The following is a 115,343-nucleotide window of genomic DNA, read 5'->3' on the forward strand; positions in this document are numbered from 1 at the left end:
ACATCTCCCCCAGGTTCTCGGCGATCTGATCTGGAGTACCGAAGGACAACGTCACGTGACTGATCGCCAGACGCACTATCGTGCTGCCGAACATCTCGGCATGGATGCGGTCGACGTTCGCCCAACTGGTCATGAAGATCTCGGCCAACCTCGCGCTCGCATGTTCGAGCAGCGGAGTCCCGTCGGTGGTGACCAGGCTCAGCAGGTCATGTTGCGGACGAGGACCGACAATACTGACCACCATCGGATCCCGGGCACCGGCGTCGAAGAAGGCACGGAAGGCCGCCGAGACCGCACCCCGGGGGTCCGAATGGTGCAGCGCTACTTCGCGTTCCACCTCTTCGAGGAACTCGTCGACGAAACGGATGAGGTATCCGGACGCCAATCCCTGCCGGGACGTGAACTCCTTGTACAACGTCTGCCGGCTCATACCCGCAGCTTCCGCGATATGCGCCATCGTGATGTCGTTCCACGATTTCTCGGTCAAGAGTTCGCGTGTGGCGTCGAGCGCTGACGCACGGAGGAGTTGACGAGCTGCCTCGTGGTACGGGACACGGGCACGAGCGGTGGACATATCGGGAAGATTTCCATCGCCCGTGCTCGGTGTCAAAACGGTGGACACGCAAGCAACAGAAGTCACGAACTCAGAGCACCGGTAAGGCGACAAGACCCGCCGCAAGTTCGGTCAGATCCCTGTTCGAATCGGCGAGTACGTCGGCGCTGATGTCCGGGGAGCGTTCGATAAGGGTTCGGACGGCGCGAATGTCCTTCGGCCGGCCCACGCTCACAGCACCGACGATATTTCCGTCGCGCATGCAGATCGCAGTGAAGTCATAGGAGTCCAAGTCTCCTCGAACAATCACGGTGTCGTCCGCGCCTGGCCAACCAGCTACTTGAATGTTGCGGCCGAATTGGTTCGACCAACTCCATGGGACGGATTCGAAGGGTTCTTCCTTCCCGACGATGGTCTTGGCAACTGCAACTGCGTGGTCCTGCGCAGTGTTCCAGTGCTCACCACGGTGCATGCCGCCGAGAAAACCGTTGGGCACGTTGGCCACATCGCCGATCGCGTACACATCAATGACGGAGGTCCGGAGGTATCGGTCTACCGAAATCCCGTTGTCCACTCCAATACCCGCAGCAGCAGCCATATCGGTATCGGGCAAGGATCCGATTGCGACGACGGCCAAGTCCGCAGTCCACTCACGCCCGTCACGCGCACGTGCGGTGACACCGTCGACACCTGTCGTCAGCGTCTCGAGGTCGACCCCCGTCTGCAAGGCGACGCCGGCCAAGTTGTGCAGCGCGGCGATCTTCTCCGCTATCGACGGTGGAAGCAGCCTGGACAGGGGCAGCGGTTGCGCTTCGAGAACCTGCACACTGCAACCCAAGTCGCGTGCCGTTGACGCCACCTCCGATCCGATCAAGCCACCGCCGACCACCAGTAGCGAGGATCCTTCGATCAGCTGGGATTGCAAGCGTCGCATGTCTGCGATATCCCGAAGATAGTGAACGCGCTCGGAATCTTCCGCGGTCAACCGTCGGGACCGTCCACCCGTGGCAAGAATCAGAACGTCGTAGTCGACGCCGTCACCGTCGGCTAAATGTATGGTGCGGGAATCTGTGTCGATTCTCGTGACAGTCACGCCGATCCGAAGGTCGATACCCTGCTCGTTCCAGAAAGTCGACGGCCGCAACCGAACCCGATCGATCGACGCTTTCCCTGACAGTAGTTCCTTCGACAGCGCCGGGCGGCGGTACGGCTCCTCAGGTTCGCTGCCGATCAGGATGATGCTGCCGCCGAACCCTTCCTTGCGCAGGGCCTGCGCGGCACCGGAACCGGCGATGCCCGTGCCCACGATCACCACGGTCCGGGTGTCGGGCTCACTGACCGCTGTCATCAGCGGTCCACCTCGACCATCTCGAAATCGACTTTGGCAGCACCACAATCAGGGCAGGACCAGTCTTCGGGAATCTCGTCCCAGCGAGTGCCGGGCTCGATACCGTCGTCGGGCCAGCCGATCGCTTCGTCATATTCGAACCCGCACTGGAGGCAGCGGAACAATTTGTAAGCAGTGGCAGTCTCGGACATCGGTTTTCCTTTCGCCTGTGAATAGTTCGATCAGGATTGCGCGACGAGCGTGAAGTCGACCTTCTCGCGGACGCCGCAGTCGGGGCAGCACCAGTCGTCCGGGATACTCGACAACGCGGTACCTGGCGGAAAACCCTCTCGCGCAGCGCCTGTCGATTCGGTGTACGTGTAGTCGCAGATCGGGCAGATGTAGGCGTTCATGCATTCACCCCGTAGGCCGCGAGGATCTTGGCGCGCTTCTTCGGCGCGATGTTGACCTGGGTGATGTCACCTCGGTAGTGCTCGAGGACGCGGTGGTCCATCACCTTGCGCCACAGGGGTGGAACGGTGGCGAGCATGATCATGCTGGCGTAGCCGCTCGGGAGCTGAGGGGCCTCTTCCATACTGCGAAGCGCCTGGTAACGACGTGTCGGATTCGCATGGTGATCGCTGTGCCGCTGCAGGTGATAGAGAAAGACGTTGGTGCAGATGCGATCACTGTTCCAGCTGTGCGCCGGCGTGCATCGCTCGTACCGTCCGCTTGCGGTTTTCTGACGCAGGAGTCCGTAGTGCTCGAGGTAGTTGATCGCTTCGAGCAGCGAAAACCCGATGAACGCCTGGATCACGAGGTACGGCGCGATGCCGATCCCGAATACTGCAAGCGCGACACCGAACAGAACAACCGACATGAGCCAGGCGTTGAGCACGTCGTTCTTGATGCTCCAGTGCGTGGTGCCCAAACGCTCGAAGCGGGTCTTCTCGAGATGCCACGCCGATTTCAATCCCCCGCCGACGCTGCGCGGCCAGAAACCGTAGAGGGTCTCACCGAAGCGCGAGGTCGCCGGATCTTCCGGAGTCGACACTCGCACATGGTGGCCACGGTTGTGCTCGAGGTAGAAGTGACCGTAAGCACTTTGTGCGAGAACGATTTTGGACAACCAGCGCTCGACGCTCTCCTTCTTGTGCCCGAGTTCATGGGCTGTGTTGATGCCGATTCCGGCCGTCACACCGATCGTCACTGCGAGTCCGATATTGGAGAGAACGCTCAAATCCCAACGTGCCCAGATGTAGCAGGACAGGAAGAAGGCCGTGTACTGCAGCGGCAGATAGGCGTAGGTGCACCACCGGTAGAAGCGGTCGTTCTCGAGTTCGTCGATCACCTCGTCGGGCGGATTCTTCCCGTCCTCACCCGCCAGGATGTCGATGACGGGAATGAGAGCGAACGCAATCAGTGGGCCGGTCCACCAGAAGACATTCCATCCGGTGGCGGTAACAAGTCCCACGGCGATGAAAGTTGCCGATGACGGAATCAGCGCCAACAGCCACAAGTAGCGTTTCCGGTCTCTCCAAGTTGCGAGCCGACCATCTGGCTCGGTGTACACCAACGCCGCCATCGAATTCTCCAGTTCTCGTTCGGATCAGTGAGTGCGTCCTGCGCGGCAACCCGCGACACGAACAACATCTATGTATAGAGAGTGGACAAATTGCGGTCTTTTGTCAACGATTTTGAAGGTAAAAGTTTTACAAACATGCTGATTTGTACACGCCGGAAGCTCTGGGAGGGCCAGGTGTCGCCTTCGGAATCCCCGGTCGATCCGCTCGCCAGAGCGCAGTTCTCATCCTTGACGGGCGATCCCCCAGCGCTCCAACCGTGATTGTGTGGTCGAAGTCGGCGCGCACTGCCACGCCGCGACCGAGCGAGAGGATCGACGATGGGGCACTACGACGACTTGGCGGACTCGAAGTTCGAGACCGGATTCCCGACTCGCGAGACTTCGATCTCGTTGCGAAACGAGTTGGTGTTCCAACGAGCCGTACAGAGCTATCTGTGGTCATTGCCGGCGATCAACATCTGGGCGATGAAAGAGGGTTCGGAATCGACGTTCGGTGCCGGATACAACGTCCTCCCGATATGGCAAAACCGAATCGATGCAAAGACTCTCGTGACAACCCCGAACTTCGACGTCGTTTATGCCATGGGATATCTCGATCTCGACAAATACGGCCCTTTGGTCGTCGAGGCCCCGGCGGGAGTCCAGGGGATTTTCGACGACTTCTGGCAACGTCCGATCGTCGGCCCCACTATCGAGGGACACACTTGGAAAGGTGATGTCGGCTTGGCGGGGCCCGACGCCGGATCCGGTGCGACATACGTGCTGCTGCCACCCGGGTACTCCGGGCCGGAACCGGCCGAGGGATACATCTACCGCTCACGCACGAACAACGTATTCCTTTTCTGGCGTGCGTTCTTCGCCGATCCCGCCGATTTGTCTCCCGCTGTCAACCGGATCGAGAGCACCGTCATATATCCCCTCGGACAGAAGGACGGCGCGTTACCCATGCAGTTCCCTCGCGCTTCAGGGGTGGAATGCAACATGCTCTTTCCACAGGACGGCACCTACTTCGAGATGCTCGACAGGTTCATCCAGAGTGAGGCCGTGGACCCCTATGACCTTGACCTGCGCGGCTTTCTCCACACACTCGGAATCGAAAAGGGAAAAGCATTCGATCCCACTCCTGACGACCGAGAACTTCTCGACAAGGCCGCTCGCACAGCGTTCAAGATGTCCAAGGTGACAGTGACCAGCTTGCTGGCACTCGAACCGGGGGGCACTTACTATCCAAATCAACCGTGGGTCAACACTTTTGCCGGTGAGAATACCGAGTTCCAATCGAGCGGGACATTCACGAATCTCGAGCAGCGCGGTGCGTTCTTCACTGCGGCGTACTCCAATTCACCTGGCATGGTCGTGAACATCGTCGACAAGGGCGCAAAGTACCCGGCGACCATGAAAGATTCCGAAGGAAACTGGTTGGACGGGGGGAACTCGTACTCACTTCATCTACCTCCGGACTTGCCCGCGGCGCTTTTCTGGTCAGTTGCTCTCTACGACAGCGTCACCGCGTCCGGCCTCGACAACGGACAACCCTTCCCCTCGGTCAACACGATGGACAAACCAACGATCAACCCCGACGGGTCACACGACATCTACTTCGGGCCGACCAAGCCGAACGCTGCAGACGAGACGAACTGGCTCCGAACACTGCCGGGAAAGGGCTACTTCGTGATCCTTCGTCTCTACGGCCCTGGCAAGCCATTCTTCGACCAGACATGGACGCCAGGTGATCTCGAGCCGATACGCTGACGCCTACGCGGAAATGGCCATTTCGCGAATTCACTACCCGGTTCCTCCGCCTGCCCCAGCACTCGGCCGAGCGCGTATTGGCTCAGCATTCAGAAAATCGAGCGCGCAGCAGTGCGCCGTAAGGCGCTCGCGCTTGGGGTGAAACGTATGCAGCCTCGCCATGCCGGGAGTACAGGCGATCGTCCTCGTAGCGCGGAAATACGTGGACGTGGTGGTGCCAGACGTCCTGGTTGCCCGCCGGTTCGTTGTGCTGCCTGGTCGAGACACCGTCACAGCCGTATTCTTCACGAATTGCAACAGCCACAGCCTGAACCAGGTCGAACACCGAGTGCCCGACGCTCGTGGGCAAAGTGTAGAGATTCTCGAAGTGTTCGATCGGTGACACAAGTACGTGGCCAGGGTTGCCCGGCCACCACTTCGGGGAAATCCGAGCGATTGCGTGGTCGGTTCGAGCAACCAGGTCGGTCGACGCGTTGTGCTCGTCGAACTCGCCCAGCGCGAAGCGACAGAACGGGCAGCGGTACTCCGGCGGCGCATGATGCAACTCGTCTGCCCTCACTTCGCGATCTTCTCACGAACTCAATGGCTTCGATTCGTGCAGAAGACTCTCAAGACGTCCGATTTGCGCGAATTTCCCCAAAACGAAAGTTCGCTTACCCATACTGAAATGACCGACTGTCCCCGACGTGAGTGGGTCCTCATGGATACCGACGTATTGGTAGCGGGCGCCGGCCCGATCGGTTTGACCACCGCGATCGAGCTGCGCAGACGCGGCATCTCATGCCGAATAGTCGACCCCCTCGACGAACCGCGGCAATACGCGAAAGCCGTCGGGATTCAGCCACGCACTCTCGAACTTTTCGAGAACATGGGGGTGCTCCGCCAGGCACTCGACGCCTCGACACTGATGCGCGGTCAGATCATGTACACGAACGGCGTCGAGGTCGCCCGCGTCGACCTCACCCTCCCCGAGGACGTTCCTTACTGGTTCCTCTGCCTCCCCCAGTACTCGACGGAGCGCATCCTCACCGAGCGCCTCGCCGAGCTGGGGACAACCGTTGAACGCGGAGTCGGTCTCACCGCATTCGAACAATCCGACGGCGCCGTCACCTGCACACTCAGCGACGGCAGCACCGTGAATGTCCAGTATCTGGTGGGTTCCGACGGCGCTCACAGCGTGGTCCGCAAAGGGTTGGGACTGAGCTTCGAGGGCGGCGCGTTTGCCGAAAGCTACATGCTCGGCGACGTCGAAGTCGACTGGTCGATCCCCAGCGGCTACTCCGTTCGCGCCAACCACACCGCCGACGACGGAACCACCGACGACCTACTCGTCTGCATCCCGCTTCCCGGACACAAGCGGTACCGCATGTCGATGCTCGTTCCGGACGATTTGATGCCGGACGAATCGTCGAACAAAGCCTCTGTACAACACGGTTTTTCAACCGGCAAGACACCTGAACTCCATCACCTCCAGGCAGTGCTCGACAGACTGTCCCCAGAACCGACAACCGCCTCGATGCTGCGATGGTCCTCGGTCTTCCGCATCAGCCACCGCATCGTCGACGCTTACGGTCGCGGACGGGTTTTTGTCGCCGGCGACGCCGCGCACATCCATCCCCCGACTGGCGCGCAGGGCATGAACACCGGGATCCAGGACGCCCACAATCTCGCATGGAAGGTAGCGCTCGCCGTCAAAGGCGTTGCAACAGCAGATCTTCTCGAGACCTACGACGCCGAAAGACGGCCGGTCGGTGAAGAAGTCGTCGGGATGACCGTCCGAAATGCTCGAGAAGGAATCGGTTCGGGAGAGTCTTCCATCGACACGGCAATGCGGCGCCAGGCTCAATTGTTGATCGACTACTCGGAGAGTCCGCTGAACACCGGGCGTGATTCTTCGAGTCCACACGTTCAACCGGGCGAGCGTGCACCCGATGCCCGCGGAATGCGCCGAGACGGTGTGCAGTATCCAATTCGGTTGTTCGACTTGCTGTCCGGAGTCGACCACACGCTACTCCTGACTTCGGACGGATCCGCAGAGAGCATCAACAGCCTCGAGAAGGTCGCCGACGCCGCCATTCGATCAGCGCACCGCATGTTGGACGTCTACGCGATAGTGCCACCGGGAACCGTGACCGTCGATTCGTTGGTGCCGATCATCGAGGACAACGACTCGCAGCTATGCGCCGCGTATGGGGTCGAAGGTACGGCGGCGCTGGTCATTCGCCCCGACGGCTACCTCGGATTCCGTGGTCACCCGGAGAACGTTTCCGACTACTTCGCAAAAGTGTTTGCCGTCAATCAGGAATGAGCGAAGCGAGCATCAACCGGATCTCGGGTGAGAGCTTCATCAACTCGACGTATCCACCCAATGGCCCGGCATCGAGGTAGGAGAACTCCATGCCGGCGCCCTCTACCCGACCTTGTTGCACCACCGACATTCCGCGACGCTCGGCCTCTAGCAACGTCGCCTCGTAATCGTCTGGAACCCAAGCCATGTGATGAACTCCGACGCCGTGAGTCTCCAGGAATTCCGTGTACAGGTTGCGTCCGGATACTGGTTGGATCAGCTCGAGCTGTTGGCTGCCCGCATATCCGATCGATACGTGCACGACATAGTCCGCGGGCTCCCCGCGATACGTTGTGGTCTCGGGGCCAAAGACGATGCCTGGCATACGCAGCCACCGCTCCACTCCCCACTGCCGAGTGAACTCCTGTTCGGCAGCCTCGATGTCCTCGACCACCCAGCAGATCTGGAAGATCGGTCCCGAGACCAACGGGGTCATGCCATTTTTCCGTTGTCGACCGAGTAGACGGCCCCGTGTATCGCCGAGGCGTCGTCGGAGGCCACGAAAGCCACCATCTTCGCAACGTCCTCGGCTTCCATCAAGCCACGCCGCGACGCAACCTTCATGACGAGATCGAAGTCGACTCCGTCGGGGAAGGTGAATCCGGTGACTTGAGGAGTCATCATGCCGCCGGGGCAGATTGCGTTGACACGCAGAGACTTTCCGGTGAACTCCATCGCCATCGCACGGGTCAGTCCGATGAGTCCGTGCTTGGCAGCGCAGTATCCAGCCGAGTACGCCTGCCCTTCCAGCCCCGCGATCGAGGAGACGTTGACGATGTTGCCGCCCCGTTCCAGCAAGTGCGGCAGTGCTGCTCGGGAAAGGAAGAACGGTCCGTTCAGATTGACCGCAAGGTCATGTGCCCATTCGGAATCCGCAATGTCCGCCGTGTGACGAAGCGAGTGCGATCCCGCCACGTTGACGAGGATGTCGATACCACCGAGCGCGTCGACACACGCTTGCACGGCCGCATCACACTGAGCAGAATCCGAGACGTCCGTCGCTGCGTAACGACGCTCACCGTCCGTGCCGACCACCTCGACCATCGACTGCCGCAGCTTTTCCTTGTCACGGGCGATACCGAAAACCTGTGCGCCCCTCCGGTGGAGGATCTCGGTCACCGCGCGCCCCAATCCTGAGGACGCGCCGGTCACCAAGGCCACTTTTCCGGCCAGTACGTCTGCCATGGCCTAGGAAGCCGCTGCTTCGCGCTGGAGTTCCAGCGCGATGTCGATCAACTGATCTTCCTGGCCGCCGACCAACTTGCGCTTGCCTGCGCGCACCAGAAGCTCGGCAGACGACACTCCGTACCGTTCTGCCTGACGCTCGGCGTGCTTGAGGAAGCTCGAGTACACGCCGGCGTAGCCCATCATCAGTGCCTGACGATCGAGCAGGCATTCCTGCGGCATTGCCGGGCGCACAACATCTTCGGCTGCATCGGCGATGGCGAAGAAGTCGATACCGGTCTTGACGCCGATCTTGTCGCAAACACCGACGAAGGCCTCCACCGGGGCGTTGCCGGCGCCGGCACCGAATCGACGGGTACTACCGTCGATCTGCTTGGCTCCCGCACGAACTGCCGCAATGGAATTGGCGACGCCCAGGCCCAGGTTCTCGTGGCCGTGGAAGCCGACCTGAGCGTCATTGCCGAGTTCCTGAACCAGCGCCTCGACGCGATCGGATACCTGCTCGAGTACCAGCGCGCCGGCCGAGTCGACCACGTACACACACTGGCAACCCGCGTCGGCCATGATGCGAGCCTGCTTGGCCAGCTTCTCCGGCGGAATCGAGTGAGCCATCATGAGGAATCCGACTGTTTCGAGTCCGCGCTCACGCGCGAGGCCGAAATGCTGGATGGATACGTCGGCCTCGGTGCAGTGAGTTGCGATGCGGCAGATGGACGCACCGTTGTCCTGCGCGATGACGATGTCGTCCTTGATGCCCAACCCGGGCAGCATCAGGAAGGCGATCTTCGCGTTGGTCGCCGTCTCGACTGCAGCTTTGATCAGTTCCTGCTCGGGAGTCTTCGAGAAGCCGTAGTTGAAGGAGGACCCGCCGAGGCCGTCGCCGTGAGTGACCTCGATGACCGGCACTCCGGCTCCGTCGAGCGCACCGACGATGGCTCGTACTTCTTCGACGGTGAACTGATGACGCTTGTGGTGGGAGCCGTCGCGCAGTGACGTGTCGGTGACGCGGATGTCCCAGCTCGAATCGAAATGAATCATGTCGCTCATGCCTTCACACTCAGAAGCTTCTGGGCGATTTCCTCGCCCACCTTGGTGGCTGCTGCCGTCATGATGTCGAGGTTGCCCGCGTACGGCGGCAGGAAATCGCCTGCGCCTTCGACCTCGACGAACGTGGTGACCGTTGCATAGCCACCGGAAACGACGCTCGGTTTGTCGAACTGCGGTTCGTTGAGCAACCGGTAGCCGGGCACGTACTGCTGGATGTCCTTGACGACGCGGTGAATGGAGTCGGTGATCGCGGCCTGATCGGCGTCTTCGGGGATAGCGCAGAAGATTGTGTCGCGCATGATCATCGGCGGGTCCGCGGGGTTGAGGATGATGATCGCCTTGCCGCGCTGTGCGCCGCCGATGGTCTCGATACCGCGGCTGGTGGTCTTGGTGAACTCGTCGATGTTCGCGCGAGTTCCCGGGCCGGCGGACAACGATGCAACGGAGGCGACGATCTCGGCGTACGCCACGTCGACGACACGCGATACCGCGTAGACGATCGGAATGGTTGCCTGCCCACCGCAGGTGATCATGTTGACGTTGGGTGCGTCCAGGTGTTCACGCAGGTTCGCGGGCGGAACCACAGCCGGGCCGACCGCGGCCGGAGTCAGGTCGATGGCACGGATACCGGCGGCCTCGTAGCGTGGTGCTGCCTCGCGGTGCACGTATGCCGACGTCGCCTCGAAGACCAGGTCCGGTTTCTCCGCCTGGCTGAGCAACCAGTCGACGCCCTCGGCGGAGGTCTCGAGTCCCATCTTGCGGGCGCGCGCCAATCCTTCACTCTCGGGATCGATTCCGATCATCCATCGCGGTTCGAGCCACTCGGAACGCTGCAGTTTGTACAACAGATCGGTACTGATGTTTCCCGATCCGACGATCGCCACACTTGCCTTGGTCATGACTACTCCTACGTGAACTGAAGAGAGACGGAACCGAGGCCGCTGAACTCGGCTCGGAAGTTGTCGCCTGGATGAGCGTCGATCGCTCGCGTGCACGAACCCGGCAGAACGATGTCGCCGGCCTTGAGCCGAACTCCGAACGTGTCGACCTTCTGCGCCAACCACGCGACAGCGGTGACCGGGTTACCGAGAACCGCATCGCTGCGCCCCTCCGCAATCCGCTCGCCGTTGCAGGTCAGCACCGCATCGATCGCCTTGATGTCGATGTCCGACGGGCGAACTCGTTCCTTGCCGAGAATGAACCCGGCGGAGGACGCGTTGTCCGCGATGGTGTCCGAGAGGCCGATCTTCCAGTCCTTGATCCGGCTGTCGATCAACTCGATGGACGGCGCATAGGCGACAGTGGCGTCGATGACGTCTTGTTCGGTGCACCCGGCGCCCGGCAGATCTGCTCCCAGAATGAAGGCGACCTCCACCTCGACGCGTGGGAAGCAGAAGCGCGACGTGTCGACCGGACGGTCCTCGAACTCTTCCATCTCGGCGAGCAGGTGACCGTAATCTGGCTCGTCGACGCCCATCATCTGCTGCATCGCCAGTGACGAGAGCCCGACCTTGTGTCCGACCACCTTTGCGCCACCGGCAACACGACGCCTGATGTTGATGAGCTGGATCTCGTAGGCGTCGACGACGTCGATGTCCGGATACGTGGCGATCAGCGGGCTGATCGGAGCGCGATCCCGTTCCGCCGAATCAAGATGGTCGGCAAGTTCGCCGCGGATCTGCGTCGAGAGCATCGTTCAGGCCTTTCCGACTGTGGAGAATGCGGCTGCATGCTGACCGGCTCGTCGTCCAGAGAACACGCAGTCGGCGAGCGACAAGCCGCTCACATACGAGTTGGAACAGATACCGACGGCGGTACGGCCGGCGGCATACAGGCCAGGGATACCCTCCCCGGCCTCGTTTTTCACCATGCCGGACGATTCGTCGACCACCAATCCACCGAGCGTGAGCATCGGGCACGGATTCATCATGTTGGGCTTGATCGAGACGTCGTACATCGTGAACGGCGCAGACAGTATCGGCCTGACGAAGTCCGACGGTTTGCCCATCGGATCAGGTTGTCCGGCAGCGGCAGCGGAGTTGTGCGCGTCGACGGTGGCTTGAAGGCCGGCGACGTCTATCCCCGCTTTACGGGCGACCTCGGCAATGGTGTTGCCACGCACTGCGGTACGCATCATGCCAGTGGTCTGTACCCGCTGGAACCACATCGACTGGTCACCGATCTGCGATTTCGCTTCGCGAACGAGTTCGGAATCTGCCAGCAGCCAACCGATTCCGTTGCTCTTCTCTGCCATCGCCTGACCGAGAGCGGCACCGTAACGTGACTCGTCGACGATTCGCGCACCGGATTCACCCACCAGGATGGAACCGAGAAAAGCACTCGGCGGGACGATGAATCGCCAGGCGGAAACATTGCCGAGCTTGTCGGTGGCTCCCCCGGCTTCGATACCGAGGTTGATGCCTTTGCCGTCGTCCCCGGAGGTGCCGAGCGGGATACCGCCCTTGTAGGCGGGGGCATGGGTGCGCATCATCTCGCGATTGGACACGAAGCCGCCGGCGCTGAGGATCACGCCGCCGCGTGCCTGGATGCGAATCCGCTTAGCGTGCTTCTTCTCGATCTTCGCGATGAGTGCGTCGAGAATCGTGCGCAACTGCGGCGCGTAGACGCCGGGCTTGGAGGACAGAGATCCGAGCGTCGCGTGACGGCGACGAACTCCGGCAGGTGCGTCACGAAGAGTCAGTACTTCGACGCCGATCACCCGGCCGTCCTCGATGATCAGCCGGTCCGCTCTCGTCTGGCCGAGCAACTGGACGCCCTTGGCCTCCGCGGACTTCGCGAGCGGGCCGTAGAGCATCTTTCCCGACGTGCCACGCCCCTTGGCGCGATGGCCGCGCGGAGCAGGTTTTGCGATGTCACGGAACCCGCCGGCAGATTCGCTGCCCGAGAAGTAGAGGTAGTGCTTGTTGCTCGGGTACGACGTCTTGTACGGACAGAGTGAGGCCTCGAACGGGACACCGTGACTGCGCAGCCAGTCGATCGACGCCGGGCTCTCGTCGACGAACCGGCGCAGAGTCTGCGGCGTCACCGCGTCACCGACCTCGCGGTTCAGGTAGGCGAGCATGGCTTCGGGACTGTCATCGACACCGGCTTCCTTTTGAATCACGGTGCCGCCGCCGGCGTAGTAGATTCCTCCGGAAATCGTGCTGGCCCCACCGCCGAGCGCTCGGTCGATCGCCAAAACCGACGAACCGGCCGCTACCGCTTCGAGGGCCGCGCTGGCGCCCGCCACACCGAACCCGACCACAAGGACGTCAACCGAAGTATCCCAGGTCACACCGCACCATCCTCAATCTCACTGCAACGTGTTTCGTTATCAATGACAACGTCCGGAAATACTTCCTGGCAGAAAGCATGGACTGACACCCCCATCATTCTATAACGTGTTCTACATGAGCAAGCAGGAATACGACATCGTCGTCGTCGGCAGTGGTGCCGCAGGTATGACAGCGGCCTTGACCGCAGCCCACCAGGGCTTGAGTGTGGTCATCGTGGAGAAAGCCGCCCACTACGGCGGATCGACCGCCCGTTCCGGTGGTGGGGTCTGGATCCCCAACAACGAGGCACTTCAGGCGGACGGTGTCACCGATACCCCGGAGGCCGCACGTTCCTACCTGCACAGCATCATCGGCGACGTCGTCGCTCCCGAACGCATCGACACCTATCTCGAGCGCGGTCCCGAGATGCTCTCGTTCGTGCTGAAGAACAGCCCTCTCGAACTGCAGTGGGTGCCCGGCTACTCCGACTACTACCCGGAAGCTCCCGGCGGACGCCTCGGTGGCCGCAGTGTCGAGCCCACCCCGTTCGACGGCAACAAGTTGGGCGCCGACCGCAAGAACCTCGAGCCCGACTACGTCAAGGCCCCCAAGAACTTCGTCATCACCCAGGCCGACTACAAGTGGCTCAACCTGCTGATGCGCAATCCTCGCGGACCCCTGCGCGCCATGAAGGTCGGCATGCGATTCCTCGCAGCCAAGGCCACAAAGAAGGATCTGCTGGTTCGCGGCCAGGCACTGGTCGCCGGTATTCGACTCGGACTTCAGTCCGCCGGAGTACCCATCCTGCTGAACACCCCGCTGACCTCCCTGTACACCGAAGACGGCGCAGTTCGCGGCGTCAACGTCCTAATCGACGGCGAGGAGCAGGTCATCCGCGCTCGCCACGGAGTTGTGTTGGGATCCGGCGGATTCGAGCACAACAAGGAAATGCGTGAGAAGTACCAGCGCGCACCCATCGGCACCGAATGGACCGTCGGCGCGAAGGCAAACACCGGCGACGGTATCCGCGCAGGCCAAGAAGTCGGCGCTGCAGTCGATTTCATGGACGACGCCTGGTGGGGCCCGTCCATTCCGCTGACCGGCGGACCGTGGTTCGCTCTCTCCGAGCGCACCCTCCCGGGCTGCATGATGGTCAACATGTCGGGCAAGCGCTTCGGCAACGAGGCTGCTCCGTACGTCGAGGCAACCCATGCGATGTACGGCGGTGAGTACGGTCAGGGCGAAGGCGCCGGCGAGAACATCCCGACGTGGATGATCCTCGATCAGCGCTACCGCAACCGCTACACGTTTGCCGGTATCACTCCCCGCTCCCCCTTCCCCGGCCGCTGGCTCAAGGCCGGCATCGTGGTCAAGGCGGGAACAATCGCCGAATTGGCCGAGAAGACAGGGCTTCCCGTCGCATCGCTGACCGAAACCGTCGACCGGTTCAACGGCTTCGCACGCAACGGCAAGGACGAGGACTTCGGACGCGGTGACAGTGGTTACGACGCGTACTACGGCGATCCCCGACTGAAGAACCCCAGCCTCGCCGAAATCAGCAAGGCTCCGTTCTACGCCATCAAGATGGTTCCGGGTGACCTCGGCACCAAGGGTGGTATCTGCACCGACGTCAACGGCCGAGCACTACGCGAAGACGGAAGCGTCATCGACGGCCTCTACGCCGCTGGCAACGCGAGCGCTCCGGTCATGGGCCACACCTACGCCGGACCAGGCGCGACCATCGGTCCCGCAATGACTTTCGGTTACCTGGCAGTACTCGACATCGTCGAGCGTGCGAAGAAGGCTGAGAGCACCGAGGCACCGGCAGCTGAAAAGACGGCGGTCGACCATGCCAATTGATCCGAAGATCGCACTCGGCGCCGAGCTTGCGCCACAAGAGTTCTCATGGACACCGTCGGACGTGCAGCACTACCACCTGGCACTAGGGGCAGGTGCTCGGCCGCTCGATCCGAACGAGCTTCGATACCTCGACGACGAAAAGCCTCAGGTACTACCCACCTTTGCCACCGTCGCCGCCAACTTCCACGCCACCGAAGCGCCGAAGGTCTCGTTCCCCGGCGTCGAAATCGATCTGGCGAAGGTAGTCCACGGGAGCCAGGAAGTCACTGTCCATCAGCCGATCCCGGCAAGTGGAAGTGGCCGCACCACAACTCGAATCGCCGAGGTCTGGGACAAGGGCAAGGCCGCGGTGATCGTGCAGGAATCCGTCACGGTCGACGCCGAGGGCAACCCGCTGTGGACAGCTCGCTCGTCCATTTTCGCCCGCGGCGAGGGTGGTTTCGGGGGTGAACGTGGTCCGTCGGAGTCGATTACGCTTCCGGATCGCGAAGCAGATGAGACAGTGGTGACGCCTGTGCTTCCACAGCAGGCTTTGCTGTACCGGATGTGTGGTGATCGGAATCCGTTGCACTCGGATCCGCAATTCGCCTCCGCGGCAGGCTTTCCAGCGCCTATCCTGCATGGACTGTGTACTTACGGAATGGTCTGCAAGACCGCAGTGGATACCATGCTCGACGGCGACAGCAGTCGGGTAGCCGGATTTCGGGCCCGCTTTGCCGGGGTCGTATTTCCCGGCGAGAACTTGAGTATCCAGATCTGGAAAGACAATGGGCGACTCCTGATCTCAGCTTCCGTACTGGAGCGCGAAGCTCCTGCCCTGGCTGACGTAGTTCTCACTCTTGTCTGATACCAACCTGTCTGATACCCACCTGTTAGAACTCACCGTAGTTCTCGAACCCGATGGAGTAGCCCGAAGATGACGGCACAAGACGAAAAGTTCCGACTGTCCCGACGAGGTTTCATGGCCGCTGGAGCCGGCGCCGTGGCAGCGACCGCATTCGCCGGCTGGACGCCGGCCTACGCCGTCCCCGCCGGCTCCTCCGGCTCCGCGGGTGGTCCTGTCTCCACCCTCACGCCGCCGCCTGCCTTCCCCGAAGGCATCGCGCTGTACCAGCAGGCGTATCAGAACTGGTCCAAAGAGATCATGCTCGACGCGATCTGGACCTGTTCGCCCAAGACGCCCGAAGACGTAGTCCGCCTCGCCAACTGGGGTCATGCCAACGGCTACACCATTCGTCCCCGCGGTGCCATGCACGGCTGGACGCCGCTGACCATCGTCAACGGTGCGCCGGTCGACAAGGTCATCCTCGCCGACACCACGGTCCACCTCACCGGCGTCTCCGTCAACGCCGGGGGCAGCCCGGCTACCGTCACCGCAGGACCCGGCGCGACCCTCGACGCCATCACCACCGCACTGCAGGCACAGGGCCTCGGGTTCGCGAACCTGCCGGCGCCCGGTGTGTTGACCATCGCCGGCTGCCTCGCCGTCGACGCTCACGGTGCAGCGCTCCCCGCCGAAGGCGAAGCACACGTTCCCGGACAGACTTTCGGCTCGCTCTCCAACCTCGTCACCTCCCTGACCGCAGTGGTCTGGAACGGCAGTGAGTACGCGCTCGAGACGTACGCGCGTAGCGATGCAGCGATCAAGCCGCTGCTGACTCACCTCGGACGCACCTTCCTCACCTCCGTGACCTTGCAGGCCGCTCCCAACTACCGCATGCGCTGCGTCAGCCACACCGACATCGGTTGGCAGGAACTCTTCGGTGCCCGCGGAGCGTCCGGACGCACCTTCGAGAAGTTCGTCCGCGAAAACGGTCGCGCAGAAGCAATCTGGTACCCCTTCACCGAACGCCCGTGGATGAAGGTGTGGTCACTTGCCCCCACCAAGCCGCCGTTCTCGCGTGAGGTGACCGGGCCCTACAACTACATCTTCTCCGACAACCTCCCGGAGCCGGTCACCGACATGATCGGGCAGATCAACGCCGGAAACCCGGGCATCGCACCGGCATTCGGGCAGATCATGTACGCCACCACCGTTGCCGGACTCGCCGCGACCTTCTCCAACGACCTGTGGGGATGGTCCAAGGACGTCCAGTTCTACATCCGGGCCACCACCCTTCGTCTGACCGAGGGCGGCGGAGCCGTCATCACCTCCCGCGCCAACATCGGCCAGGTCATCCACGACTTCACCCAGTGGTTCAACGGTCGCATGGAGTACTACCGCTCTATCGGACAGTTCCCCCTCAACGGCCCCGTCGAAATCCGTTGCTGCGGCCTCGATCAACCCTCGGACGTCGAGGTCGACTCGGCAGGCGCCCCCACCATCTCGGCCATGCGCCCGCGCCCAGACCATCCGGAATGGGACACCGCCATCTGGCTCAACGTCCTCGGCGTCCCCGGAACCCCCGGCATGTTCGCGTTCTACCGCGAAATGGAACAGTGGATGCGTAATCACTACAACAACAACGACGCCACCTTCCGCCCCGAGTGGTCCAAAGGCTGGGCGTTCGGCCCCGACAAGCCGTACACCGACGCCCCCATCATCACCCAGGGCCTCCCCCAGACCTACCGCGACGGCGTCCCATCGAGCGACAACTGGGACACCGCCAACGCCGCATACAACGCGTTGGATCCGCACAAGGTCTTCAGCAACACCTTCCTGGACCAGTTGCTGCCCTGAGGTCCAAGCACCAGGCACGCACTCTGACAACTCGACGGTCGTCGCCACTCCCCTACTTTCGGGAGTGCGGCGGCCGTCGTGCGTTGCAGTGAGCGGGATGAAGTAGTCCCCCCCATCCCGACCAGGCAACTGCCTCAATCGCGATCAGGATGGATCGCCTCGTGCATACTTTCCACTGCCCTGGCATGAGTTGAGAGCTCGGATCTAGCCGACCGAATCGTGGCGCTGTCGCTGCGTGCCCCCGGCTCGGACGACGACGAGTCCTCTCCGGGGTTCGACGCGCCACCTCCGGGCTGCTCGGAGGAGCCGGTGCGCTCTTCCCTCTCCGCGCGGGCACGCAACAACGACTCGGACTTCGGGGTATTTCGCATCGGAGCATTGTCCCAGATTCATCTCCCATGACTCACATGGAGCGCTCTCACCCCCGGTGACCAGGCCGTTCCTGAACTCCGATACCGAGAAAGTTCGCAACAAAATATCTACAGCGGTCAGGGTAGACATTCTCGCGAGGCTGTTGTATCTTTTTTCTCGTAGCAAGGAACGAGTCAAGAGATGCGGGAGAGATGAACTACCCGCAAGCAGTACCGCAGGGCAGGGACGTGCCGGGGCCGAATTCGTGTGTGAGTGTGTAGTCGGACCCGGCACCCCCCTTCAAAGCGGCTACCGGATGTCTTGTGCGAGTCCGGAAGTTCGAAAGAATGCAGTTATGTAAGTAAGTTCAACCCCATCCGGCCCCCGGCGCACCTCGCGCCGGGGGCCCCGTCCGTTCAGCGAAAGAAGCGAGCCATTCCGGCAGATACACCACCGGGGGACCCCTCCGGCAGATTCGACGACGAGAACTATCCTGCGTACAGCATGGGACATGCGGCCGATATCCTCGGTGTCAGGCAAGCTTTCCTTCGTAGCCTCGATGCCGCGAAACTGCTTACCCCACAACGCTCTGAGGGCGGACATCGCCGCTACTCCCGGTACCAGCTGCGCATCGCGGCCCGCGCGCACGAACTCGTAGCCAACGGCACGGCGCTCGACGCGGCTTGCCGCATCATCATCCTCGAAGACCAACTCACCGAGGCTCGTCGCATCAACGCCGAGCTCCAGCAAGCGCAGGACCGACGAGCGGAATCGGACGCAACGCCGGACTGAGGACTGACGTGATCAGGCACTGGGAGTAGCAGTCACCCCTAACCGTCAATCTGTTCCCTCCCCCTTCGAACTGCGCTAAATTCAGTCAATTGGGACATTGCTAGGCGTCGGTTGCTCGATTTCCACATCGAAGGGATCGCAGGCATGAATTCCTCCCACCACCGCACTCGGGTGCGGCTAGCTGCTCTGTCGATCGCCTTGACCCTTGCCATTGCAACCGCTGCGTGCAGTTCCGACGAGGACTCGGCAACAAACACGAGCAGCGCATCTCCCAGCACCGCGAGCAGTCAGGAATCCAACGAGATCGCGGACCTCGTCCGCCGTCAAGTGGCCGACTTGGGCCTCAGTGCCGCCGTGTTCGGAGTGTGGCGGGGCGACGACGAGATTGCTCTCGGTGCCGTCGGAGAGTCCCCTATCGGAGTTCCGGCGACAACCGACATGCAGTTGCGCGTCGGTCAGCCGATGGAACCGATGCTCTCGACAGTTCTGCTGCAACTCGACGAAGAGGGAACGCTTCCCCTCGATCAACCGATCGCGAAGTGGGAACCGAACTTTCCACGCGCAGAGACCATCACTCCACGAATGCTGGCCAACAGCACGTCGGGCATCTCCGACTACGTGACCGATCCACAGTTCCTCAAACTCTTCACGGACAACCCGATGAAAGGCTGGACTTCTCAGGAGATCCTGAATCTTGCCAACTCCCGCCCACCGCTGTTCGAACCCGGCACCGGTTGGGCGTACGCGCACAGCGACCTGACGCTGCTCGGCGACGTCATGGAGAAAGCGACTGGAAAACCGCTGGGCGACCTACTTCAGCAGCGCGTCTTCGATCCACTCGGGATGGATCACAGCAGCGTTGTGCTCACGTCGCAGATGGACGAGCCGATTTTGCACGGCTACACCAATGAACGCGGAGTATTCGAAGACTCCACTTTCTGGAATCCGACGGCTTTCCTGCACAGCGGAAACATGAACGCGCCTGTCGCCGACGTCGGAAAGTGGGTGCGCGCACTCGGAACGGGAGAGTTGCTCTCCGACAAAGCTTTCGAGCAGCAGATGGCACCGACGACTGCGGGCTTGGGAAGTATGACGGCGGACAAGTTCTTTTCCTTCGGGACCGGGCACCTCGACGGTTGGCTTGTGATGAACCCGTCGTACGGCGGCTACAACGGGCTTGCGCTCTATTACCCCGACTCGAAGACGACGATCGTCGTCTACGCCACGCTCGGGCCGACAACCAACGCGGACCTCAACAACGCCGTGCCGATGGGCAAGGCGATCGGAACCCTCCTCGAACCGGATCACCCACCGCAGGTCCCGACGCCGTGACGCGCCACACACGCTGGTAGCAAACAGCGTCGGTCGGCAACTTCCTGTTTACGCACGGATTACCTCCAGGACTTATCGCCCCATCACCATTCTCTTCAGTACCGAACGAAACGCGTCGGACCGCGGGTTGTCTCGCCAGTGAACGAGAACGTAGATAGATGGGGACAGGCCCGATGAGGAAATACGCGATGTCAGTGGCATGCACGGTTGCAGTCACAGCGGGGGTGACTCTTGTGATGTCGGTGCCTGCCGGAGCGGACCCGAATGACAGTGGGTCGTGCCCTGCCGGTGCGGTATTCGCGGTCGGCGGAACGTGGGATCCGACGGGACAAACGACGCAACCCGTCACCGACCGCTACGTGGCCCAGGGTTACGCCTCCAAGCCGGTGACCTACCCCGCCAGCTTCTGGCCGCTCGGCGATCAGACGTACGACCAGAGCGTTGCCGCCGGCGCCCAGACGCTTCGCACTGAAGTCAACGCTTTCCACGCTCAGTGCCCGGGCAGCGAGATCGTCGTCACCGGATACTCACAGGGAGCGCGTATTGCCGGCGACGTTCTCGGTGACATCGCACGCGACGGATCCATTCCGCAGTCGCAAGTCGAAGGCGTCCTCTACGCCGACCCTCGCAACTCGGCCGGGGGCATCGAAACCGTAGTGCCCAATGTCGTTCCGGGAGCGACGATGTCCGGAGCACGCGGCGGATTCGGAGACATTGCAGTGCAGGAAGTCTGCATCGAGGGTGATGGCATCTGCAACATGCCCAAGCCGCGTGATGCGCCCGAGGTGTTCGTGGATTCGGTCTTCGGCTACTTCACGAAGCACAACGCCTATACGCCGATGATGTCCGAGCCCGCTCCGCCTGCTCCCCCGGCACTGCCGCAGACGCCGTCTGTGCCACTGCAACCCGCTGACGTTGCCACTGCGATCGTGACGCGGGTCGTCGAGAACATCACTCCGTATCTGAGCGCTGCACTCGCCACCGTACTGACGAAGTAACGCGATACCGCCTGTTCGGTTGACTGAAAGTCGACCGATTCGTACAAGTCGAGAGCCACCGGCATCGAGCACCATCGATCACATGCTCACCTTCATCGTCAGATACGGGTACGTCCCGTTCATGCTCTTGGGAATCAACGGAGCCGCAATCGCGCTGGCGGCATCCGGCGCGCCGAAATGGTCACTGGTGGCATTGATTCTCTTCGCAGTGGCCTGCTCTTTCGCGGCCGAACGGGCGCTTCCCTACGAATCTTCGTGGAATGCCCCGGGACCGGACAGGTTTCGCGACGCTGTCCATGCGTTTGTTAACGAATCCCTCATCTTGGTCAGCGTCGCGGTAATCCCGTTGATGGCCGCGGTGATTCCGTTCGACGGGCTGTGGCCGAGCGGTCTTCCGTTTGTCCTTCAGGTCGTCTTCGCAGTGTTGGTTGCCGATTTCGGCATCACCGTGGTGCATTTGATCAGCCACAAGGTTGGATGGTTGTGGCGTTTCCACGCGGTTCATCACAGCCTCGAACGGTTCTACGGTATGAACGGACTGATGAAGCACCCCGTGCATCAGACTTTCGAAACCGCCGGCGGCGTCCTGCCACTGATCCTCCTCGGGATGCCCGTTCCAGTTGCCTCGGCGCTCGCGGTTTGTGTCGCTGTCCAACTCCTGCTTCAGCATTCGAATGCCGATTACCGCATCGGCCCCCTGCGTCCGATACTCGCCCTCAACGCCGGCCACCGATTCCATCACCTGAAGTGGGCGGGAATCGGTGACGTCAATTTCGGTTTGTTCACTCTGATCTGGGATCACCTTTTCCGCACTTATTCTTTCGATCCGGAAAAGCGCTTCAGCAGTGACGATCTCGGAATGGCGGCCAAACCCGACTACCCGGACGACTACCTCGGCCAGTTGGCCGAACCGTTCCGGAAACAGAACTGACGGACGATCGGTGGAGATTCAGCCCGCGAGTACCCGTCGCATGACGGGCTTGGCTGCAAACGCACTGGCCAACACCAACGCGATCCCCACAGCCAGGGTGACGCCCAACTGAACCAGCGCCATCGGAGTGGTCAATACGGCTGCCCCTGCCAGCGGGAAGAGGAACAGCAGTGCAGCGCCGGCGCCGGCCAGTGCCATCACCACCACGGGAGTGCGAACGTGCCTCACGCGGGCGCTGTCCATCACCTCGACAGGTGTGCCGGCCAAAGTCAGACTCCGATACAGCTCACGGTTGTCGAGGATCCCGGATACCTGGGTGAGCGCAGACGAGATGGCCGCCAACGTGAATGTTGCTCCGAGAGTGAACAACACCCCGGTTCTCATGTCCGCGAACAGGAACTCCTGCCCTGGCTGCAAATCCTGTCCTTCCCCGTTGCCTATCGCGGCGAGGAGAGATGTGCCTGCGGCAACAAAGCTGGCCATCGTCACACCGCTGACCGTGCGCCACACAGCCTTCGGATTATCCAAGACCCGACGCGCCGCAATCAGCGAAGCACCGTCTTTGGCGCATTTGAGCATGATCCGTCCAAGCAGCGAAATGACGAACGGACCGACCAACGCAACAACGCCGAAGCAGAGACCAAGGCCCACCAGGATTGCCGCGATGCTTGCCGCGGAGCCCCCGAATGCACTCCATCCCACAAGGACCCCCACCCCAGCCACAGCGAAGATCATCTTCGGTGCGGCGCTGGGATTGCCCGCCGTGACGCCCAACGGGCTCACGAACACCTGGCGCATCCCGAGCATCGACGTCAAAGCAGCCAGGATGGTCATTCCGAATACGATGCCCACCAGCGGAAGTGCGCCTACCCAAAGCTCACTCCACTCGAATGTCCGACCTTGAAATCTCAAGAGAGCTACGAGCGGCAACGCGAGGAGGTATCCCACCACACCGATCAACGCACCGGCCAAGCCCTGGATACCCGATTCCGCAGCGCACAGCGCAACGATCTGGCGAGGGGTGGATCCGATGAGTCGCAGCGAGGCGAGTCGTTCGTCGCGACGGCGCGCGCCCAAGCGGGCCGCCGCCAGACCGAGAGTGACGGCTGGAACGATCATCAACACCGAAGCAACCCCTGCGAGCGCTAGGTACGCCTCGGCTTCGGGTTCGCTCGATCTGCCCGCGAATGCACCGTAGCCGCCGAGCACCGTCAGCAACAACGTCGTCGAGGCGGCAAATGCGGACACTGGGAGCGCGAAGGTACTCAAGGCCTTTCGCCCTTCACCGCGCACCGTCATCAATGCAACGCGCGCTGTGGCCTTCATGCCGCCACCTGTGTCCCGACGAGCGAACCGGCCTGCATCATCATCGTGCGATCACACCACCGAGCGACTTCCGCATCGTGAGTGACGACGACCAACGCAGAACCGATCTGTTGAGCCGAATCACGCAACACCCTCATCACTTCCCAACTCGTCCGCGCGTCGAGGGCACCGGTCGGCTCGTCTGCGAAGAGAACTGCGGGTTTGGTTACCAACGCTCGCGCAATCGCGACACGTTGCGACTGCCCACCCGACATCTGACCCGGGCGACGATCCTGCAGCCCATCCAGCCCCAAGGGCGCGAAGAAGCCGTGCGCCGTCCGCTTGGCTTCTGCGATGGACAACCCGTTGAGTACGAGAGGCAGCGCGACATTCTCGATCGCCGGAAGCTCCGGCAACAGTTGGCCCGATTGAAAAACGAACCCGTACGACTCCCGTCGGAGCCGGCTGCGGTCGTTCTCACCGAGGTTCTCGATATGCCGGCCGCTCAGCAAGATTGCTCCCGAGTCGGGCTTGACGATTCCTGACATGCAATGCAGCAGTGTCGACTTCCCCGATCCTGAAGGACCCATGATGGCCGTGGCAGTACCGGCGCGCACTTCCAGCGATACACCTCGGAGCACCGGAACGTCGCCGTACGACTTGCCCAGCGCGTGGACCGACAGGACTGCGGGTGCTTGTGCGTTGTTCATGATTCCACCTTCTCGTGAACCCCTCGCGAACACATCGGCCCAGCGCACGATCTTCGGACTGAGCTCGGTCCTACCGGAGGATGACCGGACCCCGAGCTCTGTCAGGGTCGTCACTATGATTTCCGACATGACCTGGTCCGGCGCCGTCCACATGCAGCCCGGAATTCTCATGTTCACCGGCGCAGTGGGATCCGCGCACATGCATTCGCACGCCGCTGTTCAGATCATGATCATCGACGACGGGGACGTCACGGTCACGGACGGGGACGGCCACAGTGAAGTCGTGCGGTCCGTGGTCATTCCATCCGGGGCGGTCCACGCGTTGTCCGCCTCCGAGGGTGCGTGGGGACGGGCGATCTACGTTGACTCCACCACCGGGATGGGTCTGCGCATCAGGCCACCGGAGCCGGGCCGCGGTGGTGTGGCCGACTGGTCGGACCGTGGGCAGACCGCAGTAGCGATGACGGACCGCGGCGCTGATTCGGATCTGGAATACGCAGCGAGGCTGATCGATTCACTATCCGAACGCGAAAAGGCGTCGAGCCTGCGCGCTCTTCACCCGGCCCTCGAGCATGCCCTGACGCTACTTCCCGAGAGAATCTCGGGGCAGGTCACACTGACGGACATCGCCGCCCTGGTCTCCATCTCGCCCGGACGGCTGGGAAGAATCTTCAACGATCAACTGCAGATGAGCTTTTCGACCTACATCCGCTGGTTACGGTTACGACGTGCCATGGAAGTGATGAGCAGTGGCGCAACCCTGACAACCAGTGCACACGAGGCCGGTTTCACCGACAGCGCCCATCTCAACCGTATCTGCCACAGCATGTTCGGGCTCACGCCCAGCGCCGCGACCGGCGGCCTCACCTGGAATTGACGCTACTCCTCAACTGACGCTGTCCGTCCCCGTTGACGCTGTCCATCTCCGTCCTCGCGAGCAACGACAGACGACTGTAGAGGCGCGCCAATCCGGGAATGTTCCGAAGACTGCCCGCAACGTCCTCCACACCGGCAGCGGCATACACCGTCAGTCGCGCATCGACGTCGTAGAGAACATCGACGACATTTCCGAAACGGCGAAGGGCAAATTCCGAAGCTTCGGCGAGCACCGGTACTCCGAAGATCACCCAGTCGTCGAAGCGGGAGGCGAGCTCGAGATAGTCGGCAGCCGAGGTCGAGCCAGCGCACAGCACCTCGAAGTCGAACCAGACAACACCGTCTCGAATCGCCGAGCACTCCAATGTGCGTGTGCCTATCGTCAATTCGACACTTTCGCCCGAAGGCCACGTGATTCCCTGGACGACGAGGAATTCCCCTGTCGCAAAACGGTAGTCCCCGGCACCTGGCTGACCCGCCGTCCGATAGTCGACGGAGCCACCCAATTCGATCACCTCGAGAGTCCGCTCGATCAACTCGATCGACGGAACGAACTGCTCGTGAAAAAGCGGATTCGGAAGAAGATCGGTCGGCGGGACATTGGACGTGACAACAACAGTCACACCTTTCGCGACGATTGTGTCGAGAACCCTTGCCATGAACATGGCGTCGGCGACGTCGTCGATGTGGAACTCGTCGAAACAGAGCACGCGGATTCCGTCGACGACGTGGTCCAGCGCCGCGCCCATCGACCCGAGTTCGTGCGCCCGAGAGTGCAGATCTGCAAAGAACCGATGAAAGTGAATGCGCTGCTTGCCGACTCGGATGCTCTCGTAGAACTCGTCCATGAGCATCGTCTTACCGCGGCCGACGCTACCCCAGAGGTAGATCCCTCCGCCGACCTCACCGCCCGAGATTCGGGCCCGCAGTGCATCGAGGGCTTCACGTGCCGCCAACTGCTCTTCGTCCAGTAACATGAGGCTCCTCTACATCTGTAGAGTCGAGGCTAGTGACCGAGGGCAAATCGAGTCAATGTGACCCTCACGACGCACCATCTGCAGCATGCAACTCCGGGAGCATGCAACATCGACAGCAAGGAACGACATGAAGCCCGATCGCAGAGCCCTCATTGCGGCATCCGCCGTCACGATCATCGCCGAGCAGGGCCCGCGTGCACTCACCCATCGGGCGATTGATCAGTCCCTGGAACTTCCTGCCGGTTCGACGTCGTACTATTTCCGCACTCGCGAGTCACTTCTCGAAGCAACCGCATTGCACATCGTGCACCGGTCACGTTCGACTTTCGGCGAACTCCGCGAGAGGCCCAGCGATCCTGCTGCCCTGACGGCCGAGTATCTCGACGATCTTCTCTCGCACCGCAGACACGAATTGATCGCGCGCTATGCACTACTCGTGGAATCTCCCCGAGATTCGGCATTGCACCAACTCCTCGAAGGCAGTCTGTTTTCGCTGGAGAAGGCAAGACCCGTCTTCGAAACCGCTGGTGTTGGCGACCCTGATGTCTCTACCGCAAATTTCCTGAGCCTGCTGGAGGGCTTGATCTTCGACTATTGCCTGGGATCACGTAGCCGGGACCCTCACTCCAGCGAAACCGTTCGGCAACTTCGGATCCCGATCGACATCTACCTTCGCGGAGTGGGGGTCATCTGAAAGACCTTGGTCAGCAGAGGCTTCCGGTACAGGGTTGTCGACCAGAGAACAGCGCCGCGACAAAGGGAGTGCTGTCTGGAACCGAAGCCGGGACGGTTCCCAGATGATCAGTGGGATAGGTATGGAATGCAAACTCCACACCGTTGGCAGCGAGGTCAGCCGCGAACTTCAGTGTCAGCGGTGCCGGAACATCGACGTCCGACAACCCCTGACCAATGAAGAACGGGCGGTCGTATCCTGCGGTCGGCACAGTGAGCAGTTCACGCGCAGCCTCCATGAATACTGGATTGTCCAGCGACTTCGTCAGCACCTGCCCGAGTGTGACGGTTCCGTACTTCGTGCGCGCCTCGGTGTAGCACATGTTGTTCTCGACGTCGTCGAGGATGGTCTTGCCGAGCGGGGTCAGATACGAGTCGATGTCGATGTCCGGCCGCGAAGCACGCAGTCCGTCAAGAACGTTCGCGATGTAGACCGTCGTACCCTTGAGCGGAAGCGCCGGGAAAGCCGGACCACCGAGCGGTAGAAGATTTTCGATGTTCGAGGGGACACCAGTGGCGACAGCGCCGCGGTAGTCCAACTCCGGCGCGTAATCAGTGGCAAGCGAAGCGGTGAACATAGTCGCCTGCCCACCCTGCGACTGTCCCATCGCAACCCATTCGCTCGACAGGCCGTCGTCGACCGCACGAGCGGCACGCACCATGTCCACAACGCTGTGTGCAGCGGAACGACCGTCGAGATACGGGTGAACACCAGGTGTTCCGAGCCCCACGTAGTCGGTCGTCACCACCGCGTATCCCTGCTCCAGCCAGTGACCCAGATGTGTCGCAGTCCGTTCGAGTGGAACACTGCTGCTCGGCGCACACTGATCCGCGACACCCACCGTTCCGTGCGCATAGGAGATGACCGGCCAACCACCCTCGGGCGGAGATCCCTCTGGGCGATACACCACACCGGTACTCGTCATCGGCGCATCCTTCGGGCCCGTCGACCAGTACGTCACCTTTGTTGCGCTCACGGCACCCGGGATCACCCGATCGGGACCGAGTAACTCCCGACTCACGACAGCACCCGGAGCATCATTCGGTTCCGCTCCAGCCGGCGCCGCAACTGTCAACGCCACCAATGCACTCGCACTCAGCCCGACGAGCGTCCTACCCAGTCGCTTACTCACGTACTTCTCCTACGATTGCGGTGACGGTGCATCTGTGGTGATCGGCCCCACATCAGCCGATCGAGTTCAGACCATAGAACAGCCTTACCAATTGGTCAACCTAGATTTCCATTCCGCATCTACCGTCGTGACACGCCTGCTCGGGTAGGGTGGCGGTGTTCGATACGTGCAGGTCCCAGCGAGATCAGGAGGCCGAAAGGCTCTCTCATGTCAGCACCTGATCTCCCGACCTTCCCTGCTTCGCAGCAGAAGTCGGTGGCCGCGATTCTCCGAGCAGCAGGTTGCGTATTCGCCGAAGACGAGGCTCGCCTACTTCTTCACACCGCACGCTCTCTCGATGAACTCGACGCGATGGTCGACCGACGAGTTGCCGGCGAACCACTCGAACCTGTCCTCGGATGGGTCGAGTTCTGCGGCTTGCGTATTCACATCGACTCTGGAGTCTTCGTCCCACGCCGGCGCACCGAGTTCCTCGCCCGGCAGGCCCGCTCACTCGTCGTCTCGGGAAGCGTCGTCGTCGACATGTGTTGTGGCTCAGGAGCTGTCGGTACCGTCCTGCAGTCGACGCTCGATGCCGTCGATTTGTACGCGGTAGATGTGGAACCAGCCGCGGTGCGGTGCGCTCGCCGAAACATCACACCGCCCGAGCGCGTACTCGAAGGCGATCTCTTCGAACCACTACCAACGGAATTACTCGGTCGCGTGGATGTCGTCGTTGCCAATGCACCTTACGTCCCCACCGATTCGATCAGGCTGATGCCGCCCGAAGCCCGTCTTCACGAACCGCTGGTCTCGTTGGACGGCGGCACCGACGGACTGGACCTGCAGCGACGCATCATCGCGGACGCTGCGCCGTGGCTACGACCGGGTGGCTGTCTTCTCGTCGAGACGAGTACGGAGCAGGTCGAAATGACTGTTGAAACATTCACTCGGGGAGGTTTTCTCACTCGAGTGGCAACCTACAGTGAGACCGCCTCGACCGTGGTGATCGGTCAGTGTTGAAGGCGATCGGATCCTGGCGTGGACCACTCCCGAGCGCGGGCGGCAAAGCCGTCGACAAAAAGCCCGAACGCACGATCGACGCGGGCCCGGTCCCCAGTGGCCAGAAGATCCATCGACAGACCCCGCATTTGCGAGAGCAACAGAGTAGCGACAGAGGCAACATCGTCCTCGGGGCAACCCGCTTGTCGTAGACCGGCTTCCAGTGCCTCGATCCAATCGCCTACAAAACGGTCCAGGAACCGTCCGTAGCGTTCGCGGTCGCCGAGCGCGAGGGCGTAAATCTCGACCATCACTCGGAACCGCGGCAGTACCTCCGGCGTCGTACGTTCGGTCCACCACGCGGTCAGCACTGTCGCCGGATCGACCCCCGATTTCATCGGAACCGCAATCGGAATGGACTCACCACGCATGTTCTCGATGACCTCGGAGAGCAGGTTCTCCTTGCTCTCGAAATGGTTGAGCAACGACGCATGCGACACACCTACGGCCTTGGCGAGCTGCCTCACCGTCAGTTCCCCGACACCGTTGTCGATGACGTAGCGGGTCAGCGCGTCGAGCAACTCCTCACGTCGCCCGGCGTATCTCAGGCTGCGTTTGTCGATGCGTTCGGGCTCCGGCACATACCCACCCTACCGGCCGGAATCACCAGGTCAGCGGCTGACTGCCTTCTGATACCGGCGAATAGCGAACGGCACGAAGACGATCAGCAAACCGAAAGTCCACAACAGCGACGCGATGACCGGATTCTGCAGTGGCCACGCATCCGGAACCGTCATCGCAGGATTGGTATTGCCGAACAATTCACGCACCGCCTGAGTCACCGCCGACACAGGATTCCACTCGGCGATCACTTTGAGCGGGCCGGGAAGATTGGTGGTCTCGACAAAAGTGTTCGCGATGAACGACAGCGGAAAGATGACGATGAAACTCGCGTTGTTGAACACCTCCGGCGTGCGGATCCAAAGCCCGACAACAGCCATGACCCATGACAATGCGTACGCGAAGAACAGAAGCAGCGCATAACCGGCCACCGCTTCGAGGAAGCTGGAATGGATGCGCCACCCCACCAGAAGACCGGTCAACGACATGACCACCAAGCTGATGACGTTGATCAACACGTCACTCGATGTTCGGCCGGTCAGCACGGCAGACGGAGCCATGGGCAGCGATCGAAATCTGTCGATGATTCCTTTCTGAATGTCTTCGACCATCCCCAAACCAGTCCAGGTAGCACCGAATATGACCGTCTGCGTGAAGATTCCGGCGATCAGGAACTCTCGATACGACGTGCCCGGGACGGAGATCGCGCTGCCGAACACGTATGCGAACAAGAGCACGAACATGATCGGCGACAAAGTGGTGAACACCAGCAGATCCGGAACGCGTTTGATCTTGATCAAGTTTCGCCTGGCGATGGTCAAACCGTCTTCGAGCGCCATCTGCACGGTCATTTCTGATCCTCCAGTTCAGCCTGGTGCCCGGTCAGCGTGAGAAAGACATCGTCGAGAGTGGGCCGGCGCAGACCGACGTCGAACACCCGAATGCCTCGTACCGACAGGAGATTCAGCGCTGCGACCAACGCATCGGTACCGTCGTCGACAGGAACGGTGACGCGACGGACATTCTCTTGAACCTGAATGTCCCCCACGGCAAGCGAGCGCAATTCTTCTCGGACGATGTCGAGATGTTCGACCTCGTGCACACTCAGTTCGATGCGCTCACCCCCGACCCGAGCCTTCAGCTGATCTGCAGTACCGCGCGCGATGACCGAGCCGCGGTCGATGACGGCGATCTGGTCGGCCAACCTCTCGGCTTCCTCCATGTATTGCGTCGTGAGCAACAGTGTTGTCCCCTGCGCCACCAACCCTTCGATGACATCCCAGAGGCCGAGTCGCGCACGAGGATCGAGGCCGGTGGTCGGCTCGTCCAGAAACAACACCTGCGGCCGAGCAACCAATGCGCCGGCCAGATCGAGACGTCGCCGCATTCCGCCGGAATAGCCCTTGACCGGCCGATCTCCAGCCTCGACGAGATCGAACTGCTCGAGCAATTCACGCGCTCGGGCCTTACTGCTTCGGGCGCCGAGGTGATACAGCCTCCCGACCATGTCCAAGTTCTCATAGCCCGTCAGGTACTCGTCGACCGCGGCATACTGACCCGAAGCACCGATCTTGGACCGCAACGCCCGCGCATCCTCGACCACGTCCAGCCCGGCAACCTTGGCGCGTCCACCGTCCGGAATTAGCAGCGTCGTGAATATCCTTACCGCAGTGGTTTTTCCGGCGCCGTTGGGACCCAATAGAGCCATCACCGAACCCTCGCGCACTTCCAGGTCGATGCCGTCCAATGCCGTGACGTCGCCGTACTTCTTGACCAGCCCCTCGGCCACAATCGCTTCGGTCATGAGCCCTCCCGCATCGGTAATCCGTCGGTAGTCCGTTCCCCAGTGTGACCCAGGAGGCCGACACATTCCAGGAAATTTCGTCAGTTGTCCGGCTGCAATCACCTCCCTGGTTTCGCCGGTGCCTTTCGGCCACGAGGTACGGAACAGACCACACGTCCCAGTCCTGTCCAATACAGCCGAAAAATTTCACCGACCTTTCGACGGATATATACCGGAAAGAAAAACCCGAAATTCTTGAACAAAGACCGCTTTCAGGTATTCATGATGAACGCGGCAGCGTTACACTCGTACAGCAAGTGACACTCGGGCCGGTGACGGTTGACTTATGGTGTCGAATCTCGAATTACAAATCAGACAGAGGTCGAAAAGAATTGAATCACCGATTCAGTGCACGCGGGGAAGACTCACACTTCGGGGGATCGAGAAAGGCTGACTGTGCCATGAGTATCAGAACTCGATACATCCGAACTCCGTGGATCCGAAAAACGGCGAAATATTCCTTCGAGACCATCTGCTTCACCCTGGCCGTGATTGTCGCGGCCGCACTGATCGCCGCGTACAACACACAACCGCGCTCCGCGCCGACGTACACGCCGGCCTCGTTCTCGGCGAATCCTGAATCTGCAGCGCTGCCCTTCGACATTCCACCCAAGTCAGCACTGAACGGAAAGTTGGTTTTCGCTCACTACTTCCCGCCCTATCCGGTTTCGATCGACAATGCGAATCCGTCTGGCGATTACTATGCGACACAATATCTTACGGTCAACGGCGAGAACAACAAACACGTTCGCTACGGGGGATTCCTCCGCGATCGGCCGACACCGCGGCAACCCATCGCCGATACGCAGTGGCGCCAACGCGACCTCGAAAACGAAGTTCGTTCGGCAATCGCCGCGGGCATCGACGGATTCTCCGTCGACATCATCGCCAAGGCAACCGACACCAGTTGGTGGGGTTCCACCGTGCCCACCGCCCTGATCAAAGCGGCCGCAGCAGTCGATCCGAATTTCAAGATCATGCTCATGCCTGATATGAACGGCGCGTTCAAAAACATGACCGCAGCTCAAATGGCAGCAGAGATGAAACCGTATTCGACCATGGCATCATCGTTCAAATTGAACGACGGACGGCTCGTGATATCTCCATTCCTTGCCGAAAACAAGACAGCGGGCTGGTGGTCGGAGTTCATCACTCTTATGAAGAATTCTTACGGCATAAATGTGGCATTTGTTCCGGTTTTCCTCGACGCTGCAGCCAACCGGAATTCTTTTGCATCGATCAGCTACGGGATGTCGAATTGGGGTAATCGAAATCCGTTAGGAAATCCGCTCTCGGGATCGAACCCGAACTCTCCGATGGGACTTGCCGCTGCCGCTCACTCCGTGGGAAAGATATGGATGCAACCAGTCGCCTTCCAAGATGTTCGTCCAAGTCAGTCGATCTACGACGAGGCACAGAATTCACAGAATCTGCAGAACATGTGGCAGATTGCGATTGCGTCCAACAGCGAATGGGTACAGCTCGTCACCTGGAACGACTACAGCGAGGGAACGTCGTTCGCGCCCAGCGTCGGCCATGGGCGTGCGTTGCTCGACATGAGTTCCTACGGGTTGTACAGCTTCCGCACCGGCGCCTCACCCGCGATTGTTCGCGACACCGCGTATCTCATCTACCGCAATCAGTCGGTCTCCGCGGTCCCCGTCAATCGCTCTGCTGCCCCTATGACACTGCGCCAATGGTCGTCCCCCGCTCGCGATACCGTCGAAGTCCTTTCCTTCTTGACGGCGCCGGCGGTCGTCAAAGTAACGGTGGGAACCACGACAACCACCTGCAATGCCCCGGCCGGGATGAGCAGCTGCATAGCACCGTTGAAAGTAGGTTCCATCAAGGCTTCTGTCGTTCGCGGCACTACCGAGGTGTCCCGGGTGAGTTCGCACGCTGCGGTAACGGCCACCCCGTACAACCAGAATCTCGAGTACCTGGTTGATTCCAGTCGAAGATAGCGGTGACGACGAAGATCGGGTCAGTCCGTCGACTCACCCGATCTTCGTTGCGCCATCGGTTTCGGCTGCAATTGGTAACTCGGGCAGCGATACCGCCCCCGTCCGCTCCACCTTCACGGCCAACGTCACCGCGGCGGCCAGTGCTGATACGCCCGCTCCGATCCAGTACAAAACCGCGAACGAATGCAGGGTCGGCACAGCGCTCGCACCGATCACCACCGTTGAACTGGCCAATACCGCTGCCGCAACGGCGCTTCCGGTGGAGGTACCGACCGAACGGAGCAGGCTGTTGAATCCGTTGGCCGAGGCAGTCTGATGGATCGGCGCAGATTCGGTGATCAGAGTCGGCATGGCCGCCAGCGAAAATGCCACACCGGCCGATACCACGGCAGCGCCGATCACGATATTGACCAACGTCGGCGCCAACAGCACACGCAGGACATATCCGATTGCAATGACGATCGCACCCGACGCCAACGTAGCCTTCGCTCCCCATCGCCTCGTCACTTTCGACGACACCGGCGCCAATCCGATCATCAGGACTCCGCCCGGCATCATCGCCAGTCCGGCTTCGGCAGCCGAGAGTCCGAGACCGTCCGCCGACGCCAGGGGCAACTGAAGTTCCTGCGTTGCCGCCAACGCGCTGATGAACATGGCAAAACCGAGTAATACTGCGCAGACGTTCGAAACCAGAATCGGAGCGCGAAGGGAAGTCCGCAGATCGACCAGCGGTGCCGGCGTGTGCAGTTCCCACGGAATCCATCCACAGAGCAAGACCACGCCGGACGCGATCAGAACCAGAACCTCGGGGCTTGCCCAGCCCCATTCGGTTCCTTTCGAAACGGCCAGCAGCAGTGCAGTCATAGCGAGCGTGAGGACTGTGGCTCCCAGAAAGTCGAAGCGTCCGCGACTCTTCACAGTCGATTCCGGCACCACCAGCGGCAAGACGACTATCAGTACGACCCCGAATCCACCGGTGACCCAGAAAAGCGCGGGTAGTCCCCAGTGCGCCGAGATCACCCCAGCCATCGGCATACCGAACATGCCACCGATCCCCAACGTCGCACTCATGAGAGCTACTGCACCACTGAGCTTTTCCGGAGGAAGGACATCGCGCATGATGCTGATTCCGACGGGCAGAAGTGCCGTCGCGAACCCCTGCAACGAGCGCCCGAGGATCAGTAACCAGAAACTCTGGCTGAGCGCAGCAACCATGCAGCCGACGATCATCACGGCAAGACAGACGAGCATCATCGCGCGCTTGCCGAACATGTCGGCGAGTCTGCCGATGAGAGGGGTTGCGACGGCACCGGTCAGCAACGTCGAGGTCACCAGCCAGGAAGCGGTGGACGACGATACTCCCGATGCCGTCGCGAACGCAGGCAGGACCGGCACCACCAAGGTCTGTTGCAGCGCGACCACCACACCGCTCAGACTCAGGACGCCGACGACCCACCCGGTCCGCGCTTTCGCGCGAACAGTCTTGTCCGTCAAGCGTTCGAGCGAGCGGCTACTCCGGCGTCGACAGGAACCACGATGCCACTCATGTGGGCACTCGCGTCGGCGGCGAGGAACAGGACTACTCGCGTGATCTCGAAGGGATCCAGCCAACCGACCGGCTGCGCATGCAGAGTCGCGTACACGGGTTCGACGTCGTCTGCCGTCGGCGATTCGAGGTCAGGCCGCATCATTGCGTACATCATGTCGTTGTGAATCATCGGCGTCGAGATGTTTCCCGGTGCAATAGCATTCACGGTCACACCCGAGTTGGCCAGTTCGAGCGACACACTCTTCGTCAAACCGATGACGCCCCATTTGGAGGCGCCGTACGCCGCCATCTGGGTGCCACCTGATCGACCCATCATCGAGGAAATCGTGATGATGCGACCGTAACCACGTTCCGCCATTCCACCTGACACGGCCGCAACGGTGTTGAACACACCGGTCAGGTTCGACGAGATGACTTCGTTCCACTGTGCCGACGTCATCGACGTGATCGGAGCGGGCACGGACACACCGGCATTCGCGACGGCGATGTCGACACGGCCGAACTCGGCTTCAGCGCGGGCAACGAGCGCGTCCATTGCTTCGCGATCAGCAGTGTCCGCCTTGACGGCAATGCACCGACGACCGGTGGCTTCCACCAAACGAACGGTTTCCTTCAGATCCTCCTCGTTTGCGAGGGGGTAGGCGACGACATCACTGTTCTCGCACCGGTCGCAGATCACGATGTCCGCGCCACGCTCCGCGAATGCGACAGCGTGGGCGCGCCCCTGACCGCGCGCGGCGCCGGTGATCAGTGCAACTTTTCCTTCGAAGCTGCCTTCGAGGCTGTTCATGCCGTCTCCTAGTTCGTTGTATGCAAGCGTGCGCTGTACTGCATGCGTACTCCGAACCCGCCCGAAAGAAACAGTCGATCCCGGACAGCGGGAATCCAGCCGATCACTGGTAAACGGCGGTCTCGAATTCCAGGTATCCGTTGATGGATCCAGCGTCCGCGAACGGCAGAATCTGCGTTGCCCAGAACCCGCCGACGCCGGTCTGCCGGTCGATCCAGTAATAGAGGTTGGCAAGACCCGCCCAAGCCAGCGATCCGGCCGGCCTACCGGTGGGTGCCACCTCTTCATTTGTCATGAAGGAGTATGCCCATCCCTTGGGTACACCGGGGAAGAATTCCGCATCGTTGGACAGCGTCGGGAGAACTCCGGGCAACACCCCCACGTGCTGGCCTTCGAGCCCGTTCTGAACGGCTGCAGCTACCGTCTCCGGCGACAACACGCGACCGGATGTGCCCGCGCCGTCGTTGAGCCACATACGAATGAACTTCGTGTAGTCGCCGACAGTGCCGTGCAAACCGTGGCCACCCATGTGCACCTCGGGTTCGGCCGGAAGCTCGAATCCGATGAGCGGAGTGAGGCTTCCGTCGCTCTCGCGCTGATGGATCGGCGCAAGTCGATCCTTCATCGACGGGCTCATCGTGAATGCCGTATCGGCCATCTCGAGAGGTTCGAAGATGCGCTCACGCATGACATCGCCGAGTCGCTGACCTCGAATCGACTCGACGACCTGGCCGGCCCAGTCGATGTTGGTGCCGTACTCCCACTTCTCACCCGGGTCGAAGAGCAGCGGTGTCGTGAGCGCCGCTTTGCTACACGTGATCACGCTGGGCTGCCCATGTTCCTGTGAGAGCCGGTTGTACGACTCGTTGAAGAAGTCGTAGCCGAACCCTGCAGTGTGAAGGAGCAGCATGCGAGTGGTGATGTCACGCTTGGGTTCTCGAAGAACGGGGTTTCCGCCGGCCTCGAAACCGTCCAGGACCTTCAGCTCACCGATGTCGGGAACATAGGTCGCTGCTGGTGCATCGAGATCGAGCAACCCCTCCTCCACACATTGCAGGACAGCGGTACCGGTGATCGCCTTGGTGGTGGAGAAGAGCGCAAAGGTTGTATCGAGGGTCATCGGAACGCCGGAACCGAGAGTCCGCTCACCCGCAGTACCCTCGTAGATGTTCCCTTCTCGATCCGTGATCATCGCGACCACACCCGGGACGCGATCAGCCCCCTGAGTTGCTCGCGCCAGCACGTCGTCGAGGCGCTGCTTCGAAAGGGGCTTCCGCGCAATATCTTCGATCGTCACTGCATTTCTCCATCCGACTTGCAACTTGTCTTGTCGAACAGAATGTAACGGCGATCACACACCCAGCTCTACCTCGAAACGGCAGGAAAACTGTCTCGTTTCGGCAGAACCGGGCAGAGTCTGGAGTCAGCTCTGGGGCGCTCCGATATTCACCAGCCAAGAAATGCCGAATTTGTCTGTACAGGCGCCGAATTCGTCGCCCCACATCTGCTTCTCGAGCGGAACGCTGACCGTACCCGTTCCCGACAGTTGCTCCCAGTACCCGCGCAGCACATCGCCGTCGTCGCCGCTGAGGCTCACCGTGATGTTGTCGCCGGGGTTGTACGGCATGCCGGGCGGAGTGTCGGCACCCATCAGGGTGTATCCCTGATCGGTTTCGAGCATTCCGTGCATGATCTTGTCCCCGCCTTCGCCGGGATTGCCGAACTCACCGAACGTGCTCAGCGCCAGCGTGCCACCGAAAATGCCCTTGTAGAACTCCAACGCTTCACGCGCGTTACCGTTGAAACTGATGTACGGATTGAGTCGAGTTGCCATGACGTACTCCTAGCTCGTGGGATTGCTGTCACGTTCGATTTCAATCCTTGCAGAACGCTCCGACACGAAACAACGGATCATCGCAGTTCATCGAGTGCGTAAACCGATCGTCATGACCGTTCAAACAACTGTCCTCAGAGTGGGTTCCGAGTCTCGGAAGGCAACTCTCCGAACCGTTTCCGGTAGGCGGCCGCAAACATGCCCAGATTGACGTAGCCCCAGGCGTTTGCGATTTCGGAGACGGTTCTCCCATCGGAACGCAACAATTCGCTGCGTACCCCCTCCAGTCGACGCGCGCGCAATCGTTGCCCCGGCGTGGTGTCTCGGTACCGTCGAAATCCCGCAGTGAGCGCCCGAACACTGACACCCACCGCAGCCGCGATCTCGGACGCCGTCGGTACCGAGCGCGCGAAGGTATCGATGTACTCCTCCGCCGATCGCACGTATGCCGGTTCGGCGGAGGCGACGTCGGCGCCGAGTTGCAACCCGGCCTGCGTCGCCCACTCGTCGAGAAGCTGAGCCGTGATGAGTTCTTGAACCCTGGCGCCCAGCCTTTCACTCGACATCGCGTCAGGCGACTCTGCAATCGCGCGAACGACGTAGTCCATCAATGCGAGCCAACTCGAGCCGCGCCCGCCGATGGTGCACTTGTGCCGCCACAGACGATCGTCGGGAACCGCCCCGTACCACTGCTGGGCGTGGTCGGCGACAAGCTGATGCGGCACAGTGAGATTCAGCTGCAGATGATCCTCGTCGAATTCGACGAAATAGTCGGTCCGACTACAGTCCGCGACAAAGGTCTCCCCCACGGCAGTATTTGCCGCAGCTCCCCGGCCAAGGGCATGTCGGCCGTTGCCTCTGATCGTCGTCAGAACCAGAATGTTTCCGGCCTCAGGAGAACATTCACCGACAGAGACCGGAATGCCGTAGCAGAATCGGGTGACGTCGATCTTGCCCACCGCCGCCGAGTACATGTCCGAAGCCGGCTTCAACCGACTTCCGATCGGCGTGACCGTATACGGCATGTAGATGTTGTCGGACCATTCCTTGATGCGGTCCCAGTCCCGAGAAAAGGCCTGGTGATGCTGCATAGTGGGCCGGCCGGCCGCGTCGATGAGCAAGGCATCCTCGAACATGGTTCGAGTATCGCACCAGGGCCCGGGAAGGTCACGAAAAGTGAGCTGACGCGGTCTATGGCTGTACGGCGGCAGATCGTGTTGCAGCAAAAAGCAGCGAATCCACCGCGGTCCCCCGGATCACCATGTGTGCCCTCATCCGCCCCTCCTCCACCATTCCGATTTTGGTGAGCACCGACGCCGACGCCGAGTTCTCCGGACGACACGTTGCCTGCACGCGCTGTGCTCCAAGGCGAGCGAAGGCGAGTCCCACGACCGCGCTCCCTGCCTCGGATGCATAACCTCGTCCTTGAAACTTCGGGTTCACGACAAAACCGAGTTCCGCCCGCCGGTGCGCGACGGACACTTCCCACACAGCTACCGAACCGATGACCGTTCCATCAGCCTTCGACGTGATGGCCAGGGTGAACGTGCGACGTTCGACGAGCTCAGCTTCGAGTGCCGTGTCAGCCAGGAATGCCCTGGTCATCGCAGGGGTGTTCGGCCCCCAATCAACATATCTACAGACGGCAGGGTCGGACGCGTACTGATGGACGGCATCTTCATCCGCGGCAGTGAAATCTCGAAGAACAAGGCGTTCCGTAGTCAACGTGAACATCCAGCGATCCTAGAGCGAGCCCGAAAGCACCTCTTGACTCGAACGCATGTTCGAGTATGATTCGGGGAGGGGATCGGGGGATTCAATGAGTGTTCTGTTGTCGGATGTGGTGTCGGGTTCTGCGGTGGGGTTGCGCGGACGACTGTGGCGGTTGTCTGCTTCTGAGTTACGTGCCGCTGCGGTGTCGGCGAGCGCGGAGATTCTGCGGCTCGAGGCCGTTCGGGTGGCGGTGGTCGACGAACTCTCGATGCGGCCCGATGATCAGTTGATCGCCAGCCGCGGTGTCGGTACCTGGTTGGCGGCGAACACGATGCTGCAGGTTCGGGACGGGAAGAAGATCGCCGCCCTCGGTGCAGCGCTACGACCGTTTCCCGCGGTGACGGCCCGGTTCGACGTCGGGGACTGCTCCTTCGAGCACGCCGTGCTGATCGTGGCGTTCTGCGAATCACCACCGAAGGGAATGCCGGACGAAGCGCTCCCTCGCTGTATCGACCTACTGTTGGCTGCTGCTTCCGGTGTCGAGGCCACGACCACGAAGGTCCGCAACGTCATCGCGACCTTGGAGCGCATTTTCGAATCCGATGAGATTCCGCCCGCCGAAGATGAGGATCGGAACGAGCTCCGCATCGCGTCGACATTGAACGGCCGGGTGGTGGTGCGCGGAGATTTCGACGCCCTCACCGGCGAAATGTTGTTGTCGGCGTTGTCGAATCTGACGATGCCCACCCCGGCACCCCATGGAACCCCCGATGCCCGGTCGGCAGCGAAGCGGACCGCGGACGGGTTCACCGAACTGATCCGGCGTTACCTGGACTGCGCGAAGACCGGTAACGATGGTGGCCAGCGTCCGCACGTGAACGTGCACATCAACGCCCGCGATCTCGCGGAGCATCGGGACTGCGCCGCAACACCCGCTGCTCCTGATGGTGGAGCGGCTGTGTCGGATCTCGACGTCGGGCATATGCCCTGGCTCGGACCACTGTCCGTCTCGCAGACCAGACTCCTCGGGTGTGATTGTTTCCTGTCGACTGTTCTGCTCGATGATCACGGCGCGCCCTTGGATGCGAGACCCGGGAAACGGTTGGTCACCGCGGAGCAGCGAGTGGCGTTGATCGCCCGCGACAGAGGCTGCGCGTTCCCCGGCTGCACGTGTGTACCGGCCTGGACCGATGCGCACCATATTCGGCACTGGGCGAACGGCGGGCCGACGGTGATGAACAACCTTGTCCTGCTGTGCCGTTCACATCACCGGCTGATGCACCGCAAGTCCGGGTTCGTCGGGAAGTGGGTGATCCGGATCGGGGTCGACAACAAACCGTGGTTCATCCCACCACCCTCGATCGACCCGCAGCGGCATCCGCGGCCGGCGAACACCACATTCAAAACCTGAGGTAGTACTCCTCGGGCACAACAGAACACGGGCCAGCACCGCATCGAAGGAAACCTCGGTGCGGTGCCAACAGGCCGTGACGCTTGATGAAGCTGTGCTCACAACGATCAGCGAGTCAGAACAAGCCCTGATGTCGGAACGCCCGTTCCCGCAGTCACCAGTACATTCTCGACGGAGTCGACCTGGTTGACCGAAGTACCGCGGATCTGCCGAACTCCCTCGGCGATACCGTTCATCCCGTGGATGTATGCCTCGCCGAGCTGTCCACCATGGGTGTTGATCGGAAGCTTGCCTCCGAGTTCGATTGCGCCACCGGCGATGAAGTCTTTGGCCTCTCCCCTACCGCAGAAACCGAGTTCCTCGAGCTGCATCAGAACATAGGGCGTGAAGTGGTCGTAGAAGATCGCCGTCTGCATGTCCGACGGGCGCAGCCCACTTTGTGACCAGAGTTGATCGCCGACAAGGCCCATCTCCGGTAGGCCGGTCAAACCGTCGCGGTAATAGCTGGTCATGATGTATTGATCTGCCCCGCTGCCCTGTGCGGCGGCAGCGATAACGGCGGGTGTGTTCTTCAGATCTTTGGCTCGTTCTGGCGAGGTGACGACGATGGCGATGCCGCCGTCGGATTCCTGGCAGCAATCGAGGAGATGCAAAGGTTCAGCGATGAATCGCGAGTTCTGATGGTCCTCGAGGGTGATCGGTTTTCCGTAGAAGAACGCCTTCGGATTGGTGGCTGCATGCTTACGGTCCGCGACGGCGATTCGACCGAAGTCCTCGCTGGACGCTCCGTATACGTGCATGTATCGCTGCGCGACCATCGCGACAAACGATGCGGGAGTACCCAATCCGTGAGGATAGGAAAAGGCGTTGTCCGTTCCCGACGAATTGACCTGCGCCACAAGGCCGGAGTTCACCTGCCCGAAACGCGCACCCGATCGCTCGTTGAACGCACGGTAAGCGACGACGACGTCTGCGACGCCAGTGGCGACCGCCATGGCCGCCTGCTGAATCGTCGCCGCAGCGGCACCGCCACCGTAGTGAATACGACTGAAGAACTTGAGGTTCGGGATACCCACCGAACGAGCTACTGCCACTTCGGTGTTGGTGTCCATGGTGAACGAGGTAAGACCGTCGACGTCGGCGGGTGTCAGACCGGCGTCGTCCAACGCGGCTTGAACAGCCTCGGCGGCCAGTCGCAGTTCACTGCGACCGGAGTCCTTCGAGAAATCCGTGGCTCCGATTCCGACGATCGCGGCCTTGCCGGACAATGCGCTCATTCAATGTCTCCGTTTTCAATGTCTCCATTCGAGCCCGACGCCGGAAATGCCAGTGTGACCTGCGCAGTGATGTGATCTCCCAGACTGTTCTTGCCGACCACCGCGAGCGAAACGAGATCCTCGTCGTAGGAGGTCACCGTGCCGGAGAGCGTCAAAGTGTCGTAGGCGTACCAGGGGACCCCGAGGCGCAGCTTGATCGACGTGAGTACTGCCCGCGGTCCTGCCCAGTCGGTCACGAATCGCTGCACCAGGCCGGTGTCCGTGAGGATGTTGACAAAAATGTCTTTCGAGCCGCGTTTCTGTGCGAGATCACGGTCGTGGTGAACATCTTGAAAGTCGCGGGTAGCGAGCGCTGCCGAGACCACAAACGTCGGGTCGCCGTAAATCGAGAGCTGCGGAAGAACCTCTCCCACAGTGATATCCGTCGTCAAAGTCATCGTCACTCCTTCCCCGCTGAAACCGCAGGAACCGCCGAAACCGCAGAAGCCCCAACCGGCTGCCAGGCGTACAAAGTCCAGGGAGTTCCCCCGGTCTCGTCGTCTCCGGGGAAGTCGAGGTAGATCGCCTCCACCTCCATTCCGATCGACACACTCGAGGGATCGACGCCGCGCAATTCGCCGAGCATCCGCACACCCTCAGGCAGTTCGACCAGGGCAACGACGAACGGCAACGACCGACCAGGAACCTTGGGCGCGTGGTGAACGACAAAACTGAAGACCGTTCCCCGCCCTGACGCGACCACGTAGTCGGTCTGCTCCGACTTGTCCTTCCAGATCGCGGGCACGGGTGGGTGCTGCACCGAACCATCCGCACGCAGTTGAATACGCAACTCGTGTGCGGCGACACCGTCCCAGAAGAACTGTGTGTCGAGAGACGCCGTCGGGCGCAGCATCCGAGATGCGTCCAGGTCCGCAGGTACGTCAGTGGAGGGACGCTCACTTACCGGCGGCGCGAACTTCAAGATCCGGAACATCATCTCCGAGACCAGTTCTTCGCCGACCCGCCAGAAGCTACGGGTAGTGAAGAACCACCCTTCACCAAGACCTGTCTTCTTCGGTCCCACTACGTCTTCCAACACCGAGGAGATGGTGACTTCTTCACCCGGCTTCAAATAGCGGTGGTAGATCTGATCGCAGTTGGTCGCGACGACGGACGTGAATCCGGCCTCGTCGAGAATGTCCGTCATCCGGCCCAACGGATCGTCGGCTTCTCGAATTGCCCCCAGACCGCGCATCGTCCATACCTGCGCCATCGCCGGCGGCGCGACTATTCCGTCGTGTCCGGCGGCGCGGGCGGCCGATTCGTCGACGTAGATCGGGTTCTCGTCACCGATCGCCTCGACCCAGTTGCGGATCATCGGCAAGTTCACGGGGTCCCGGCCGGCGCGAGGAGCGCTTGGCCCGTCCTCTCGAACCCGCTCGGCAGCAGTGAGAATGGGATCTGACACGATTTGTTTCCTATCTCGGAACGCGGGGAAGCTTCAGGCCGGCGGTAGCGATCAATTCGCGCATCACCTCGTTGACTCCACCGCCGAAGGTGATCACCAGGTTGCGCTTGATCTGCATGTCCAGCCACTCCATGAGATCAGCCGTTTCGGGATCGATCGGATTTCCGTACCGTCCGACGATCTCTTCCGCGAGTCGACCGACTCGCTGGATGCGTTCGGTGGCAAATACTTTGGTTGCCGAAGCGTCGGCAATGTCCACCGACTCCGAATCACTCGATGCCACTTGCCAGTTGAGCAGTTCGTTGAGGCGATACGTCGCGTGAATCTCGCCGAGCGCGCGTCGTACGTCAACGTGATCAAGCAGGTTTTCACGCTTGGCCCAATCGAAGACGTGGTCGTAAATCCCTGCGACGCGACCTGCCGGACCGAGCATGACGCGTTCGTGGTTGAGCTGCGTCGTGATCAGGCGCCAACCCTGATTCTCTTCACCCACAAGCATGTTCGCCGGAACGCGAACGTCCTCGTAGTAGGTGGCATTGACGTGATGCGCACCATCGCAAGTGATGATAGGGGTCCAGGTGTAGCCGGGATCTTTGGTATCCATGATCAGGATCGAGATGCCGCGGTGCCGTGAATCGGCAGATCCGGTCCGCACGGCGAGCCACACGTAATCGGCGTCATGCCCGCCGGTGGTGAAAATCTTCTGGCCGTTGACGACGTACTCGTCACCATTTCGTGTCGCCGAAGTACGCAGGGCTGCAAGGTCGGTGCCGGCTTCCGGTTCGGTGTAGCCGATCGCGAAGTGCACTTCACCGGCGAGGATCGCGGGCAGGAATTTCTGCTTCTGCTCCTCGCTGCCGTACTTCTGCAGAGTCGGACCGACGGTCTGCAACGTCACCGAAGGCAGTGGGACATCCGCCCGCACAGCCTCGTTGACAAAAATCTGCTGCTCGACTTCACCGAACCCACGTCCGCCGTACTCCACCGGCCAGCCGACGCCGAGCCAACCGTCCTTGCCCATACGACGGATGACCTCACGATAGGTAGGGCCATGCCGCTCCACACGCATGATCTTGGCCTCCTCGGGCGAGATCAGCGTCGAGAAGTAGCGTCGAAGTTCAGCTTGCAATGCGCGCTGACTGTCGGTCAGATCGATGAACACCGGGCCCCCACGAGGTCGAGTCGCTGCGAAGCGCCGCCGAGCAGGCGCGCCAAGTCTTTTGCAGTCGAGTAGTAACGATGAAGCGGATACGTGACGTCGACGCCCAGACCGCCGTGCAGGTGGTGAAGCACCTGCATTGTGGCGGGTACTTCCTGGGCGATCCAGTACGCCATGACGTCGAGGTCCGACTGAGCATCCAGGCCCTCCGACACGCGCCAGGACGCCGACAACGCCGCGACGTGAAGAGTCCGCGAGGTGACATAGGCGTCGGCGATCTGCTGCGAGACCGCCTGGAACGTGGCGAGCGGCTTGCCGAATTGCTCGCGTGAGCCGACATGTGCCGCAGTGAGATCGACGGCACCGGACACCAAACCGTCTGCAACGGCTCCGATACTCGCCGTAGCGATCCGGTACAGCGTCTGGACGGCTTCCTCGCCGGCACCGAGAAGTTCACCGACTGCCTCGTCCATCGTGACTGCGAACTCCGGACTGCCGGACGCACTGGGTGTCGGCGTCAATGCGACGCCGGCGGCGGTCGGATCGACGAGCACGACTCCGGCGTCGGTTGGCACAAGAATTCTGTGTGCGCTCGCCGCGAAAGGCACGGCAAGCACCGTCCCGCTGACGCGATACCAGTCGCCCGACTGATGGGCGGTGGTCGACGGCTGCGCCGGGAACTGCTGACCCGGCTCACCGAGCGCCGCGGTGAATACCCGTCCGGCGCTGACTCCGGTGAGCAATTCGTCCTGCTGAGCGTCGGTCCCCAGAGCAACGATGGGAAGTACGCCGAAGCCGAGGGTTGCGAGAGCCGGAATGGGAGCGGCGGCTCGGCCGACCTCGACGAGAAGAGAGCCGACGTCGGTGACCGAGAGCCCCTCGCCGCCCAGACGCTCGGGCAGTGCCAACGTGAGCAGGTCGGCTTCGGCGAATGCCGCCCAGAGCGCGTCCGGCTCCAGTTCGCGGGCAAGGAGCGCGGTAGCCACCTCGGCTACCGCTTCCTGGGTTTCATCGGGAGTGAAGTCCACGCTGGCAATCCTGTCTCTGATGTAGAACGTGTTCTAGTTGTATCACCAACGTGGACATTTCTAAAGGCCTCTACTCACGCCGTCTAGTCACGGGGCAGGCCCAGAATTCTCTCCGCGGCGACGGTCAACAGAATCTGCGTGGTTCCGCCGGCAATCGACAGGCATCGCGTGTTGAGGAACTCACGCGAGAGCGGACCCTCCACCCATCCGGCTGGGCCACCCAATTCCATTGCGAACTCTGCGACATTCTGACGCTGGCGCACGCCCACCAGCTTGCGGACGCTCGACGCCGGGCCCGGATCCTGACCATCCAATTGCCGCAGTGTCGTGCGCAATTCCAGCAACGAGCCCACCATGGCGGTTCCGATCAGCCCACCGAGCTTGTCTGCAACCACAGGATCGGGATCGCCCGCCAGCTCGAGCAATTCCTCCATCGCACCGCCGAGCGAAGAGCCGCCGCTCATCGCGACTCGCTCGTTGGCGAGGGTTGTTCGGGCCAGTTTCCAGCCTCCGCCGAGCTGGCCGACGACACAGTCGTCCGGCACGAAGACGTCGTCGAGGAAGACTTCGTTGAAGAGCGCGTCGCCGGTGATCTCACGCAGCGGCGAGATCCGAATCCCGGCTGTCTTCATGTCGAGAAGGAAGTACGTGATGCCCTTGTGCTTGGGAACCTCGCGATCGGTTCTGGCGAGGCAGATAGCCCAGTCAGCTTCACGTGCAAGCGAAGTCCAGACTTTCTGTCCGTTCAGCTTCCAACCGCCGTCGACCTTCTCCGCGGTCGTACGCAGCGCGGCAAGATCGGAACCTGCACCAGGTTCACTGAAAAGCTGACACCAGGTGATCTCACCCTTGAGCGTCGGTGTCGCGAATCTTTCGATCTGCTCCGCACTGCCGTGCTCGAGGATGGTGGGAACTGCCCACCACCCGATCACGAGATCAGGTCGGCCGATACCGACGGCAGCCAACTCTTCTTCGATCAAAATCTGTTGCGCGGCCTTGGCGCCCCGGCCGTACGGCTTCGGCCAGTGCGGCGCAAGGTATCCCGATTCGGCCAACGCGTTGCGCTGTTCGGATTCGGGCAGCGCCACCAATTGCGCTACCTCTTCGCGAATGTCGGACCGGTCGGATTCCAGCTCACTCAAGTCGATCTGAAGGTGACGCCGTGCACCGCCGATCGTCAATTCAGCGACGCGTGCGCGCCAGCGGGACGATCCGCCCAGAATCTGCCGGAGCGACAGTGCTCGGCGAAGGTAGAAGTGCGCCTCGTGCTCCCAGGTGAATCCAATGCCGCCGAGCACTTGAATGCAGTCTTTCGCCGTGTCGACAGCGGCGTCCAGAGACACCGCGGCCGCCACCGCCGCCGCGATCGGAAGTTCGTCGCCCGACTCGGCAGCGACCGCACCGTCCCAGGCGACAGCTCCGGCATTTTCCACTCGGCACAGCATTTCGGCACAGATATGTTTGATCGCCTGGAACGAACCGATGGGCTTTCCGAATTGTTCGCGAATCTTCGCGTACTCCACCGCAGTACGCAGACTCCACGCCGCAATTCCGGCAGCTTCGGCAGCCCCAAGTACCGCCGCTAGATCGGAAACCGATCCTGGCGCAATGTCATCGAGGATTCGGTCGGCGTCGACCGTCACTCGGTCGAAGGAGACTCGCGCCAGTGGTCGCGACTTGTCGATCGTGTCGACCGCTTCGTAGGTCACACCTTCGCTGTCTCCGTCGATGAGAGCCCAGACGACACGCGAGCCTTCACCTTCCGACACCACGCCCGCCGACACGAGGACCGATACGCCCGAGTCTCCACCCCAGGCGTAACCTCCTTCGCCATGAAGCTCGATGCCGCCGGACGCATTCGCCGTTGCCGCAACTGGACTTTCGTCCAATACGACGGCACACGGCAACGCACCGTCGGCGAGCATTTCGGACCAGCGCTTGGCAGCGGGCGACGAACTACGCCCAACCACCAGAGCTGCAAGTGCAGTCGTGAGAACAGGACCCGGCACGAGTTCGATTGCCGCCTGCTCGAGCATTGCTGCGAGATCGACGATTTCGGCTCCGGCTCCGCCTACCGATTCAGGAACGGCGACCGAAAATATCCCGAGAGACGCGAACTCGGACCATTTCTCCCGCCACGAAACTGCTGGTCCACGGCGTACCATGTCCATCGGCGTGGCCGAGCGAGCCCAGGCCTCTATCGATTCCTGGACCGCCCGCTGTTCATCGGTCGTGGCGATTGTCACAACTGGTTCCCGCCTCTCGATAAGTGACACAATTGTTTAGAACGTGTTCTAATATGACACCTGGCCAAGAGTCAAGGCGCGAAGGAATTTGTCGATGACCACAACATCCCGATCCCGCTCCAACGCGGTTGCTTCTGCAACGCTCGGGGACGACGATCTCAGCTCCAACGCGCAACGTGAACGCCGCAAGCGGATTCTCGACGCAACCCTCGCCCTGGCGTCCAAGGGTGGCTACGAGGCTGTCCAGATGCGCGCCGTGGCCGAGCGCGCCGACGTCGCAGTCGGAACGCTCTATCGCTACTTCCCGTCCAAGGTTCACCTGTTGGTGTCCGCTCTGGCACGCGAATTCGAGAAGATCGATTCCAAGGGCAAGATCCCACCTGGAACCAGCCCGCTCGAGCGGATGCAGCTGATCCTCAGCCTCATCACCCGCGCGATGCAGCGCGATCCGCTCCTCACCGAAGCCATGACTCGCGCGTTCATGTTCGCCGATGCCTCCGCAGCGGCAGAGGTCGATCAGGTGGGCCAGTTGATGGACCGCCTCTTCGCACGAGCGATGACCGAAGAGGAGCCGACCGAAGAGCAGTTGGCAATCGCGCGCGTGATCTCCGATGTGTGGCTGTCCAATTTGGTGGCCTGGCTCACGCGACGTTCTTCGGCTACCGATGTCGCCAATCGACTGGAATTGACGGTTGAACTGCTGCTCGGTGATGGAACACGGAAACCCGAATAGACATCCTTTGTCGCATCTGTCATTTTTGCACTGATCTGGCAGAAACGTATCGAGCCAGGAGTCGCTGCATCACCTAGATTTGAAGAGGTGAGCGCACAAGATCTGTCCATCGAACTCCGCCGAGCGCTGTCGGGCGTGGCACGAACGCCGCGTCTGCTCGTAGCCTCCGACTACGACGGGACGATGGCACCCATAGTCGCCAACCCGGACAAGGCGTATCCCCGCGCGGAAACGGTGCGTGCGCTCCGCTCCCTCGCCAGCCTGGCGTCGACGACTGCTGCCGTGATCTCGGGCCGCGCCCTCAAGGATCTGGCGGCGCTGTCCCGGCTTCCCGCCGAAGTGCAATTGGTCGGCAGCCACGGCTCCGAGTTCGACATCGGATTCGTTCACGCGATCGACGCCGACGCCAGGAAACTGCTCGACGAGATCGTCACCGAGTTAGGCCGAATCGCCGCCGATACCCCCGGCGCAACTGTGGAGAAGAAGCCCGCCAGCGTCGCCTTGCACGTACGCAACACCAGCGCCGACGACGCCGAGAAGGCGCTCATCGCCGTTCGCACCGAATCGGCACTCTGGCCGGGCGTTCAGGTCACCGAGGGTAAGTCGGTGGTCGAGTTGGCGGTCATCGCCACCGACAAGGGCCACGCACTCGACTTGATCCGCCATCAGGACGGCGCTACCGCTGCCGTCTTCATCGGGGACGACGTGACAGACGAAAAGGCGTTCAGCAGGCTGCAGGGGCCGGACATCGGAATCAAGGTCGGCAGCGGGGACACCGTCGCCGACTATCGCGTCGACAGCACCGAGGATGTCGCTGCTGCTCTGGCGTTCCTGCTCGACGAGCGTCGTACGTGGCTTTCCGGTGCCGACGCTCCGCCCATCGAGCGACTCTCGATGCTCGCCAGTCCGCGGACCGTCGCTTTGGTGACCCCGGATGCGACGCTGACCTGGTTGTGTCACCCGGAACCGGATTCAGCGGCCGTCTTCGCGCACCTTCTCGGCGGAACCGGGGCCGGCCACTTCTCGGTCGGGCCTCGCCGCACAGCGTTGCCACTGAGCCAGAAGTACATCGACAGCACGATGACCGTTCAGACCCGCTGGGCGAGCCTGTCCGTCACCGACTACCTCCCCCACGACGTCCCGCAGGGGCGAACCGACCTGACCCGCATCATTTCCGGTCAGGCAGACGCGATCGTCTCGTTTGCACCCCGTCCCGAGTTCGGCCAGGGTCAGGTCACGCTCGAGGTCGTCGACGAGGGCATTCGGGTCCTCGGCACCAACGAGCCGTACGTGCTCCGCTCCCCTGGTGTGCTGTGGAACATCGCCACCGACGGAAACCAGCAGACTGCCCACGCCATCGTCGAGCCGTCCAAGGGTGACGTCGTACTCGAATTGCGCTGTGGAACAGAAGAACTCGGCCCTTCCGAAGTTCCGGAACTCGAGCGTCGAGCGGCCTCGGAGGCATACTGGTCCGATTGGGCCAAGACGCTCGAACTGCCGAAGCTGAAGCCGGACTTGATGAAACGCTCTGCGCTGACCTTGCGCGGGCTGGTTCATGCCGATTCCGGTTCCATAATGGCCGCCGCCACAACATCCCTGCCGGAAGAGATCGGCGGAGTCCGCAACTGGGACTACCGCTACTGCTGGTTGCGCGATGCCGCCCTCACCGCAACAGCTCTCGTGAGCGTCGGATCCACCGACGAAGCCGAGAACTACCTCGACTGGGTCCACCGCGTGCTCGAAACACTGCCGGGACCCGAGCGCCTGCACCCCCTCTACACGCTCTACGGGACTTCGCTACCGCCAGAGGCCGTCATCGATTCACTTCCCGGATACGCCGGCTCTAGGCCGGTCCGCGTCGGAAACGCCGCGAATCAGCAGGTTCAACTGGACGTGTTCGGCCCGATCGTCGAGCTGATCGTCGAACTGGCGAATGCACGCGAAAAGGCCGGTGCCCCCGATCCTTTGAGTGACCGCGACTGGGAACTGGTGTGCGCCATGGTCGAAGCAGTGCAGCGACGCTGGTTCGAACCCGATCACGGCATCTGGGAAATTCGCGACAACCCACGCCACCACGTCTATTCCAAGGTGATGGGTTGGGTCACCGTCGACCGCGCCGTCGATCTTGCTACCCGCTTTTCTCGCGAGGCTCTGCCCGAGTGGGCGGAACTGCGTGACCACATCGCCGACGAAGTACGACACAAAGGCTGGAAGGACGACGTCCAGTCGTACACCGCGGCCTACGACGGTACCGATCTCGACGCCGCTACTCTGCACATCGGACTGTCGGGACTGATCGATCCGACGGATCCGCGCTTTGCAGCGACCGTCGTAGCCACCGAGGCTGAACTACGCAGCGGCTCAACGGTATACCGATACCATCACGACGACGGTCTGCCCGGCATCGAAGGTGGGTTCCACCTCTGTGCCGCCTGGCTCGTCGAGGCCTACTTACTGATCGGACAACGCCTGCAAGCAGAGGCACTGTTCGATCAGTTGGTCGCGGCAGCGGGTCCTACCGGACTACTCGCGGAGGAGTACGACCCCATCGCGGAACGCTCGCTGGGCAACCATCCCCAGGCGTACAGCCATCTGGGATTGTTGCGCTGCGCCCAACTCCTGGCGTGAGCGCTACCCCTTGATCCGACCTGATGTTCGCCCTGCCAGTAGTTCGGTGTCGAGCATCTCGACTATCGGAACGCCGGATCCAGACGGCGACATCAGGAGCGCACCGGCGCGCCGGCCCTTCTCTTCCTGGGGCTGGCGCACCGTTGTCAGTGATTCGCGCAGCGCCTCGTCGACGCCGTCGAATCCGGTGATCGACAGTTGGCCAGGTACATCGATGCCCTGCCAGCGCGCCCAGTCCAAGGCGCCGAGAGCCAGCACGTCGGTGGTGCAGACCAGTGCGGTGATCTCGGGGTTGGTCGCGAGAGCTTCCGCCGCCGCCGAGTGCCCGGACTGCGATGTGTGGACGTACCGCTCGATCACCGTGAGTGAGAGTGGGTCCATGTCGGACGCCACCATCGCGTCGCGCACTCCTTCGATGCGCTCACGCTGGACGTGGAAGTGCGGGGACTTGAGTCGTTCCTGGCTGACCACGCCGTCCATCCGGTCGCGCCCCAGCCTCATGCAGAGCACGCCGATGTCACGGTGGCCGAGCCCGATGAGGTAATCGGCGACCTTGCGCATGGCAGCGCGGTCGTCGATGCCCACGAGAGACGCACCGGGGATCTCGCGAGGCTGGTCGCACACGACGATCGGAATGTGACGCTCGAGCACGGCAGCGAGATACGGATCGTCGTCGGCCACCGAGTAGACGACGAAGCCGTCGACGCCCGCCTGCTGGACCACGGCTGCAGCATCCACCTCGTCGCGCCCGGGCCCGGCCGGGATGAGCAGCAAGCCCTGGCCGGCGTCCTCACACGATTCCGAGAGACCGGCAAGGAAGCTCATTGCGGCCGGGTCGCGGAACGAATAACTGAGTGCTTCGGTGAGCAGGAGACCGACGGCACCGGCTTTGCGAGTTCGCAAGGAGCGGGCGACCGGATCGGGTCCGGGATATCCGCGTCGCTTGGCCGCTTGGAGCACTCGATCCCGCAGCTCGACGGAGAGCTGATCGGGTCGGTTGTACGCGTTCGAGACTGTAGTTCTCGACACATTGAGCTCGGCGGCAAGCGACGCCAAAGTGGCTTGACGGCGTGGCTGACGGGACCGGGGCATAAACGGACGTTAGCCGTAGTGCCCGCAGACGGCGCGTTGGGGCTGAACCGAAGGTGAACTACCAGCGACTATGCGCTAATGTGTAACGGTAACGGTTTCCAATAGCATTTAGCCCAGCCTTTGTTCAGGAGAAAAGCACGTGCGTTCGTCGTCGAAATTCCGCACCGCCACCGCCCTCGCGGCCGTCTCGGTCGCCGCAGCATTCGCGCTCACCGCGTGCAGCTCCAGCTCGTCGAAAGACGAAGGCATCACCGTCGTCGCATCGACGAACGTGTGGGGCGACGTCGCGCAGGCCGTCGCCGGCGACAAGCTGACCGTGACGTCGATCATCAACGAGCCATCCGCGGACCCGCACTCGTTCGAGGCGACGCCCGCCGATGCCGCCAAGATCACCGACGCATCGCTCGTCGTCTACAACGGCGGCGGCTACGACCAGTTCATCACCGACGTCCTCGACGCGGGCAAGGGTGAGCAGAAGACGGTCAACGCCTACAACCTGCTCGACGGTGGCATCCACGCCGGCGAAACCGCGGGCGAATCGCATGACGGTCACACCCACGGCGCAGTCAACGAACACGTCTGGTTCGACATTCCGACCGTCGACGCCGTCGCACATTCGGTTGCCGATCAGCTGAGCGCTCTCGATCCGGACAACGCGGCGACCTACGAGGACAACGCGAAGGCATACAGCCAGAAGCTCGCCGGCGTCACAGCGATCACCGATTCCATCGCCGCTGCCCACGCGGGCGCACCGGTGGCGCAGACCGAGCCGATCGCGCACTACCTCCTGGTCGCAGCTGAACTGAAGGACGCAACTCCCGAAGAGTTCACCAGTGCCATCGAAGACGGCAACGATCCGTCACCGGCCGCAATCGCCGCAACGCGCCAGCTCCTCTCGGAGAAGCAGGCCCGCGCACTGGTCTACAACATCCAGACGCAGGACAAAGTGACCCAGGACATGCGCACCACAGCCGAAACCGCCGGAGTGCCCGTCGTCGAGGTTACGGAGACTCTCCCCGAGGGCCTGGACTACATTCAGTGGCAGACGCAGACCGCGGAGTCGCTCGCAAACGCCCTCTCTGCCCAGTAACTATTTGCCCCACCATTTCCGAGAAGAACCGATCGGCTTGTGACAGAAACTTCCGCGAATACTCCTGTGCCCCCTGGTAACACCGTGCCTTCTGGCAACACCGTGCCTTCGAAGGCCTCCGTGCCCGCTGTGACGCTGAAGGGTGCTCGATTGTCTTTCGGTGCCCGCACCCTCTGGGACGGACTCGACCTCGAGGTACAGCCAGGTGAGTTCATCGCCGTACTCGGGCCGAACGGGTCGGGCAAGACCTCGCTCTTGAAGATTCTGCTGGGCCAACTACAACTCAGCGGCGGTAGCGCACAGATCGTCGGCACGCCGGCACGGGCCGGGAACTCACACGTCGGGTACATCCCGCAGCAGAAATCCATCGACGACGGCCTCCCGCTCCGCGGCCGCGACCTGGTCGGCCTCGGCGTCGACGGTCACCAGTGGGGTACGGGCCTACTGCGTCGGGGTCGTCGCCGCAAGATCGTCGACGACGCCATCGCACAGGTCAGCGCCCAGTCGTTTGCCGACGCTCCCATCGGTTCCATGTCCGGCGGTGAGCAGCAGCGACTGCGGATCGCGCAGGCTTTGGTCGGCGACCCGCGGATCCTGCTGTGCGACGAGCCGCTGCTCAGCCTCGACCTCGCCAACCAGCACCTGGTCTCGACGCTGATCGACAAGCGTCGGCGCAGCCATGACACCGCAGTGCTGTTCGTGACGCACGAGATCAATCCGATCCTGCCGTTGGTCGATCGAGTGCTCTATCTGGTGGACGGCAAATTCCGGATCGGGACGCCGGCCGAAGTGATGACGTCCGAGGTTCTCTCGGATCTGTACAACACCGACGTCGAAGTGTTGCAGGTTCGTGGCCGCCTCGTCGTGATCGGCACCGGAGACGCCATCGACGCGCTCGGCAGCGCAGGCGGACTACGCCCGGGAGAAGGCGTTCACCATTCTGATGAGGATCACCACCAGTGAGTAACAAGTTCACCGACGCGATGTCGCGGATGTTCGACGTGTCCGCCACCGTCGACCTACTGCAGTACGACTTCGTCCAACAGGCGTTGATTGCCGGTGCCATCCTCGGATTGTTGGCAGGCATCATCGGGCCGCTGATCGTGAGTCGTCAGATGTCGTTCTCGGTGCACGGAACGAGCGAGCTGTCACTGACGGGTGCATCCGCCGCACTTCTCGTCGGTGTGGGCGTCGGCTTCGGTGCCATCGTCGGATCCGTGGTCGCGGCAGTGCTGTTCGGGCTGCTCGGAGCCAAAGCGCGGGACCGAGATTCGGTGATCGGCGTGATCATGGCTTTCGGTCTCGGCTTGTCGGTGTTGTTCCTCTGGGCGTACGACGGTCGCACGGGAACCAGCTTCTCACTGTTGGTCGGACAGATCGTGGCGCCGGGAAACAGCGGTCTCGAACTTCTGCTGCTGTGCGCGGTCATCGTGATCGGCACACTCGGATTCATCTACCGCCCTTTGCTGTTCGCAAGCACCGACCCCGAAGTTGCTGCAGCTCGCGGTGTTCCGGTTCGGGCACTGTCGATCGTGTTCGCCGTGTTGGTCGGCATCACCGCAGCACTCGGCGTGCAGATCGTCGGCGCGCTGCTGGTGATGTCGCTGCTGATCACTCCCGCAGCGGCCGCCGCGTACGTCACGGCAAGCCCACTCAAGGCGACAATTCTCTCCGTCGTGTTCGCCGAACTGGCAGCCGTCGGCGGCATCCTTCTCTCGCTGGCACCCGGCGTTCCCGTCTCGAGTTTCGTCACCTCGGTCTCGTTCGTGATCTACCTGATATGCCGACTCTTCGGATCCGCACGTCGCAAGAATGCGGGACGGATTCCGGCGCACGCCTGAACACCGAGAGCCCATACCTACCTAGAATCGAGGTATGGGCTACAGCGTTGATCTGAACAGCGACCTCGGCGAGGGCTTCGGAGCCTGGACCCTGGGCGACGACGACGCCATGCTCGAACTTGTCACCAGCGCGAACATCGCCTGCGGATTCCATGCCGGCGACCCGACGACACTGTTGGCGACTTGCGAATCAGCCGCCACCCGCGGCGTGCGGATCGGCGCGCAGGTGGGTTACCGAGACCTCGCCGGTTTCGGCCGACGCTTCATCGACATGTCCCCGAAAGACCTCACCGCCGACGTCATTTATCAAATAGGGGCACTCGACGGTTTGGCTCGTGTCGCCGGATCGCGGGTCACGTACGTCAAACCCCACGGCGCGCTTTACAACGCAATAGTCCATCACCGACGGCAGGCGCGGGCCGTGGTCGCCGCCGTCGTTGCCTACGACAGTTCGCTACCTGTTCTCGGACTACCTGGTTCGGTGTTTCTGGAAGAGGCGCGCGAAGCCGGCCTCGACGTGGTCGCCGAGGCTTTTGCCGATCGCGCGTACACGGCAGAAGGCACTTTGGTCCCCCGCACCGAGTCGGGCGCCGTTCTGCACGACCCGGCGCTTGTTGCAGAACGGGTTCGGCGAATGGTCGTCGACGGCGAGTTGGATGCGGTCGACGGGAGCACCCTCAAAATCACCGCGGAGTCGGTGTGCGTACACGGTGACAGTCCGGCAGCCGTCGACATGGCCGCAGCGATCCGCGATCTCCTCGAATCCTCCGACGTCGAGATCACACCGTTCACATGATCACGATCCTGCCCGCCGGTGAATCCGCAGTCCTCGTCGAGTACGACGAACTGCCGAGCGTGCTGGGCAACTTCAGGGCTCTCGACGCCAGTCGAATCCCCGGAGTGATCGATCTGATTCCCGCGGCGCGAACCATCCTGATCGAGTACGACAACACGATTACCGGACACAAACTCGTGGAGAAATGGGTACGTGGGGCCGTACCGATCGAACTCACAGCAGATGAGAGCTGGCCTGCTGTCGCGATTCCGGTCCGCTACGACGGCGACGATCTCGTCGAAGTGGGCAAGCTGACCGGACTCGGGGTCGACGGTGTCATCGAGGCTCACACGTCTGCGTCGTGGACCGTCGCGTTCATCGGTTTCGCCCCCGGCTTCGCGTATCTGACCAGCAACGAGAGAAAGCTCGAAGTTCCACGTCGATCGGACCCGCGCAGGCAGGTCCCTGCCGGTGCAGTCGGGTTGGCCGGACCGTTCTCGGGCGTCTACCCGCGTAGCTCCCCGGGCGGCTGGCAGTTGATCGGAACGACGGAACTGTCGGTGTGGGATGCCGAGCGCCGCCCGCCGGCGCTGCTTCTACCCGGCACCACAGTCACCTTTGTCCGTGCATGATTTAGGTGCAAGGATAATTTTGGTGTCTTCATCGCGTTGTTGCGGGACAATGGATTCATGGCCTGGCTCGAGGTAGTGCGTACCGGCCCGCTCGCCACAGTTCAGGACCGCGGGCGGAGAGGCTACGGCGCTCTCGGGGTCGGCAGATCCGGCGCCGTCGACATGATCTCGCACGACAGCGCGAACAGACTCGTAGGCAACACTTTTCGAGCAGCAACCATCGAAGTCACCACTGGGGGTTTTGCGATGCGGGCCGTCGGTTCGATGACGGTGGCAGTGACAGGCGCGCGGGTGCCGCTGGTCGTCGACGGACGGCCGGCACCTGACTACGCGAGCATCCACCTGGGCGGTGGCAGCATTATCGAATTGGGTTACAGCACAACCGGGTTGAGAACGTATATCTCTGCACGCGGTGGCGTCGACGTCCCACAGGTACTCGGCAGCAGATCCACCGACACACTCTCCGGGCTCGGGCCGCCGCCCCTCGCCGCCGGCGATCTACTCCTCCTCGGGGCAGAGGAAGGGACGTGGCCCACCGAAGAGTTGATTCCACCGCCCGCACCTGCACTCGGCGCGGTTCCGATCGAGATCACGCTCGGCCCCCGAAATTCCTGGTTCACCGCCGCATCCGTTCACGCGCTCCTTCACACCACGTGGAAAGTCACCGAACACACCAACCGAGTCGGGGTCCGGTTACAGGGCCAAGGGCCTTTACATCGCTCACGCACCGAGGAATTGCCGAGCGAAGGCGTCGTGATGGGATCCATCCAAGTGCCGCCAGGCGGCCAGCCCGTCGTGTTTCTGGCAGACCATCCCGTGACCGGCGGATACCCGGTCATCGCCGTCGTTTCCGACGCAGGGATTGCATCGCTGGCACAGCTGCGGCCCGGCAGCACCGTTACCTTGAAGGCCACTACCAGGCCGTCCTAGCGCTGATAGTCTCAGCCGCGCCAGCAATGCTGCCGGCGGCGCTCGGCCGTCGCCAGAACCTGAAGGACTTTCACACTATGAGCCCTAAGAGCAGCACACTTGCTCTCGGAATAGCGTCAATGATCACTGCTGCACTCGTCCTGTCCGGATGCAGCAGTTCGGAAAGCGGCGACGCTGTCTCCAGTGATACCAGCACCAGTGAGACCACTGCTTCCGAAAGTTCTGCATCCTCGTCGTCTGCCGCTGCCGCGACGCCGACCTTGAGGGACGGAACACCGTTCATCGGTGAGCGGACGACGATCGAAACCGGCGACGACCCCGAAGCGCCGAGCATCAGCGTCAGCCTCCCGCCGAGCTGGACTCACGGCGAGAACATCCCTGCCGGCGTTACGGATGCGTTGTCCAGCAACAGCCAGGAACCCAGCGGTTTCATGCCGAACACCACCGTGACGGTCGAAAACCAAGGCACCGCAACAAAAGACGAGGTTCTTGCCGCTGCGCGTGAAACGATCGCCACCCTCGACGGGTGGACCGAGGTGAAGTACACCGAGATCGACGTCGACGGACAGCAGGGGTTCCGCCTCTCCGGAACCTGGACCGCCCCAAACCTGGACGTTCCGCTCTACGCCGTCATGACGGTCGTCGCTTACCAAGCCGACGACAACTCGCCGGTCTACCTGGTCAGCTTTGCGAATCAGTTCACCGACACGACGAACATGCAGACCTCCAACCAGGTGGAAGAAATCAACACCTCGATCGAATTCGGCTGAGCACCTCATGATTTGAGCACGTGATCACCGAACAACCGCGGCGGGCCGAGACTACGACAGTCTCGGCCCGCCGTTTCACAACTCTCGCCTAGCTGGAGCCGAACAGGCCGCTGAGGGAACCGAGGCCACCGCTCAACGAGCCGAGCGATCCGGTTCCGCCACCGGTTCCGGGGCCAGTGGGATCAACCGGATCAACGGGATCAACCGGGTCAACGGGATCGACCACATCCGCGGCGCGGACAGTGATGGACGGGCCCAAGTTGGCGAAATTCGCACTCGACTGGAATCCGTTGCCCATCACCGTGGCACCTACCGCCAATCCACTTCCGTACACGGTTCCCGGCGCACACGAAGCAGTGACCGTGTAGCTGGTCTTCATGGTCACCGGTTTGCTGCCGTTGTTGATCCAGCCGGCACTGGTCACCTCGAGCGTCGTGGCTGTCAGTTCCGGCGTTTCAGTGGTTTCGGTCATCGTCCCGCCAACGTGAAACTTCGTGACCTTCGCCGAGCCCGGGACAAAGGTCAAGCATGCGGCATGCGTCTCGGTGAACCTGCTGATATATCCGTCGATTCCGCTCTTCTTCGACACTGTCGTGTAGGTGATCGTGTCACCGACCTTCGGGGACGCATTGTCCACAGTGCGAGTAAATGTGTAGGCACCAGAAGTTGCTATCTCGGCAGTCGCGACTCCCGCACCCAGCGCGCTTGCGCCCACAGCAAGAGCAATCACCCCCAAACCAGCTCCAACGGTGGACAGACTACGATTCCTGGATCCAAACTTTGCCACGAACAATCTCCACTCTGTGTGGTTCCAGGACAACCGAATTCATTGATTACTGGAACTTGTTGCAACCCGACTCTCGAAGTACGATACAGTCGACCTGGACATTCGCCCAGCTTTTCGCCGAATTGGTCGCCAGTCAGTTAACAACAGGCAATCTAGGTCGAAAAAGTCCTCTCAATTCGGACTTTTCCGTAAATTCTGCCGAACTGACACATAGGCAAGCGTCCGATAGGTTTCAATGGTTACCACGGCGCAACCTTTGAAGAGTCATCCCCATCGCCGTCAGCGTGAACCCCTCGAACGGAGAATTTCATGTCACGTTTCTCAATGCGCAAAACACTCACCGGAGTAGCAATCGCTGCGCTTGCAACCAGCGGACTTCTCATCGGCACCGGAGCTGCGCACGCAGATGCCGCGCACCCGAAGACCAACACCGTGACTTCGAACCAAGTCACGATCACCAAGAGCGTCGTAGGCGACGGAGAAGTGGCGCCCGGCGGAAAATTGACCGTCCGCACCACGGTTTCGGCCAACGGCCATCCGGACTTCTTCGTCAACAAGTTCGTCGACCGTTTCCCGGCCGGATACACCTACATCAAGGACAGCGCCTCGATCGATTCATGGCACTTTCTCGGACTGACTCAGAAAACCGAGAAGGTGTCCCCCACCGTCGACAATGCGGCGCGCACCGTCACAATTCCCGATGCGGGTTGGAATGTCTCGATCACCGGCAGCAAGACAGTCACTTTCGAAGTGAGCTACTTGGTTCCGGACAACGCACAGCCGGGAACTTACGTCGAGCTCCCCAGTTCCATCGGCATCTCGCTGTGGGGCAGTGATCAGAACATCGGCGATGTCTACGCCAAGATCCGCGCCAAGAACCCCGGCGAGGCTGCCGCATCGGGCTCGGCAGATCTGGGCTTCGGCTCTTCTGACGGCGAGGGCGGAACCGGTTCGGCCGGCTCCTCCATCCTCGACAACCCGGCCGGCTTCATCTCCGACATCATCAGCGGTGTCCTGGCCAACGGCAGCTGATTCACCTGCTCCACCTGTAAACACTCCGTCGGGGAATGTGATCGAGGGTGGCATCGAGTCTTCGGACTCGGTGCCACCCTCGGCCTTTTGTCGCGACCGCACTCCGTCGTGCCCTGCGTCGAAGAACCAAATAGGAAAGCATTACCTAAGTCATTCGCGGTATGATCCACCGATGAGTTCCACAGGATTTCCGTACTGGGCTGTGCCGGCAGGCCGGTACGTTCCGCTCCCCTTCTCGATGACGACGTCCACCATCGGGCGCGATCAGAAGCGCGCGTGGCGTGAGATCCGCCATCCCGAGCACGAACTCCTGTGGGGCGCTTCCGGAGAGATGAGCGCGTACATCGACGACGTTCGTTGGCAGATCCCACCGACGGTCGGCATGTGGATTCCGGCTGGAACTCCACGGCGCATCACGCTCGGCGCATCCACCGAAGCTCGTTTCACCTATTTCCGGCCCGAGTCGTTCCCCCACCCGTGGACGAAGCCCGCGATCATCGGCATCGACGACGTGGTCAAGACGATGCTCATCCATCTGCACCAGCGAAACATGCCTACCGAGGCTCGCTTGCGGGCGGAATCCGTAGTCTTCGACACGCTCGCGCCCATCGAGGCGGCTGATGTCGCAGTGCCGATGCCCGCCGATCCCCGGGCCCTCGCCGTTGCACGCCGCTTGATCGCCGACCCCGCCGATCAACGCGGGCTTGCCGATTGGGCCTATGTGGTCGGAGGAAGCCCCCGTACCCTGAGCCGCGTGTTCTCTCAGGGAACGGGGATGTCCTTCACCGAGTGGAGGATTCAAGTCCGCGTCCGCGCCGCGATGTCCTATCTCGCTGTGGGCGTTCCTGTTTCGACGGTTAGCCGTCGCGTCGGATACGAAACCCCCAGCGCCTTCACCAGCGTGTTCCGCAAGGTCACCGGACGAACACCGAAGAACTATTACTCGGACGCGTGCGAATTGTCAGCCTAGCTGGTCAGAAGCCGTTCATCTTCGAGACCAGTTCGGCGAAGGCATATTTGACGCTCAGCGACGTGGGCGAAGCCAGTGCCATGACTCGGGCCAGACCGAGCTGCTGAATCAGCCTGCCGTCCTTGACTGCCGGCAGGTCGGCAAACAACTTGTCCCCCATCAATCCGGGGAGCCCCTGACCACTCGCGTCGTTGAGCACGATCACGTCCGCGTCCAGTTCGTTGTACTGTTCGCGCGATGCAGTCACCGACCCCTGGGTGTCGCCGCACAGCTCTGCGCTTCCGGCCGACTGCTTCAGTCCGAGCTGGGACATCAGGATGACTCTGCCGTCGTCGGCGCAGTAATTGGTGAGGCCGTCGATGTTTCCCGAGAGGAAGGTCAAGGTTTTCCCGTTCAGATTCGGGGACCCCGCAGCCAGGTCGGCTATGGAATCGTCAGTTTCCTCGATCAGCTCAGCCGCCCGCTTCGGTTGTCCGAGTACTGAACCGATAGTCGACATCTGCTCTTGCCACGTAGTCGCCCATGCGGTCTCCTTGAACGGAATCGTGGGTGCGATCTGAGAAAGACGTGCGTAGTCGTCTTCGGTGATTCCCGAGACCACCGCGATGATCACGTCCGGCTCCAACGCCAGGATCTGCTCGAAAGGCACACCGGAAGTGCTGTCGAGCAACGTGGGTTCGACGTCGCCCAACAATTCTTCGTCCCACGGCAGGATTCCGTTCTCCAAGCCTGCCCCACTGAACGACTCCATGGCGACGGGCGTCTTGCCCAGTGCCAGGACCGAATCCTGGCTGTTCCAGCCGATGGTCACGATCCGCTGAGGTTCGGTCTCGATGGTGGTCGAGCCGTACGCATGGTCGATGGTCGCCGGCAGAGCGCCGGCCTCGGCCAACTGCGTCGTGTCCTCCGACGCTGTTGACTCGGTGCTGCTCTGGCAGCCTGCGAGCAGGGCAATCGCGGCCAACGCAGCCACTATTCGGGTAGTGCTTTTCATCTTCTGTCAGCTCTCTTCGCAAACGTACTTGTTTCGACCAGGCAGGTATATCGAGACCTGATCCCGGTAATGGGGTGTCGATACTCCATCTGTCCGCTGCCGCGTAGCCCTTGGCATCTGCGAGCACTTTCCGCACCCGCTCCGGCTCTACCGTAGAACTGCACAACGAGTGTTCAGATCTGGGCGAGGAGTTTCACGAGTGTCAGCGCTGCCCGAAACTCGTTCCGGTCCGATGGAGATGATCAGAGTCGGATCGTTCTCCTCCGGACGCGGCCCGCGACTGGTTGCAGCTGTCACCGGCCAGGCGTCGTATCAGGTAGCTCAAGCCCTCATTCCGGTGCTGATCGGTACCGTCGTCGACCGTGCAATCGGAAAGTCCGACAGCACAGCACTTCTCGTATGGCTTGCTGTGTTGTGTGCTCTGTTCGTGGGACTTGCTCTGTCGTGGCGCATCGCAGTTCGCCTGAACACGCAGGTCTTCGTCTACGGCGAACACGACCTACGATTGAACGCTGCCAGACGGGTACTCGATGCCAGAGGCATGCAAGCTCAGCGCTCGACGGGTGAAGTTCTCACCATCTCCACCTCGGACGCCTCACACGTATCGGGCTTCTCCTGGGTTGTCGCCGAACAGGGCTCAGCTTTTGCGGGGCTCGCCGCGGCAGTGATTTCGCTTGCCTTCGTCTCGTGGCCGCTCGCACTGATCGTCGTACTCATCACTGCTGCGCAGCTCGTATTCATCCACAAGATCAGCGGTCCACTGGACGAGCGTGTGTATGCAGAGCAGAAGAAGGCAGCCGAGGCAGGCATGCTTGCAACTGATTTCACGCTGGGCCTGCGGGTACTGAAGGGTTTCGGGGCTGAGCCCACGGCCCTGTCGCGATACGTCAACGCGAGCCGGGAGTCGATGAAGGCAGCGATCCGGACGGTCAGAGCAATGTCCAGCCTGACCGCGCTCAATTCCGGGGTCTCCGCGTTGGTGCTGGCTTCGGTCGCGCTTGGAGCCGCGTGGATGGCGCATCAAGGCACGATCACCGTGGGCAACTTCGTCACCGTTGTCGGCTTGAGCAGGGTCATTGCCGGTCCGATGGAAACTCTGGGGTTCTTCGGTGCAGAACTCGCTGCCAAGCGAGGCTCCGCACGCAGACTGTCCGAACTCCTGGCCGAGCCGCACCTGATCGAACCGCCGCCTTCCACCGCCCCGATTAGCGCTGTCAGAAGTGAAGACGCCCTGCTGATTTCGACGGACAACGGAACCGTCGTCTCAGCTCGCCGCGGCGAGGTGGTGGGCGTGCGCGCGGACGATTCCGCTCACCGACTGGCACGCCAACTCGCCTTTCAGACTCCGCTGGACCCCGACTGCTACTTCGTATTCGGCACCGATGCAACCGAACTCGGTCCGGACGGAGTTCGCGATCAGGTGTTCGTCTCCGCTCATGAAGGAACCGTGTTCACCGGCACCGTCTTCGACAATCTGGCTGCACCGAACGTCGACTCGTCGGCAATGACGTCATCTGCGCTCGACGACGTGTTGACGCATCTGCCCGACGGCCACCTCTCCGAGGTAGGTGAGCAAGGAAAGAAACTCTCCGGAGGTCAGCGCCAACGACTTCTGCTCGCCCGCGCTTTGCATCAACCCCAGCCGATCCTGGTCCTCCACGAACCCACCACTTCCGTGGACTCTGTCACCGAGCATCGAATTGCACACTCACTGAGAAACTTTCCCGACAAGGCCATTGTGGTGATCACCTCGAGTCCGACCTTGCTCCATTCGTGTGACCGTGTCGTCACGATCGACCACGCCGCTCGGGACGGAGACTCGCTGTGACCGACACCCTTCCGGATGCATCTGCTGTTCCGGCTACATCTGCCTTGCCGATCGCGTCGACCACACAGACGGTCCGCGCATTGATCGCACTGCTTCGGCCACGGGGGCGAGCGCTCGCACTCACGACCGTCGTACTTCTCTCCGCTACGGCCTGCGGCCTGACCACCCCGGCGCTGCTCGGGCTGATGGTCGATGCGGTCACGGAGGGCAAACCGTTTGTCTCACTTCTGCGTATCACCGCGTTCATGCTCGGCGCAGCGGCAGCAGGGGTTGCGCTGACCTGGTGGAGCACACAGCTTCTCGCGAATGTCGCGCAGAACGTGCTGGCCGATCTTCGTGAGGACGTGTTCGCCGCCACCCTCGCGCAGCCGTCGTCACTGGTCGAGGATGCCGGAACCGGTGATCTGATTTCCCGGGTCTCGGGTGACGTCGAAGCGGTCAACACCGTTATCGCACGGGTGCTGCCCGCAACGGTGTCTGCCCTGTTCATGATCTCACTGACGCTTGTCGGTGTGGGAGTGATCGATTGGCGATTCACCGTGGCAATCGTTGCCGTTGCACCAATTCACTATTTCGCTCTTCGCCATTTCCTCCGACGCTCCGGACCCGTCTACCGACGCTCACGCGCTGCGCAGGCCAGGCGGGGACAGCAGCTCATCGAAACCCTGGGTGGTGCAGGTACTGTCACTGCCCTGCGTCGAACCGACGAGCACATCGGCCGAATCGCCGAGACCTCCGAGCATGCCATCAGCTTCGACATGCAGGCAGTTCGACTGCGCACCAACTTCTTCGCTCAACTCAACGGCGCCGAACTGCTCGGACTGGCCGCGGTCCTGAGCGTCGGCTACTGGCTCGTGACCACGGGATCGGTGTCCATCGGGGCCGCTACCGCCGCTGCGCTCTACTTCCACAGTCTGTTCAGCCCCATCGCGGTATTTCTCTCGAACATCGACGAATTGCAGGATGCGGGTGCCAGCCTGGCTCGCCTGATCGGTGTCACCGCGATGCCCGGGCGTCCCGCGAGCATTCCTGCCTCGGCTCGGTCCGCACCCATCGGAGTCGACGTGAAGCGGGTTTCTTACTCGTACGACAACTCCACCCCGGTGATCGATTCGATCTCGATCTCGATCGCACCGGGGGAACGAATCGCCGTCGTCGGCAGCAGTGGTGCCGGAAAGACCACACTCGCCAAACTGATTGCCGGCATCATTCCCGTCGGGGACGGGCGAATCACCGTCGACGGCACACCGATTGACGACCTGAGTGATGCCGAACTTCGGCACAAAGTCGTCCTGGTCAGCCAGGAAGTTCACGTGTTCGTCGGGACGATCGCCGACGATCTCCGGTTGTGCGCACCAGATTCGGACGATGCGAAGATCACCGAAGCCGTCGAAACGATGAAAGCTCAATGGATCCATGAGCTTCCGGACGGGCTCGAGACCAGGGTCGGGGCGGGCGGGTACCAGTTGACGGCGGCACAGGCACAGCACATAGCCCTCGTCCGGCTGGCTCTGCTCGACCCGCCCGTCGTCATCCTCGACGAGGCGACTGCCGAAGCCGGAACCACTGCAGCAGGTCTACTCGATCAGGCAGCCGAGCTCGCAGTCACCGGCAGGACTGCCGTGGTGATCGCACACCGCCTGAGCCAAGCAGTCCGCGCCGATCGCATACTCGTCATGAGCGGTGGCCGCGTGGTCGAGAGCGGGACACATGACGAACTGATCGGCGCGGACGGTTCCTACGCTGCACTGTGGGAAGCCTGGTCGGTACGGAGCTAGAACCCCGCCAGGCTCACCTGAAAGCCGTTACAACTCAGCTGCTACGACGCCTGCGGGCGATGTCCGCCAGGACGACTCCGGCGGCAACCGAGGCGTTGAGCGACTCGACCGGACCCGCCATCGGAATCGACAGGATCGCGTCGCAGTTCTCGCGGACGAGGCGCGAAAGGCCCTTGCCCTCGGAACCGACCACGATCACCACGGGACCGCTGCCGTCGAAATCGTCGAGAGTGGTGTCACCTTCGGCGTCGAGACCGACGACCTGAACACCCTTCGACGCCCAGTCCTTGAGCGTGCGAGTGAGGTTGGTTGCCCGAGCAATCGGCAGACGAGCGGCAGCACCGGCGCTGGTACGCCAAGCGACAGCACTCACGCTCGCGCTACGACGCTCCGGAATCACGACGCCGTGTCCACCGAAAGCTGCGACCGAGCGCACAACGGCACCCAGGTTGCGGGGATCGGTGATGTTGTCCAGCGCGACGAGCAGAGGGGGCTCGGCGTGCTTACGTGCCTCGGACAGAAGATCGTCCGGGTGCGCGTAGCGGTACGGCGGAACCTGCAGAGCGATGCCCTGGTGAAGACCGTTGGCGCTGAGGCGATCCAGATCCGAGCGCGGCACCTCGAGAATGGAGATACCGGAGTCGGCAGCCCGCTGAACGGATTCCTTCAACCGGTCGTCGCTCTCGGTACCGACAGCCACCCACAGCGCCGTCGCCGGAACACCCGCGCGCAGGCACTCCACCACCGGGTTGCGACCGAGCACGGTCTCTGGACCGTCGAGAACCTTGCGGCCCGGCCCCGGACGGCCACCGCGGCCCTGGTTCTGCTTCTCGTCGGCCCGGGCGGCGCGCGCTGCACGCTTTGCCGCTGGGTGCTTGGTGCGTGCCTCGGCGGGAGGGGTAGCACCGCGGCCGGCGAGACCACGCTTGTGCTGGCCACCGGAACCGGCAACCTGGCCCTTCTTGGTGCCGCCCTTACGGACTGCGCCGCGCCTGCTCGAGTTTCCAGCCATTGTTACTGCCCTGCCTTAAGGGACCATTCGGGTCCGTCGGGAGTATCGGTTACTTCGATACCCGCCTTGATGAGGCGATCGCGGACCTCGTCCGCCACCGCCCAGTTCTTTTCCGTACGTGCCTGCTGCCGACGATCGAGATCGGCCCGCACCAACACGTCCAAAGCTTCCATTGCCGTCTCGGTGTCGCCACCGGACTGCGTCCAATGCTCGTCGAGTGGGTCGACGCCCAGGATCGCGAGCATGGCCCGCACCTGACCGGCGGCCACCCGAGCCGCGTCGAGATCACCGGCAGCGAGCGCGGAATTACCCTCGCTCGCCTTGCCGTGAATCTCGGCCAACGCGATCGGCACCGACAAGTCGTTGTCGAGAGCCGCCGCGAAACCTTCGGTCCACGTACCGAGTTCGACGCCACCCGCACGCTTGTGTGTGCGCAGGACGAACGACTCGAGCCCCTGGTAGGACTTCGCGCTTTCGTCCAACGCCTCGTCCGAGTACTCGAGATTGGAACGGTAGTGCGCACTACCGAGGTAGTACCGAAGTTCTTGCGGACGAACCTTCTTGAGCACGTTCGGCACCGAGAGAACGTTGCCCAACGACTTGGACATCTTCTCGCCACTCATCGTGACCCAGCCGTTGTGCAACCAGTACTGAGCGAAATCGTCGCCGGCGCACTTGGCCTGCGCAATTTCGTTCTCGTGGTGTGGGAAGACGAGATCGCGTCCACCACAATGGATGTCGAACGCGGCCCCGAGGTAGAACTCCGCCATGGCCGAGCACTCGAGGTGCCAGCCCGGACGGCCAGGTCCCCACGGCGTCGGCCACGAGGGCTCACCGGGCTTGACGGCCTTCCAGAGGGTGAAGTCGCGAGGATCGCGCTTGCCCTCGGCCGCACTCTCGCCCTGATGAACGTCGTCGAGTTTGTGGCCGGACAGTGCGCCGTACTCGGGGTAGCTCTGCACGTCGAAGTAGACGTCGCCGCCCGCCGCGTACGCGTGGCCGTTCTCGATCAGGCGTTCCATCATCTCGACCATCTGCGTCACGTGACCGGTGGCCCGCGGCTCGATGGACGGCGGCAGCACACCCAGTTGGTCGTAGGCCCACGTGAACGACCGCTCGAACGTCGCCGCCCACTCCCACCAAGGTCGACCGGCGCCGGCGGCCTTGTTGAGAATCTTGTCGTCGATGTCCGTCACGTTTCGCACGAAGGCAACGTCGTTGCCGTGCGCCAACAGCCAGCGTCGCAGCACGTCGAAAGCGACGCCGCTACGAACGTGTCCGATGTGAGGATCGCCCTGAACTGTCGCCCCACACAGGTACACCGATGCATGTCCGGGGGCCAACGGAACAAAATCCCGAAGGGCCCGCGTACCGGTGTCGTATAGGCGCAGGGTCACGACCAGCGATCTTACCTGTCGTGTTCGGTTGTCATGACCAACGCGGTGGCCATGGCGGCGATCCCCTCGCCGCGACCGGTCAAGCCGAGGCCGTCCGTGGTGGTCGCGGACACCGAAACAGGCGCGCCGAGAATGTCCGAGAGCACCTTCTGTGCCTCGCCGCGTCGCGGCCCGATCTTCGGTCGGTTGCCGATGACCTGCACCGCGGCGTTGCCGACGGTGAACTGGTTCTCTTCGAGCAGTCGACGAACCTCGGCAAGCATTCGAGCGCCGCTCACGCCGTCCCATTCGGGCCTGCCGGTGCCGAAAACCGAACCGAGGTCGCCAAGACCTGCGGCGGAGAGCAACGCGTCACAGAGCGCGTGGACGGCGACGTCGCCGTCCGAATGCCCCGAGCACCCGTCTGCTTCCTCGAACAGCAACCCGGCCATCCAGCAAGGTCGGCCGACCTCGATGGGATGAACATCCGTGCCGAGACCGACGCGCATCTATTTTCCGTCCTGTGAGTCCGCGCTCAACTCTGTCTGCGAGATCAGGAGCGCCCGTGCAAGGACGAGGTCGAGCGGAGTGGTGATCTTGAAGGCGAGAGCGTCGCCGGGAATCGTCTGCACCGAAACACCGAGACGCTCCACCAGAGCGGCGTCGTCGGTCGCGGCGACATCACCGGCGTCGTACGCACTGCGCAGGACGTCGGTGGAGAAGCCTTGAGGAGTTTGAACCGCACGCAACTCCGAACGCAGAGGCGTTCCGGTGACTGCGCCGAGTACGTCGACCGACTTGATCGTGTCGGTAACCGGGAGTACCGGGATGACAGCGGAGCTGCCGGCTCGGAGAGCGTCGACGACGCGCGCGATCAACGCCGGCGGCGTCAATGCCCGCGCGGCGTCGTGCACGAGTACAAAATCTGCATCGCCGGCAGCACTGAGACCGGCTCGAACCGAATCGGTTCTTTCGGCACCACCACCGACGACGTCGACGTCCGATGCACGACCGAGGTCGGCTACGACGGATTCGACCAGTTCAGGCGGCACAATGACAACAACGCGGTCGATCGCTCCGGATTTCCGGAGTCCATCGACCGCGCGTGCAAGCATGGTGCACCCACCGAGTTCGACAAATGCCTTGGGCAATTTCTCGCCCAATCGCACTCCCCGACCTGCGGCAGGTACCAGGGCTACTACTGCCACTGTCAGCTTTGTTGTGTTGCAGTCAGGACGCGGCCGCGAGGACCTCGTCGAGAATGGTCTCTGCCTTCTCGGTGTCAGTGCCCTCGGCGAGCGCGAGCTCTCCGACGAGAATCTGACGAGCCTTGGCGAGCATGCGCTTCTCACCAGCGGAAAGCCCGCGGTCCTGCTCACGACGCCACAGGTCACGAACAACTTCCGCAACCTTGTTCACGTCACCTGAGGCAAGCTTCTCGAGATTTGCCTTGTATCGACGAGACCAGTTGGTGGGCTCCTCGGTGTGCGGTGCTCGCAGAACCTGGAAAACCTTGTCGAGGCCTTCTTGGCCGACCACGTCACGAACTCCGACGTACTCTGCGTTGTCTGCAGGAACCCGTACTGTGAGATCGCCTTGAGCGACCTTCAGAACCAGGTACTCCTTCTGCTCACCCTTGATGGTGCGGGTTTCGATAGCTTCGATCAGCGCCGCACCGTGATGGGGGTATACGACGGTGTCTCCGACCTTGAAAATCATGTGTCCCGTGCCCCTTTCGATTCCACTAGTTTAACACGTGAAAGAACCGACCACTCATCAACTGTGCAGGTCAGGGGCATCCTTGCTCGAGCGTAGGGGTTGACAGGGCTTGTTGTACGTGCATTCAACTGGTCTGGAGCACCCCTGCATAACCGACTGAAAGCCCACGCAGACAACCGTTGTGGCGACCCGACGGCCAGCCCGCGGGACCTTATCTACTACTCTGCCTAGTGGAGTGCGAACCTGACGCCGTGGAGGACAAATCGTGACTGCTATCCGTAAGCCGACTCGTCGAGTCGCTACCGCCATTGCACTGGCTGCAGGCGCAGCCATCGCGCTGTCCGCTTGCGGTTCCGGTCAGGTGAGCCAGACCGCCGTCCAGCAGGCCGCCGTGAACGGCAACAGCGCCGACCTCGGTGAGATCGCACTGCGCAACGTGCACATCGCCTACCCCTCGTCCGAGGAATACAGCATCGAGCCGGGCGGCAACGCCGTGCTCGCGTTCACCGTCGTGAACGACAGCGCCGAGACCACGGACAAGCTCGTCAGCATCACCACCGATTACGCAGCACGCGTCATCGCGGGTGAAGAGGTAGGTGGCTTGACGATCAAGCCGCAGACGTCGCTGCAGGCCGGCCAGTTGCCCGCAGGCGAAGGTGCCGCGACCGAGGCAGAGACCCAGATCAAGAACAACGAAGAGAACGACGACGCACCCGCTGCGCTCACTCTCGTCGTTCTGCAGGACATCAAGGCAGGCGTTCGCCCCGGCTTGACCGTCCCGATCACCTTCAAGTTCGAGAAGGCCGGCTCGGTCACCGTCGACGTACCGGTCGACGCAGGCCCGCAGCTCGAGCGCAACGAGTCGGACAAGTCTCCCGACGTCGCAGAAGCCGGGCACTGAGCGCCGAATCACCAAGGCGCACACTGCGCTTCGCAGAACAACTTCAGAATCACACTAGAGGCGGGGTCCATGTCGGACCCCGCCTCTAGTCTGTCCCGGTGGCCAAAGTGAAATCGAACTACCGCTGCTCCGAATGCCAGTCGGTAGTGCCCAAGTGGGTCGGTAGATGTCCGGACTGCGATTCGTGGGGCTCGATGACCGAGGTCGCGGTAGTGGCACCCGTCGCCAGTCGCGCCGGCGCCTCACTCGCCAAAGCAGGATCGAGCGCCGTACTCCCTACGACGCCGGCCACGCCGCTGACACAGATCGACAGCACCTCGACGCAGGCCAAGCCCACCGGGATCGGCGAGTTGGACCGCGTCCTCGGCGGTGGCGTCGTACCTGGTTCGGTGGTGCTGCTCGCGGGCGAGCCCGGAGTCGGAAAATCGACGCTACTTCTCGAGGTCGTCTACCGCTGGGCGATGCGCAGCGCGGATGATCGAGCGTTGTACGTCACCGGCGAGGAGTCCGCCGGTCAGGTTCGACTTCGGGCAGATCGCACCAACTCTGTCCACGAACGGATGTATCTGGCGGCCGAATCCGATCTCGCGACCATCCTCGGCCACATCGAGCAGGTCAAGCCGACCCTGGTCATCGTCGACTCGGTGCAGACCATGCTTGCTGCCGACGTCGACGGAGTCGTCGGCGGCGTGACTCAGGTCAAGGCCGTCACCAGCGCCTTGACCTCCCTGGCGAAGGCCAGTGGAATCCCGGTGCTTCTGATCGGCCACGTCACCAAGGACGGCGCCGTCGCCGGACCGCGCTCGCTCGAGCATCTCGTAGACGTGGTTCTGCACTTCGAGGGTGACAAGCACTCCACGCTGCGCATGGTCCGCGGCGTCAAGAACAGATTCGGTGCGGCCGACGAGGTGGGATGCTTCGAGCTGAGCGAGCAGGGCATCAACGAGATCAGCGATCCGTCCGGCCTGTTCCTGCATCACCGCGAAGAAGCTGTGGAAGGCACGGCCGTCACCGTAATGATGGACGGTAAGCGACCGCTACTCGGTGAAGTTCAGGCCCTCGTCGCCGCCACGCCTCTACCGACACCTCGTCGAGCCGTCAGTGGGCTCGACACCGCCCGCGTGGCCATGGTTCTGGCCGTGTTGGAGCGCCGCGTCGGGGTGTCGATCTCGAAGGCCGACGTCTACGTGGCGACCGTCGGCGGTATGCGGATGACCGAGCCGGGTGCCGATCTGGCTCTCGCGATAGCGGTCGCTTCCGCTGTGAAAGCCAAACCTGTCCCCAAGGGGCTCGTCATCCTCGGCGAGGTCGGACTCGCCGGAGAGGTTCGACGAGTTGCCGGTGTGAACCGACGGCTGATCGAAGCTGCCAGATTGGGATTCACCAGCGCCATCGTGCCGGTCGATTCCGGCCCGAACATTCCCGGCATGCGCGTCAACGAAGTAGCGAACCTGGCCGAGGCACTCGCCTATGCCGGATTGATGGGCGGCAAACAAGCCCCGTCTCGCCCAAAGCTCACTCCGGTGAAGTGACCGGCCTGCGGCCGACTACCGCATCAGACCGACGAGGTGCCGAACGGGGAAGTCGGTTCGCCGTCCACGAACTCCTTGGTCTTGGCGAAGTGTTCCGACGTGATGGTCAGGAACAGTCCGCGGGACGTTCCCACCACCGTGTCCGGATCCGCTGTCGGACCTTCGACGATCACCGCTTCCGCGCTGGTGTAGACCTTGCGGCGCACAACGCCGTCGATGCGAGCCCGAAATTCGAGCACCGATCCCAACGGGATGGGCCGGGCGAAATCGATCTCGAGGTGCCCGGTCACCACCGGCGAGCCAAGAGCCATGCATGCCATGCCTTGCGCCTCGTCGAAAGCCGTCGACAAAATACCGCCGTGAATGACCCCCGGACCGCCCTGATACTTCTTGGCGACCTCCAGACGGCCCGTCACTTCCAACCCGTCACCAGCCCTGAAACTCATCGCCATTCCCGCAGGCTGGTCGTCGCCGCAGCCGAAGCATTTCGACCAGTGCTGAGGCAACTTCTCGCCGGCGGCCGGAAAGAATTCGACCGGCTCCGGGACAGTCAGGTCATCAGGCAGGGTCCAGGTACTACTCATGGATAGGTAATCTAAACGGGGATCAGTCCGGCGCAGGCATCGGACCCGACCGAAGTGACATCGACCTCAGCAGGGAGTTTCTCAATGATCAGTGCGATGGCGGACACACAGTCGTCGTCGGCATTGCGAGAGACCATCGCCAGGTTGGCGCCGGGTACCGCTTTGCGAGACGGGCTCGAACGAATTCTGCGCGGACGTACCGGCGCGCTGATCGTCCTCGGATACGACGAGGAGATGGAAGCGCTGTGTGACGGCGGATTCAACCTCGACGTGGAGTTCGCACCGACCCGATTGCGTGAGCTCTCGAAGATGGACGGCGCGGTAGTCCTCTCGACGGACGGCACACGCATCGTGCGCGCCAACGTCCAACTGGTTCCCGATCACAAGATTCCCACCGTCGAATCCGGCACCAGGCACCGTGCCGCCGAGCGCACGGCAATTCAAACCGGCTATCCCGTGGTCTCGGTCAGTCAGTCGATGTCGATCGTCAGTGTGTACGTCGGCGGTATCCGGCACGTCATCGACGGCTCGGCCACCATACTTTCGCGCGCCAACCAGGCCGTCGCGACGCTCGAACGATACAAAGCGCGACTCGACGAAGTGACACGGCAACTGTCGGTGGTCGAGATCGAGGATTTCGTGACTCTGCGCGACGCGTTGACCGTCGTACAGCGACTCGAAATGGTTCGCCGTGTGTCGATCGAAATCGAGCAGGATGTCCTCGAGCTCGGCACCGACGGTCGCCAGCTGGCACTGCAGCTCGAAGAACTGGTCGGCGACAACGACATTGCACGTCAACTGATCGTTCGGGATTACCTTGCCGGCCCCGAACCCATCGGCACCGCGGCGATGGACAACGTCCTCGTCGCACTCGATCGTGTCACCGACGCCGACCTACTCGATCTCACGACTCTTGCGCGTGTTCTCGGTTATCCGGGCACGATCGAAGCCCTCGACACTCCGATGACTCCTCGTGGATATCGCGTACTGATGCGTGTGCCTCGATTGCAGTTCCATCAGATCCACCGGTTGGTCGGATCCTTCGGCACTCTCCAGTCGCTGCTGGCCGCTACGGCTGCCGATCTGCAGTCGGTCGAGGGCATCGGCGGGCTGTGGGCCCGTCACATACGTGAGGGACTTTCCCGGCTCGCGGAGACGTCGATCACCGGATCGTTCAACTAGCGGGCCTGTTCGGGCTTGCCCGCTCTCACGCGATGTTGAACGGCTCCGGGGAGCTTCGCAGTGCACCGAGCTGACCGACAACCGTGTACGCGCCTGCGCCCACCGGATTGCGCTCGGGGTTCTGCGCGGTCGCGCACTCGGGGGTCGACGTCGTGGCCGACCAGGCGACCTTGAACGCAGCTTGCTCACCGGGAGCGAGATTGCGCACGTCAGCGGCGGGCTGCGGGTAGCAGTCGACGTTGGACCACAAACGGGTCTTGCCGTCGATGCTGTAGACGAGCACCTGCTGAAGGCCGCCCGCCAGATCTCGATCACAGGGTGCCGAACCGATGTTGGTGATGACGATCGTGAAGGACGGCTCTTCACCAGGAGCGAATGTCGCCTTGTCTGCGGTCGCCTTGACTGCCAGCGACGAGTCCGCGCACTGACCAGCCGGGACCGGAGCGCCGGTGGTCGACGAGGACGATGCCGACGTCGACGATCCCGAAGCCTGCGTGCCCGAGCCACCTGATCCACCCGCAGCACCGCCACCCGAACCACCGTTACCGTCCGGCGCGTTGGAGCCGGAAGGGTTGGGGGTGAAGGAGACGTCCGTCGTCAGCGAGGAACTCGCAGCGGCCGAATTGGCCTCAGGAGTATCGCTTCCACCGCCGAAGAGGGCGGACGCCGCCCAGATGATCAACGCCAGTGCAATGACGGCGGCACCAATGGCCAGCGCCCGGCGACGCCAGTAGATCTCGGGGGGCAGTGGTCCATTCGGTTCCAACACGGACTCAACGGTAGTTGGCGCAGGGTCCACTAACCGTCAGCTGAGGCGGCGTGTCGGTACCCATTGTCTACTACCGGGTATCACTGCCCCGGAAGATCTAACCCTCGACGGTCTCGACGCTCTCGCCGATGTCGCCGACCGCGCCCTGAACTCGCATGTGACCGTCGGACAATGTGTACGTGACGCCGACGATCGCGCACGCACCGTTGTCCACCTTGTCTGCGATGATCCGCGACCTCTGCATGATCAACGAGCCGGTCTCCACGACGTGTCGACCTTCGAGTTCGTCGACGGTGGACAAGCCTTCGTTGCGACCCATCAGGATGGACGGAGCAACGCGCTCGACCACGCTGCGAATGAAGCCGTCGGGAACCGCACCCTTGTCCAGGGCGTCGAGCGTTGCCTTCACGGCACCGCAACCGTCGTGACCGAGGACGACGATGAGCGGCACGTTGAGCACGTGAACGGCGTACTCGATCGAACCGAGCACCGAATCGTCGAGCACGTGACCTGCCGTACGCACGACGAACATGTCGCCGAGGCCCTGATCGAAGATGATCTCGGCGGCTACGCGCGAATCACCGCAACCGAACAGCACCGCGGTGGGGTGCTGCCCATCGACGAGCTTCGCGCGATCGGCGATTCCCTGGCTGGGGTGAATGGACGCGTCGTTGACAAATCGCTCGTTGCCTTCGCGAAGGGACTTCCAAGCGGAAATGGGGCTTGATCGTGGCATTCACTCATTGTGCACCCGTCGCATTTCGGACTCTCGCCGGGAAGGTTGCGTAGACGCAAACGGAAGCTCCGCGTCCACATTCACGCCTTGTGATGGCGTGCCCGAATTGGAACTTACTTCAGAGTCAGTTTCCTGATACCGTCTCCGAACGTGACCTGGAGCACTTCGACCTTCCGAGTGTGATCGAAGAAACCCGACCAGAACGATTCGGCCGGAAAGGGGGATGGCGTGAGCACTGAAGTTGGAACAACCGGGGACGCGACGCCTGCCTCCCCCGCCAAGACGAACATGTTCTCGAACCTGCTGTCCGAGATCGGACTGCTGTTCACCTTCACCGTTCGCGTATGCGTCGCCGCTTTCACAACTCTGCGACACAAGCGCCTCGCCTGGCGTGAAGCGCTCGACCAGATGTGGTTTCTCGCCCACGTCACCTCGGTCGCTTCGGCACTGGTGATGATTCCCCTCGGCGTGGGCGTAGCTCTCCAGATCGGTTCGCTCGCAGACCAAATCGGCGCGGGTTCATACAGCGGTGCAGTCGTCGCGTTCCTCATCATCGGACAGGCCGGACCGCTGGTCTGCGCCCTGATCATCGCCGGCGTCGGCGGTTCCGCAATCTGCGCAGATTTGGGAGCGCGCACGATCCGCGAAGAGATCGATGCGCTCGAAGTACTGGGCCTGCCGGTGTTGGAACGCCTGGTCGTGCCGCGGATGATCGCAATTGCCGTCGTCTGCCTCCTGCTGAATTCGATAGTTCTCGTGATCGGTTTGGGCGCAAGCCTCTTCGTTCACGTCCTGATACTCGACGGCAACGCACAGAGCTTCCTGCGCAATCTCGTTCAATTCAGTCAACCGAGCGACTTCGCCGTCTCCGGTATCAAAGCCGTTGCCTTTGCTCTCATCTCGGGAATCGTGGCCTGCTACAAGGGCCTGACCGTCAAGCGCGGAGCTCAAGGCGTCGGCGACGCAGTCAACGAGACCGTCGTGCTCTCGTTTGTCCTCGTGTTCGTCGCCAACCTCGCAATTACCCAGTTCTACCCGCTGTTCGTCTCGGTGAAGGGTGCCTACTGATGCACCTGCCCATCGCAATTCGTGCCAAGCGGGCCAGTTCGCGCACCGTCGACGGTCTGAGTCGACTCGGCGATCAGTTCACGTTCCACGCGCGCGTCATCATCTCGATTCCGGCAACCCTCAAGCGATATTGGCGTGAAGTCGCCCGTCTCGTCGCCCAGGTAGCATTCGGTTCGGGCACCCTGCTCGCCGGCGGCGGCAGCGTCGTCGTGATCTTCGCGATCTCGTTCTTCGCAGGTTCCCAGATCGGACTCGAGGGCTACCGCGGACTCAACCTCGTCGGCCTCGCACCGCTGTCCGGCGTGATGTCCGCCATCGCGAATACTCGTGAGGTCGCACCACTCGTTGCCGCAATCACCTTGGCTGCCAAGGTCGGAACTGGATTCACCGCGCAGCTCGGAGCCATGCGGATCTCCGAGGAAATCGACGCACTCGAAGTCATGGCGATTCCCTCGCTGCGATACCTGGTCACCACCCGAATGATCGCGGCGCTCATCGCGGTGGTCCCGCTGTACCTGGTCGGCCTGTTTGCTTCGTACATGGCAACGGCGCTCGCGGTGATCCGGGTCAAAGGCCAGTCGGAGGGAACATACGGCTACTACTTCAGTCTTTTCCTCTCGCCCAACGACATCTGGTTGTCGTTGATCAAAGTCATGGTGTTCGCGGTCGTCGTGACCCTCGTGCACTGCTACTACGGTTATACCGCGACGGGCGGACCTGAAGGCGTCGGGCGAGCAGCCGGGCGAGCGCTGCGCACCAGCATCGTCTTCCTGGCCTTCACCGACGTCGCCATGACCATCGCGCTCTGGGGACTCAAACCTCAGGTGCCCGGGTTGACCGGATGATCGTCACAGGCACCAGTCGAATTGCACTGGCACTGCGTGGTTTACTTGCGATAGTCCTGCTGATCGTCGCCTACGTCTTCTTGTTCAGCAGGGGCACGGACACGTTCAGTTCCACACCGCAGGTCAGTGCTGTCGTCCCTGCCAGCGCCGGTGCGCTGCGAGTCGGATCCTCGGTTCAGTACCGCGGCGTCGTCGTCGGTTCGGTCGCCGATATCGAGCCTGGCACCACCGCTTCCACCATCTCACTCGCAATCGACGAGGGTGCATTCGAGGACATACCGTCGACAAGTCAGGTGCGGCTGATGCCTCGCAACATCTTCGGCGACTTCTTCGTGGACTTGATTCAACCTGACGGTCTCTCGCGCGGTCCTGCTCTCGCGCCGGGTACCGAGTTGGTATCAGATCAGTCCGAAGTCGCGGTCCAGCTCTACCAATCGATCTCACGGATCTACTCGCTCGTTTCTTCCCTCGACCCCGCCGACATCAACGCGGCGCTCACGGCAGTCTCGGATGCGATGAGCGGCAAGGGAAACCAGATCGGTGAGTCTCTCGATTCAGTCCACCAAGCGTTGGTCGGTGCGCAGCCCGTCATCGACGGACTCGGTGACGACCTCGACGACATAGCCACGCTCGCCGACAGTCTCTCGACGAGTGCGCCCGACATGCTCGCCGCATTCGAGAACTCCATCACCACATCCAAGACCGTCGTCGAGAAATCCGACGGATTGGCGGGGCTTCTGCGAGCAGGCACCAGCACGGGATCTGCTGCCACGAGTCTGATCGGCGACAATCGCGACCGCCTGATCACCTTGGTCGACGACGCCGATTCCCTCACCGGTGCAATCACTTCGCGGTCGGACCACATCACCACCTTCTACAACGGCCTGCGCAATCTCACGATCAAACTCCCGCCCGCATTGGCGCACGGCCCGTGGCTCAGCACTGACCTGCGCCTGTCTGTCACAGATCTGTATCCGTACGGAAAGACCGACTGCCCACAATACGACGGGACCCGCGGCCCCAACTGTCCTGCCGCCGCGACCGCGTTCGGCGGAACCGTCGGCCCGGTCGGCAGCCCTGCCGAACAATCCCTGATCTCAGCTATCACCCAGGGCAGTACAGCTTTGGACACTCTCGTGGCGGGGCCGGTCTTTCGCGGCACGACGGTGGTGGGCGGATGAGCGTGAAGAAATCTCTGATCAGGTTCGGACTGTTTGCCGCGCTGTCGATTCTCGCCACCGTGGTCGTGGTGAGCACTCTGATCAACCCAGTCTCCGGGTCTAGTTCGCAGTACCGGGCCGTCTTCGTCAATGCCTCCGGCCTGGTCACCGGCAGCGATGTTCAGATCGCCGGGGTGCGAGTAGGGCGCGTCGACAGCGTCGAGTTGGTGAACAACCAAGCCGTCGTCGGCTTCGAACTCGAATCTACACAACGTATTCCGACCGACGGTCGGGCTGTGGTGAGGTATGCAGATCTGCTGGGGGCACGGACGATCTCGATCGAACCCGGACAGGGCGAACTCGTAGCCGGCAACTACCTCTCCCCCGGAGCCACAATTCCCGTGGAACAGACTCAGCCGGCGATCGACCTCACCGACATCCTCGGCGGTTTCCGTCCCCTGTTCGACGCACTTGACCCCGCAGAAGTCAACGAGCTTGCCGCACAAGTCGTCCAGGTATTCCAAGGACAAGGTTCCACCATCGAAAGCCTGCTGGAGCGCACAGTTGCCGTCACCGAGAACTTGACGTCCCGAGACGCGATCTTGGACCAACTACTGACCAACCTCGACCGGGTACTCACCGTCACGACGACGAATCGACCCAACTTCGTCGAGATGATCAACACGCTCGACACGCTGGTAGGCGGTTTGGCACAGGATCGCCAACAGATCTCGGCCGCAGTTGATTCCGCAGGTGCCCTGACTTCTTCCCTTCAGGACTTGGTGACGCGCGTGGAACCGGACTTGGCTGGCGCGCTGACTTCGATCGATCAGTCGGCCAGCGTCGTCGTCGACAATCGTGAGTCGCTGGCGACCGGTATCACCGCTTTCGATCAACTGTTCACCCAATTGGGAATCGCAATGAGCTACGGCAGTTGGGCGAACATCTACATCTGTAATTTCCGGCTCAGCGCGCTGGACCAATCGGTGACTCTCGGCGGCCCCGAGCGTTCGGCGGTGTGCCGATGAACTGGCTCACCGTCAAGAACCCGGTCCGCAACGGAATGATCTGCATTCTCGTCGGAGTCTGTGTCGTTCTGGCCGCACTCGTTGTCCCTCAATTGATCTTGAAGGTCAAGACCAACGAGTACAACGCCGTGTTTGCCAACGCCACCGGATTGACGCAGGACGATCCGGTCAACGTCGCGGGAGTCCCGAGCGGGGTGGTCACCTCGTTGGCGGTCAGCGGCAACTCTGTTGAAGTCACCTTCCGACTCGACGACGGCGTCACTCTCGGCGAAAACTCGCGCGCGGACATCAAGATCTCGACTCTGCTCGGCCGACGCTCGCTCGACATCACTCCGAACGGATCGCGCTCGTTACCCGGAGGTTCGACCATTCCCATCGAGAACACGAGTGTTCCGTTCACCCTCGACGATCTCGGACGAGGAGCACAATCCACTTCGGAAAACCTTGATCTGCAACAACTGCGAAACATGCTGACCGTGGTGTCCGACAACTCACCGGACGATCCCGAGCTCATTCGCCGCTCGCTCGAGGGAATCGACGCACTCTCCGGAGTAGTCAACGACAACGACGTTGCGCTCCGTTCCCTTCTCACCGGAGCGCAGCAGACGACCGCAACACTGATCGAGCAGAAGGACACTCTGGAAACCCTTCTGGGAAATGCGGACCTGGTGATGGCCACGATCGCCGACCGGCGAGATGTGCTGAATGCGCTTGTACAAGACCTCAATCAGTTGAGCACCACACTTGCCCAGTTCCTGGGTGACAACCAGGCATTGGTCGACTCGGTCATGGGAGACATCCACGAGGTGACGGGAGTTCTTTCCGAGAACGAACAATCACTGACCACGTTGCTCGACAACTTCGCCCCCAGCGTTCGGTACGTCACCAATGCGACCGGTAACGGCAACTGGCTCGACCTCAACTCGCCCTCCACCCTCATCCCGGACAACTGGTTGTGCGTCGTCGGGCTCGTTCAGGGGTGTCGATGACCACGACCGTCAAGAAGCTCGCCGTGCTGGCAGCGATAATGATCTGCGCGATCGGTGCGGTCCTGTTCGTCACGCGTGACGAACACCAACTCACTCTCACTGCCGAATTCACCTCGACAGACGCCATCTTCACCGGCAACACGGTGACTATTCTGGGAGTTCCCAGCGGGAGGGTCGAGAGCGTCACGCCGGAAGGGTCCCGGGTACGAGTGGCGATGAGCCTGCCATCCGGAACACGCATACCGGCCGACGCGCAGGCCTGGGTCCTGTCTCCTTCGGTCATCAGCGACCGAACGATCGAACTCGGCCCCGGCTACGAGGACGGTGAGTTCCTCGCGGACGGCGCAGTGATCCCTCTCGAACGAACTCACTCCCCTCTGACATGGGACCAGCTCACCGCATCGGTGAACGAACTGACGGTGGCGCTCGGCCCTGGCGCGGACGGCGGTGGGATCGGTGACCTCATCGGAGAAGGCGCCCACGCGTTGGACGGCAACGGGCAAGCATTCAACGATGCCGTTCGGTCCATCTCACAGGCTAGTTCGGTACTGGCGGGTGCAAGTCCCGACATCTCCGAACTCGTGAAGAACCTGAACACCCTCGTGCAGTTGATCGCGGACAACCAGACCAAGGTCGACTCGCTGTCGAATTCGGTGACAGTCACCGCCCGCGCGTTCAGTACCCAGCGAGATGACATCAGCGGGGCGCTCGATTCCCTGACCACGTTGCTCGGACAGGTCTCAGCGCTACTCGCCGAACACGGCGAGGCGGTCACCGCCGATCTGGGTGCGCTCGCACAGTTGGCCGGTGCAGTCGCGACCAAACAGGACCAACTGCGCGAGATCATCGAAACGGCACCAACGGGATTCGAGAACGTCGCCAACCTCGTCACCGAAGAAGGCCGAGCCAGAGCGCGATTGAACGTCGCCACCGATCTCTCACAGTTCGACACGACGCGAGAACTGTGCGAGAAGATGCCGATTCCGCTGTGCACCGGGCCTGGGATCGTCAATCCCATCGAATTTCCTTCGGCAGGCAGCTCCGACCTGGCACGCATCCTCGGTGGGGGCAACTGATGGCGTCGAACAAGTCCGTGGTGAGCGTTGTCGTGGCACTTGTCATCGCGGCGCCGTTGACCGGCTGCAGTCTCAACTTCCAGCACCTCCCCCTCGGGCGCGGTCTGCCAGGAGAGTCGTACCCGCTGAACATGGAATTCGTCGATGCGTCATTACTCCCCGTCGGCGGCGAGGTGCGGATCGGCCAGGCAGTGGTCGGCAGAGTCATGTCGATGAGCGCGGAAACATTTGCAGCCGTAGTACATACAGAAATTGAATCGGACATCGAACTGCCCGCCGGGACCCGCGCTCGGATCGAGCTGTCCACCCCGATCGGCGACGCATTTGTCAACCTCGAAGTTCCGGTCGATCCCACGGGCCCCAGGCTCGAACCAGGTTCCACCATCGCGCGATCGGAGACCGTGCGCGGACCCGATGTCGCACAACTGCTCGGCGCCGTCGGAACTCTGTTGAACGGCAGTGGGTTGGCGCAGGTCAAGAACATCGTCAGTGAGGCTGATCAGATTCTCGACGGCAGGGAAGAGACGATCCGCGATCTGCTTGCGCGCCTTGACACTTTTCTCGGAACACTTGACGACCGAAAGGAATCGATCAATTCGGCACTGAATTCACTGAACCGGCTCAGCGCTCTGATCGGTGACGAGAGCGCCACCATCGACGAAGGCTTGCGAACACTCACACCCGCATTGGGCGTGATCGCCGACCAACGGCAACCGCTCCTCGATCTACTCGACGAAACCGATCGGCTCAGTACCGCAACCAATTCCGTGCTCGACCAGTCGGCCGACCAGATCTCCGAGATCACCGGACGACTGTCACCCATCCTCGACCAGTTCTCGGCAATGGGCCCGACACTGAGTGAGACCATGTCCAACCTGGACAACGCAAGAGCGCTCCTCGAGCGCGCCAGCCCAGGTGATTACGTGAACATCGACCTCGACGTCGATGTCGAGGGCACCGTGACCGGGGTGCTCAACGAGATAATTCCGGGCGCCGCACCGCCACTGCCACCTCTGCCCGCCTCCGATCGGGAACTGCCGATCACGACACCCCTGCAAGGAGGAACGCGATGAAGAACCGAACCGTCTATTTCGAGATCGCCGCCTTTCTCCTCATCGCGGTGGTCAGCACGACGTACGTGCTCCGACAAGTAGGTGCCGGAGATCCCTTCACCGGAACGTTCTCGGTCACCGTCGAATTGGAGAACGCGGCCGGAATCGCTCCGGGTTCGGAAGTGGCCTATCGCGGAGTCACCGTCGGCGACGTCGAGTCGGTGGAGGAGGACTCTGCCCAGGACCTCGTCGTGATGACGTTGAGCATCGCCGCCGACCAACAGATACCCAACGATTCGCATGTGGCCATCAGCCAGGACACCGCCGTTCCCGTATTGAAAGTTCAGTTGTCCTCGCAGACCGACGGCGGCCCGTATCTGGTTGAAGGTTCGGTTGTTCCGACTGAGCGCACTTCGATCCCGGTCGCGTTGGGAACCGTGATTGCGAATTTCAACGCTGCTGCCGACACCGTCGATCCGGCAGATCTGCGTACCCTCTCGCACGAACTCGGTGAGGGATTGAACGGATTGGGTCCGGATCTGCAGGCGCTCGTCGACAACTTCGACGTGCTCGCGCGCACTGTCCAAGCCGATCAACCGCGTGTCAACACACTCGTCGAGAACTCGCGCTCACTGTTCACTGCGAACGAGGAAAATGTTGACGCTCTTCCCGAAGTTGCACTCACACTTCGCCAATTGACAGATCAGGTACGAAACTCCGATCCGCAACTGCGCACACTCCTCGATCGAAGCCCGAGTGTTCTCGACAATCAGATACTGCCTCTCATCGAACAGAGTCGTGAGCCGTTCAGTCTGCTGTTGGCCAATTCTCTCGTCTCCACTCAGATCGTCACTGCACGGATGCCTGCCGTCGATGCCTTGTTGGTGGTGGTGCCCAAAGGATTCGAGAAGTTCGGAAGTATCGTCAAAGACGGACGGGCACAGCTTGATCTGATCACAGCACTCGGCCCGGTCTGTATCTACGACACGCCCCGGCGATCGGTACAGGACACCTCACCGACCACGCTCGACAAGAACCAACACTGCGCGGACCAGTCGGGCCGGATCCAGAATCGCGGTTCGCAGAACGTCCCCACCGGAACTGGAACGATCGACGGGGTTGCCGAATACGATCCTGCTCTCGGCACAGTTGCGGCCGGTGACGGAACGTCGATTCGTCTGGGCCTCAACGGTGGTCAGAACACCGTTCTCGGTGACAACTCGTTTGCCGCACTACTAGTACAAGGAACGCAATGACCGAGACACCCCAACCCCAGACTCCCGAGAGTCCGACACCCACAATCGTCGAAAAGCCCAAGCGGCTTCGCAAGCAGACCTTGTTGATCGTTGCCGGCGTCCTGGTCGTGGTCGCGGCGCTCGGATGGGGCGCATTCGCGACCTGGCAGAAATCGGCCGACGAAGACGCGCGTACCAGCGCACTGGACAGCGGACGGCAATTCGCCACTGATCTTGCGACGTACAACTTCCAGAACCTCGATCAGAATCTTTCCGTGGTGCGTGACAACTCTGTCGGTGAGTTCGCCGGTCAGTACGCCCAGGTGGCAGCCAACCTGCAGAACATGATCGTGCAGTATCAGGCGACCTCGTCCGCTCAGATCATTTCAGCCGGACTGGCGAGCAGTGATCGCGACAACGCCGAGGTGCTCGTGTTCCTCGATCAGACCATCACGAATACCAACTCCCCCGATCCGAGGATCGACCGTAACCGCATGCAACTTTCTCTGGTCCGCGAGGACGGCGAGTGGAAACTGAGTAACGTGCAGCTGTTGTGACCCGAAGGTCTGGCGTCACATACAGCCGTGTCGGCGACTGCCGATAAAGTGGCGTCCACAAGTCGACGTGTCCTTCGTCGACCAGGAGCACAGGTTCGAGGAGTGTGTCGGTAGCAGTGGCAGTGGAATCTTCGGTGCTGCTGAAGTGGTACTCCGAGACGGCTCGTGACCTGCCGTGGCGACGCGAGGGCGTCAGTGCCTGGCAGATCCTGATGAGCGAGATCATGCTCCAGCAGACGCCGGTGGTGCGCGTTGCGCCCATCTGGGAAGAGTGGGTGGAGCGCTGGCCGGTACCGTCCGCGATGGCAGCGTCGAGTCAGGCAGAAGTACTTCGCGCGTGGGGCAAACTTGGTTACCCACGACGCGCGCTTCGGTTACACGAATGCGCGGGCGTCCTGGCCGCCGAGCACGGTGACGTGGTGCCGGAAGACGTCGACACCCTGCTCTCGCTACCGGGAATCGGTTCGTACACCGCCCGCGCCGTGGCGTGCTTCGCCTACGGACAGCGAGTGCCGGTGGTGGACACCAACGTACGACGCGTAGTTGCGCGAGCCGTCCACGGCAATGCGGAACCAGGCAATCCGTCCAACACGCGAGACCTCGCCGACGTCGCGGCGCTGCTGCCACGGACACGAGCGCGCGCCGCCACCTACAGCGCCGCTCTCATGGAACTCGGTGCACTGATCTGCACTGCGCGGACGCCGAACTGCGAGAACTGCCCTTTGCCGAACTGCGCGTGGGTCGCTTCGGGCAAACCGGCACACACCGGACCGCCCAAGAAGGTGCAGAAGTTCGCGGGCACCGATCGCCAAGTTCGCGGAAAATTGATGGCCGTTCTACGCGATAGCCACCGTCCGGTCGAACGCGCGCAACTCGACATCGTCTGGCCGACCGATCCTGGTCAGCGTGACCGCGCACTACATTCCTTGTTGGTCGACGGACTGGTCGAGCAGACCGATGACGGCCTGTTTGCACTGGCTGGAGAAGGTACGCCCTAGCCCACTCGCACCGGGTCGCATGCTTCTGCTGGTTCGACGGTCTGGGGTGGTGCAACTTCAGGATCCGAACGCCGAAACGCAGCGGGAACGACGGGTACCACCGGGTCGCAAGGCGGGAGCGTCAGGATCGGTAGGGCCGCTCCGGACGGTGGCCCGCTCGTCGGGTTCGCCGGCTCGGCGCCGACGTTCGGGCGATCAGTGGACACCGCTCGCGACCCGTCCGGCGACAGAGCGATCAGCAATCCCGTCAGCATGAGCAGGAGCGGCAGCACTATCGCCGCCGCCCACCGGATTCTGTTGACGGGCTGAACAGCCGCGCCGCCAGCGGACCTGACCTCGCTCCCCCGATCGGCCGCCACCAGCGCAGCGCCTATCGCCAGTTGGGCGCGCTCGCCGAGATACAGGAAGCCGAGCCCTACCGATTCGGCGGCTTCGGCGGACAACTGCCGTGACTCTTCCTTGCCGAGCATGGCGACGAGCATCTTGGGCACGGGGTTTCGTTCAGCGACGAGCAGGTCCAATGTCGCAGCAAATGTCGAGCTGTCTGTAAGCAACTCGGCGGTTGCGTAACGGTGCGCCGAGTCCACGACGCCGGCGCTCGGATCGATGGCAGCGATCACAGTCTCACCGCCGTCCGGCCAGAACGCGAGAATCGGCGAAACACCATTCAGGGCGTCGACCGTCCGCAAGTAGGCAAGGCGAGCGTCCAGACCGTTGACCAACTCGATGTTCTCGAAAGTGCTGGAGGACAATGAACCCGGGACAAATTCGCGCACGTCCGCGCGCTCGCACATCACTCCGACGACGGTGGGGCACAGGTTCGAGCGCAGGGCCCGACCGGTGGCGACCTCGGCAGCGGAGGCGAGCGCGCGTGCCGACGCTTGCGCAGAGGGAACAGTCCCGTTCGCGCCCCACGGATGACGGAACTCGTCGATCGAGCCCAGAAGGGGTGTGTCCGCATCTACGAGAGCTGTTGAAATGGAATTGTTTTCGAATACCACGCCCAGGCTTTCACGCACTGGATCCTCCATTGACTGTTTCCAACTGGTTCTGAACTGTTTCGGGTGTTGCTATCACTGCAGGGCTGTATCAGAACGTCAGGCCACCGACCGCCATTGCGCCTGGTTCCAACTCCACGTCCACCGGCGCTCGGCCGTCGACCGTGACGCGATACGCCCCCGGCAGGAGTCCGACAAACGAGAAGCGACCCTCGAACGGTTTCACCGTCCGCGCTATCGCGTGCCCGCATTGATCGACGCCGTTGATCACCACCGCCTCCGAGATGCCCGACGTCACCAGACCTGAGATCCGTCCATCTGCCGAGACAGCTGTCCCCTGGTCTCTCCGACCACCAACAGAATTCCCTTGTGGATCACACACTCCCGGGGTGGTCGCCACCCGCACGGTGACATCGTCCGACCGCACGCGAGCCGCCCCTCGATCTGCGGTGACCAGTGCAGCAATCGGTAGACCGTCGGCGTCTTCCCGCTTTCCCGCAGTCATCGTCGCTGTCCGGGTGAAGTACCGGTCCGCTTCCAGATTGCCTATCAGGCAATGTAACCCGAACTCGTCGACACCCGAGCCGTCTCCGCAGTAGTCAGGCACGGACGGTAGAACGAAACCTCGAGGCACCGGAAGCTGCACGACCACGTCCGAGAGCGGGTTGCCCCGGACGCCGATGTCTACGACATACGTCACCGGATCACCCTCTCGGACAATGCCGTTGGACGGTCCGGTATCGAGCCCTGGACCGTCACCGGGGTCGAAGGGCGGCGCACCGTCAATCGCCGTCAACTCGACGGTGAAGGGAGAAGCGGACTCTCCCTCGGCTGCCAATCGAACATCCGACTGCATCGGTAGCGCACCGAGCGCAGCTGCGCCGACAAGTAACACTCCCGTCACCACGACTACGCCTCGCACTCTTCGGGCGCACGCTCTCGGTCGGAGTCGGACCGTAACCGCCTTCGACCACACCACTGACAGACGAGTTCTCACGACACTCCTTCGATGGCCGACCCTCGGGGCCCGGTCGGGCACTCTCGACCAGATTTGGCGAATCCCGAGCTACGTTCAATAGAAGTCGCTCGAGGGACTCGAAAGCCAATGGTGACGGCATGATTATGTGGGTGAACTTCTCTCACCCGGGGTGAAGTCGCGGGTGAATTGCCCGGGATGACACGCTCTGGATTCGCACCAGCTACGCTCCTCCCTGTAGATAGATGGATCGAGACAATCCGCCCAAATCCGCCAATTAGCGTGGGGCGTGAAAGCAGAAAGGGTCCGCGTTGATGTTCGGGAGGGACGGCCACGACTGGGCAGCTATTCCCGAAAGGCGCACTCTCACCGAGTCGATTCCTCGGCAAGCACTGTTCGCGAAACTGGATCGACGCGCCGCTCTGACCATCGTCCGTGCACCGAACGGCCACGGGAAATCGTCGTTGATCGCATCGTGGCTGCGCGCCCATCTGGCATCCGAACGAATACTCGTCTGGGTCTCGGCCCCAGAGCCCTCGTCGACACTCGAAGATTTCTGGGCCGTTGTCCTCGATCGAATCCACGCTGCCGGAATCGCACTGCCCGACGTCGACGATCTCGCCGATCCTTTCACCGCTGCCGCCAAATCCCTGAACGCCCTCAGCCGCCCCGTGCTGCTCGTGCTGATCAGGCCGGATCTGATATCGGAACCAGAGTTGGACGATCAGTTGATCGATCTCCTCACCCTCTGCCACAACCTGGACCTCGTGGTCACGCTCTCGGGATTCGGCATGTTCGCCGAGCCATACCTTCTCGACACGGATCACGAGGTCATCGGCGCCGATGAGCTGTTGTTCACGACATCCGATACCGCCCAATTGCTGGAACAGGCGGGGGTGCGCACGGCTGAAGGTGATGCAGAACAAATCACATCCCTGACGGGTGGGCTGCCCGCATTGGTTCGCGCCGCAGTCGCCGCCGTCAGGGACTCACGTAACAGCAACCGTGAGCGAGAGATCAAAACGAACACCGCGCAAGCGATAGACGATTACGTGACTGATTCCGTTCTCGCCACCACTGAGCGCCTAAAGCAACATGAGTTCCTACTCGCGACCGCCTTTGGTCGATCGATCACCGTCGGCGTCGCCACAATGCTGTTCGAGTCCCAGCGCCCTGACACTGCCGAAACCGTTCATGAGATCCGCTCGCGGCTGGTGACGCTGGAGACAGCCGGCTTGTTGTCGCGCGTCGAGGCCGAAGCCGACGAAACATGGGAATTGCCTCCCGCCATTCGACGATCGCTACTCGCGCACCACACTCGCGTGGGAATCGATCCGTCGCAACGTCTTTCATTCCTCGCTCACAATCGACTCGACAACGGTCATCACGCGTCGGCGCTGGACTACGCGGTCGAGGCACAGAACTGGACCCTGGCAGTAGACATCGTCGAACAACATTGGGTGACGATGATCGTGCATAACCTGGACTCGGTTCGCTCCGCCCTCCAACGGATTCCGGCGGAAGCTGCCGACAAGCACTCTGCCGTTGAGGCCGGGCGTGCCTTGTTCACGATGCATCCGAGCAAGCGATCCACGGTAGTCGACTTGCTACCCGAATCGCCGGCCGAACTGTGGGAACTCGGCGCCCAACCCAGCGCGAAGGACGCCTTGAGCATCGCCTGCGTTCAATCGATCATGCTCAGGATGGCCGGTGAATACGGGCTCTCGGCAGAGACCACCAGGCGGCTGTCTCACCTCAGCCGCAGTGCGCTGGAAAACAATCCGGAAGCGGTCAGCGCACAACTCCCCCTGATGCGACTTCAATGGGCGATCAATTTTCAATTGAGCGGCAGGTTCACCGAATCCACGATCAAGGCTCGAATGGCATACAACGGCGCCCTGTCTCACGGAGTCGACTTCATCGCTCGCAACTCTGCGGGTAGTGCCGCCCTGAATTGGGCTTTGGCAGGTGAGCCGCGGCAGGCCAGACACTGGTTCGAACTCGAACAGAAGCATCCTGACCCCGGGGGCTGGCTCGAACCTGTAGTCAAGATCGCCGGCTTGACGGCACGGGCTCTCGCCGCTCTCGACACACTCGACTTCGGTGACGCACGTATCGCACTGACCGAACTCGGCGTTCCGTCCGACACCGAGGAGCTATGGGCGTTCGTCGTCTATGCGCACAGCCAATTTGCCCTGACTCAGAGCAGTGCATCTTCCGCTCTGTCCCTGCTCCACAACGCGATTGGAGTGCATTCCAAGCAGTACACGGCCACGTCTTTCGCGCTTCCTCTGCTGCAATCCGCAGAAATCGATCTCCTGCTCGCACTCGGCGAGGGAAACAAGGCGACGGCTCTGGCCAAGGAAATTGCCGATCCTGCAGCCAACCCGTGGACGCTCGCGTCGGTGGCGCGTTTACGTCAGCGAATCGGCCAGAACGAGGCCGCTGTGGCGCTGTGCCATCAGTTCGACTGGTCTGGCGAATCCTATCCGCGGGCACAGATGGAATCGCTTCTGGTGCAAGCGGTTGCACACTCCGAGCTGGGTGAGCCACGCCTCGCCTCTCAGGAGTGGTCCAGAGCGTGCAGTATCGCGGACCAAACCGGACTTCTGCGTCCGTTCGCGACCATCGGATCGGCGGACGTCGAGAAACTCGAATCGATGGCAGTAACAAAATCGCGTGCACTCGCCGAGTTCTCGAAAAGTGCTCCTGCGGAATCATTTCCGGGATCCGTACGTATCGTGGAGCTGACCGAACGCGAACAGAAGGTCCTCTCCCTCCTGGCGCTCGGCATGGGATCGGCCGCGATGGCCGACAAACTCTACGTGTCCGTCAACACCGTCAAGACTCAACTGCGCACTCTCTACAAGAAGCTCGACGTACACAATCGAAACGAAGCGATCACGAAGGCACGTCAGCTGCGCCTGCTGTAGTCCCGTGTCGGATCTGATTCGGACTACATTCTGTAGGCATGAGCACCGATACCTGTGTCTTCTGCAAGATCGTCGCGCTGACCGAGCCGGCGATTCTCGTCCACGAGAGCGAGACGACTCTTGCATTTCTCGACGCCCGACCGGTGAGTCGCGGACACACACTGGTGGTCCCCAAGCGTCATGCAGAAAACCTCGATGCTCTCGAAAGCCACGAGGGCGCAGAGATGTTCCGCGTCGGCACGCTCATCGCCGGAGCTCTACGCCGCTGCGACATCGCCGCTGACGGAGTCAACTTTCTCGTCAACGACGGGCGTGCCGCGGGCCAAACCGTGTTCCACTCGCACCTCCACGTTGTCCCCCGCCATCGCGGCGACAAGGCGAAGTTCGCTGCCGGACTCCTGGCCAGGCGAGCCGTCGAACTGGAGCAGGTGGGCGCGTCGATCCGCAGTCAGCTCACCGTCTGAAGGAATTCCGTCACCACTTCGCGATAGCGCTGCGGTTGATCGTCGTGAACCAGGTGGCCTGCATCGGCAATACGTACGTACCGAGTTCCCGGTCTCTCGGCCATCTCTCGCATCTGTCCCTCGGGGGTGATGGTGAACTCTCCCTCGATCAGCAAGGTCGGCACGTCGATCGCCTGCCACTGATCCCAGAAATGCCTCGTGCCCCACTCCTCCGAGATGTCGCGGAAGGTCGACACCTCGCCGTGCAGGTACCACCCGTCGTCGCGGCGGTCGAAAGAGTCGAGAAAGTACTGGCCGGCGACGGGCCCGAAGAATTCCTTCATCGCGTCCTCGGAAGCAAACGGCTGCGGCCACGCCGAGATCATCTGAGCCCAATCCGCGGCGGTGCGTCCGCGAAAATCCGGAGCCATGTCTTCGAGGACCAGTGCACAAACCTTTTCGGGATGCGATGCGGCGAAGCACCACGCGTGCAGAGCCCCCATCGAATGGCCGATCACGATCATCGGCTCCTCGATGGACGCAACGGCAGATGCCAGGTCGTCGACGAATGCCTCGGTGGTCAGCTCTGACGGCGCGGGCCGGCCGTGACCGGCGGCGTCGAACGTGTAGACGTGGCCGAACTCGCGGATCCACGGCACCTGGCGTCGCCACGTCCTCGAGCTGCCCATGAGGCCGTGCAACAACAGAATCGGTTGTCCTGTTCCACCTTCGTCATGCAACACGAGTGTCACGGTACGCGGTGAAGGTGCGCGGGTAATGTCGCTTGCATGGCAGTCGTGAAGATCAATGCAATCGAGGTCCCCGAGGGCGCCGGCCCCGAACTGGAGAAGCGCTTCGCAGCACGCGCTCATGCAGTCGAGAACTCCCCGGGCTTTCTCGGATTCCAACTCCTCCGCCCCACCGCAGGTGAGAGCCGCTACTTCGTGGTGACGCAGTGGGAGTCCGAGCAGGCGTTCGCCGATTGGCGTGACGGCCCTGCCCGCGAAGCCCATTCCGGCGAGCGTGCGAAGCCCGTCGCTTCGGGTGCGTCGTTGCTCGAGTTCGAAGTTGTTCTGGACGTCGCCGCAAAGAGCTGATCTAGAACGATTGTGCCCGCCTTGGCGGGCACAATCGACGGTCATCTCGGCTTACGCGTTGACACGGTGCGGGCAGTAGTGCAAAAGTTCGCATGTAAACGCGATGGTCCGACAGGAATCCGGTGAAAGCCCGGAGCGGTCGCGCCACTGTAATTCGAGGTGAAGTGCCTTTTTCGGCACGACTATTTCGACAGCCAGACACTTCGGCCATCGCATGGACCTAGGGGACGCGAAAATCCCAGGAGGCTTCGATGGCTCTCGCCTATTCTCCCGATACGTCGATCGATTCGACTCGTCTTGCTTTCCTCGCCGCTGCAGTAGTTCTGTTCGCGATGCTCGCTCTCTACCTGGTCGGATTCGACCAGGGCGCTATCTCTCGCACCGGCATGTACATGCATGAATTGATGCACGACGGTCGACACTTGATGGGCCTGCCGTGCCACTAGTCGACAATTTCACGAAGCTTCTCATTCGTGGTTTGTTGGCTGGATTGATCGCAGGCATCCTTGCCGGCGGAGTTGCATTCGTGCTGGGTGAACCGCACGTCAATGCCGCCATTGCGATCGAAGAAGCCAACAGCGCCACCGGTGAGGTTGCCGGCGAAGCCGCTGGGCATTCGCACGGTGACGAAGAAGAACCACTGGTGAGCCGCGACGGGCAGCGCGCCGGGCTGTTCCTGGCCACAGCGCTGGCCGGACTGGCACTCGGGGCGATCTTCTCGGTCGTTGCCAATTACGCTCGACGACTCACCGGAATGTCCGGGCCGTTGTTGGCGATCACCATCGCCGTCGGTGGTTGGCTGGCCATCGAGGCCGTGCCCTTCTTCAAGTACCCGGCCAATCCGCCGGCCGTCGGAGATCCCGACACCATCAACCAGCGCACACTTCTGTGGCTGGCCGCCGTGATTCTCGGGCTACTGTCCGTCACCGCGGCAGCAGCGGCGGCAAAGGCAGTTTCCGGGCACGAGTTCCTCAGCGTGCGCATCGCTGCTCCGGTGGCTGCGTTCCTGGTGATCGCCACGATCGGTTACGTCTCGCTTCCCGGCATCAACGAGGTGGGCGAGGACTTCCCGGCAACTCTGCTGTGGGAGTTCCGACTTTCCTCGCTCGCTACGCAGGCGACGCTCTGGCTCGTACTCGGGTTGGCATTCGCCTTCCTCACCGAGCGCGCGACCAAGAACACCGAAGTAGCAAAGAAGTACGCCCTTCGCTGAACCTGCTGTGCGCCTTTATTAACCGCGGGCGGTTAATAAAGGCGCACAGCAGTTCTATTTCAGCTCAGGTGATGCACTTCCTGCAGTCCGTACACCGGCGTCGGGATGCCCTCGTAACGCGCCTTCAACTGCAACGCCAAGTACAGCGAGTAGTGGCGCGACTGGTGCAGATTGCCTCCGTGGAACCACAGCGCTTCCTGCTGCGTCGGCTTCCACATGTTGCGCTGCTCGCCTTCCCACGGTCCCGGATCCTTGGTGGTGTTCGACCCCAGGCCCCACACCTTGCCGACCTTGTCGGCGGTGTCCTGACCGATCAGATCCGCCACCCAGCCGTTCATCGAGCCGTAACCCGTCGCGTAGACCACCACGTCGGCAGGCAATTCCGTACCGTCTTCGAGGATCACGCTGTTCTCGGTCAGCTCACGAATGTTGCCGTGCGCGAGCTTGATGTCTCCATTGGCAACCAGTTCGGCCGCGCCGACGTCGATGTAGTACCCCGAGCCGCGGCGTAGGTACTTCATGAACAGACCTGAACCGTCGTCGCCCCAGTCGTGCTCGAAGCCCGCCTTCTCGAGGCGATCGTAGAAATCCTTGTCGCGCTCACGGATTGCGTCGTACACCGGGATCTGGAACTCGTGCATGATTCGGTACGGCAGCGAACCGAACGTGAGGTCTGCCTTGTGTGTCGTCATGCCCGCGGCCAGTGCACGCTCCGAGTACAGATCACCCAAGCCCAAATCCATCAGCGAATCCGACTTCACGATGTGCGTCGAGCTGCGCTGCACCATCGTGACGTCGATGCCGTTCTCCCACAGTGCACCGCAGATGTCGTGCGAGGAGTTATTGGCCCCGATCACGACGACCTTCTTGCCCACGTACTGATCCGGGCCGGGGTGCTTGCTCGAGTGGTGCTGATCGCCGAGGAACTTGTCCTGCCCGGGGAACGTCGGAACGTTGGCCTTGCCGGACATACCCGTCGCCATCACCAACTGCTTGGGACGCAACGTCAGCTTCTCGCCGTTGCGGTTGACCTCGACGGTCCATTCCTGGGTCTTCTCGTCGAACGACGCAGAGGTGCAGGTCGTGGAACTCCAGTACGGAACCTCCATGACCTTGGTGTACATCTCGAGCCAGTCGCCGATCTTGTCCTTGGGCGCGAACACCGGCCAGTTGTCGGGGAACGGCATGTATGGCAGGTGGTCGTACCAAACCGGGTCGTGCAGGCACAGGGACTTGTAGCGTCCGCGCCACTGATCACCCGGCCGCTCGTGGCTGTCGATCACGATGGCCGGAACTCCGAGTTGGCGCATCCGGGCACCGAGGGCGATGCCTCCCTGTCCGCCGCCGACGATCACGACGTAAGGCTGTGTGGTGTAACCGAGTTCGCGATCCTCGATCTCCTTCTGCTCGGCCCACGTGATGCGGTTCGGGTCTGCTCCGTGCTTGGCTCCACGAGGCCGGCGAGTGCCCTTACCTTCTTCGTGTCCCTTCAATTCCTGCAACGACGTCAGCAGGGTCCAACCTTCATCTCCTTTCAAACGAAGGTGCCCGTGCGCGCGACCGGTTGCAGTCTCGAATTCGATCCAGGCCGACGTGACGCCGTCGGCTTCGTCGGGTGTCTCGGTGGTCCGGAATCCCGAAGGATCGGTGTCGTCGAGACGCTCGGAGAGCATGTCGGCAATCTGCTCGCGACCTTCGACGGTCTTGATGTTCCAGGTGAACGACACCAAGTCGCGCCAGAAGCTGTCGAGTGCAAATTTGCCTGCCACACGCTCGATGTCACGAGCCGCGAGGGCCGACTCGAAATCCGCCAGCCAGGCGTCGACGCGTTCCTGAGGTGTCACCGCCGTCAACTTCACCTCGGGGGTGACTGCGGAATCGATGGTTTGCGTCATCACTTCTCCTTGTTTGTGAATGTGACACACAGCACATCCCATAAGTGGCCCCGGTCACAAGCGTTGCAGTCTGTTGCAATCAGCGGGCGCGGTGTCGCCGCCCGATACCGGTTACCCGCACCGATGTGCGGGCAACCGACTCACCCCTCAGCAGGCTTGAATTTGCCGAGTCCCAGCGACTGAAATCCCACGACGTAGAACAGCGTCCACAACACCGCCCAGTCCACGAAACCCAGTGCATTGCCGTGCAATCCGTCGACAACTGCCGGCTCGTGAAGAATGTGCTCTGCCGCAAAGCGGTAATAGAACAAGAATGTGACCACCGCGAGCGCAAACGTGAGCAGCGCGCGGATCGCCAGATTGACCCCGTCCGAAAAGCCCGTGGGCTTGTTACCGAAGGCGTTGGCCCAGAAGATCATCCAGAAGGCCCAGCACACACCGAGCTGCGCCGGGAACTGATGGACCACACCACCCAACTCGGCAACGGCATCGCTTCCCACAAGTGCCTTCACCACTGGAAGCGCCACGAAGTACAAGCCGGTTCCGACGGCGAAGTTACCGATCGTGGCTGCGAGCGCCGTCTTACCCCCGCCGCCGAACAGTCGCCACGGCCAGTTGTCGAGCGTCTGGCCAGTCAGGATCACGACCACCACGACGCAGTAGAACCACCCGAGTACGGTGTCGACGGTCATCAACGGATCCGTGGCGGACAGCGACACGGACGGCAGACCGAACACGAAGTACAGCGCCAGCGTCGGGACGGCGACAAACGCGATCTCACACAAACCCACCAACGGCTGCTTCATCCCTAGGGAAGTCCACGGCCAATGCTGCCAGTTCAGGACCACCATCACCCAGGTCCCGAAGCCGAAGAGCACGAACAGCGCACCCGCGAAATATCCGAGGCCGCCCTCACGATCGGCCGCGAAATCCGGGTACAAACTCCCCAAGCCGTTTGCCAGGAGCCACGTCACCACGACGGCGAAGACCGCGGTCGCGACCATGATCGCCAAGCCTTTCGCCGGCTGCGGGAGTCGATCGAAGCCGGCGAACTCGCAATTGAAGCCGATGAACACAACAAAAAGGATTGCCCAGAAAAGCGCCGCGTTGAACGGCAGAGGATAGAAACTCCAGGGACTGGTGGTCGGATCGGCCAGAAGGTACCAACTCGCCACGGCCAGCACGAGAACGATCACGAGGTTCGCGATCCCGAACCCGATCCAGCGGCGTGACGGTTGTCGGCTCGGCGTGGCCGGTTCCGTGGGTGTGTCGACTGTAGCGGTCATGTGCCCTCTCCCAGATTGTCTCGCAAGATGATTCGCGAAGTGGTGGCGCAACTATGGAACCGTCGCGCGGGGTACCGGGAGGGTTGCCGAGGGTTGCAACTGCTGTCCGATTTTCCGGAATTGCAACACGGTGCAACCCTTCCGCATTGTGGTCGCCGTCACATACAAATCACTCACCGGTTCACAACCGACTGGTTCACTGCTTACGAGGAGATCTGCATGAGCATCACGGGCAAGGTAGTACTGGTCACCGGCGCCGGCCAAGGAATCGGACGCGGAATCGCTCTCCGCCTCGCCCACGACGGCGCCGACATCGCGTTGGTCGACCTCGACCAGACCAAGCTGGATGCGGTTGCCGACGAGATCAGACAGATCGGTCGTCGTGCGACGACGTTTATCGCCGATGTCAGCGATCGCGCGCAGGTTCACGCCGCAGTCGAACACGCGCACAGTGAGTTGAGCGGATTCGACGTCATCGTCAACAACGCGGGAATCGCTCTCGTCGGCCCGATCTCCGATGCGACGCCGGAAGAGGTCTCCAAGATCTGGAGCGTCAACGTCGACGGTGTCCTGTGGGGAATTCAAGCCGCAGCGGCAAAGTTCCAGGCGCTCGGTCAGCGCGGAAAGATCATCAACGCGTCGTCCATCGCCGGTCATGACGGGTTCGCCATGTTAGGTGTTTACAGCGCAACAAAATTCGCGGTCAGGGCCCTCACTCAGGCTGCGGCCAAGGAATACGCGACCGACGGAATCACCGTCAACGCGTACTGCCCCGGCGTCGTGGGCACCGACATGTGGGTGACGATCGACAAGAGGTTCGCCGAGTTGACCGGTGCGCCAGAGGGCGCCACCTACGAGAAGTTCGTCGGCGGAATTGCGCTGGGTCGAGCTGAAACCCCCGACGACGTAGCCGGTTTCGTCTCTTACCTCGCTGGGCCCGATTCCGACTACATGACCGGGCAGGCCGGTCTCATCGACGGCGGTCTCGTCTACCGCTGACCGAGGTGTCTTCACTGAAAGCGGCGTCTTCGCCGAAAGCGGTGTCTTCACTGAAAGCGGTGTCTTCACTGAAAAAGCGGTTGCCAGAGCCTGCGATGCCGCCCGGCGAGGATCCTCGCGACTACGCGAGGACCCTCGCCGCGGTGTACGACGCGACGATGGCCGGAGACCGCGCACCGGCCCGCCCGAGGGACGTGGTTCGCCAATCGTGGCAGCGCCTGCGCGAACTCGGTATCGATCCCGAGCACAGCCGGGTCGAACCGTCGATGGACGTCGCCGAACTCGATCTCCGTCGTCGTGAGTCCGGACTGTACGACGTGCTCGACGACGTGACACGCGGACTCGAATCGGTCACCGCGAGCGGTGAGAACATCATGGTCGTCGCAGATCTTCGCGGAACTGTACTGTGGCGCAGCGGTTCCCATCGCGTACTGGACCAAGCTGCGCGTCTGGGATTTGTCGAAGGGGCGAACTGGGCGGAGGACAGCGTCGGCACCAATGCCATCGGAACGGCATTGGTGTCACGACAGGCGGTTCAGATCTTCTCGGCGGAACACTATGCGCGCAGCCATCATCCGTGGACGTGTGCGGGGGCGCCCATCCGTGATCCGCGGGACGACCGTGTCATCGGCGTCGTCGACATCAGTGGTCCTGCCAAGACCGTCCATCCCACGACGCTCGCCCTGGTCGACGCCGTCGCACGCCTCGCTCAATCACACCTGCGCGACAAGCATCGGGACAATCTCGATCAACTACGTTCTGTTGCAGGGCCGATGCTTGCACGAAGCGGATCACCCGCATTGGTGATCGACACCCACGGATGGGTCGCAGCGGTCGACGCGCTACCTCATCGCTCGCGCGTGCTGCTCCCCGCAGCTTTGGCTCCCGGCAGGACATGGTTCCCGGCACTGGGCCTGTGCGAACTGGATCCGCTTCCCGGCGGGTGGCTGGTTAGACCGATCACCACCGGCGAGAGAATCAGCGCGCCCACGGTACATATCGATCTGCGCGATTCCGAGAACATGTCGGTGACCGTCACGTCGGGTTTCGGCGAATGGGCATACGCCCCCACCCAACGACACGCGGAGATTCTGTTCCTCCTCGGATCCGAGAGACGGGGACTGACTGCATCGCGGTTGGCGCAAGATCTGTTCGGCGACCCGGCCCGCACGGTGACCGCGCGGGCCGAGATGTCGCGTCTGCGAAAGAACCTCGCCGGAGTTGTTGCAGCGCAGCCGTACCGGTTCGTCGATGCAGCGCACGTGACGTTGTCCTGCCCCGTGAACGGCGCACATCTGTTGCCGTTTTCGAACGCCCCGGCTGTGCGTGCCGCTCGCCTTACTCAGGCCGGTTCGGAGGCCTGAGTGAGCAACTGCAGAAACACCTCTTCGGGCTGAGCGCCGGACACGGCAACCGCACGGTTCGCGACAAAGAACGGAACGCCGCTGACCTGCAGTTGGCGGGCCATGGAGAGATCTTCGCGGACAGCCTCCGCTGCGGCATCGGAGCCCAGTTGCTCGCGCACGACATCGGCGTCGAGGCCGACGCTCACGGCCAGCTCGACCAGCACCTCACGGTCGTCGATCACCTTGCCGTCGCTGAAGTGCGCTTTGAACAGCGCTTCGAGGAGTTCGTTCTGCCGCTCACCCGCGAGATGCAGCAACCTGTGCGCATCAAAGGTATTGGCGGCGATCACGGTTTCGAAGTCCAAGGTCAACCCGACCTCGGCGGCCGTCGCGCTGACGTGGGCGAACATCTGACGTACCTGATCAGGCGCCATCCCCTTCATCTCGACCAAGGCGTCGAGTTCGGTTCGGCCCTCTCCCACCGGGGTCTCCGGAGCGAGCTGGTACGAGCGCCAGATGACGTTGACGCGGTCCTTGTTCTCGAAACGATCCAGCGCCGAGAGGAACCTGGTCTTTCCGATGTAGCACCACGGACAAGCGACGTCCGACCACACTTCGATGGTCACGTCTTGGTCAATCACGATTTGATCAGTCACCGAAGGTGCAACAACGAACAGGGTCGGGATTAGTCCCGAGTCACGTCACAAGGCCACACCGGAACGCGATCAACGATGCACTCACGCGGTTGGGCACACCCAGCTTGCCGAACAGCGAAGATATATGCGTCTTGACGGTGGTCTCACCGAGGTACAGCCGCTCCGCGATGACGCTGTTGGCCGCGCCTGTCGCCAGGATTGTCAGCACTTCACGCTCACGCTCGGTGAGCGAAGCGAGCGGAGTCTGATCGGGCGCTTGCCGACGCGGCGACGAGGCCACGATGGCGCGCAGAGAATCGCAACTGAACAACGAGTGGTCCGACGCCACTACCCGCACTGCCTGCTGGAACGCCTGCGGAGCTGCATCCTTGCTCAGGAAACTGTGCGCGCCCGCCTCGACTGCCTGCACAACCATGTCGTCGACGTCGAAGGCGGTCATGGCAATGACCTTCGGTGGATTGCCCATGGTCATCAATTCACGCGTGGCCTCCAAGCCACCGACCCGTGCCATCTTCAGATCCATCAGCACCACGTGGGGACGAAAACGAGTGACCTTGGCTGCGACCTGATCGCCGTCCTCGGCCTCGGCAACCACCACGATGTCCGGCGCTGCTTCCAGGATGTCCTTCATCCCGCGCCGAACCCACGCGTCGTTGTCGACGATCAAAACTGTGATGCGCGAGTCAGCGTCCATAGTGCGCTCAGATTACCCAGAGCCCCCGACAGTTAGAGGTCGGGAGGGCTACGACGACCAGGGCACCCAGCAACTGACGAGGAAATCGTCCCCCAACGCGCCTGCCTCCACCTTGCCGCCGATCTCTCGCGCCTGTTCGGCCAACCCGCGTAGGCCGGATCGTGAACCGATTGACGTCATGGGTGCAAGCTCGCTCAGTTTGTTGCGTGCGAGGATGCGGATTCCGTCGTGCGGCGACCCGGTCACGGAAATGACGAGCATTTGGTCGCTCGCGTACTTCTGGACGTTGGTCAACGATTCCTGAACGACGCGATAACAGACATGCCCCGCCAACATTCCGACATCACCCGGGAGCAACTCGGATTCGAGACGGCAGTGGATGCCTGCCGCGCGTGCACTGTTGACCAGGTCACCGATCGCGTCGATCCCCTGGTGCCCACCGTGTTCGCGGCGATCACCGCTTCCCCTGAGCACTCCGACGATTCCCTTCAATTCGTCCAAAGCCTCGTGCGCGGTGGTTCTGATCATCGCTGCGGTGTTGACGACCTTCTCGGGATTGTCTGCCGCGCTGACCTGCAACCCGCCGGCGAACAACGAGATCCGGCTCAAACTGGCCGCGATCGTGTCGTGCATGTCTCGAGCGATCCGCGTTCGTTCCTCGGTGCGAATCATCTCGTCGCGCATCACGTCGGTTTTCTCGGTGGCCAGATCCCGTACGTGCTCTGCCTCGACGAGTTCGGTTCTGGTCCGAATCAGGAGCGAGAGCGCCACGACAATGCCGACCATGACGGCAGCGACGAGCCACGGGATCCAGATGGCGACGTCGTATTGAACAACCACCGAACCGTCTTTGGGTTTCGCGGTGCCCATCGTGAGAACGGAGTACTCACGATTTCGAAAAGCGTCGTAGGTCAACGAAATTCCGCACACGACGAAGACAGCTGCCGCGGCTGCTGCAAGCCGAGGCCCACGCGCGATCCGAGCAACGGCGAACAACGCGATGAGCGCCGCCGTCGCATCGGTGGGGAAGAACAGCGGGCCGACCAGCGTGATCGCCAGAACCACCCAGGGATGTTGATGGCGCCAGACAAGCGATATCCCACCGGCCACGCCCAGGACGAACCCGATCCCGACCAATACCGGTGGCATATTTCCCGACGCGCCTGCGATGCCCACCGTCATGAAGGAACAGAAAAGGCTGAACGCGACGGCGGCGGTAGTCCATACGCGTCGTCGCACAACGGTTCCTTTGGTGGTGATCACCGAGCAAGCGTATCCACCGCCACCGACGCCTCGAATCAGCCGAACGGGTGGACGAACCGTCAAGCTCCGACCGAAAGGATGAGGCTCCCCGATCTTTCGACCGAAGCGGTGAGCGGTCCCCACATCGTTGACTTGTGCCATACCAACTCTCGAAAGGCGCACATCATGCGATCACTCCGTACTCCCCTCGCCCTCCTCGCCGTCGGCGCAGCCCTGTTCGCAACCATCGCCTCTGGCGAGACCGACGAAGCGAAGAAGGTCGACGACAACGGTTCTTCCGCCGCACCCGCGGCTGCCTTCGGCATCGGTGACGTCGTCGAACTGGGCGACTGGCGCGTCCAGGTACACGGCGTTGTCGATCCCTATGTCTCGACCAATCAGTTCATCACCGCGGATCCCGGAAACCGCTACGTCGTGGTCGACACCGAGGTCACCAACAACAGCGACAAGCCGTCGACTGTGTCATCGATGATGTGCTTCGAACTGCAGGACTCGACCAACAAGTCGTACAACATCACGTTCACCGACAGCAGCACGTCGAGTGTCGACGGAGAGCTTGCGCCGGGTGCAGCCAAGCGAGGCGAATTGGCGTACGAGGTCCCCGAAGCCGCCACCGGTCTTCGCCTTCAGTTCAAGTGCGACCTGTTCTCGTCCGGCTCGGCAACCATCAACCTGTCGTGAACCGCCCGGGCGATCTGCTGCTGAGTCCGTGGGCGCTGGTCTCGGTGGCCGTCATCTTGGTCAACGACCACGTACTCAAAGGGGCATTCGGGAACACGATGACGGGCAAGCTGTCCGACGTCGCCGGCGTGTTCCTGTTTCCCTTGCTCCTGCTCTCGGTTCTCGAGGTGCTCAGACGAAAGCTGGCGGGGCGAGCAGCGATCGCCTGGTCCATCGCGGTCACGGGCATCGGCTTCGCCGCGGTGAAGACGGTCTCGCCGATCGGCGACGCGTACGAGTGGGTGATCGGGTTTTTCCGCTGGACCGCAGGAGGATTCCGCGGCGAGCTCTTGCCGATCGTGGTCTTTCGTGATCCCTCGGATCTGTGGGTGCTCCCGATATTGTTCGCAAGCTACCTGGTCGTCACACACAACCGCACTCGGGCGCCGCAGGGGGCGCCCGAGCACGAGGTGATCAGTCCAGTGCCGCATCCAACGTGATGTCGACGCCGGTCAGCGCCTTGCTGATCGGGCACGTTTCCTTGGCCGCCTGGGCAACCTTGGCAAAACCGTCGGCGTCGAGGCCGTCGACCTCGGCGCGAACGGTGAGCTTGATTCCGGTGAGCTTGAAGCCGACCGTGTCGGGGCCCAGCGACACGTCTGCGGTGATGTCGAGGCTCTGCGGAGTTCCGCCGGCCTCGGCGATCAGTGCCGACAACTGCATCGCGTAGCAGGACGAATGTGCCGCGGCGATCAGTTCTTCGGGGCTGGTGGTTCCGCCGGCTTCCTCAGCTGCGCGCTTGGGGAACGACACATCGAAGGTCGCGACACCCGAGCTGGTGAGTTCGACCTGTCCCGACCCGGCTTCGAGGGTGCCGTTCCAGGCGGTGCGTGCGGTACGAGTTGGCATTGCTGTCCCTACTTCCGTCTTCACATGATTCGGTGAACGCCTTGCGATCACGAACCTACCCGCGATACGTGAAGTCACACCTACTGTTTCGGACTGCGCTACCCCAGGAGAGTCGCGGTCAGCAATTTCTCGACGCGTGCTTGCGCGGAGTTCTCCGAGGAAAAGTGCACGATCCTGCCGATGTCGAAGACCAGACCGAGCGCCGCGTGGACGAGGAACCGCGCTTGGACGATCGTCAACTCCGGCCGCGCCTCGACGCACAAGTGCGCCCACTCCTCCACGTTGAGCCGCTGGATGTTCCGCAACTCGGTCCGCGACCGGTCCGGCAAGCTGCCGATCTCGGCGAAATAGACTGCCAACAGTTCGCTTCTGCCGAACGACACCTCGACGTACATCTTGGCCAATGTCTCTACGGCCGCGAGTGGTGTCTCCGACTCCGCCAACGCCGAACCCAACGTCATCGTCAGGCGATCGGACGCCCGATAGAAAGCCGCGGCGAGTAGATCGGCTTTGCTCGCGAAGTGCCGGTACACGCTCGACGCGTTGATACCCGCTGCAGCGCCGATCTCCTCGATACTCACGTCGTGATAGCCGCGCTGATCGAACAGCAATACGGCTTCCTGAAGCAGCACTTCACGTTTCGATGTCCGAGCAAGACCGGGTTTGCGTTCGGGCGCCGCTTTCTTCCCGCTGTCCTTCGCACCAACGGGCAACTCGACGCCGATGACCGACCAACAAGCTGCGAGAATCAACGATTCGATCTGCTTGGCGGACAACGCCGATCGATGACCGGTGATACTGGCGATCACGCTGAGCACAGCCGGTGCGATCAGCTCGACGTCGGCCGGGTCCAGTTCCGGGCGCACTGCGGCCAACGGCCCGGCAATCCGAAGATTGAGCGTGCGCATTCCCTCCCGCAATTGCTCACGATCCTCGTCGACCAGGTACCGGCCCTCCCAACGGTAGAGCCCTCCCCTACGCCGATTCTCGATCGTCGCGCGGATGACCCCCACCATGGTGGAGTTCAACTGCTCGCGTGGATCGTCGTTTCCGTGTACCGCGGGATCGCTGGCATCCAGCAACGCCTGGGTCAGGTTGTTCACGGTGTAGACGAACAGCGCGTATTTCGTGGGGAAATGACGATAGAGGGCCGGTCCGGAGATTCCGACCTTCGCTGCGATCTCGTCGATGCCGACCGCGTGGTAGCCACGTTCACTGAATGCCTCCGCGGCAGCGGCCGCGATTTGGGCCTTCCGATTCTTCGGACGCGTTCGTGGTGCAGAGCCACTGCCGCTCACGGAGACGCGTGTCTGTCCGGGCACCTGACCCTCCACTTCCGTTGCTTTCGTCCACTGCCTTCGTCCGCTGCACCGCATTTCTACGGGCGCGAGTCCGAACGGACCATGTTAACCGTCGCGAAGGTCGCAATTCGCGCCCGGTACGGCTTCACCCGAAACCCTACAACGCGGCTGTCACGGCGGACGGATTCCGGAAAAAGAGTCTTGACACCCGCTCTCACACCGGTGTTATGTTAGTGATGATTCGCACAAACTTGCACGCAGTCCGCTGGCGGGCTCGTTCCATGCAGCACAGGATTTTTATTCGCCTGCAATAGGGTTCGATGCCGATTGACCGATCGTAAGAAAGTAGTTGTGAGCAGATGATTCGCACTCGCTTCACCGAGATGTTCGGCGTAGACCATCCGATCGTGCAGGGCGGCATGATGTGGGTAGGACGCGCAGAACTTGTTGCGGCCACGGCAAATTCCGGTGCCCTGGGGTTCCTGACCGGCCTTACCCAACCCACTCCGGAAGATCTCGTCAAGGAAATTGCTCGGACCCGCGATCTCACCGACAAGCCGTTCGGCGTCAATCTCACGATTCTGCCGTCGATCACGCCGCCGCCGTACGCCGAATATCGCCAGGCGATCATCGAATCCGGGATCAAGATCGTCGAGACGGCCGGTTCCAATCCGATCGATCATCTTCCGCATTTCAAGGACGCGGGCGTGAAGGTGATCCACAAGTGCACTGCAGTTCGTCACGCGGTCAAGGCCGAGAGACTGGGCGTCGACGCCGTCAGCATCGACGGCTTCGAATGCGCCGGACACCCAGGTGAAGACGACATACCAGGGCTGATTCTGATTCCGGCGGCCACGCAGCAACTCACGATTCCGGTGATCGCGTCAGGCGGAATCGCAGATTCCCGCGGACTCGTCGCGGCGCTTGCGCTCGGAGCAGACGGCGTCAACATGGGAACTCGATTCATGTGCACCGTGGAATCTCCTGTAGCACAATCGGTTAAAGAGCAGATAGTCGCCAACACCGAGCGTGACACCAAGCTGATTTTCCGGACTCTGCACAACACCGCACGCGTAGCAGCGAATGCGATCAGCGCCGAAGTCGTCGACATCGAGGCGCGCGGCGACGCGCAGTTCAGCGACATCCAGCATCTGGTCGCCGGGGCACGCGGGCGCAAGGTCTTCGAAGACGGCGATCTCGATGCAGGCATCTGGTCCGCCGGGCAAAGCCAAGGGTTGATCAACGACATCCCGACCGTCGCCGACATGATCGACCGCATGGTCGCGGAGGCCGAACACCTCATCACCTCACGGCTTTCCGGATTCGTCACCGCTGTGAGCGCGGCATGACCGCCACCGCCGAGACGGGCTTCCGCTCCGAAATCACCGACGGTGTACTGCGATTGACCTTCGACCGCCCGAAGCGGATGAACGCGATCGATCTACCCACGATGACTGCTTTCGCAGCCGCCGTGAGAGAGGGAGGCGCAGACCCGAGAGTTCGTACCATCGTGATCACCGGATCCGGTCGAGCGTTCTGCACCGGAGCCGATCTTGCGGCAGCGGCCCTCAACCCCGCAGACCCGAAAGTTGTCATGGATGCCGCGACTTCTCTGATTCGCGCCATCACCAGCGCCCCGGTCCCGGTGATCGCCGCGGTCAACGGCCCGGCAGCCGGCGTCGGAGTGTCCATCGCCCTGGCCGCGGACCTGACGTACGCAGCATCGAGCGCCTATTTCCTCCTCTCGTTCGTCAACATCGGCCTGATGCCCGACGGCGGCGCCAGTGCGCTGGTGCCGGCAGCGATCGGACGTGCCAGAGCGGCCGAGATGGCGTTGCTGGGCGAGCGGGTTTCCGCCGAGGACGCAGAGCGTTTCGGGCTCGTGTCCCGCACCGTCGCAGACGACGCGTTCGACGCACTCGTCGACTCGGTCGTCGATCGCACGTCGAAGGCTCCCCGACGCGCACTCGAACTCACCAAGCGCGCACTCAATGCGGCGACGCTGGACCGCCTCGATGCCGCGTTGGAGATCGAAAATACCGGTCAGGCAGAACTTCTCACCGGCGACGACTTCAAAGAAGGCGCGATGGCGATGCTGCAGAAGCGCGCACCGCACTTCAAGTAGTCGTTGCGAATTTTCGTTAACAAAACCACTGTGAGAATCGACGGCTCACTGTAGCCTGAGTCACACAATCACCCACGCATGAGAGGAACCCATCGATGGCCTCCACCGATGCAGTCTCCGAGGCGCAGCGTTCACGCCGCACCAACTGGAACAATCAGATCGCCAGGCATGCGCAGATGATTCCCGATCGCACCGCGCTGCGATTCTTGGGCGATTCCATCACCTGGAGCACCCTCGACGCACGCGTCGAGAAGCTGGCAGACGCTCTAGCCCGACGCGGCGTCAGCTTCGGCGACCGCGTGCTCATCCTGATGCTCAATCGCCCCGAATACCTCGAGATCGTGCTCGCGACCAACGCATTGGGCGCGATAGCTGTTCCGGTGAACTTCCGTCTCACGCCACCCGAGATCGCGTACCTGGTCAACGACTCCGGCTCCAAAGTCATTGTCGCCGAGGGACCATTGGCTCCACTGGCCGGAGCGGCGCGTGCCGCGTCAGAGGGTATCGACATCTCCATCACCGTAGGCGCCCCCGCCGAGGGTGACAGCCTGAACTACGAGGACCTGATCAGCGAGGCGGGCGAGCCGCACGCGTTCGTCGACATCCCGGACGACACTCCTGCACTCATCATGTACACCTCGGGAACCACCGGTCGCCCCAAGGGTTCGGTGCTCTCCCACTCCAACCTGTCTTCGCAAGCATTGACCTGTATCAGGGCCTTCCACCTGTTCAATGCCGATTCCATCGGCTTCTGCGCGTCGCCCATGTTCCACATCGCGGCCCTCGGTTCCATCGCGCCGAGCCTGCAACTCGGCACGACCACGGTGATCCATCCGGTCGGCGCATTCGACCCTGGTCAACTACTCGACATTCTCGAAGCCGAGAAGGTCACCAGCTTGTTCCTCGTGCCCGTGCAATGGCAGGCCGTGTGCGCAGTGCAGAAGGCGCAACCTCGAGCACTGTCGCTGAAGAACATCTCGTGGGGCGCCGCACCATCGTCCGATACCATCCTGCGGGCAATGGCCGAAACCTTCCCGGACGCATTCAATGTCGCAGTCTTCGGTCAGACCGAGATGTCGCCCATCACTTGCGTTCTCGACGGTGAGGATGCGATTCGCAAGCTCGGATCCGTCGGTCGGGTCATCCCGACCATTTCGGCCAGGGTCGTCGACGAGAACATGGACGACGTGGCGCCCGGTGAAATCGGTGAAATCGTCTACCGCGGGCCCACGATGATGAGCGAGTACTGGAACAACCCCACCGCCACCGCTGACGCCTTCCACGGTGGATGGTTCCACTCCGGCGATCTCGTTCGAGTCGACGACGAAGGCTTTGTCTACGTCGTCGATCGCAAGAAGGACATGATCATCTCCGGCGGAGAGAACATCTACTGCGCCGAGGTGGAAAACGTTCTCTACGAACACGAATTGATCGTCGAAGCGGCCGTCGTCGGTCGCCCCGACGCCAAGTGGGGTGAGGTGCCGGTAGCGATCGTCGCGATGGCGCCAGGTTCAACCGTGGACCTGACCATCGAGGAACTGAGCAGCTTCCTCAATGATCGTCTCGCGCGCTACAAGCACCCGAAGGACATCGTCGTCGTGGAAGCTCTGCCGCGCAATGCAAGCGGCAAGGTCGTCAAGGGCGAACTGCGAGAGAAGGTTCGAGCGGTCGACGCAGTTTCCTGACTCCACACGCAAACGGGCGGCACCTCCAGCGGGGTGCCGCCCGTTTGCGTGTGCCCGTCAAGCGCTCTGCGAATGCAACTTCCGATGCAGTTCTCGCACCAGCGGAACCAACTCCGGCACCGGACCTTCGACCGGGACGTTCGGCGCAACCTCGTTGACGGACAGAGACTTCACCGGCGCCGGGGCCGCACCCCACTCCGCGAGCCAGTCGCCGAGTTGAGCCGAAGAGCAGATGTAGACGATACGTCCGAGGCCCACCCATGCGTGCGCAGCCGAACACATCGCGCAGTGCTCTCCCGAGGTGAATACCGTTGCCGTCGAACGCTCTTCCGGCGTCAGATACTGAGCCGCCCACCGAGCCAGCTCGAACTCGGGGTGGCGGGTGTTGTCGCCGCCCGCGATCCTGTTTCGATCTTCCGCCAGAAATGTTCCGTCGGCCGCTGCCAGGACGGAACCGAAAGGTTCGTCGCCGGCATCCAATGCTTCCGTTGCCAATTCGACGCAACGACGCAGGTGACCCAGTTCGATGTCGTTCATGTGTACGCCCTCTCCCGTGATACACGAAACGGGCGGCACCGGTGAGGTGCCGCCCGTTCGTTAATTACTCTGCTGTACTACTCTGCTGCGCTTTCGCTTTCGCCGGCCTTGGTCAGCTCGATCGGCGGTGCGTCCGGCACGTCGATCGGCTTCTTGGTGGGCGTGAACGTGAACTTCGCGTCCTCGCCCGAGCCTTCGCCGTCCCAGTTCTCGACGTCGACGAGCACGATGTGGCCGGGTCCGATCTCTCCGAAGAGGATCTTCTCGGACATCTGGTCCTCGATCTCGCGCTGGATGGTGCGACGCAGCGGTCGTGCACCCAGTACCGGATCGAATCCGCGCTTGGCCAGAAGCGACTTGGCCTTGTCGGTGACCTCCATGGCCATGTCCTTGTTCTTGAGTGCCGCCTCGACGCGAGCGAGCATCAGGTCGACCATCTGAACGATCTGCTCGTTCGTGAGCTGATGGAAGACGACGATGTCGTCGATACGGTTCAAGAACTCGGGACGGAAGTGCTTCTTCAGCTCGTCGTGCACCTTGAGCTTCATGCGCTCGTAGTTCGACTCCGTGCCCGTTCCCGAGCTGAAGCCCAGGCCGACTGCCTTGGAGATGTCCGACGTACCGAGGTTGGACGTGAAGATCAGCACCGTGTTCTTGAAGTCGACGGTACGTCCCTGACCGTCGGTGAGACGGCCGTCCTCGAGCACCTGCAGGAGGGTGTTGTAGATCTCCTGGTGTGCCTTCTCGATCTCGTCGAACAGCACAACGCTGAACGGCTTGCGGCGCACCTTCTCGGTGAGCTGGCCACCCTCTTCGTATCCGACGTACCCGGGAGGGGCACCGAACAGACGCGAAGCGGTGAAGCGGTCGTGGAACTCGCCCATGTCGATCTGGATCAGAGCGTCGTCGTCGCCGAACAGGAAGTTGGCGAGCGACTTCGCGAGCTCCGTCTTACCGACACCGGACGGGCCGGCGAAGATGAACGAGCCCGAGGGACGCTTGGGATCCTTCAGACCTGCACGCGTACGACGGATCGCCTTCGAGACGGACTTGACTGCCTCTTCCTGGCCGATGATCCGCTTGTGCAGTTCCTCTTCCATGCGGAGCAGACGAGTGGTCTCCTCCTCGGTGAGCTTGAAGACGGGGATACCGGTCCAGTTGCCCAGAACCTCGGCGATCTGCTCGTCGTCGACCTCGGCGATGACGTCCAGGTCGCCCGCACGCCACTGCTTCTCACGCTCAGCACGCTGAGCAACGAGGGTCTTCTCCTTGTCACGCAGGTTCGCAGCCTTCTCGAAGTCCTGCGCGTCGATCGCGGACTCCTTCTCGCGACGCGCGTCGGCGATGCGATCGTCGAATTCGCGCAGGTCCGGCGGTGCAGTCATCCGACGGATGCGCATTCGCGCGCCCGCCTCGTCGATGAGGTCGATCGCCTTGTCCGGCAAGAAGCGGTCGTTGATGTAGCGGTCGGCCAGCGTCGCCGCTGCCACGAGAGCACCGTCCGTGATGGAGACACGGTGGTGAGCCTCGTAGCGGTCACGAAGACCCTTGAGGATCTCGATGGTGTGCTCGACGGTCGGCTCGCCCACCTGAACGGGCTGGAAACGACGCTCGAGAGCGGCATCCTTCTCGATGTACTTGCGGTACTCGTCGAGAGTGGTAGCACCGATGGTCTGCAGCTCACCGCGGGCAAGCTTGGGCTTGAGGATGGAGGCCGCGTCGATAGCGCCCTCGGCCGCGCCCGCACCAACGAGGGTGTGCAGCTCGTCGATGAACAGGATGATGTCTCCGCGGGTGTTGATCTCCTTGAGAACCTTCTTCAGGCGCTCTTCGAAGTCACCGCGGTAACGGCTGCCGGCCACGAGCGACCCGAGGTCGAGCGTGTACAGCTGCTTGTCCTTCAGGGTCTCGGGGACCTCACCGTTGACGATTGCCTGAGCCAGGCCCTCGACCACAGCGGTCTTACCGACACCGGGTTCACCGATGAGAACCGGGTTGTTCTTGGTACGACGCGAGAGAACCTGCATGACGCGCTCGATTTCCTTCGAGCGGCCGATGACCGGGTCCAGCTTGCCTTCGAGGGCAGCTTGCGTCAGGTTGCGACCGAACTGGTCGAGCACGAGCGAGGTGGACGGCGTGCCGGCCTCTCCGCGGGTGCCACCGGTTTCGGTGGGCTCCTTGCCCTGGTAGCCCGACAGCAGCTGGATGACCTGCTGGCGGACGCGGTTGAGATCGGCACCGAGCTTGACCAGAACCTGGGCTGCTACGCCCTCACCCTCACGGATGAGACCGAGCAGAATGTGCTCCGTACCGATGTAGTTGTGTCCGAGCTGCAGCGCTTCGCGCAGACTCAGCTCGAGGACTTTCTTGGCGCGCGGTGTGAAGGGGATGTGACCGGACGGAGCCTGCTGGCCCTGGCCGATGATCTCCTCGACCTGGCTGCGGACTCCCTCGAGGGAGATACCCAACGACTCCAACGACTTGGCTGCAACACCTTCGCCCTCGTGAATGAGGCCGAGAAGGATGTGCTCCGTGCCGATGTAGTTGTGGTTGAGCATCCTGGCTTCTTCTTGAGCCAGGACAACAACGCGCCGCGCGCGATCGGTGAACCTCTCGAACATCGCTCTCCCTCACACTCTCCGGCGGGCAGGTTCGAGACCGGATGTCTCGTCCCTGGTCGCCGCGTTTCGCTCCGGCACTACAGACTGATCGCCTCGCCGGTCAGCGGACTGACGTCCACGAATCGACAAAGGTTGCACGACCCCACTTATTACTCTAGAGGGCGCGAAGTCCACCTGCTGCTCCTCCACCCGATTGGCGGCGGAAGCCGGACTGCTTACCGTTCACAACGTCGCAGCTGAGGGAATCGTTTCCCGGTTCCTGTACGCCTGAAGCGAACAGCGATTTTCGACGCCTGATCAGCCGAATATCGGGAGTACCCGAGTGCACGGCACCTCACGCGGATTCGACGGATCCAGCGCGTTGAGCGTCAGAGTCGCCGTTCGCTGCGACGCCACCAACGCGATGTGATCCGACAGGTCCTGCTCGCAACCGTCCTGAACAACTATGTTCGACGCGTTCGACGCGGCCAGTATTCCGCTGCTGTACGGAACGACTACCTGATCGAACCGAGTCACGATGTTGGTGTACTCGACGTCATCGGAGTAGACGCCCGCGTCGCGCAGCTCGGTCACGAAGGTGGCGTTGTCGAAATCCGGTCCCCCGACGCCTTCCGGCGGCCCGACCTCCGAGTCGTCCCACAACGGAGCGATGGAGACGACCTTGGAAACCTTCGCGTCGCCGCCGAGGAACTTGGCGTAGTACGCACTGACCGTCGTCCCCTGAGAGTGTCCGATCAGGTCGACCTTCGAGGCACTCGTCGCAGAAAGAACGTCATCGACGAAGTCCGACAGCTGCCCTGCGCTGTCTCCGAGTGGTGCGAGACCGCCGGCTGCGGAAATCGGCCACGGCTGGTCCGTTCGATTCCCGAAGGTGAGCGCGAAAACGCAGTATCCCTCGTTGGCCAGTACGGGTGCGAGTACGCCCCAATTGGTCTGACGGTTGGCCGCCGTCCCGTGCACCAGGACGACTGGATCAGGATGAGCAGCGGAAGGCGTGCACGAGAAGTCGTTGGTGCCAGGGGCCGATCCGCCCGGGTTGGTCGCTTCGAGGGCGATTCCACTGAAGAAACCGGACGGAACGGGAAGAGGTTCGTTCGCCGACGCAAGAGGTGTGGCGGTCGCGGCCACGGCCCCCGCCAGAGCGAGCGCACCCACGCATGTTCGAATCCCCACCGAAGGCCTCCACATATTGATCAACCCACGACGGGCAATACCGAGTTGCACGGTACCGGCCGCTGATGCGCGGGATCGAGTGCATTGAGAGCAAAAGTCGCCGCGCGCAGCGATGCCGCGATGGCGAGATGATCGGAGATGTCTTGCTCACAACCGTCCTGGACGACGATGTTGGTTGCGTTCGGCCCGGGCTCCAGCCCATTTGTATACGGCAGCACCAGTTCGTCGTAGCGCGTCGTGATGTTCGTGTAGTGAACGCCCGGCGCGTAAACGCCTCCCGCACGGAGATTTTCGATGAACTCCGAACCGGCTCCCATGTTCAGGCACGCCTTGCAGATCGGGAATCCTGCCTGTGCCGCCTCGGATACCCCGAGTTCGCGAAGGCTGCGGCCGATACTTGCCTGCTCGTTTCCGAGGGTTCCCTTCCACAGCGATGCCACCGAGACGATGTTGTCCACTTTGTCGGCACCGCCGAGGAACTTCGCGTAGTACCCGTTGATGATCGTGCCTTGCGAATGCCCGACGAGATCCACCGACGTTGCGCCCGTAGCGCCCAGAACTTGATCGACGAAATCCGACAATTGTGCTGCGCTGGAGGGAATTTCCTGCATTCCACCGATGGCCGACAACGGCCACGGCTGCTCGGGGAAGTTGCCGTACGTCAGCGCGAAGACGCAGTAGCCCTCGTTGGCGAGCAACGGCGCATAGGTGGCCCAGTTGGTCTGCCTGTTTCCACCCGTTCCGTGAACGAGCACAACCGGATTGGGATGTTCGGCAGTCGGTTTACACAAAAAGTCATTGGATCCAGGAGCTGAACCGCCAGGATTTCCCAACTCCTGAGGAACACCGGCAAGGAAGGCATTGGGCACGGGCAACGGGGCCTGAGCCGAAGCCACGGAGGTGAACCCGACAAGCATCAGAGCGGCAAGAACCACGCCCCCGAACAACCTGATTCTGTGCACGACCGACTCCTCTACGAGAGATGCGAACCGTGCAGACGCTAACAAACTAGAACGCGTTATCAATCCGTTTCGGCAAAATGCGCCCGAATCCATTCGCGATCCATTTCAGACGGCCTTTTCGTAGGCTCGGCGCACCTCGGTGGAAATACGACCGCGGGCCGAAATCTCGAAGCCCGCACCCTTGGCCCATTCGCGGATGGCGGCACTCTGATCGCGGTCCGCAACGGGACGGGATTTGGTCACCGCTCCGTTGACCGATTTGGCGGAATTCGACTTTCTCGCATGCGGAATCCACTTTTTCAGTGCATCGCGCAGTTCCGCGGCGTGGGCGGCGGTCAGATCGATTTCGTAAGCAACTCCGTCGACGGAAAACTCCACAGTTTCGTCCGCGGGCGATTTTTTGTCCAGATCGTCAACCATCGTGACAACAACCTTTTTCACCACGACCATTCCTCCCCAGATCCTTCGATAAGCAGCGACAATAGCACCTGGACAAACGTCCTGTCTTGGCTCGTCCGGATGATTGGGACTGATCTCCGCCGGGTATGCCAGTCGACTTGTCTTGCGACAAAGACAGTGCCGATACATTCCTTGCGGCGCGTCGGGGGATGCATCCAGACGGGGGAATCATGACAGACGACGACTCGAGAAAAGACCTCTACCGAGCGCAATCTTCGCCTCCAAGAACGGCACTCTCGCCAGCATCGCGTACAGCGGACCCACGAATTTCACCATCTCCGGACGCCCTGCGATCCGGTACACCGCAACCGTCACAAATATCCCGGCGGACAACGAATGCGATCCGCCCTCAGCACAATTCGATGTCGTCACCACACCCGGATACTCCACAGCCGAGGTCATGGTCTTCCTTGTCCAGTCGGATCAGGGACTACCTGACGCACTCAACCAGGGCACGATCGACCAAATCATCGCAACAATTCGAAAGTCCGAAACTCAGGCGACCACGCATGGATGAATCCTTTGCCGCAGGCGAATGTCGTTGGGAACAAATCGAATCCCAACTACGAGCGCTCCCCGCTGAGCTGATCGAGCTGAAGAATTCACCCAGATTCATCTGGTTTTCGGCACCGCCGATAGCCGACGACGACGCCGACTGTGAACCGTATCGAATACCTTGGGAGTGCCCCAACTGAAAAAGGTTCGGCCGCAACATGTGCGGCCGAACCTTGATCGAAGTAAAGCTAGCGAGCGGACGGGCGAACGATCGGGAAGAGGATCGTCTCGCGAATACCGAGACCCGTCAAAGCCATCAGCAGTCGATCGATTCCCATGCCGGTGCCGGTGGTCGGCGGCATGCCCTGTTCCATCGCGGCGAGGAACTCCTCGTCCAGCACCATCGCTTCGTCGTCGCCTGCCGACGCGAGGCGCGCCTGGTCGACAAAGCGCTCACGCTGGATGACCGGGTCGACAAGTTCGGAGTAGCCGGTCGCCAACTCGAATCCGCGGATGTACAGGTCCCACTTCTCGGTGACACCCTTCTTGCTTCGGTGATCACGGGTCAGGGGCGACGTCTCGACCGGGAAGTCACGGACGAACGTCGGCACGTACAGCTGATCGCCGCACTGGTGCTCCCACAACTCCTCGACGAGCTTGCCGTGGCCGTAGCCCTTGTCCTTGGGAACCTCGAGGCCTACCTTCTCCGCCAGAGCGAGAAGCTCGTCGACCGTTGTATCCGGCGTGACCTCGGTGCCGATGGCAGCCGACAGCGACGGGTACATCTCGAGAACCTGCCACTCGCCACTGACGTCGTACTCGGAACCGTCGGCGAGGGTGAGGACCTGCGTGCCGAATGCTTCCTGCGCAACTTCCTGGACGAGCTCACGAATCATCTTCGCGGAATCGTCGTACGTGCCGTAGGCCTCGTACGTCTCGAGCATCGCGAACTCGGGCGAGTGAGTGGAGTCGACGCCCTCGTTGCGGAAGTTGCGGTTGATCTCGAAGACCTTCTCGATACCGCCGACGACGCAACGCTTGAGGAACAGTTCCGGCGCGATACGCAGGTACAGGTCGATGTCGAGGGCGTTGGAGTGCGTGACGAACGGGCGAGCTGCCGCGCCGCCGTGCAGCGTCTGCAGCATCGGCGTCTCGACCTCGAGGAAGCCGCGGCTCTCGAGCGCATTACGCAGCGCACGGACAACAGCGACGCGCTTGCGGGCGTTGTCCCGAGCCTCGGGCCGAACGATCAGGTCCGCGTAGCGCTGACGCACCCGGGACTCTTCACTCATTTCCTTGTGAGCGAC

At 62.0% G+C, this 115,343-nt stretch carries 112 protein-coding genes and 1 riboswitch (2 of these 113 cut by a window edge); of the genes, 52 read left to right on the top strand and 60 right to left on the bottom strand.

The window, feature by feature from the left end; translation table 11 throughout:
* From CPI83_RS25085 to CPI83_RS25105, 5 genes are all read right to left on the bottom strand, one after another.
* On the bottom strand, positions 1-574 hold the 5' portion of the coding sequence (locus tag CPI83_RS25085; RefSeq protein WP_020906152.1) for a TetR/AcrR family transcriptional regulator. Its footprint begins 53 nt before the window's first position; only the first 574 of its 627 coding nucleotides appear in the window; it begins with the start codon at positions 572-574; the stop codon falls past the left edge of the window.
* A gap of 70 nt (positions 575-644) precedes the next feature.
* Positions 645-1,901 (bottom strand): FAD-dependent oxidoreductase, encoded by a 1,257-nt coding sequence (locus CPI83_RS25090; RefSeq protein ID WP_020968430.1) that lies wholly within the window; start codon positions 1,899-1,901, stop codon positions 645-647.
* Positions 1,901-2,092: a rubredoxin gene (locus CPI83_RS25095; protein WP_007734094.1), complete on the bottom strand. Its 192-nt coding sequence runs from the start codon at positions 2,090-2,092 to the stop codon at positions 1,901-1,903. The genes CPI83_RS25090 and CPI83_RS25095 overlap by 1 nt, the downstream gene beginning before the upstream one ends.
* A gap of 30 nt (positions 2,093-2,122) precedes the next feature.
* Positions 2,123-2,293 carry a rubredoxin gene (locus tag CPI83_RS25100; protein WP_097387880.1) on the bottom strand — a complete coding sequence of 57 codons (171 nt, stop codon included), beginning with the start codon at positions 2,291-2,293 and terminating at the stop codon, positions 2,123-2,125.
* The gene (locus tag CPI83_RS25105; protein ID WP_003945652.1) at positions 2,290-3,465 is read right to left on the bottom strand and encodes an alkane 1-monooxygenase; all 1,176 of its coding nucleotides are present in this window, start codon (positions 3,463-3,465) and stop codon (positions 2,290-2,292) included. The genes CPI83_RS25100 and CPI83_RS25105 overlap by 4 nt, the downstream gene beginning before the upstream one ends.
* A gap of 318 nt (positions 3,466-3,783) precedes the next feature.
* Between CPI83_RS25105 and CPI83_RS25110 the strand changes: the two genes are divergently transcribed.
* On the top strand, positions 3,784-5,217 hold the full coding sequence (locus CPI83_RS25110; RefSeq protein WP_020968429.1) for a DUF1254 domain-containing protein: 1,434 nt from the start codon (positions 3,784-3,786) through the stop codon (positions 5,215-5,217).
* 82 nt (positions 5,218-5,299) lie between these two features.
* On the opposite strand, the gene CPI83_RS25115 is transcribed toward CPI83_RS25110, so the two are convergent.
* A complete protein-coding gene (locus tag CPI83_RS25115; RefSeq protein ID WP_097387881.1) occupies positions 5,300-5,776 on the bottom strand; it encodes an HIT family protein in 477 nt (158 codons plus the stop codon).
* 141 nt (positions 5,777-5,917) lie between these two features.
* On the opposite strand from CPI83_RS25115, the gene CPI83_RS25120 reads away from it, so the two are divergent.
* Positions 5,918-7,525, top strand: a complete 1,608-nt coding sequence (locus CPI83_RS25120) for an FAD-dependent monooxygenase (RefSeq protein WP_097387882.1) — start codon at positions 5,918-5,920, stop codon at positions 7,523-7,525.
* On the opposite strand, the gene CPI83_RS25125 is transcribed toward CPI83_RS25120, so the two are convergent.
* From CPI83_RS25125 to CPI83_RS25150, 6 genes are read right to left on the bottom strand one after another with little or no spacing between them, the layout of a single operon-like run.
* The gene (locus CPI83_RS25125) at positions 7,512-8,000 is read right to left on the bottom strand and encodes a VOC family protein (RefSeq protein WP_097387883.1); all 489 of its coding nucleotides are present in this window, start codon (positions 7,998-8,000) and stop codon (positions 7,512-7,514) included. The two genes, CPI83_RS25120 and CPI83_RS25125, sit on opposite strands and share 14 nt — an antisense overlap.
* Positions 7,997-8,749 carry an SDR family oxidoreductase gene (locus CPI83_RS25130; protein WP_097387884.1) on the bottom strand — a complete coding sequence of 251 codons (753 nt, stop codon included), beginning with the start codon at positions 8,747-8,749 and terminating at the stop codon, positions 7,997-7,999. The genes CPI83_RS25125 and CPI83_RS25130 overlap by 4 nt, the downstream gene beginning before the upstream one ends.
* Positions 8,750-8,752: 3 nt before the next feature.
* Complete coding sequence (gene dmpG / locus CPI83_RS25135) at positions 8,753-9,796, bottom strand: 4-hydroxy-2-oxovalerate aldolase (protein ID WP_020906144.1); 1,044 nt, start codon at positions 9,794-9,796, stop codon at positions 8,753-8,755.
* Positions 9,793-10,695, bottom strand: coding sequence for an acetaldehyde dehydrogenase (acetylating) (locus tag CPI83_RS25140; protein WP_020906143.1), 903 nt, complete (start codon positions 10,693-10,695; stop codon positions 9,793-9,795). The genes dmpG and CPI83_RS25140 overlap by 4 nt, the downstream gene beginning before the upstream one ends.
* A gap of 8 nt (positions 10,696-10,703) precedes the next feature.
* Positions 10,704-11,489 (bottom strand): 2-keto-4-pentenoate hydratase, encoded by a 786-nt coding sequence (locus tag CPI83_RS25145; protein ID WP_003945480.1) that lies wholly within the window; start codon positions 11,487-11,489, stop codon positions 10,704-10,706.
* A gap of 3 nt (positions 11,490-11,492) precedes the next feature.
* Entirely contained in the window at positions 11,493-13,091 is a 1,599-nt protein-coding gene (locus tag CPI83_RS25150) for an FAD-binding protein (protein WP_042950817.1), read from the bottom strand.
* 115 nt (positions 13,092-13,206) lie between these two features.
* Here CPI83_RS25150 and kstD point away from each other — a divergent pair, with 115 nt between their 5' ends.
* The 3 genes from kstD (at position 13,207) to CPI83_RS25165 (ending at position 17,611) form a co-directional block, all read left to right on the top strand.
* Positions 13,207-14,931 carry a 3-oxosteroid 1-dehydrogenase gene (kstD, locus tag CPI83_RS25155; RefSeq protein ID WP_172932259.1) on the top strand — a complete coding sequence of 575 codons (1,725 nt, stop codon included), beginning with the start codon at positions 13,207-13,209 and terminating at the stop codon, positions 14,929-14,931.
* The gene (locus CPI83_RS25160) at positions 14,921-15,778 is read left to right on the top strand and encodes a MaoC/PaaZ C-terminal domain-containing protein (RefSeq protein ID WP_003945880.1); all 858 of its coding nucleotides are present in this window, start codon (positions 14,921-14,923) and stop codon (positions 15,776-15,778) included. The genes kstD and CPI83_RS25160 overlap by 11 nt, the downstream gene beginning before the upstream one ends.
* Positions 15,779-15,847: 69 nt before the next feature.
* Positions 15,848-17,611, top strand: a complete 1,764-nt coding sequence (locus CPI83_RS25165; RefSeq protein ID WP_020906140.1) for a cholesterol oxidase substrate-binding domain-containing protein — start codon at positions 15,848-15,850, stop codon at positions 17,609-17,611.
* 134 nt (positions 17,612-17,745) lie between these two features.
* Here the strand turns inward: CPI83_RS25165 and CPI83_RS30780 are convergent, their stop codons facing one another.
* The gene (locus tag CPI83_RS30780; RefSeq protein WP_127159965.1) at positions 17,746-17,982 is read right to left on the bottom strand and encodes a hypothetical protein; all 237 of its coding nucleotides are present in this window, start codon (positions 17,980-17,982) and stop codon (positions 17,746-17,748) included.
* A gap of 484 nt (positions 17,983-18,466) precedes the next feature.
* Between CPI83_RS30780 and CPI83_RS25175 the strand changes: the two genes are divergently transcribed.
* The 4 genes from CPI83_RS25175 (at position 18,467) to CPI83_RS25190 (ending at position 22,015) form a co-directional block, all read left to right on the top strand.
* A complete protein-coding gene (locus CPI83_RS25175) occupies positions 18,467-18,754 on the top strand; it encodes a MerR family transcriptional regulator (RefSeq protein ID WP_097387885.1) in 288 nt (95 codons plus the stop codon).
* Positions 18,755-18,898: 144 nt separating this feature from the next.
* The gene (locus CPI83_RS25180; RefSeq protein ID WP_021342855.1) at positions 18,899-20,086 is read left to right on the top strand and encodes a serine hydrolase domain-containing protein; all 1,188 of its coding nucleotides are present in this window, start codon (positions 18,899-18,901) and stop codon (positions 20,084-20,086) included.
* Between the two features lie 188 nt (positions 20,087-20,274).
* Entirely contained in the window at positions 20,275-21,084 is an 810-nt protein-coding gene (locus CPI83_RS25185; protein ID WP_097387886.1) for a PE-PPE domain-containing protein, read from the top strand.
* Between the two features lie 82 nt (positions 21,085-21,166).
* Positions 21,167-22,015: a sterol desaturase family protein gene (locus tag CPI83_RS25190; RefSeq protein ID WP_019746874.1), complete on the top strand. Its 849-nt coding sequence runs from the start codon at positions 21,167-21,169 to the stop codon at positions 22,013-22,015.
* 18 nt (positions 22,016-22,033) lie between these two features.
* On the opposite strand, the gene CPI83_RS25195 is transcribed toward CPI83_RS25190, so the two are convergent.
* Both CPI83_RS25195 and CPI83_RS25200 read right to left on the bottom strand, forming a co-directional pair.
* A complete protein-coding gene (locus CPI83_RS25195; RefSeq protein ID WP_070796381.1) occupies positions 22,034-23,341 on the bottom strand; it encodes an FtsX-like permease family protein in 1,308 nt (435 codons plus the stop codon).
* Entirely contained in the window at positions 23,338-24,183 is an 846-nt protein-coding gene (locus CPI83_RS25200) for an ABC transporter ATP-binding protein (RefSeq protein WP_070796382.1), read from the bottom strand. Before CPI83_RS25200 ends, CPI83_RS25195 begins: the two co-directional genes overlap by 4 nt.
* Here CPI83_RS25200 and CPI83_RS25205 point away from each other — a divergent pair.
* Positions 24,158-24,907: an AraC family transcriptional regulator gene (locus CPI83_RS25205; protein WP_070796446.1), complete on the top strand. Its 750-nt coding sequence runs from the start codon at positions 24,158-24,160 to the stop codon at positions 24,905-24,907. The genes CPI83_RS25200 and CPI83_RS25205 overlap by 26 nt on opposite strands.
* Here CPI83_RS25205 and zapE read toward each other — a convergent pair.
* Entirely contained in the window at positions 24,894-25,883 is a 990-nt protein-coding gene (zapE, locus tag CPI83_RS25210; RefSeq protein ID WP_097387887.1) for a cell division protein ZapE, read from the bottom strand. The genes CPI83_RS25205 and zapE overlap by 14 nt on opposite strands.
* A gap of 127 nt (positions 25,884-26,010) precedes the next feature.
* Here zapE and CPI83_RS25215 point away from each other — a divergent pair, with 127 nt between their 5' ends.
* Positions 26,011-26,577: a TetR family transcriptional regulator gene (locus tag CPI83_RS25215; protein ID WP_097387888.1), complete on the top strand. Its 567-nt coding sequence runs from the start codon at positions 26,011-26,013 to the stop codon at positions 26,575-26,577.
* Between the two features lie 10 nt (positions 26,578-26,587).
* On the opposite strand, the gene CPI83_RS25220 is transcribed toward CPI83_RS25215, so the two are convergent.
* Entirely contained in the window at positions 26,588-27,748 is a 1,161-nt protein-coding gene (locus CPI83_RS25220; RefSeq protein ID WP_097387889.1) for a lipase family protein, read from the bottom strand.
* Positions 27,749-27,955: 207 nt separating this feature from the next.
* Here CPI83_RS25220 and CPI83_RS25225 point away from each other — a divergent pair, with 207 nt between their 5' ends.
* A complete protein-coding gene (locus CPI83_RS25225; protein ID WP_097387890.1) occupies positions 27,956-28,750 on the top strand; it encodes a putative protein N(5)-glutamine methyltransferase in 795 nt (264 codons plus the stop codon).
* Here the strand turns inward: CPI83_RS25225 and CPI83_RS25230 are convergent.
* From CPI83_RS25230 to CPI83_RS25240, 3 genes are read right to left on the bottom strand one after another with little or no spacing between them, the layout of a single operon-like run.
* Positions 28,741-29,370, bottom strand: coding sequence for a TetR/AcrR family transcriptional regulator (locus CPI83_RS25230; RefSeq protein ID WP_097387891.1), 630 nt, complete (start codon positions 29,368-29,370; stop codon positions 28,741-28,743). The two genes, CPI83_RS25225 and CPI83_RS25230, sit on opposite strands and share 10 nt — an antisense overlap.
* A 30-nt stretch (positions 29,371-29,400) precedes the next feature.
* Positions 29,401-30,201 (bottom strand): ABC transporter permease, encoded by an 801-nt coding sequence (locus CPI83_RS25235; RefSeq protein WP_003945537.1) that lies wholly within the window; start codon positions 30,199-30,201, stop codon positions 29,401-29,403.
* Positions 30,198-31,154, bottom strand: a complete 957-nt coding sequence (locus CPI83_RS25240; protein ID WP_019746865.1) for a daunorubicin resistance protein DrrA family ABC transporter ATP-binding protein — start codon at positions 31,152-31,154, stop codon at positions 30,198-30,200. Before CPI83_RS25240 ends, CPI83_RS25235 begins: the two co-directional genes overlap by 4 nt.
* A 44-nt stretch (positions 31,155-31,198) precedes the next feature.
* Between CPI83_RS25240 and CPI83_RS25245 the strand changes: the two genes are divergently transcribed.
* Complete coding sequence (locus CPI83_RS25245) at positions 31,199-33,157, top strand: glycoside hydrolase family 71 protein (protein WP_232816803.1); 1,959 nt, start codon at positions 31,199-31,201, stop codon at positions 33,155-33,157.
* 33 nt (positions 33,158-33,190) lie between these two features.
* Here CPI83_RS25245 and CPI83_RS25250 read toward each other — a convergent pair whose 3' ends face one another.
* The 6 genes from CPI83_RS25250 to CPI83_RS25275 all read right to left on the bottom strand — a co-directional run bounded on the left by CPI83_RS25250 (position 33,191) and on the right by CPI83_RS25275 (position 39,064).
* A complete protein-coding gene (locus CPI83_RS25250) occupies positions 33,191-34,651 on the bottom strand; it encodes an MFS transporter (protein ID WP_047890316.1) in 1,461 nt (486 codons plus the stop codon).
* Complete coding sequence (locus CPI83_RS25255; RefSeq protein WP_019746862.1) at positions 34,648-35,496, bottom strand: mycofactocin-coupled SDR family oxidoreductase; 849 nt, start codon at positions 35,494-35,496, stop codon at positions 34,648-34,650. The genes CPI83_RS25250 and CPI83_RS25255 overlap by 4 nt, the downstream gene beginning before the upstream one ends.
* A gap of 103 nt (positions 35,497-35,599) precedes the next feature.
* Positions 35,600-36,739, bottom strand: a complete 1,140-nt coding sequence (locus tag CPI83_RS25260) for a serine hydrolase domain-containing protein (RefSeq protein ID WP_232816940.1) — start codon at positions 36,737-36,739, stop codon at positions 35,600-35,602.
* 180 nt (positions 36,740-36,919) lie between these two features.
* Positions 36,920-37,330 (bottom strand): VOC family protein, encoded by a 411-nt coding sequence (locus CPI83_RS25265; RefSeq protein ID WP_003945857.1) that lies wholly within the window; start codon positions 37,328-37,330, stop codon positions 36,920-36,922.
* A 134-nt stretch (positions 37,331-37,464) separates the two neighbouring features.
* Entirely contained in the window at positions 37,465-38,466 is a 1,002-nt protein-coding gene (locus tag CPI83_RS25270; RefSeq protein ID WP_019746859.1) for an AraC family transcriptional regulator, read from the bottom strand.
* A 55-nt stretch (positions 38,467-38,521) separates the two neighbouring features.
* Positions 38,522-39,064 carry a GNAT family N-acetyltransferase gene (locus tag CPI83_RS25275; RefSeq protein ID WP_097387894.1) on the bottom strand — a complete coding sequence of 181 codons (543 nt, stop codon included), beginning with the start codon at positions 39,062-39,064 and terminating at the stop codon, positions 38,522-38,524.
* Positions 39,065-39,149: 85 nt separating this feature from the next.
* Between CPI83_RS25275 and CPI83_RS25280 the strand changes: the two genes are divergently transcribed.
* Entirely contained in the window at positions 39,150-40,454 is a 1,305-nt protein-coding gene (locus tag CPI83_RS25280; protein ID WP_097387895.1) for an HNH endonuclease signature motif containing protein, read from the top strand.
* Between the two features lie 107 nt (positions 40,455-40,561).
* On the opposite strand, the gene CPI83_RS25285 is transcribed toward CPI83_RS25280, so the two are convergent.
* The 6 genes from CPI83_RS25285 to CPI83_RS25310 form a co-directional block, all read right to left on the bottom strand.
* Positions 40,562-41,731: a lipid-transfer protein gene (locus tag CPI83_RS25285; RefSeq protein WP_019746856.1), complete on the bottom strand. Its 1,170-nt coding sequence runs from the start codon at positions 41,729-41,731 to the stop codon at positions 40,562-40,564.
* Complete coding sequence (locus CPI83_RS25290) at positions 41,728-42,168, bottom strand: MaoC family dehydratase (RefSeq protein WP_020968404.1); 441 nt, start codon at positions 42,166-42,168, stop codon at positions 41,728-41,730. The genes CPI83_RS25285 and CPI83_RS25290 overlap by 4 nt, the downstream gene beginning before the upstream one ends.
* A 2-nt stretch (positions 42,169-42,170) precedes the next feature.
* Positions 42,171-43,181, bottom strand: a complete 1,011-nt coding sequence (locus CPI83_RS25295) for a bifunctional MaoC family dehydratase N-terminal/OB-fold nucleic acid binding domain-containing protein (protein WP_051295953.1) — start codon at positions 43,179-43,181, stop codon at positions 42,171-42,173.
* Between the two features lie 7 nt (positions 43,182-43,188).
* Positions 43,189-44,340, bottom strand: a complete 1,152-nt coding sequence (locus CPI83_RS25300) for an acyl-CoA dehydrogenase family protein (protein ID WP_020968402.1) — start codon at positions 44,338-44,340, stop codon at positions 43,189-43,191.
* Entirely contained in the window at positions 44,325-45,365 is a 1,041-nt protein-coding gene (locus tag CPI83_RS25305; RefSeq protein ID WP_020968401.1) for an acyl-CoA dehydrogenase family protein, read from the bottom strand. The genes CPI83_RS25300 and CPI83_RS25305 overlap by 16 nt, the downstream gene beginning before the upstream one ends.
* An 83-nt stretch (positions 45,366-45,448) precedes the next feature.
* Entirely contained in the window at positions 45,449-47,611 is a 2,163-nt protein-coding gene (locus CPI83_RS25310) for an acyl-CoA dehydrogenase (protein WP_097387896.1), read from the bottom strand.
* Between the two features lie 94 nt (positions 47,612-47,705).
* Here CPI83_RS25310 and kstR point away from each other — a divergent pair, with 94 nt between their 5' ends.
* Positions 47,706-48,344: a cholesterol catabolism transcriptional regulator KstR gene (gene kstR, locus CPI83_RS25315; RefSeq protein ID WP_003945752.1), complete on the top strand. Its 639-nt coding sequence runs from the start codon at positions 47,706-47,708 to the stop codon at positions 48,342-48,344.
* A gap of 87 nt (positions 48,345-48,431) precedes the next feature.
* Positions 48,432-50,972, top strand: a complete 2,541-nt coding sequence (gene otsB, locus CPI83_RS25320) for a trehalose-phosphatase (RefSeq protein ID WP_097387897.1) — start codon at positions 48,432-48,434, stop codon at positions 50,970-50,972.
* 3 nt (positions 50,973-50,975) lie between these two features.
* On the opposite strand, the gene CPI83_RS25325 is transcribed toward otsB, so the two are convergent.
* The gene (locus CPI83_RS25325; protein ID WP_007733995.1) at positions 50,976-52,064 is read right to left on the bottom strand and encodes a LacI family DNA-binding transcriptional regulator; all 1,089 of its coding nucleotides are present in this window, start codon (positions 52,062-52,064) and stop codon (positions 50,976-50,978) included.
* A gap of 139 nt (positions 52,065-52,203) precedes the next feature.
* Here CPI83_RS25325 and CPI83_RS25330 point away from each other — a divergent pair, with 139 nt between their 5' ends.
* From CPI83_RS25330 to CPI83_RS25360, 7 genes are all read left to right on the top strand, one after another.
* Entirely contained in the window at positions 52,204-53,154 is a 951-nt protein-coding gene (locus CPI83_RS25330) for a zinc ABC transporter substrate-binding protein (protein ID WP_019746850.1), read from the top strand.
* Between the two features lie 102 nt (positions 53,155-53,256).
* Positions 53,257-54,117, top strand: a complete 861-nt coding sequence (locus CPI83_RS25335) for a metal ABC transporter ATP-binding protein (RefSeq protein WP_097388250.1) — start codon at positions 53,257-53,259, stop codon at positions 54,115-54,117.
* Positions 54,114-54,995: a metal ABC transporter permease gene (locus CPI83_RS25340; protein ID WP_003945811.1), complete on the top strand. Its 882-nt coding sequence runs from the start codon at positions 54,114-54,116 to the stop codon at positions 54,993-54,995. Before CPI83_RS25335 ends, CPI83_RS25340 begins: the two co-directional genes overlap by 4 nt.
* Positions 54,996-55,029: 34 nt before the next feature.
* Positions 55,030-55,791: a 5-oxoprolinase subunit PxpA gene (locus tag CPI83_RS25345; protein ID WP_019746848.1), complete on the top strand. Its 762-nt coding sequence runs from the start codon at positions 55,030-55,032 to the stop codon at positions 55,789-55,791.
* Positions 55,788-56,402, top strand: a complete 615-nt coding sequence (locus CPI83_RS25350; RefSeq protein ID WP_097387898.1) for an allophanate hydrolase subunit 1 — start codon at positions 55,788-55,790, stop codon at positions 56,400-56,402. Before CPI83_RS25345 ends, CPI83_RS25350 begins: the two co-directional genes overlap by 4 nt.
* A gap of 57 nt (positions 56,403-56,459) precedes the next feature.
* Positions 56,460-57,332 carry a biotin-dependent carboxyltransferase family protein gene (locus tag CPI83_RS25355; RefSeq protein WP_097387899.1) on the top strand — a complete coding sequence of 291 codons (873 nt, stop codon included), beginning with the start codon at positions 56,460-56,462 and terminating at the stop codon, positions 57,330-57,332.
* A 77-nt stretch (positions 57,333-57,409) separates the two neighbouring features.
* Positions 57,410-58,102, top strand: coding sequence for an LpqN/LpqT family lipoprotein (locus CPI83_RS25360; protein WP_020968394.1), 693 nt, complete (start codon positions 57,410-57,412; stop codon positions 58,100-58,102).
* A gap of 88 nt (positions 58,103-58,190) precedes the next feature.
* Here CPI83_RS25360 and CPI83_RS25365 read toward each other — a convergent pair whose 3' ends face one another.
* The gene (locus CPI83_RS25365) at positions 58,191-58,832 is read right to left on the bottom strand and encodes a hypothetical protein (protein ID WP_097387900.1); all 642 of its coding nucleotides are present in this window, start codon (positions 58,830-58,832) and stop codon (positions 58,191-58,193) included.
* Between the two features lie 366 nt (positions 58,833-59,198).
* On the opposite strand from CPI83_RS25365, the gene CPI83_RS25370 reads away from it, so the two are divergent.
* Positions 59,199-59,921 (top strand): hypothetical protein, encoded by a 723-nt coding sequence (locus tag CPI83_RS25370; RefSeq protein ID WP_225989632.1) that lies wholly within the window; start codon positions 59,199-59,201, stop codon positions 59,919-59,921.
* Between the two features lie 172 nt (positions 59,922-60,093).
* Positions 60,094-60,891, top strand: a complete 798-nt coding sequence (locus tag CPI83_RS25375) for an AraC family transcriptional regulator (RefSeq protein WP_097387901.1) — start codon at positions 60,094-60,096, stop codon at positions 60,889-60,891.
* Positions 60,892-60,895: 4 nt separating this feature from the next.
* Here the strand turns inward: CPI83_RS25375 and CPI83_RS25380 are convergent, their stop codons facing one another.
* A complete protein-coding gene (locus CPI83_RS25380) occupies positions 60,896-61,885 on the bottom strand; it encodes an iron-siderophore ABC transporter substrate-binding protein (protein ID WP_232816804.1) in 990 nt (329 codons plus the stop codon).
* A gap of 199 nt (positions 61,886-62,084) precedes the next feature.
* Here CPI83_RS25380 and CPI83_RS25385 point away from each other — a divergent pair, with 199 nt between their 5' ends.
* Positions 62,085-63,713, top strand: a complete 1,629-nt coding sequence (locus CPI83_RS25385) for an ABC transporter ATP-binding protein (protein ID WP_097387903.1) — start codon at positions 62,085-62,087, stop codon at positions 63,711-63,713.
* Positions 63,710-65,491 (top strand): ABC transporter ATP-binding protein, encoded by a 1,782-nt coding sequence (locus tag CPI83_RS25390; RefSeq protein WP_097387904.1) that lies wholly within the window; start codon positions 63,710-63,712, stop codon positions 65,489-65,491. The genes CPI83_RS25385 and CPI83_RS25390 overlap by 4 nt, the downstream gene beginning before the upstream one ends.
* Before the next feature lie 34 nt (positions 65,492-65,525).
* Here the strand turns inward: CPI83_RS25390 and rlmB are convergent, their stop codons facing one another.
* The 5 genes from rlmB to carD are packed head-to-tail and all read right to left on the bottom strand — an operon-like array spanning position 65,526 to position 69,598.
* Positions 65,526-66,503: a 23S rRNA (guanosine(2251)-2'-O)-methyltransferase RlmB gene (gene rlmB / locus CPI83_RS25395; protein WP_097387905.1), complete on the bottom strand. Its 978-nt coding sequence runs from the start codon at positions 66,501-66,503 to the stop codon at positions 65,526-65,528.
* A gap of 2 nt (positions 66,504-66,505) precedes the next feature.
* On the bottom strand, positions 66,506-67,900 hold the full coding sequence (gene cysS / locus CPI83_RS25400) for a cysteine--tRNA ligase (protein ID WP_003945830.1): 1,395 nt from the start codon (positions 67,898-67,900) through the stop codon (positions 66,506-66,508).
* An 11-nt stretch (positions 67,901-67,911) separates the two neighbouring features.
* Positions 67,912-68,388: a 2-C-methyl-D-erythritol 2,4-cyclodiphosphate synthase gene (gene ispF, locus CPI83_RS25405; protein ID WP_019746837.1), complete on the bottom strand. Its 477-nt coding sequence runs from the start codon at positions 68,386-68,388 to the stop codon at positions 67,912-67,914.
* On the bottom strand, positions 68,389-69,087 hold the full coding sequence (gene ispD, locus CPI83_RS25410) for a 2-C-methyl-D-erythritol 4-phosphate cytidylyltransferase (RefSeq protein ID WP_097387906.1): 699 nt from the start codon (positions 69,085-69,087) through the stop codon (positions 68,389-68,391).
* A gap of 22 nt (positions 69,088-69,109) precedes the next feature.
* Entirely contained in the window at positions 69,110-69,598 is a 489-nt protein-coding gene (gene carD / locus CPI83_RS25415) for an RNA polymerase-binding transcription factor CarD (RefSeq protein ID WP_003945666.1), read from the bottom strand.
* Between the two features lie 265 nt (positions 69,599-69,863).
* On the opposite strand from carD, the gene CPI83_RS25420 reads away from it, so the two are divergent.
* A complete protein-coding gene (locus CPI83_RS25420; protein ID WP_003945942.1) occupies positions 69,864-70,499 on the top strand; it encodes a copper chaperone PCu(A)C in 636 nt (211 codons plus the stop codon).
* A gap of 98 nt (positions 70,500-70,597) precedes the next feature.
* Complete coding sequence (gene radA, locus CPI83_RS25425) at positions 70,598-72,031, top strand: DNA repair protein RadA (RefSeq protein ID WP_024487740.1); 1,434 nt, start codon at positions 70,598-70,600, stop codon at positions 72,029-72,031.
* 23 nt (positions 72,032-72,054) lie between these two features.
* Here radA and CPI83_RS25430 read toward each other — a convergent pair whose 3' ends face one another.
* Complete coding sequence (locus tag CPI83_RS25430; protein ID WP_019746834.1) at positions 72,055-72,615, bottom strand: PaaI family thioesterase; 561 nt, start codon at positions 72,613-72,615, stop codon at positions 72,055-72,057.
* Between the two features lie 96 nt (positions 72,616-72,711).
* On the opposite strand from CPI83_RS25430, the gene disA reads away from it, so the two are divergent.
* Complete coding sequence (gene disA / locus CPI83_RS25435) at positions 72,712-73,797, top strand: DNA integrity scanning diadenylate cyclase DisA (RefSeq protein ID WP_024487741.1); 1,086 nt, start codon at positions 72,712-72,714, stop codon at positions 73,795-73,797.
* Positions 73,798-73,822: 25 nt separating this feature from the next.
* On the opposite strand, the gene CPI83_RS25440 is transcribed toward disA, so the two are convergent.
* Both CPI83_RS25440 and CPI83_RS25445 read right to left on the bottom strand, forming a co-directional pair.
* On the bottom strand, positions 73,823-74,566 hold the full coding sequence (locus tag CPI83_RS25440) for a DUF4232 domain-containing protein (protein WP_019746833.1): 744 nt from the start codon (positions 74,564-74,566) through the stop codon (positions 73,823-73,825).
* 97 nt (positions 74,567-74,663) lie between these two features.
* Entirely contained in the window at positions 74,664-75,302 is a 639-nt protein-coding gene (locus tag CPI83_RS25445) for a carbonic anhydrase (RefSeq protein ID WP_019746832.1), read from the bottom strand.
* 228 nt (positions 75,303-75,530) lie between these two features.
* On the opposite strand from CPI83_RS25445, the gene CPI83_RS25450 reads away from it, so the two are divergent.
* The 10 genes from CPI83_RS25450 (at position 75,531) to CPI83_RS25495 (ending at position 85,310) form a co-directional block, all read left to right on the top strand.
* Positions 75,531-76,370, top strand: a complete 840-nt coding sequence (locus tag CPI83_RS25450; RefSeq protein WP_232816805.1) for an ABC transporter permease — start codon at positions 75,531-75,533, stop codon at positions 76,368-76,370.
* A complete protein-coding gene (locus CPI83_RS25455; RefSeq protein WP_019746829.1) occupies positions 76,370-77,215 on the top strand; it encodes an ABC transporter permease in 846 nt (281 codons plus the stop codon). Before CPI83_RS25450 ends, CPI83_RS25455 begins: the two co-directional genes overlap by 1 nt.
* Positions 77,212-78,396, top strand: a complete 1,185-nt coding sequence (locus CPI83_RS25460) for an MCE family protein (RefSeq protein ID WP_097387908.1) — start codon at positions 77,212-77,214, stop codon at positions 78,394-78,396. Before CPI83_RS25455 ends, CPI83_RS25460 begins: the two co-directional genes overlap by 4 nt.
* Positions 78,393-79,403 carry an MlaD family protein gene (locus CPI83_RS25465; protein WP_020906102.1) on the top strand — a complete coding sequence of 337 codons (1,011 nt, stop codon included), beginning with the start codon at positions 78,393-78,395 and terminating at the stop codon, positions 79,401-79,403. Before CPI83_RS25460 ends, CPI83_RS25465 begins: the two co-directional genes overlap by 4 nt.
* Positions 79,400-80,392: an MCE family protein gene (locus CPI83_RS25470; RefSeq protein WP_020906101.1), complete on the top strand. Its 993-nt coding sequence runs from the start codon at positions 79,400-79,402 to the stop codon at positions 80,390-80,392. Before CPI83_RS25465 ends, CPI83_RS25470 begins: the two co-directional genes overlap by 4 nt.
* Complete coding sequence (locus tag CPI83_RS25475) at positions 80,389-81,468, top strand: MCE family protein (protein ID WP_052740911.1); 1,080 nt, start codon at positions 80,389-80,391, stop codon at positions 81,466-81,468. The genes CPI83_RS25470 and CPI83_RS25475 overlap by 4 nt, the downstream gene beginning before the upstream one ends.
* Positions 81,468-82,541: an MCE family protein gene (locus tag CPI83_RS25480; protein ID WP_097387909.1), complete on the top strand. Its 1,074-nt coding sequence runs from the start codon at positions 81,468-81,470 to the stop codon at positions 82,539-82,541. Before CPI83_RS25475 ends, CPI83_RS25480 begins: the two co-directional genes overlap by 1 nt.
* Complete coding sequence (locus CPI83_RS25485) at positions 82,538-83,776, top strand: MlaD family protein (protein ID WP_097387910.1); 1,239 nt, start codon at positions 82,538-82,540, stop codon at positions 83,774-83,776. The genes CPI83_RS25480 and CPI83_RS25485 overlap by 4 nt, the downstream gene beginning before the upstream one ends.
* Positions 83,773-84,312 (top strand): hypothetical protein, encoded by a 540-nt coding sequence (locus tag CPI83_RS25490; RefSeq protein WP_021332354.1) that lies wholly within the window; start codon positions 83,773-83,775, stop codon positions 84,310-84,312. Before CPI83_RS25485 ends, CPI83_RS25490 begins: the two co-directional genes overlap by 4 nt.
* Before the next feature lie 116 nt (positions 84,313-84,428).
* Positions 84,429-85,310: an A/G-specific adenine glycosylase gene (locus CPI83_RS25495; protein ID WP_029254426.1), complete on the top strand. Its 882-nt coding sequence runs from the start codon at positions 84,429-84,431 to the stop codon at positions 85,308-85,310.
* Here the strand turns inward: CPI83_RS25495 and CPI83_RS25500 are convergent.
* Entirely contained in the window at positions 85,307-86,329 is a 1,023-nt protein-coding gene (locus CPI83_RS25500) for a hypothetical protein (protein WP_232816806.1), read from the bottom strand. The genes CPI83_RS25495 and CPI83_RS25500 overlap by 4 nt on opposite strands.
* 70 nt (positions 86,330-86,399) lie before the next feature.
* Complete coding sequence (locus tag CPI83_RS25505) at positions 86,400-87,212, bottom strand: hypothetical protein (RefSeq protein ID WP_232816807.1); 813 nt, start codon at positions 87,210-87,212, stop codon at positions 86,400-86,402.
* Positions 87,213-87,598: 386 nt separating this feature from the next.
* On the opposite strand from CPI83_RS25505, the gene CPI83_RS25510 reads away from it, so the two are divergent.
* Together CPI83_RS25510 and CPI83_RS25515 are read left to right on the top strand one after the other, a co-directional pair.
* Positions 87,599-90,217 carry a LuxR C-terminal-related transcriptional regulator gene (locus tag CPI83_RS25510; RefSeq protein ID WP_097387913.1) on the top strand — a complete coding sequence of 873 codons (2,619 nt, stop codon included), beginning with the start codon at positions 87,599-87,601 and terminating at the stop codon, positions 90,215-90,217.
* A gap of 38 nt (positions 90,218-90,255) precedes the next feature.
* On the top strand, positions 90,256-90,681 hold the full coding sequence (locus CPI83_RS25515; RefSeq protein ID WP_019746817.1) for an HIT domain-containing protein: 426 nt from the start codon (positions 90,256-90,258) through the stop codon (positions 90,679-90,681).
* Here CPI83_RS25515 and CPI83_RS25520 read toward each other — a convergent pair.
* Positions 90,666-91,403: an alpha/beta hydrolase gene (locus CPI83_RS25520; RefSeq protein ID WP_097388251.1), complete on the bottom strand. Its 738-nt coding sequence runs from the start codon at positions 91,401-91,403 to the stop codon at positions 90,666-90,668. The two genes, CPI83_RS25515 and CPI83_RS25520, sit on opposite strands and share 16 nt — an antisense overlap.
* A 45-nt stretch (positions 91,404-91,448) precedes the next feature.
* On the opposite strand from CPI83_RS25520, the gene mhuD reads away from it, so the two are divergent.
* The 3 genes from mhuD (at position 91,449) to CPI83_RS25535 (ending at position 92,970) form a co-directional block, all read left to right on the top strand.
* Positions 91,449-91,757 carry a mycobilin-forming heme oxygenase MhuD gene (mhuD, locus tag CPI83_RS25525; protein ID WP_007726927.1) on the top strand — a complete coding sequence of 103 codons (309 nt, stop codon included), beginning with the start codon at positions 91,449-91,451 and terminating at the stop codon, positions 91,755-91,757.
* Positions 91,758-91,844: 87 nt separating this feature from the next.
* Positions 91,845-91,984: riboswitch (cobalamin riboswitch) on the top strand.
* A gap of 24 nt (positions 91,985-92,008) precedes the next feature.
* Positions 92,009-92,203: a CbtB domain-containing protein gene (locus CPI83_RS25530; protein ID WP_003945915.1), complete on the top strand. Its 195-nt coding sequence runs from the start codon at positions 92,009-92,011 to the stop codon at positions 92,201-92,203.
* On the top strand, positions 92,194-92,970 hold the full coding sequence (locus CPI83_RS25535) for a CbtA family protein (RefSeq protein ID WP_019746815.1): 777 nt from the start codon (positions 92,194-92,196) through the stop codon (positions 92,968-92,970). The genes CPI83_RS25530 and CPI83_RS25535 overlap by 10 nt, the downstream gene beginning before the upstream one ends.
* A 59-nt stretch (positions 92,971-93,029) precedes the next feature.
* Here the strand turns inward: CPI83_RS25535 and CPI83_RS25540 are convergent, their stop codons facing one another.
* Complete coding sequence (locus CPI83_RS25540) at positions 93,030-94,865, bottom strand: NAD(P)/FAD-dependent oxidoreductase (protein WP_020968370.1); 1,836 nt, start codon at positions 94,863-94,865, stop codon at positions 93,030-93,032.
* A 140-nt stretch (positions 94,866-95,005) separates the two neighbouring features.
* The gene (locus CPI83_RS25545; protein ID WP_021332348.1) at positions 95,006-96,151 is read right to left on the bottom strand and encodes a hypothetical protein; all 1,146 of its coding nucleotides are present in this window, start codon (positions 96,149-96,151) and stop codon (positions 95,006-95,008) included.
* Between the two features lie 219 nt (positions 96,152-96,370).
* Here CPI83_RS25545 and CPI83_RS25550 point away from each other — a divergent pair, with 219 nt between their 5' ends.
* Both CPI83_RS25550 and CPI83_RS25555 read left to right on the top strand, forming a co-directional pair.
* Entirely contained in the window at positions 96,371-97,150 is a 780-nt protein-coding gene (locus CPI83_RS25550; RefSeq protein WP_080909047.1) for an acetoin reductase, read from the top strand.
* A 95-nt stretch (positions 97,151-97,245) separates the two neighbouring features.
* Positions 97,246-98,514: a GAF domain-containing protein gene (locus CPI83_RS25555; RefSeq protein ID WP_021342794.1), complete on the top strand. Its 1,269-nt coding sequence runs from the start codon at positions 97,246-97,248 to the stop codon at positions 98,512-98,514.
* Here CPI83_RS25555 and CPI83_RS25560 read toward each other — a convergent pair.
* The 3 genes from CPI83_RS25560 to CPI83_RS25570 are packed head-to-tail and all read right to left on the bottom strand — an operon-like array spanning position 98,493 to position 101,250.
* Positions 98,493-99,137: a DsbA family oxidoreductase gene (locus tag CPI83_RS25560; RefSeq protein ID WP_232816808.1), complete on the bottom strand. Its 645-nt coding sequence runs from the start codon at positions 99,135-99,137 to the stop codon at positions 98,493-98,495. The genes CPI83_RS25555 and CPI83_RS25560 overlap by 22 nt on opposite strands.
* A gap of 55 nt (positions 99,138-99,192) precedes the next feature.
* The gene (locus CPI83_RS25565; RefSeq protein WP_097387914.1) at positions 99,193-99,846 is read right to left on the bottom strand and encodes a response regulator transcription factor; all 654 of its coding nucleotides are present in this window, start codon (positions 99,844-99,846) and stop codon (positions 99,193-99,195) included.
* Between the two features lie 48 nt (positions 99,847-99,894).
* On the bottom strand, positions 99,895-101,250 hold the full coding sequence (locus CPI83_RS25570) for a histidine kinase (protein WP_021342791.1): 1,356 nt from the start codon (positions 101,248-101,250) through the stop codon (positions 99,895-99,897).
* Positions 101,251-101,274: 24 nt separating this feature from the next.
* On the opposite strand from CPI83_RS25570, the gene CPI83_RS25575 reads away from it, so the two are divergent.
* Both CPI83_RS25575 and CPI83_RS25580 read left to right on the top strand, forming a co-directional pair.
* A complete protein-coding gene (locus tag CPI83_RS25575; protein ID WP_019746807.1) occupies positions 101,275-101,790 on the top strand; it encodes a DUF4352 domain-containing protein in 516 nt (171 codons plus the stop codon).
* Positions 101,787-102,269, top strand: a complete 483-nt coding sequence (locus CPI83_RS25580; protein WP_020906087.1) for a hypothetical protein — start codon at positions 101,787-101,789, stop codon at positions 102,267-102,269. Before CPI83_RS25575 ends, CPI83_RS25580 begins: the two co-directional genes overlap by 4 nt.
* Here CPI83_RS25580 and CPI83_RS25585 read toward each other — a convergent pair.
* On the bottom strand, positions 102,244-102,678 hold the full coding sequence (locus tag CPI83_RS25585) for an OsmC family protein (protein ID WP_003945839.1): 435 nt from the start codon (positions 102,676-102,678) through the stop codon (positions 102,244-102,246). The genes CPI83_RS25580 and CPI83_RS25585 overlap by 26 nt on opposite strands.
* A gap of 98 nt (positions 102,679-102,776) precedes the next feature.
* Positions 102,777-104,000: a TetR/AcrR family transcriptional regulator gene (locus CPI83_RS25590; RefSeq protein ID WP_050768644.1), complete on the bottom strand. Its 1,224-nt coding sequence runs from the start codon at positions 103,998-104,000 to the stop codon at positions 102,777-102,779.
* Positions 104,001-104,338: 338 nt separating this feature from the next.
* Here CPI83_RS25590 and CPI83_RS25595 point away from each other — a divergent pair, with 338 nt between their 5' ends.
* The 3 genes from CPI83_RS25595 (at position 104,339) to fadD5 (ending at position 107,789) form a co-directional block, all read left to right on the top strand.
* Positions 104,339-105,328, top strand: a complete 990-nt coding sequence (locus CPI83_RS25595) for a nitronate monooxygenase family protein (protein ID WP_020968363.1) — start codon at positions 104,339-104,341, stop codon at positions 105,326-105,328.
* Positions 105,325-106,104: an enoyl-CoA hydratase gene (locus CPI83_RS25600; RefSeq protein WP_097387915.1), complete on the top strand. Its 780-nt coding sequence runs from the start codon at positions 105,325-105,327 to the stop codon at positions 106,102-106,104. The genes CPI83_RS25595 and CPI83_RS25600 overlap by 4 nt, the downstream gene beginning before the upstream one ends.
* Before the next feature lie 95 nt (positions 106,105-106,199).
* Positions 106,200-107,789: a fatty-acid--CoA ligase FadD5 gene (fadD5, locus tag CPI83_RS25605; protein ID WP_097387916.1), complete on the top strand. Its 1,590-nt coding sequence runs from the start codon at positions 106,200-106,202 to the stop codon at positions 107,787-107,789.
* A gap of 57 nt (positions 107,790-107,846) precedes the next feature.
* On the opposite strand, the gene CPI83_RS25610 is transcribed toward fadD5, so the two are convergent.
* The 7 genes from CPI83_RS25610 to lysS form a co-directional block, all read right to left on the bottom strand.
* Complete coding sequence (locus CPI83_RS25610) at positions 107,847-108,326, bottom strand: nucleoside deaminase (protein ID WP_019746801.1); 480 nt, start codon at positions 108,324-108,326, stop codon at positions 107,847-107,849.
* A 77-nt stretch (positions 108,327-108,403) separates the two neighbouring features.
* Positions 108,404-110,947 (bottom strand): ATP-dependent Clp protease ATP-binding subunit, encoded by a 2,544-nt coding sequence (locus CPI83_RS25615; RefSeq protein WP_003945604.1) that lies wholly within the window; start codon positions 110,945-110,947, stop codon positions 108,404-108,406.
* Positions 110,948-111,244: 297 nt separating this feature from the next.
* Positions 111,245-112,102, bottom strand: coding sequence for an alpha/beta fold hydrolase (locus CPI83_RS25620; RefSeq protein WP_097387917.1), 858 nt, complete (start codon positions 112,100-112,102; stop codon positions 111,245-111,247).
* 38 nt (positions 112,103-112,140) lie between these two features.
* Positions 112,141-113,037 (bottom strand): alpha/beta fold hydrolase, encoded by an 897-nt coding sequence (locus CPI83_RS25625; RefSeq protein ID WP_198586382.1) that lies wholly within the window; start codon positions 113,035-113,037, stop codon positions 112,141-112,143.
* A gap of 150 nt (positions 113,038-113,187) precedes the next feature.
* On the bottom strand, positions 113,188-113,526 hold the full coding sequence (locus CPI83_RS25630; RefSeq protein WP_003945673.1) for an Lsr2 family protein: 339 nt from the start codon (positions 113,524-113,526) through the stop codon (positions 113,188-113,190).
* A gap of 183 nt (positions 113,527-113,709) precedes the next feature.
* Positions 113,710-113,943, bottom strand: a complete 234-nt coding sequence (locus CPI83_RS25635; protein ID WP_070386735.1) for a hypothetical protein — start codon at positions 113,941-113,943, stop codon at positions 113,710-113,712.
* A gap of 341 nt (positions 113,944-114,284) precedes the next feature.
* A protein-coding gene (lysS, locus tag CPI83_RS25645) for a lysine--tRNA ligase (protein WP_029254413.1) crosses the window boundary here: on the bottom strand, positions 114,285-115,343 show its 3' portion. 453 nt of this gene lie beyond the right edge of the window; only the last 1,059 of its 1,512 coding nucleotides appear in the window; its start codon lies beyond the right edge, outside the window; its stop codon occupies positions 114,285-114,287.

This window comes from Rhodococcus sp. H-CA8f, from assembly GCF_002501585.1.
Classification (GTDB): Bacteria; Actinomycetota; Actinomycetes; order Mycobacteriales; family Mycobacteriaceae; genus Rhodococcus_F; species Rhodococcus_F erythropolis.

What these genes read in the sequence shown, in the direction of transcription:
- CPI83_RS25090 (WP_020968430.1), bottom strand. Translation starts at nt 1,901, where the DNA reads ATGACAGCGGTCAGTGAGCCCGACACCCGGACCGTGGTGATCGTGGGC.
- CPI83_RS25095 (WP_007734094.1), bottom strand. Translation starts at nt 2,092, where the DNA reads ATGTCCGAGACTGCCACTGCTTACAAATTGTTCCGCTGCCTCCAGTGC.
- CPI83_RS25100 (WP_097387880.1), bottom strand. Translation starts at nt 2,293, where the DNA reads ATGAACGCCTACATCTGCCCGATCTGCGACTACACGTACACCGAATCG.
- CPI83_RS25105 (WP_003945652.1), bottom strand. Translation starts at nt 3,465, where the DNA reads ATGGCGGCGTTGGTGTACACCGAGCCAGATGGTCGGCTCGCAACTTGG.
- CPI83_RS25110 (WP_020968429.1), top strand. Translation starts at nt 3,784, where the DNA reads ATGGGGCACTACGACGACTTGGCGGACTCGAAGTTCGAGACCGGATTC.
- CPI83_RS25120 (WP_097387882.1), top strand. Translation starts at nt 5,918, where the DNA reads ATGGATACCGACGTATTGGTAGCGGGCGCCGGCCCGATCGGTTTGACC.
- CPI83_RS25125 (WP_097387883.1), bottom strand. Translation starts at nt 8,000, where the DNA reads ATGACCCCGTTGGTCTCGGGACCGATCTTCCAGATCTGCTGGGTGGTC.
- CPI83_RS25130 (WP_097387884.1), bottom strand. Translation starts at nt 8,749, where the DNA reads ATGGCAGACGTACTGGCCGGAAAAGTGGCCTTGGTGACCGGCGCGTCC.
- dmpG (WP_020906144.1), bottom strand. Translation starts at nt 9,796, where the DNA reads ATGAGCGACATGATTCATTTCGATTCGAGCTGGGACATCCGCGTCACC.
- CPI83_RS25140 (WP_020906143.1), bottom strand. Translation starts at nt 10,695, where the DNA reads ATGACCAAGGCAAGTGTGGCGATCGTCGGATCGGGAAACATCAGTACC.
- CPI83_RS25145 (WP_003945480.1), bottom strand. Translation starts at nt 11,489, where the DNA reads ATGCTCTCGACGCAGATCCGCGGCGAACTTGCCGACCATCTTGATTCG.
- kstD (WP_172932259.1), top strand. Translation starts at nt 13,207, where the DNA reads ATGAGCAAGCAGGAATACGACATCGTCGTCGTCGGCAGTGGTGCCGCA.
- CPI83_RS25160 (WP_003945880.1), top strand. Translation starts at nt 14,921, where the DNA reads ATGCCAATTGATCCGAAGATCGCACTCGGCGCCGAGCTTGCGCCACAA.
- CPI83_RS25165 (WP_020906140.1), top strand. Translation starts at nt 15,848, where the DNA reads ATGACGGCACAAGACGAAAAGTTCCGACTGTCCCGACGAGGTTTCATG.
- CPI83_RS30780 (WP_127159965.1), bottom strand. Translation starts at nt 17,982, where the DNA reads ATGCGAAATACCCCGAAGTCCGAGTCGTTGTTGCGTGCCCGCGCGGAG.
- CPI83_RS25175 (WP_097387885.1), top strand. Translation starts at nt 18,467, where the DNA reads ATGGGACATGCGGCCGATATCCTCGGTGTCAGGCAAGCTTTCCTTCGT.
- CPI83_RS25180 (WP_021342855.1), top strand. Translation starts at nt 18,899, where the DNA reads ATGAATTCCTCCCACCACCGCACTCGGGTGCGGCTAGCTGCTCTGTCG.
- CPI83_RS25185 (WP_097387886.1), top strand. Translation starts at nt 20,275, where the DNA reads ATGTCAGTGGCATGCACGGTTGCAGTCACAGCGGGGGTGACTCTTGTG.
- CPI83_RS25190 (WP_019746874.1), top strand. Translation starts at nt 21,167, where the DNA reads ATGCTCACCTTCATCGTCAGATACGGGTACGTCCCGTTCATGCTCTTG.
- CPI83_RS25195 (WP_070796381.1), bottom strand. Translation starts at nt 23,341, where the DNA reads ATGAAGGCCACAGCGCGCGTTGCATTGATGACGGTGCGCGGTGAAGGG.
- CPI83_RS25205 (WP_070796446.1), top strand. Translation starts at nt 24,158, where the DNA reads ATGACCTGGTCCGGCGCCGTCCACATGCAGCCCGGAATTCTCATGTTC.
- CPI83_RS25200 (WP_070796382.1), bottom strand. Translation starts at nt 24,183, where the DNA reads ATGTGGACGGCGCCGGACCAGGTCATGTCGGAAATCATAGTGACGACC.
- zapE (WP_097387887.1), bottom strand. Translation starts at nt 25,883, where the DNA reads ATGTTACTGGACGAAGAGCAGTTGGCGGCACGTGAAGCCCTCGATGCA.
- CPI83_RS25215 (WP_097387888.1), top strand. Translation starts at nt 26,011, where the DNA reads ATGAAGCCCGATCGCAGAGCCCTCATTGCGGCATCCGCCGTCACGATC.
- CPI83_RS25225 (WP_097387890.1), top strand. Translation starts at nt 27,956, where the DNA reads ATGTCAGCACCTGATCTCCCGACCTTCCCTGCTTCGCAGCAGAAGTCG.
- CPI83_RS25235 (WP_003945537.1), bottom strand. Translation starts at nt 30,201, where the DNA reads ATGACCGTGCAGATGGCGCTCGAAGACGGTTTGACCATCGCCAGGCGA.
- CPI83_RS25240 (WP_019746865.1), bottom strand. Translation starts at nt 31,154, where the DNA reads ATGACCGAAGCGATTGTGGCCGAGGGGCTGGTCAAGAAGTACGGCGAC.
- CPI83_RS25255 (WP_019746862.1), bottom strand. Translation starts at nt 35,496, where the DNA reads ATGAACAGCCTCGAAGGCAGCTTCGAAGGAAAAGTTGCACTGATCACC.
- CPI83_RS25265 (WP_003945857.1), bottom strand. Translation starts at nt 37,330, where the DNA reads ATGGCAACTCGACTCAATCCGTACATCAGTTTCAACGGTAACGCGCGT.
- CPI83_RS25270 (WP_019746859.1), bottom strand. Translation starts at nt 38,466, where the DNA reads ATGTTCGAGGATGCCTTGCTCATCGACGCGGCCGGCCGGCCCACTATG.
- CPI83_RS25275 (WP_097387894.1), bottom strand. Translation starts at nt 39,064, where the DNA reads ATGTTCACGTTGACTACGGAACGCCTTGTTCTTCGAGATTTCACTGCC.
- CPI83_RS25280 (WP_097387895.1), top strand. Translation starts at nt 39,150, where the DNA reads ATGAGTGTTCTGTTGTCGGATGTGGTGTCGGGTTCTGCGGTGGGGTTG.
- CPI83_RS25285 (WP_019746856.1), bottom strand. Translation starts at nt 41,731, where the DNA reads ATGAGCGCATTGTCCGGCAAGGCCGCGATCGTCGGAATCGGAGCCACG.
- CPI83_RS25290 (WP_020968404.1), bottom strand. Translation starts at nt 42,168, where the DNA reads ATGACTTTGACGACGGATATCACTGTGGGAGAGGTTCTTCCGCAGCTC.
- kstR (WP_003945752.1), top strand. Translation starts at nt 47,706, where the DNA reads ATGACCACAACATCCCGATCCCGCTCCAACGCGGTTGCTTCTGCAACG.
- CPI83_RS25325 (WP_007733995.1), bottom strand. Translation starts at nt 52,064, where the DNA reads ATGCCCCGGTCCCGTCAGCCACGCCGTCAAGCCACTTTGGCGTCGCTT.
- CPI83_RS25345 (WP_019746848.1), top strand. Translation starts at nt 55,030, where the DNA reads ATGGGCTACAGCGTTGATCTGAACAGCGACCTCGGCGAGGGCTTCGGA.
- CPI83_RS25350 (WP_097387898.1), top strand. Translation starts at nt 55,788, where the DNA reads ATGATCACGATCCTGCCCGCCGGTGAATCCGCAGTCCTCGTCGAGTAC.
- CPI83_RS25355 (WP_097387899.1), top strand. Translation starts at nt 56,460, where the DNA reads ATGGCCTGGCTCGAGGTAGTGCGTACCGGCCCGCTCGCCACAGTTCAG.
- CPI83_RS25360 (WP_020968394.1), top strand. Translation starts at nt 57,410, where the DNA reads ATGAGCCCTAAGAGCAGCACACTTGCTCTCGGAATAGCGTCAATGATC.
- CPI83_RS25370 (WP_225989632.1), top strand. Translation starts at nt 59,199, where the DNA reads ATGTCACGTTTCTCAATGCGCAAAACACTCACCGGAGTAGCAATCGCT.
- CPI83_RS25375 (WP_097387901.1), top strand. Translation starts at nt 60,094, where the DNA reads ATGAGTTCCACAGGATTTCCGTACTGGGCTGTGCCGGCAGGCCGGTAC.
- CPI83_RS25380 (WP_232816804.1), bottom strand. Translation starts at nt 61,885, where the DNA reads ATGAAAAGCACTACCCGAATAGTGGCTGCGTTGGCCGCGATTGCCCTG.
- rlmB (WP_097387905.1), bottom strand. Translation starts at nt 66,503, where the DNA reads ATGGCTGGAAACTCGAGCAGGCGCGGCGCAGTCCGTAAGGGCGGCACC.
- ispF (WP_019746837.1), bottom strand. Translation starts at nt 68,388, where the DNA reads ATGCGCGTCGGTCTCGGCACGGATGTTCATCCCATCGAGGTCGGCCGA.
- carD (WP_003945666.1), bottom strand. Translation starts at nt 69,598, where the DNA reads ATGATTTTCAAGGTCGGAGACACCGTCGTATACCCCCATCACGGTGCG.
- CPI83_RS25430 (WP_019746834.1), bottom strand. Translation starts at nt 72,615, where the DNA reads ATGAGTAGTACCTGGACCCTGCCTGATGACCTGACTGTCCCGGAGCCG.
- disA (WP_024487741.1), top strand. Translation starts at nt 72,712, where the DNA reads ATGGCGGACACACAGTCGTCGTCGGCATTGCGAGAGACCATCGCCAGG.
- CPI83_RS25445 (WP_019746832.1), bottom strand. Translation starts at nt 75,302, where the DNA reads ATGCCACGATCAAGCCCCATTTCCGCTTGGAAGTCCCTTCGCGAAGGC.
- CPI83_RS25455 (WP_019746829.1), top strand. Translation starts at nt 76,370, where the DNA reads ATGCACCTGCCCATCGCAATTCGTGCCAAGCGGGCCAGTTCGCGCACC.
- CPI83_RS25460 (WP_097387908.1), top strand. Translation starts at nt 77,212, where the DNA reads ATGATCGTCACAGGCACCAGTCGAATTGCACTGGCACTGCGTGGTTTA.
- CPI83_RS25465 (WP_020906102.1), top strand. Translation starts at nt 78,393, where the DNA reads ATGAGCGTGAAGAAATCTCTGATCAGGTTCGGACTGTTTGCCGCGCTG.
- CPI83_RS25470 (WP_020906101.1), top strand. Translation starts at nt 79,400, where the DNA reads ATGAACTGGCTCACCGTCAAGAACCCGGTCCGCAACGGAATGATCTGC.
- CPI83_RS25475 (WP_052740911.1), top strand. Translation starts at nt 80,389, where the DNA reads ATGACCACGACCGTCAAGAAGCTCGCCGTGCTGGCAGCGATAATGATC.
- CPI83_RS25480 (WP_097387909.1), top strand. Translation starts at nt 81,468, where the DNA reads ATGGCGTCGAACAAGTCCGTGGTGAGCGTTGTCGTGGCACTTGTCATC.
- CPI83_RS25485 (WP_097387910.1), top strand. Translation starts at nt 82,538, where the DNA reads ATGAAGAACCGAACCGTCTATTTCGAGATCGCCGCCTTTCTCCTCATC.
- CPI83_RS25490 (WP_021332354.1), top strand. Translation starts at nt 83,773, where the DNA reads ATGACCGAGACACCCCAACCCCAGACTCCCGAGAGTCCGACACCCACA.
- CPI83_RS25510 (WP_097387913.1), top strand. Translation starts at nt 87,599, where the DNA reads ATGTTCGGGAGGGACGGCCACGACTGGGCAGCTATTCCCGAAAGGCGC.
- CPI83_RS25515 (WP_019746817.1), top strand. Translation starts at nt 90,256, where the DNA reads ATGAGCACCGATACCTGTGTCTTCTGCAAGATCGTCGCGCTGACCGAG.
- mhuD (WP_007726927.1), top strand. Translation starts at nt 91,449, where the DNA reads ATGGCAGTCGTGAAGATCAATGCAATCGAGGTCCCCGAGGGCGCCGGC.
- CPI83_RS25530 (WP_003945915.1), top strand. Translation starts at nt 92,009, where the DNA reads ATGGCTCTCGCCTATTCTCCCGATACGTCGATCGATTCGACTCGTCTT.
- CPI83_RS25540 (WP_020968370.1), bottom strand. Translation starts at nt 94,865, where the DNA reads ATGACGCAAACCATCGATTCCGCAGTCACCCCCGAGGTGAAGTTGACG.
- CPI83_RS25545 (WP_021332348.1), bottom strand. Translation starts at nt 96,151, where the DNA reads ATGACCGCTACAGTCGACACACCCACGGAACCGGCCACGCCGAGCCGA.
- CPI83_RS25550 (WP_080909047.1), top strand. Translation starts at nt 96,371, where the DNA reads ATGAGCATCACGGGCAAGGTAGTACTGGTCACCGGCGCCGGCCAAGGA.
- CPI83_RS25555 (WP_021342794.1), top strand. Translation starts at nt 97,246, where the DNA reads ATGCCGCCCGGCGAGGATCCTCGCGACTACGCGAGGACCCTCGCCGCG.
- CPI83_RS25565 (WP_097387914.1), bottom strand. Translation starts at nt 99,846, where the DNA reads ATGGACGCTGACTCGCGCATCACAGTTTTGATCGTCGACAACGACGCG.
- CPI83_RS25570 (WP_021342791.1), bottom strand. Translation starts at nt 101,250, where the DNA reads ATGGCACAAGTCAACGATGTGGGGACCGCTCACCGCTTCGGTCGAAAG.
- CPI83_RS25575 (WP_019746807.1), top strand. Translation starts at nt 101,275, where the DNA reads ATGCGATCACTCCGTACTCCCCTCGCCCTCCTCGCCGTCGGCGCAGCC.
- CPI83_RS25585 (WP_003945839.1), bottom strand. Translation starts at nt 102,678, where the DNA reads ATGCCAACTCGTACCGCACGCACCGCCTGGAACGGCACCCTCGAAGCC.
- CPI83_RS25595 (WP_020968363.1), top strand. Translation starts at nt 104,339, where the DNA reads ATGATTCGCACTCGCTTCACCGAGATGTTCGGCGTAGACCATCCGATC.
- CPI83_RS25600 (WP_097387915.1), top strand. Translation starts at nt 105,325, where the DNA reads ATGACCGCCACCGCCGAGACGGGCTTCCGCTCCGAAATCACCGACGGT.
- fadD5 (WP_097387916.1), top strand. Translation starts at nt 106,200, where the DNA reads ATGGCCTCCACCGATGCAGTCTCCGAGGCGCAGCGTTCACGCCGCACC.
- CPI83_RS25610 (WP_019746801.1), bottom strand. Translation starts at nt 108,326, where the DNA reads ATGAACGACATCGAACTGGGTCACCTGCGTCGTTGCGTCGAATTGGCA.
- CPI83_RS25615 (WP_003945604.1), bottom strand. Translation starts at nt 110,947, where the DNA reads ATGTTCGAGAGGTTCACCGATCGCGCGCGGCGCGTTGTTGTCCTGGCT.
- CPI83_RS25625 (WP_198586382.1), bottom strand. Translation starts at nt 113,037, where the DNA reads ATGCTTGTCGGGTTCACCTCCGTGGCTTCGGCTCAGGCCCCGTTGCCC.
- CPI83_RS25635 (WP_070386735.1), bottom strand. Translation starts at nt 113,943, where the DNA reads ATGACCTCGGCTGTGGAGTATCCGGGTGTGGTGACGACATCGAATTGT.